The sequence below is a fragment of the Mesorhizobium jarvisii genome, assembly GCF_003601985.1.
Taxonomy (GTDB): Bacteria; Pseudomonadota; Alphaproteobacteria; order Rhizobiales; family Rhizobiaceae; genus Mesorhizobium; species Mesorhizobium jarvisii.
In genome coordinates this window covers 446,869-555,473 of the sequence record NZ_QZXA01000003.1, presented here as the reverse complement: position 1 = coordinate 555,473, position 108,605 = coordinate 446,869, and the positions used below count along the sequence as shown (strand labels likewise).

Annotated in this window: 120 protein-coding genes, 1 tRNA gene and 1 pseudogene (1 of these 122 running past the window's edge); 57 read left to right on the top strand and 65 right to left on the bottom strand. The window is 63.5% G+C overall.

The window, feature by feature from the left end; translation table 11 throughout:
- A protein-coding gene (locus D3242_RS10370) for a NepR family anti-sigma factor (RefSeq protein ID WP_019861594.1) crosses the window boundary here: on the bottom strand, nucleotides 1–202 show its 5' portion. The gene continues 2 nt to the left of window position 1, outside the view; 202 of the gene's 204 nt are visible here — the first part of the coding sequence; it begins with the start codon at nucleotides 200–202; only part of the stop codon is in view: it crosses the left edge, with 1 base visible at nucleotide 1.
- A 223-nt stretch (nucleotides 203–425) separates the two neighbouring features.
- Between D3242_RS10370 and D3242_RS10365 the strand changes: the two genes are divergently transcribed.
- The 6 genes from D3242_RS10365 to D3242_RS10340 all read left to right on the top strand — a co-directional run bounded on the left by D3242_RS10365 (nucleotide 426) and on the right by D3242_RS10340 (nucleotide 4,127).
- Nucleotides 426–1,220 carry a response regulator gene (locus tag D3242_RS10365; RefSeq protein ID WP_010911885.1) on the top strand — a complete coding sequence of 265 codons (795 nt, stop codon included), beginning with the start codon at nucleotides 426–428 and terminating at the stop codon, nucleotides 1,218–1,220.
- A 330-nt stretch (nucleotides 1,221–1,550) separates the two neighbouring features.
- Nucleotides 1,551–1,715: a DUF1328 domain-containing protein gene (locus tag D3242_RS10360; protein WP_010911886.1), complete on the top strand. Its 165-nt coding sequence runs from the start codon at nucleotides 1,551–1,553 to the stop codon at nucleotides 1,713–1,715.
- 189 nt (nucleotides 1,716–1,904) lie between these two features.
- The gene (locus D3242_RS10355) at nucleotides 1,905–2,939 is read left to right on the top strand and encodes a sensor histidine kinase (protein WP_064981094.1); all 1,035 of its coding nucleotides are present in this window, start codon (nucleotides 1,905–1,907) and stop codon (nucleotides 2,937–2,939) included.
- A gap of 50 nt (nucleotides 2,940–2,989) precedes the next feature.
- Nucleotides 2,990–3,343: a hypothetical protein gene (locus D3242_RS10350; protein ID WP_167470419.1), complete on the top strand. Its 354-nt coding sequence runs from the start codon at nucleotides 2,990–2,992 to the stop codon at nucleotides 3,341–3,343.
- Between the two features lie 128 nt (nucleotides 3,344–3,471).
- Nucleotides 3,472–3,798, top strand: a complete 327-nt coding sequence (locus D3242_RS10345) for a hypothetical protein (RefSeq protein WP_064981097.1) — start codon at nucleotides 3,472–3,474, stop codon at nucleotides 3,796–3,798.
- An 83-nt stretch (nucleotides 3,799–3,881) separates the two neighbouring features.
- Nucleotides 3,882–4,127, top strand: a complete 246-nt coding sequence (locus D3242_RS10340) for a YMGG-like glycine zipper-containing protein (protein ID WP_019861598.1) — start codon at nucleotides 3,882–3,884, stop codon at nucleotides 4,125–4,127.
- Nucleotides 4,128–4,225: 98 nt separating this feature from the next.
- Here D3242_RS10340 and D3242_RS10335 read toward each other — a convergent pair whose 3' ends face one another.
- The 4 genes from D3242_RS10335 to xylF form a co-directional block, all read right to left on the bottom strand.
- Nucleotides 4,226–5,866 carry a CHASE domain-containing protein gene (locus D3242_RS10335; protein WP_064981098.1) on the bottom strand — a complete coding sequence of 547 codons (1,641 nt, stop codon included), beginning with the start codon at nucleotides 5,864–5,866 and terminating at the stop codon, nucleotides 4,226–4,228.
- A 150-nt stretch (nucleotides 5,867–6,016) separates the two neighbouring features.
- Nucleotides 6,017–6,841, bottom strand: a complete 825-nt coding sequence (locus D3242_RS10330; RefSeq protein WP_064981100.1) for an ATP-binding cassette domain-containing protein — start codon at nucleotides 6,839–6,841, stop codon at nucleotides 6,017–6,019.
- 15 nt (nucleotides 6,842–6,856) lie between these two features.
- Nucleotides 6,857–8,188, bottom strand: coding sequence for a sugar ABC transporter permease (locus tag D3242_RS10325; protein ID WP_064981101.1), 1,332 nt, complete (start codon nucleotides 8,186–8,188; stop codon nucleotides 6,857–6,859).
- Nucleotides 8,189–8,333: 145 nt separating this feature from the next.
- Entirely contained in the window at nucleotides 8,334–9,374 is a 1,041-nt protein-coding gene (gene xylF, locus D3242_RS10320) for a D-xylose ABC transporter substrate-binding protein (RefSeq protein WP_019861602.1), read from the bottom strand.
- A 274-nt stretch (nucleotides 9,375–9,648) separates the two neighbouring features.
- On the opposite strand from xylF, the gene D3242_RS10315 reads away from it, so the two are divergent.
- Nucleotides 9,649–10,899 (top strand): ROK family protein, encoded by a 1,251-nt coding sequence (locus D3242_RS10315; protein ID WP_064981103.1) that lies wholly within the window; start codon nucleotides 9,649–9,651, stop codon nucleotides 10,897–10,899.
- Between the two features lie 12 nt (nucleotides 10,900–10,911).
- Here D3242_RS10315 and phoB read toward each other — a convergent pair whose 3' ends face one another.
- From phoB to D3242_RS10280, 7 genes are all read right to left on the bottom strand, one after another.
- Entirely contained in the window at nucleotides 10,912–11,601 is a 690-nt protein-coding gene (gene phoB / locus D3242_RS10310) for a phosphate regulon transcriptional regulator PhoB (RefSeq protein WP_010911896.1), read from the bottom strand.
- A gap of 19 nt (nucleotides 11,602–11,620) precedes the next feature.
- Nucleotides 11,621–12,328 (bottom strand): phosphate signaling complex protein PhoU, encoded by a 708-nt coding sequence (gene phoU, locus D3242_RS10305; protein WP_064981105.1) that lies wholly within the window; start codon nucleotides 12,326–12,328, stop codon nucleotides 11,621–11,623.
- Between the two features lie 25 nt (nucleotides 12,329–12,353).
- Nucleotides 12,354–13,157 (bottom strand): phosphate ABC transporter ATP-binding protein PstB, encoded by an 804-nt coding sequence (gene pstB, locus D3242_RS10300; protein ID WP_020629059.1) that lies wholly within the window; start codon nucleotides 13,155–13,157, stop codon nucleotides 12,354–12,356.
- Nucleotides 13,154–14,005, bottom strand: coding sequence for a phosphate ABC transporter permease PstA (gene pstA, locus D3242_RS10295; RefSeq protein ID WP_019861605.1), 852 nt, complete (start codon nucleotides 14,003–14,005; stop codon nucleotides 13,154–13,156). The genes pstB and pstA overlap by 4 nt, the downstream gene beginning before the upstream one ends.
- A gap of 3 nt (nucleotides 14,006–14,008) precedes the next feature.
- Complete coding sequence (gene pstC / locus D3242_RS10290) at nucleotides 14,009–14,992, bottom strand: phosphate ABC transporter permease subunit PstC (protein ID WP_019861606.1); 984 nt, start codon at nucleotides 14,990–14,992, stop codon at nucleotides 14,009–14,011.
- 66 nt (nucleotides 14,993–15,058) lie between these two features.
- Nucleotides 15,059–16,114, bottom strand: coding sequence for a phosphate ABC transporter substrate-binding protein PstS (gene pstS, locus D3242_RS10285; protein WP_081295890.1), 1,056 nt, complete (start codon nucleotides 16,112–16,114; stop codon nucleotides 15,059–15,061).
- Between the two features lie 524 nt (nucleotides 16,115–16,638).
- Nucleotides 16,639–20,811: a PAS domain-containing protein gene (locus D3242_RS10280; protein ID WP_064981107.1), complete on the bottom strand. Its 4,173-nt coding sequence runs from the start codon at nucleotides 20,809–20,811 to the stop codon at nucleotides 16,639–16,641.
- A gap of 206 nt (nucleotides 20,812–21,017) precedes the next feature.
- On the opposite strand from D3242_RS10280, the gene D3242_RS10275 reads away from it, so the two are divergent.
- Nucleotides 21,018–21,347, top strand: coding sequence for a hypothetical protein (locus D3242_RS10275; protein ID WP_223217849.1), 330 nt, complete (start codon nucleotides 21,018–21,020; stop codon nucleotides 21,345–21,347).
- 29 nt (nucleotides 21,348–21,376) lie between these two features.
- On the opposite strand, the gene D3242_RS10270 is transcribed toward D3242_RS10275, so the two are convergent.
- On the bottom strand, nucleotides 21,377–21,613 hold the full coding sequence (locus D3242_RS10270) for a hypothetical protein (RefSeq protein WP_064981115.1): 237 nt from the start codon (nucleotides 21,611–21,613) through the stop codon (nucleotides 21,377–21,379).
- 119 nt (nucleotides 21,614–21,732) lie between these two features.
- Nucleotides 21,733–22,647, bottom strand: a complete 915-nt coding sequence (locus tag D3242_RS10265; protein WP_038650119.1) for a DUF2865 domain-containing protein — start codon at nucleotides 22,645–22,647, stop codon at nucleotides 21,733–21,735.
- A gap of 324 nt (nucleotides 22,648–22,971) precedes the next feature.
- Between D3242_RS10265 and D3242_RS10260 the strand changes: the two genes are divergently transcribed.
- Entirely contained in the window at nucleotides 22,972–23,187 is a 216-nt protein-coding gene (locus D3242_RS10260) for a hypothetical protein (protein WP_064981116.1), read from the top strand.
- A gap of 31 nt (nucleotides 23,188–23,218) precedes the next feature.
- On the opposite strand, the gene D3242_RS10255 is transcribed toward D3242_RS10260, so the two are convergent.
- The 7 genes from D3242_RS10255 to D3242_RS10225 form a co-directional block, all read right to left on the bottom strand.
- On the bottom strand, nucleotides 23,219–23,587 hold the full coding sequence (locus tag D3242_RS10255) for a hypothetical protein (RefSeq protein ID WP_064981118.1): 369 nt from the start codon (nucleotides 23,585–23,587) through the stop codon (nucleotides 23,219–23,221).
- A gap of 269 nt (nucleotides 23,588–23,856) precedes the next feature.
- A complete protein-coding gene (locus tag D3242_RS10250; RefSeq protein ID WP_038650121.1) occupies nucleotides 23,857–24,738 on the bottom strand; it encodes a glutathione S-transferase family protein in 882 nt (293 codons plus the stop codon).
- A 28-nt stretch (nucleotides 24,739–24,766) separates the two neighbouring features.
- Nucleotides 24,767–25,348, bottom strand: coding sequence for a VOC family protein (locus D3242_RS10245; protein ID WP_019861615.1), 582 nt, complete (start codon nucleotides 25,346–25,348; stop codon nucleotides 24,767–24,769).
- A 459-nt stretch (nucleotides 25,349–25,807) separates the two neighbouring features.
- The gene (locus D3242_RS10240; protein ID WP_196774170.1) at nucleotides 25,808–26,197 is read right to left on the bottom strand and encodes a hypothetical protein; all 390 of its coding nucleotides are present in this window, start codon (nucleotides 26,195–26,197) and stop codon (nucleotides 25,808–25,810) included.
- A 203-nt stretch (nucleotides 26,198–26,400) separates the two neighbouring features.
- A tRNA-Glu gene (locus tag D3242_RS10235) sits at nucleotides 26,401–26,475 on the bottom strand.
- A 90-nt stretch (nucleotides 26,476–26,565) separates the two neighbouring features.
- On the bottom strand, nucleotides 26,566–26,973 hold the full coding sequence (locus tag D3242_RS10230; protein WP_064981120.1) for a VOC family protein: 408 nt from the start codon (nucleotides 26,971–26,973) through the stop codon (nucleotides 26,566–26,568).
- Nucleotides 26,974–27,025: 52 nt separating this feature from the next.
- The gene (locus tag D3242_RS10225; RefSeq protein ID WP_019861617.1) at nucleotides 27,026–27,427 is read right to left on the bottom strand and encodes a hypothetical protein; all 402 of its coding nucleotides are present in this window, start codon (nucleotides 27,425–27,427) and stop codon (nucleotides 27,026–27,028) included.
- 25 nt (nucleotides 27,428–27,452) lie between these two features.
- Between D3242_RS10225 and D3242_RS10220 the strand changes: the two genes are divergently transcribed.
- Nucleotides 27,453–28,508 carry an RluA family pseudouridine synthase gene (locus D3242_RS10220; protein ID WP_064981716.1) on the top strand — a complete coding sequence of 352 codons (1,056 nt, stop codon included), beginning with the start codon at nucleotides 27,453–27,455 and terminating at the stop codon, nucleotides 28,506–28,508.
- Nucleotides 28,509–28,721: 213 nt separating this feature from the next.
- On the top strand, nucleotides 28,722–29,633 hold the full coding sequence (gene rpoH, locus D3242_RS10215) for an RNA polymerase sigma factor RpoH (protein WP_019861619.1): 912 nt from the start codon (nucleotides 28,722–28,724) through the stop codon (nucleotides 29,631–29,633).
- 285 nt (nucleotides 29,634–29,918) lie between these two features.
- Here rpoH and D3242_RS10210 read toward each other — a convergent pair whose 3' ends face one another.
- The 4 genes from D3242_RS10210 to D3242_RS10195 all read right to left on the bottom strand — a co-directional run bounded on the left by D3242_RS10210 (nucleotide 29,919) and on the right by D3242_RS10195 (nucleotide 32,401).
- Nucleotides 29,919–30,779, bottom strand: a complete 861-nt coding sequence (locus D3242_RS10210; RefSeq protein WP_394811829.1) for an MBL fold metallo-hydrolase — start codon at nucleotides 30,777–30,779, stop codon at nucleotides 29,919–29,921.
- Between the two features lie 153 nt (nucleotides 30,780–30,932).
- Complete coding sequence (locus D3242_RS10205; protein WP_019861622.1) at nucleotides 30,933–31,592, bottom strand: peroxiredoxin; 660 nt, start codon at nucleotides 31,590–31,592, stop codon at nucleotides 30,933–30,935.
- 163 nt (nucleotides 31,593–31,755) lie between these two features.
- The gene (locus tag D3242_RS10200; protein WP_019861624.1) at nucleotides 31,756–32,118 is read right to left on the bottom strand and encodes a cell division protein ZapA; all 363 of its coding nucleotides are present in this window, start codon (nucleotides 32,116–32,118) and stop codon (nucleotides 31,756–31,758) included.
- A 10-nt stretch (nucleotides 32,119–32,128) separates the two neighbouring features.
- Nucleotides 32,129–32,401 (bottom strand): DUF4164 domain-containing protein, encoded by a 273-nt coding sequence (locus D3242_RS10195; RefSeq protein ID WP_006200774.1) that lies wholly within the window; start codon nucleotides 32,399–32,401, stop codon nucleotides 32,129–32,131.
- Nucleotides 32,402–32,663: 262 nt separating this feature from the next.
- Between D3242_RS10195 and tkt the strand changes: the two genes are divergently transcribed.
- The 7 genes from tkt (at nucleotide 32,664) to D3242_RS10160 (ending at nucleotide 42,295) form a co-directional block, all read left to right on the top strand.
- Complete coding sequence (gene tkt, locus D3242_RS10190) at nucleotides 32,664–34,655, top strand: transketolase (protein WP_027047476.1); 1,992 nt, start codon at nucleotides 32,664–32,666, stop codon at nucleotides 34,653–34,655.
- Between the two features lie 212 nt (nucleotides 34,656–34,867).
- The gene (gene gap, locus D3242_RS10185; protein WP_038650127.1) at nucleotides 34,868–35,878 is read left to right on the top strand and encodes a type I glyceraldehyde-3-phosphate dehydrogenase; all 1,011 of its coding nucleotides are present in this window, start codon (nucleotides 34,868–34,870) and stop codon (nucleotides 35,876–35,878) included.
- 197 nt (nucleotides 35,879–36,075) lie between these two features.
- A complete protein-coding gene (locus tag D3242_RS10180) occupies nucleotides 36,076–37,959 on the top strand; it encodes a potassium/proton antiporter (protein ID WP_064981122.1) in 1,884 nt (627 codons plus the stop codon).
- Between the two features lie 157 nt (nucleotides 37,960–38,116).
- Nucleotides 38,117–39,313, top strand: coding sequence for a phosphoglycerate kinase (locus D3242_RS10175; protein WP_064981124.1), 1,197 nt, complete (start codon nucleotides 38,117–38,119; stop codon nucleotides 39,311–39,313).
- Between the two features lie 256 nt (nucleotides 39,314–39,569).
- A complete protein-coding gene (locus D3242_RS10170; protein ID WP_064981126.1) occupies nucleotides 39,570–40,595 on the top strand; it encodes a class I fructose-bisphosphate aldolase in 1,026 nt (341 codons plus the stop codon).
- Between the two features lie 165 nt (nucleotides 40,596–40,760).
- Nucleotides 40,761–41,498, top strand: a complete 738-nt coding sequence (locus D3242_RS10165; RefSeq protein WP_019861630.1) for a DUF899 domain-containing protein — start codon at nucleotides 40,761–40,763, stop codon at nucleotides 41,496–41,498.
- 83 nt (nucleotides 41,499–41,581) lie between these two features.
- Nucleotides 41,582–42,295: an SGNH/GDSL hydrolase family protein gene (locus D3242_RS10160; protein ID WP_019861631.1), complete on the top strand. Its 714-nt coding sequence runs from the start codon at nucleotides 41,582–41,584 to the stop codon at nucleotides 42,293–42,295.
- A 28-nt stretch (nucleotides 42,296–42,323) separates the two neighbouring features.
- On the opposite strand, the gene D3242_RS10155 is transcribed toward D3242_RS10160, so the two are convergent.
- Nucleotides 42,324–42,485 carry a hypothetical protein gene (locus tag D3242_RS10155; RefSeq protein WP_080643995.1) on the bottom strand — a complete coding sequence of 54 codons (162 nt, stop codon included), beginning with the start codon at nucleotides 42,483–42,485 and terminating at the stop codon, nucleotides 42,324–42,326.
- Between the two features lie 114 nt (nucleotides 42,486–42,599).
- Entirely contained in the window at nucleotides 42,600–43,553 is a 954-nt protein-coding gene (locus D3242_RS10150; RefSeq protein ID WP_064981128.1) for a ring-cleaving dioxygenase, read from the bottom strand.
- 287 nt (nucleotides 43,554–43,840) lie between these two features.
- On the opposite strand from D3242_RS10150, the gene D3242_RS10145 reads away from it, so the two are divergent.
- The 4 genes from D3242_RS10145 (at nucleotide 43,841) to D3242_RS10130 (ending at nucleotide 46,003) form a co-directional block, all read left to right on the top strand.
- Entirely contained in the window at nucleotides 43,841–44,008 is a 168-nt protein-coding gene (locus tag D3242_RS10145) for a hypothetical protein (protein WP_019861634.1), read from the top strand.
- 144 nt (nucleotides 44,009–44,152) lie between these two features.
- Nucleotides 44,153–44,743, top strand: a complete 591-nt coding sequence (locus D3242_RS10140; RefSeq protein ID WP_064981130.1) for a DJ-1/PfpI family protein — start codon at nucleotides 44,153–44,155, stop codon at nucleotides 44,741–44,743.
- 66 nt (nucleotides 44,744–44,809) lie between these two features.
- Entirely contained in the window at nucleotides 44,810–45,217 is a 408-nt protein-coding gene (locus tag D3242_RS10135; RefSeq protein ID WP_064981131.1) for a hypothetical protein, read from the top strand.
- A 66-nt stretch (nucleotides 45,218–45,283) separates the two neighbouring features.
- Complete coding sequence (locus D3242_RS10130) at nucleotides 45,284–46,003, top strand: helix-turn-helix transcriptional regulator (protein ID WP_019861637.1); 720 nt, start codon at nucleotides 45,284–45,286, stop codon at nucleotides 46,001–46,003.
- Between the two features lie 61 nt (nucleotides 46,004–46,064).
- Here D3242_RS10130 and D3242_RS10125 read toward each other — a convergent pair whose 3' ends face one another.
- The 3 genes from D3242_RS10125 to D3242_RS10115 form a co-directional block, all read right to left on the bottom strand.
- Nucleotides 46,065–46,757: a DUF1013 domain-containing protein gene (locus D3242_RS10125; protein WP_019861638.1), complete on the bottom strand. Its 693-nt coding sequence runs from the start codon at nucleotides 46,755–46,757 to the stop codon at nucleotides 46,065–46,067.
- A 383-nt stretch (nucleotides 46,758–47,140) separates the two neighbouring features.
- Nucleotides 47,141–47,281, bottom strand: coding sequence for a DUF1127 domain-containing protein (locus D3242_RS10120; RefSeq protein ID WP_064981134.1), 141 nt, complete (start codon nucleotides 47,279–47,281; stop codon nucleotides 47,141–47,143).
- A gap of 299 nt (nucleotides 47,282–47,580) precedes the next feature.
- The gene (locus tag D3242_RS10115; RefSeq protein WP_038650140.1) at nucleotides 47,581–48,591 is read right to left on the bottom strand and encodes an NAD(P)H-quinone oxidoreductase; all 1,011 of its coding nucleotides are present in this window, start codon (nucleotides 48,589–48,591) and stop codon (nucleotides 47,581–47,583) included.
- 122 nt (nucleotides 48,592–48,713) lie between these two features.
- On the opposite strand from D3242_RS10115, the gene D3242_RS10110 reads away from it, so the two are divergent.
- The 3 genes from D3242_RS10110 (at nucleotide 48,714) to D3242_RS10100 (ending at nucleotide 50,541) form a co-directional block, all read left to right on the top strand.
- Nucleotides 48,714–48,908, top strand: coding sequence for a DUF1192 domain-containing protein (locus D3242_RS10110; RefSeq protein WP_027047479.1), 195 nt, complete (start codon nucleotides 48,714–48,716; stop codon nucleotides 48,906–48,908).
- Between the two features lie 90 nt (nucleotides 48,909–48,998).
- A complete protein-coding gene (locus D3242_RS10105; RefSeq protein ID WP_064981136.1) occupies nucleotides 48,999–50,246 on the top strand; it encodes an MFS transporter in 1,248 nt (415 codons plus the stop codon).
- Between the two features lie 31 nt (nucleotides 50,247–50,277).
- Nucleotides 50,278–50,541: an ArsR/SmtB family transcription factor gene (locus tag D3242_RS10100; RefSeq protein WP_019861642.1), complete on the top strand. Its 264-nt coding sequence runs from the start codon at nucleotides 50,278–50,280 to the stop codon at nucleotides 50,539–50,541.
- A gap of 31 nt (nucleotides 50,542–50,572) precedes the next feature.
- Here the strand turns inward: D3242_RS10100 and D3242_RS10095 are convergent, their stop codons facing one another.
- From D3242_RS10095 to D3242_RS10075, 5 genes are all read right to left on the bottom strand, one after another.
- Complete coding sequence (locus D3242_RS10095; RefSeq protein ID WP_064981138.1) at nucleotides 50,573–51,037, bottom strand: SRPBCC family protein; 465 nt, start codon at nucleotides 51,035–51,037, stop codon at nucleotides 50,573–50,575.
- A 59-nt stretch (nucleotides 51,038–51,096) separates the two neighbouring features.
- Complete coding sequence (locus tag D3242_RS10090) at nucleotides 51,097–51,570, bottom strand: SRPBCC family protein (RefSeq protein ID WP_064981140.1); 474 nt, start codon at nucleotides 51,568–51,570, stop codon at nucleotides 51,097–51,099.
- 11 nt (nucleotides 51,571–51,581) lie between these two features.
- Entirely contained in the window at nucleotides 51,582–51,917 is a 336-nt protein-coding gene (locus tag D3242_RS10085) for an ArsR/SmtB family transcription factor (protein WP_064981142.1), read from the bottom strand.
- Between the two features lie 5 nt (nucleotides 51,918–51,922).
- Nucleotides 51,923–52,579 (bottom strand): glutathione S-transferase family protein, encoded by a 657-nt coding sequence (locus tag D3242_RS10080; protein WP_064981144.1) that lies wholly within the window; start codon nucleotides 52,577–52,579, stop codon nucleotides 51,923–51,925.
- Between the two features lie 103 nt (nucleotides 52,580–52,682).
- Nucleotides 52,683–53,519, bottom strand: coding sequence for an alpha/beta fold hydrolase (locus D3242_RS10075; RefSeq protein ID WP_038650151.1), 837 nt, complete (start codon nucleotides 53,517–53,519; stop codon nucleotides 52,683–52,685).
- A gap of 93 nt (nucleotides 53,520–53,612) precedes the next feature.
- On the opposite strand from D3242_RS10075, the gene D3242_RS10070 reads away from it, so the two are divergent.
- The 3 genes from D3242_RS10070 to D3242_RS10060 all read left to right on the top strand — a co-directional run bounded on the left by D3242_RS10070 (nucleotide 53,613) and on the right by D3242_RS10060 (nucleotide 55,069).
- Nucleotides 53,613–54,134 carry a winged helix-turn-helix transcriptional regulator gene (locus D3242_RS10070; protein ID WP_038650154.1) on the top strand — a complete coding sequence of 174 codons (522 nt, stop codon included), beginning with the start codon at nucleotides 53,613–53,615 and terminating at the stop codon, nucleotides 54,132–54,134.
- A 77-nt stretch (nucleotides 54,135–54,211) separates the two neighbouring features.
- Nucleotides 54,212–54,445 (top strand): hypothetical protein, encoded by a 234-nt coding sequence (locus D3242_RS10065; RefSeq protein ID WP_020629062.1) that lies wholly within the window; start codon nucleotides 54,212–54,214, stop codon nucleotides 54,443–54,445.
- Nucleotides 54,446–54,637: 192 nt separating this feature from the next.
- On the top strand, nucleotides 54,638–55,069 hold the full coding sequence (locus tag D3242_RS10060; RefSeq protein WP_038650156.1) for a GlcG/HbpS family heme-binding protein: 432 nt from the start codon (nucleotides 54,638–54,640) through the stop codon (nucleotides 55,067–55,069).
- A 248-nt stretch (nucleotides 55,070–55,317) separates the two neighbouring features.
- Here D3242_RS10060 and D3242_RS10055 read toward each other — a convergent pair whose 3' ends face one another.
- The 8 genes from D3242_RS10055 to D3242_RS10020 form a co-directional block, all read right to left on the bottom strand.
- Nucleotides 55,318–55,719: a hypothetical protein gene (locus tag D3242_RS10055; protein WP_064981146.1), complete on the bottom strand. Its 402-nt coding sequence runs from the start codon at nucleotides 55,717–55,719 to the stop codon at nucleotides 55,318–55,320.
- Nucleotides 55,720–55,873: 154 nt separating this feature from the next.
- Nucleotides 55,874–56,827, bottom strand: coding sequence for an agmatinase (locus D3242_RS10050; protein WP_019861652.1), 954 nt, complete (start codon nucleotides 56,825–56,827; stop codon nucleotides 55,874–55,876).
- 30 nt (nucleotides 56,828–56,857) lie between these two features.
- Nucleotides 56,858–57,532: an amino acid ABC transporter permease gene (locus D3242_RS10045; protein ID WP_064981148.1), complete on the bottom strand. Its 675-nt coding sequence runs from the start codon at nucleotides 57,530–57,532 to the stop codon at nucleotides 56,858–56,860.
- Nucleotides 57,529–58,188 (bottom strand): amino acid ABC transporter permease, encoded by a 660-nt coding sequence (locus tag D3242_RS10040; protein WP_064981150.1) that lies wholly within the window; start codon nucleotides 58,186–58,188, stop codon nucleotides 57,529–57,531. Before D3242_RS10040 ends, D3242_RS10045 begins: the two co-directional genes overlap by 4 nt.
- 97 nt (nucleotides 58,189–58,285) lie before the next feature.
- Complete coding sequence (locus tag D3242_RS10035) at nucleotides 58,286–59,143, bottom strand: transporter substrate-binding domain-containing protein (protein ID WP_019861655.1); 858 nt, start codon at nucleotides 59,141–59,143, stop codon at nucleotides 58,286–58,288.
- Nucleotides 59,136–59,642: an Lrp/AsnC family transcriptional regulator gene (locus tag D3242_RS10030; protein WP_019861656.1), complete on the bottom strand. Its 507-nt coding sequence runs from the start codon at nucleotides 59,640–59,642 to the stop codon at nucleotides 59,136–59,138. Before D3242_RS10030 ends, D3242_RS10035 begins: the two co-directional genes overlap by 8 nt.
- Before the next feature lie 350 nt (nucleotides 59,643–59,992).
- Nucleotides 59,993–60,175 (bottom strand): 50S ribosomal protein L32, encoded by a 183-nt coding sequence (gene rpmF / locus D3242_RS10025; RefSeq protein WP_008834724.1) that lies wholly within the window; start codon nucleotides 60,173–60,175, stop codon nucleotides 59,993–59,995.
- Nucleotides 60,176–60,462: 287 nt separating this feature from the next.
- The gene (locus tag D3242_RS10020) at nucleotides 60,463–61,224 is read right to left on the bottom strand and encodes a biosynthetic peptidoglycan transglycosylase (protein WP_019861657.1); all 762 of its coding nucleotides are present in this window, start codon (nucleotides 61,222–61,224) and stop codon (nucleotides 60,463–60,465) included.
- A 78-nt stretch (nucleotides 61,225–61,302) separates the two neighbouring features.
- On the opposite strand from D3242_RS10020, the gene D3242_RS10015 reads away from it, so the two are divergent.
- From D3242_RS10015 to D3242_RS10005, 3 genes are all read left to right on the top strand, one after another.
- Nucleotides 61,303–62,220 (top strand): polyprenyl synthetase family protein, encoded by a 918-nt coding sequence (locus tag D3242_RS10015; protein ID WP_064981151.1) that lies wholly within the window; start codon nucleotides 61,303–61,305, stop codon nucleotides 62,218–62,220.
- A gap of 51 nt (nucleotides 62,221–62,271) precedes the next feature.
- Complete coding sequence (locus D3242_RS10010; protein WP_019861659.1) at nucleotides 62,272–63,027, top strand: SDR family oxidoreductase; 756 nt, start codon at nucleotides 62,272–62,274, stop codon at nucleotides 63,025–63,027.
- Between the two features lie 112 nt (nucleotides 63,028–63,139).
- A complete protein-coding gene (locus D3242_RS10005) occupies nucleotides 63,140–65,485 on the top strand; it encodes a response regulator (RefSeq protein ID WP_064981153.1) in 2,346 nt (781 codons plus the stop codon).
- A 24-nt stretch (nucleotides 65,486–65,509) separates the two neighbouring features.
- Here the strand turns inward: D3242_RS10005 and D3242_RS10000 are convergent, their stop codons facing one another.
- The 6 genes from D3242_RS10000 to D3242_RS09975 form a co-directional block, all read right to left on the bottom strand.
- Entirely contained in the window at nucleotides 65,510–66,250 is a 741-nt protein-coding gene (locus D3242_RS10000) for a class I SAM-dependent methyltransferase (RefSeq protein ID WP_019861661.1), read from the bottom strand.
- An 88-nt stretch (nucleotides 66,251–66,338) separates the two neighbouring features.
- Nucleotides 66,339–67,112 carry a Stf0 family sulfotransferase gene (locus tag D3242_RS09995; RefSeq protein ID WP_019861662.1) on the bottom strand — a complete coding sequence of 258 codons (774 nt, stop codon included), beginning with the start codon at nucleotides 67,110–67,112 and terminating at the stop codon, nucleotides 66,339–66,341.
- Nucleotides 67,113–67,146: 34 nt separating this feature from the next.
- The gene (locus D3242_RS09990; RefSeq protein ID WP_064981155.1) at nucleotides 67,147–67,698 is read right to left on the bottom strand and encodes a phosphotransferase-like protein; all 552 of its coding nucleotides are present in this window, start codon (nucleotides 67,696–67,698) and stop codon (nucleotides 67,147–67,149) included.
- A 25-nt stretch (nucleotides 67,699–67,723) separates the two neighbouring features.
- A complete protein-coding gene (locus D3242_RS09985; protein ID WP_064981157.1) occupies nucleotides 67,724–68,578 on the bottom strand; it encodes a lytic transglycosylase domain-containing protein in 855 nt (284 codons plus the stop codon).
- 5 nt (nucleotides 68,579–68,583) lie between these two features.
- On the bottom strand, nucleotides 68,584–69,837 hold the full coding sequence (gene ispG, locus D3242_RS09980) for a flavodoxin-dependent (E)-4-hydroxy-3-methylbut-2-enyl-diphosphate synthase (RefSeq protein ID WP_064981158.1): 1,254 nt from the start codon (nucleotides 69,835–69,837) through the stop codon (nucleotides 68,584–68,586).
- A gap of 319 nt (nucleotides 69,838–70,156) precedes the next feature.
- Nucleotides 70,157–70,336, bottom strand: coding sequence for a YdcH family protein (locus D3242_RS09975; protein WP_010911953.1), 180 nt, complete (start codon nucleotides 70,334–70,336; stop codon nucleotides 70,157–70,159).
- Nucleotides 70,337–70,575: 239 nt separating this feature from the next.
- Here D3242_RS09975 and D3242_RS09970 point away from each other — a divergent pair, with 239 nt between their 5' ends.
- Nucleotides 70,576–70,779 (top strand): YdcH family protein, encoded by a 204-nt coding sequence (locus D3242_RS09970; RefSeq protein WP_010911954.1) that lies wholly within the window; start codon nucleotides 70,576–70,578, stop codon nucleotides 70,777–70,779.
- 9 nt (nucleotides 70,780–70,788) lie between these two features.
- Here D3242_RS09970 and D3242_RS09965 read toward each other — a convergent pair whose 3' ends face one another.
- Entirely contained in the window at nucleotides 70,789–71,502 is a 714-nt protein-coding gene (locus D3242_RS09965; protein WP_064981159.1) for an IclR family transcriptional regulator, read from the bottom strand.
- A 244-nt stretch (nucleotides 71,503–71,746) separates the two neighbouring features.
- Between D3242_RS09965 and D3242_RS09960 the strand changes: the two genes are divergently transcribed.
- From D3242_RS09960 to D3242_RS09910, 11 genes are all read left to right on the top strand, one after another.
- Entirely contained in the window at nucleotides 71,747–72,577 is an 831-nt protein-coding gene (locus D3242_RS09960) for a transporter substrate-binding protein (protein ID WP_019861667.1), read from the top strand.
- A gap of 73 nt (nucleotides 72,578–72,650) precedes the next feature.
- On the top strand, nucleotides 72,651–73,316 hold the full coding sequence (locus tag D3242_RS09955; protein WP_010911957.1) for an amino acid ABC transporter permease: 666 nt from the start codon (nucleotides 72,651–72,653) through the stop codon (nucleotides 73,314–73,316).
- Nucleotide 73,317: 1 nt separating this feature from the next.
- On the top strand, nucleotides 73,318–73,968 hold the full coding sequence (locus D3242_RS09950; protein ID WP_019861668.1) for an amino acid ABC transporter permease: 651 nt from the start codon (nucleotides 73,318–73,320) through the stop codon (nucleotides 73,966–73,968).
- Nucleotides 73,969–73,972: 4 nt separating this feature from the next.
- Complete coding sequence (locus D3242_RS09945) at nucleotides 73,973–74,767, top strand: amino acid ABC transporter ATP-binding protein (RefSeq protein WP_120145498.1); 795 nt, start codon at nucleotides 73,973–73,975, stop codon at nucleotides 74,765–74,767.
- 38 nt (nucleotides 74,768–74,805) lie between these two features.
- Nucleotides 74,806–75,267, top strand: coding sequence for a RidA family protein (locus D3242_RS09940; protein WP_010911960.1), 462 nt, complete (start codon nucleotides 74,806–74,808; stop codon nucleotides 75,265–75,267).
- Between the two features lie 25 nt (nucleotides 75,268–75,292).
- The gene (locus tag D3242_RS09935) at nucleotides 75,293–76,498 is read left to right on the top strand and encodes an aminotransferase class V-fold PLP-dependent enzyme (protein ID WP_064981164.1); all 1,206 of its coding nucleotides are present in this window, start codon (nucleotides 75,293–75,295) and stop codon (nucleotides 76,496–76,498) included.
- Nucleotides 76,499–76,630: 132 nt separating this feature from the next.
- Nucleotides 76,631–76,828 carry a hypothetical protein gene (locus tag D3242_RS09930; RefSeq protein WP_019861671.1) on the top strand — a complete coding sequence of 66 codons (198 nt, stop codon included), beginning with the start codon at nucleotides 76,631–76,633 and terminating at the stop codon, nucleotides 76,826–76,828.
- 37 nt (nucleotides 76,829–76,865) lie between these two features.
- A complete protein-coding gene (locus D3242_RS09925) occupies nucleotides 76,866–77,405 on the top strand; it encodes a sigma-70 family RNA polymerase sigma factor (RefSeq protein WP_064981166.1) in 540 nt (179 codons plus the stop codon).
- On the top strand, nucleotides 77,402–78,307 hold the full coding sequence (locus D3242_RS09920) for an anti-sigma factor family protein (protein WP_064981168.1): 906 nt from the start codon (nucleotides 77,402–77,404) through the stop codon (nucleotides 78,305–78,307). Before D3242_RS09925 ends, D3242_RS09920 begins: the two co-directional genes overlap by 4 nt.
- Before the next feature lie 98 nt (nucleotides 78,308–78,405).
- On the top strand, nucleotides 78,406–78,903 hold the full coding sequence (gene purE / locus D3242_RS09915; protein ID WP_010911966.1) for a 5-(carboxyamino)imidazole ribonucleotide mutase: 498 nt from the start codon (nucleotides 78,406–78,408) through the stop codon (nucleotides 78,901–78,903).
- A complete protein-coding gene (locus D3242_RS09910) occupies nucleotides 78,900–79,976 on the top strand; it encodes a 5-(carboxyamino)imidazole ribonucleotide synthase (protein WP_064981170.1) in 1,077 nt (358 codons plus the stop codon). The genes purE and D3242_RS09910 overlap by 4 nt, the downstream gene beginning before the upstream one ends.
- Before the next feature lie 11 nt (nucleotides 79,977–79,987).
- Here the strand turns inward: D3242_RS09910 and D3242_RS09905 are convergent, their stop codons facing one another.
- A complete protein-coding gene (locus D3242_RS09905) occupies nucleotides 79,988–80,407 on the bottom strand; it encodes a lysozyme inhibitor LprI family protein (RefSeq protein ID WP_027047485.1) in 420 nt (139 codons plus the stop codon).
- 231 nt (nucleotides 80,408–80,638) lie between these two features.
- Here D3242_RS09905 and ykgO point away from each other — a divergent pair, with 231 nt between their 5' ends.
- The 4 genes from ykgO (at nucleotide 80,639) to D3242_RS09885 (ending at nucleotide 83,150) form a co-directional block, all read left to right on the top strand.
- A complete protein-coding gene (gene ykgO / locus D3242_RS09900; protein ID WP_006327841.1) occupies nucleotides 80,639–80,764 on the top strand; it encodes a type B 50S ribosomal protein L36 in 126 nt (41 codons plus the stop codon).
- A gap of 109 nt (nucleotides 80,765–80,873) precedes the next feature.
- Nucleotides 80,874–81,482: a tetratricopeptide repeat protein gene (locus tag D3242_RS09895; protein ID WP_019861676.1), complete on the top strand. Its 609-nt coding sequence runs from the start codon at nucleotides 80,874–80,876 to the stop codon at nucleotides 81,480–81,482.
- A 128-nt stretch (nucleotides 81,483–81,610) separates the two neighbouring features.
- Nucleotides 81,611–82,678: an alpha/beta fold hydrolase gene (locus tag D3242_RS09890; protein ID WP_064981172.1), complete on the top strand. Its 1,068-nt coding sequence runs from the start codon at nucleotides 81,611–81,613 to the stop codon at nucleotides 82,676–82,678.
- Nucleotide 82,679: 1 nt separating this feature from the next.
- Nucleotides 82,680–83,150: a hypothetical protein gene (locus D3242_RS09885; RefSeq protein ID WP_019861678.1), complete on the top strand. Its 471-nt coding sequence runs from the start codon at nucleotides 82,680–82,682 to the stop codon at nucleotides 83,148–83,150.
- 93 nt (nucleotides 83,151–83,243) lie between these two features.
- Here the strand turns inward: D3242_RS09885 and pyk are convergent, their stop codons facing one another.
- Complete coding sequence (gene pyk, locus D3242_RS09880; RefSeq protein ID WP_019861679.1) at nucleotides 83,244–84,680, bottom strand: pyruvate kinase; 1,437 nt, start codon at nucleotides 84,678–84,680, stop codon at nucleotides 83,244–83,246.
- Nucleotides 84,677–85,165: a DUF1036 domain-containing protein gene (locus tag D3242_RS09875; RefSeq protein WP_032920777.1), complete on the bottom strand. Its 489-nt coding sequence runs from the start codon at nucleotides 85,163–85,165 to the stop codon at nucleotides 84,677–84,679. The genes pyk and D3242_RS09875 overlap by 4 nt, the downstream gene beginning before the upstream one ends.
- A 246-nt stretch (nucleotides 85,166–85,411) precedes the next feature.
- Here D3242_RS09875 and D3242_RS09870 point away from each other — a divergent pair, with 246 nt between their 5' ends.
- Complete coding sequence (locus tag D3242_RS09870; protein ID WP_038650197.1) at nucleotides 85,412–86,209, top strand: N-formylglutamate amidohydrolase; 798 nt, start codon at nucleotides 85,412–85,414, stop codon at nucleotides 86,207–86,209.
- Between the two features lie 11 nt (nucleotides 86,210–86,220).
- The gene (locus D3242_RS09865; protein ID WP_038653467.1) at nucleotides 86,221–86,529 is read left to right on the top strand and encodes a DUF1244 domain-containing protein; all 309 of its coding nucleotides are present in this window, start codon (nucleotides 86,221–86,223) and stop codon (nucleotides 86,527–86,529) included.
- A gap of 29 nt (nucleotides 86,530–86,558) precedes the next feature.
- Here the strand turns inward: D3242_RS09865 and D3242_RS09860 are convergent, their stop codons facing one another.
- Nucleotides 86,559–87,134 carry a nuclear transport factor 2 family protein gene (locus D3242_RS09860; protein ID WP_223217847.1) on the bottom strand — a complete coding sequence of 192 codons (576 nt, stop codon included), beginning with the start codon at nucleotides 87,132–87,134 and terminating at the stop codon, nucleotides 86,559–86,561.
- Nucleotides 87,135–87,323: 189 nt separating this feature from the next.
- Here D3242_RS09860 and D3242_RS09855 point away from each other — a divergent pair, with 189 nt between their 5' ends.
- Nucleotides 87,324–88,499 (top strand): MFS transporter, encoded by a 1,176-nt coding sequence (locus D3242_RS09855; RefSeq protein ID WP_064981176.1) that lies wholly within the window; start codon nucleotides 87,324–87,326, stop codon nucleotides 88,497–88,499.
- On the opposite strand, the gene D3242_RS09850 is transcribed toward D3242_RS09855, so the two are convergent.
- Nucleotides 88,463–89,371 carry a LysR family transcriptional regulator gene (locus D3242_RS09850; protein ID WP_019861685.1) on the bottom strand — a complete coding sequence of 303 codons (909 nt, stop codon included), beginning with the start codon at nucleotides 89,369–89,371 and terminating at the stop codon, nucleotides 88,463–88,465. The genes D3242_RS09855 and D3242_RS09850 overlap by 37 nt on opposite strands.
- A 115-nt stretch (nucleotides 89,372–89,486) precedes the next feature.
- Here D3242_RS09850 and D3242_RS09845 point away from each other — a divergent pair, with 115 nt between their 5' ends.
- Together D3242_RS09845 and D3242_RS09840 are read left to right on the top strand one after the other, a co-directional pair.
- Complete coding sequence (locus D3242_RS09845) at nucleotides 89,487–89,690, top strand: DUF680 domain-containing protein (protein ID WP_019861686.1); 204 nt, start codon at nucleotides 89,487–89,489, stop codon at nucleotides 89,688–89,690.
- A gap of 88 nt (nucleotides 89,691–89,778) precedes the next feature.
- Nucleotides 89,779–90,735, top strand: coding sequence for an SDR family oxidoreductase (locus D3242_RS09840; protein WP_038650205.1), 957 nt, complete (start codon nucleotides 89,779–89,781; stop codon nucleotides 90,733–90,735).
- 43 nt (nucleotides 90,736–90,778) lie between these two features.
- Here D3242_RS09840 and D3242_RS09835 read toward each other — a convergent pair whose 3' ends face one another.
- From D3242_RS09835 to D3242_RS09810, 6 genes are all read right to left on the bottom strand, one after another.
- A complete protein-coding gene (locus D3242_RS09835; RefSeq protein WP_019861688.1) occupies nucleotides 90,779–90,937 on the bottom strand; it encodes a DUF3309 family protein in 159 nt (52 codons plus the stop codon).
- Between the two features lie 121 nt (nucleotides 90,938–91,058).
- Complete coding sequence (locus D3242_RS09830) at nucleotides 91,059–94,235, bottom strand: efflux RND transporter permease subunit (protein WP_019861689.1); 3,177 nt, start codon at nucleotides 94,233–94,235, stop codon at nucleotides 91,059–91,061.
- A 76-nt stretch (nucleotides 94,236–94,311) separates the two neighbouring features.
- On the bottom strand, nucleotides 94,312–95,487 hold the full coding sequence (locus D3242_RS09825) for an efflux RND transporter periplasmic adaptor subunit (RefSeq protein ID WP_081295922.1): 1,176 nt from the start codon (nucleotides 95,485–95,487) through the stop codon (nucleotides 94,312–94,314).
- 161 nt (nucleotides 95,488–95,648) lie between these two features.
- Nucleotides 95,649–96,254 carry a hypothetical protein gene (locus D3242_RS09820; protein WP_064981179.1) on the bottom strand — a complete coding sequence of 202 codons (606 nt, stop codon included), beginning with the start codon at nucleotides 96,252–96,254 and terminating at the stop codon, nucleotides 95,649–95,651.
- Entirely contained in the window at nucleotides 96,251–98,524 is a 2,274-nt protein-coding gene (locus D3242_RS09815; protein ID WP_064981181.1) for a xanthine dehydrogenase family protein molybdopterin-binding subunit, read from the bottom strand. Before D3242_RS09815 ends, D3242_RS09820 begins: the two co-directional genes overlap by 4 nt.
- Nucleotides 98,525–98,526: 2 nt before the next feature.
- A complete protein-coding gene (locus D3242_RS09810) occupies nucleotides 98,527–98,988 on the bottom strand; it encodes a (2Fe-2S)-binding protein (RefSeq protein ID WP_019861693.1) in 462 nt (153 codons plus the stop codon).
- A 126-nt stretch (nucleotides 98,989–99,114) separates the two neighbouring features.
- Here D3242_RS09810 and D3242_RS09805 point away from each other — a divergent pair, with 126 nt between their 5' ends.
- On the top strand, nucleotides 99,115–99,711 hold the full coding sequence (locus tag D3242_RS09805; RefSeq protein WP_019861694.1) for a TetR/AcrR family transcriptional regulator: 597 nt from the start codon (nucleotides 99,115–99,117) through the stop codon (nucleotides 99,709–99,711).
- 27 nt (nucleotides 99,712–99,738) lie between these two features.
- Here D3242_RS09805 and D3242_RS09800 read toward each other — a convergent pair.
- Nucleotides 99,739–100,869: pseudogene (locus D3242_RS09800) on the bottom strand (patatin-like phospholipase family protein).
- A gap of 203 nt (nucleotides 100,870–101,072) precedes the next feature.
- Nucleotides 101,073–102,161, bottom strand: a complete 1,089-nt coding sequence (locus D3242_RS09795; protein ID WP_064981718.1) for a citrate synthase/methylcitrate synthase — start codon at nucleotides 102,159–102,161, stop codon at nucleotides 101,073–101,075.
- Nucleotides 102,162–102,254: 93 nt separating this feature from the next.
- On the opposite strand from D3242_RS09795, the gene D3242_RS09790 reads away from it, so the two are divergent.
- Nucleotides 102,255–103,397 carry a citrate synthase gene (locus tag D3242_RS09790; protein ID WP_064981183.1) on the top strand — a complete coding sequence of 381 codons (1,143 nt, stop codon included), beginning with the start codon at nucleotides 102,255–102,257 and terminating at the stop codon, nucleotides 103,395–103,397.
- A gap of 50 nt (nucleotides 103,398–103,447) precedes the next feature.
- Here D3242_RS09790 and ftrA read toward each other — a convergent pair whose 3' ends face one another.
- On the bottom strand, nucleotides 103,448–104,431 hold the full coding sequence (gene ftrA, locus D3242_RS09785) for a transcriptional regulator FtrA (RefSeq protein WP_038653473.1): 984 nt from the start codon (nucleotides 104,429–104,431) through the stop codon (nucleotides 103,448–103,450).
- A gap of 88 nt (nucleotides 104,432–104,519) precedes the next feature.
- Here ftrA and D3242_RS09780 point away from each other — a divergent pair, with 88 nt between their 5' ends.
- On the top strand, nucleotides 104,520–104,939 hold the full coding sequence (locus tag D3242_RS09780; RefSeq protein ID WP_027047490.1) for a rhodanese-like domain-containing protein: 420 nt from the start codon (nucleotides 104,520–104,522) through the stop codon (nucleotides 104,937–104,939).
- A 138-nt stretch (nucleotides 104,940–105,077) separates the two neighbouring features.
- Here D3242_RS09780 and phaR read toward each other — a convergent pair whose 3' ends face one another.
- Nucleotides 105,078–105,689 (bottom strand): polyhydroxyalkanoate synthesis repressor PhaR, encoded by a 612-nt coding sequence (gene phaR, locus D3242_RS09775; RefSeq protein WP_027047491.1) that lies wholly within the window; start codon nucleotides 105,687–105,689, stop codon nucleotides 105,078–105,080.
- 302 nt (nucleotides 105,690–105,991) lie between these two features.
- On the opposite strand from phaR, the gene D3242_RS09770 reads away from it, so the two are divergent.
- Both D3242_RS09770 and phbB read left to right on the top strand, forming a co-directional pair.
- Complete coding sequence (locus tag D3242_RS09770; protein WP_064981719.1) at nucleotides 105,992–107,176, top strand: acetyl-CoA C-acetyltransferase; 1,185 nt, start codon at nucleotides 105,992–105,994, stop codon at nucleotides 107,174–107,176.
- A gap of 90 nt (nucleotides 107,177–107,266) precedes the next feature.
- Complete coding sequence (gene phbB / locus D3242_RS09765; protein ID WP_019861703.1) at nucleotides 107,267–107,992, top strand: acetoacetyl-CoA reductase; 726 nt, start codon at nucleotides 107,267–107,269, stop codon at nucleotides 107,990–107,992.
- Nucleotides 107,993–108,605: the final 613 nt, after the last annotated feature.

Genomic DNA, 108,605 nt, shown 5'->3' with positions numbered 1-108,605 from the left:
AGTCCTTCTTCTGTGCGGGTTCGGCCTGTTCCAGCTGGCTGAGCAGCTGGGCAAAGCGATCCGGCACATCGTCAGAGACCAGCTCGTCATAATATTGTTTGAGTTTGCGCCCGATTTCGGAGTTGGCCCCGAGCGGGTCACCGACGCCGTTCCGGCGCCTGCCCTCGGCGCCAGCCAAAATATCTTTCGTCATATCCTTCATTTCGCCCTTATATTCCCAGCACTAGGCCGCTCATACTCAACTCGGCACAAGGCAAGCGGCTCCCTCGTCTGGTTGCCCATCCCGACCGCAAAACGCCGTTATCGGCTTTTCGTTCCATATCGGCCGGAACTTTTTGAGAAAACCCGCGTTGTATTAGCGGGGCTTGCAATCAGCTTGACCTGCAATCCGGGCAATCGCGTCATACTGAGGGAGACGTCTTATCATGAGTTTATCCGCTACCATCGCACCGCACCTGCCGTTCCTGCGCCGCTTCTCGCGCGCCGTCTCGGGATCGCAAGAGAGCGGCGACGCGCTGGTCGCTGCGATGCTTGAGGCCATCATCGCCGATGTCGACATCTTCCCCGATGCATCGAGCGACCGTATCGCTCTGTACAAGGTCTTCGCCAAACTTTTCACGTCCGTCGCCATCCGCGTGCCGCAGGAGCAGGCCCAATCGGCGTGGGAACAGCGCGCCGCCGCCAATCTCAACGCCATCGCGCCCCTTCCGCGCCAGGCCTTCCTGCTGGTTGCCGTCGAGGGTTTCAGCGAGGACGAGGCAGCCGAGATCCTCGACGTCGGCGACCAGCAATTCTCCGAGCTGCTTGCCCAGGCAAGCAACGAGATTTCCCGCCAGGTGGCGACCGATGTGCTCATCATCGAGGACGAACCGCTGATCGCCATGGACATAGAGGAGATGGTCGAGAGCCTCGGCCATCGTGTCGTTGGAACCGCGCGCACGCACGCCGAAGCGGTGACGATGTTCGGCAAGACGCGGCCGAAGATGGTCCTGGCCGACATCCAGCTCGCCGACGGCAGTTCGGGCATCGAGGCGGTCAACGAGATCCTGTCGTCAACCTCCGTGCCGGTGATCTTCATCACTGCCTTTCCCGAACGCCTCCTGACCGGCGAACGCCCCGAACCGGCCTTCCTGGTGACCAAGCCGTTCAATCCCGACATGGTCAAGGCACTGATCAGCCAGGCGCTGTTCTTCGATCGTCAGGCGAAGGCCGCCGCATAAGTCGCTGCCTTTCCAGCCGGGAAAGCCAAACCCAAAGGCCGCCCGATGCGAATGCGTCGGGCGGTTTTTTTGCCAAACCGGACCCATCCGTCGCGAATTTCGAGGCGCTTTGCCTCGAGCAGTTCACCGTGTCAGGGAAACGTCGAGCTGCTCTAAGTTGTTGTTTTGACGCAATTCCCAAAGGAACGCGCTACGCGCTTTCCCGGGAAAATCGTTCACACTTTTCCTGGAGTTGCTCTAACGGTTTGCAAGCATCGCCTTTTTCGGCAAAGGGTGGAACAAACCGCACCCACCCACGTTTTCCCTGCAGCATTCGGAAGGAGATGAACCATGCTTTACTGGGCGCTCGTATTTCTCGTTGTGGCGATTATCGCCGGCGCGCTTGGTTTCGGCGGCATCGCCGGTACATCCGCCGGCATAGCGCAGATATTGTTCTTCATCTTTCTCGCCTTCCTGGTCATTTCGCTCCTGGCCGGCCTGTTCAGACGGGCGTGAGGCGAGCGCTTCTCCGAGCGAACACTGGAAGCCGCACCCCTCAAACGGTTTCCAGCCACCGCCGGGCGGTATCCTTCAAAGGAGACCGTCCGGCGGACCGTTTTTGGGGGGATGGCTCCTCGGAAACTTCATTTGGGAACCCATTTCATAGTGAGCCGTTCAGCGTGCGTTGGGTGGACAGATCGACCGATGCGTTCCAGGACTGCAGATAAGACGGAAGGCGCACGGAGCGACGAAGTCATCGCCATGCATCCGGCCGAAAGTGGCATGCAGCTTGGCCGGGCTCTTCTTCACGCACTGCACAATGCCGGCATTTCCGTCCTCTATCAGGATCGCGACATGAAAACCGTCTGGGCCCGCAACATGCGCGCGCCCTGGATTTCAGACAACTCCGACGGCAATGGCATCCTGCCTATGGCGCAGGCCGACCGCATCAGCACCGCCAAGCGCGAAGTGGTCGCCACCGGCAACCCGGAGCGCCTTGAGATCAGTGTTCCTGTCGAAAACGGCGTACGCTGGTTCCAGGTCTGGGTCGATGCCGACCGCGGCGACGCCGGCGACGTGCAAGGTGTCGTCACCACCATGGTCGAGACGACCGAGCAGAAGCGGCGCGAACAGACGCTGACGACGCTGCTGCGCGAGGTCAGCCACCGCTCGAAGAATCTGCTGGCGATCATCCAGAGCATCGCGACGCAGACCGGTCGCTATTCCGACGGCATCGGCGACTTCCTCACGCGCTTTCGCGGCCGGCTGCAGTCGCTTTCCTCCTCCCAGGATCTGGTGACATCTTCCAACTGGCGAGGTGCGGCGCTTCATGAATTGGTGACGAGCCAGGTCGGCCGCTATGGCACGAACACATCGCATAGCCTTCGCCTCCGGGGCGCCAACCCCTATCTCAATCCCAATGCCGCACTGCATATCGGCCTGGCGATGCATGAACTCGCAGTCAACTCGGTCAGCTACGGCGCCCTGTCCCGACGGGATGGATTCGTCGAGGTGACCGCCAATCTCGAGATCATCGCCCCTGGCGAGGTCACACTCTCGCTGACATGGGCCGAAGCCATAGGAACCAATGGCGGCCGAGGGAGCCAAAAGCGTTTCGGCAGCGTCGCGCTGGAGCGGGTGGTGCCGGCATCCCTGAGCGGAACCGCAAGCCTCGACATCGCGGACGGCCGCCTTGAATACCGTCTTGTCGTCCCACACAGCAATTTCGAGACGCAGTGAACGACTAGAGCGTGATGTCTGGACAAAGGGAGACCGTTTGCCCAGAGATCTTGCGCTATCTCTTTGATTTAGAGGCGGATTCAGATTTCAGGTCGATCCGACCAGAAATCATCCGGCTCTGGCCGCAATCAACGATCCTTAACCGGCTGTTCACCATAAGGGCGGATGCTGTTTTTCCCAGATGCCGCTGCAATCCGCTGGGTTGCGGCACGGTGTGGGAGGAATGCTTGGCGGTCGCCGACATGAACAGACTGGAACAGGCTGCCCGTGTTTCGATGGGCGAATTCCAGGATCATGAAGCATCCGCGGAACCGCTTAGCTCGCCGCATCACACATTGCTGTGGGGCATCGTCCTGGCGGCGGCCTCGACAATTCTCCTCATCGCTATGTTCCAGCTGACCTGACCGAACCCCTGCTGGCAACAGTGCGCGCTGTTAACCGGTTCAGCGCCGGCATTATTCGCATGTCACCCCGACCGCTCAGGAACTTTTGGCCGATACGGGCCGTTGTTGAGGCGAGAGGACATGTCGCCATGGAACACATCGCTGCATTGTTGCTTGTCATCGGCTGCAGCAACTCGATGACCGATTGTCGTGAGCTGCAGGTGCCGGTGAGCATTTTCGAAAACGCCGACGAATGCACCGCCGAACGGCCGTTTGCCATGGGCGACGTGCAGGGGCAGGCGCAGCACATCGTCGCCAGATGTCTCGCTGTCGATCCAGCACTTGAGGATGACTACGACCAGGTCGTCTGGAAGGTGCTTCCCGACGGCAGCCTCGACGCCTCTCTTGCCATTTCCAGCCTTGTCATGGCATCGAATGCGGCGCGCCCAGAAAAAGACTATCTTAGCCAAGAATAAATTCGCGCAGCAAAGGCCGTCATTTCATGCTAAATGGCTGCTGGAGCTTACCAAAGTGTGGACACAAAGTGAGGAGTGACTCTATGCGGAAGATGATTATTGCCATGGTTGCGGTTGCCGCTCTCAGCGGCTGCACCTCGACCGAGCAGGACGTGGTTGGCGGCGGCTTGATTGGCGCCGGTATCGGCGGTCTGGTCGGCGGCGGCAAGGGCGCGCTGATCGGTGCAGCTGTCGGTGCCGGGTCCGGCCTGCTGGTGCGCAACCTGCGCAATGGTTATTGCCAGTATCGCGATCATCGCGGCCGGATCTACACGGCCCGCTGCAACTGATTCGGCGATAGTCGAAACTTCGATCCGGAGGCCGGTTCGCCGGCCTCCGGATTTTGCACGTATGGGCGTGCCATTTGCTGTCGGCCTGAATATTCGTCTCAGCCTGTCAGCGGAATTTTGATTTCCACCTTCAGACCGTCGGCCTGAAAATCGCGCTTGATCGTGCCGCGCAGTTCGCGCGTGACGTTGAGGTCGATCAGCTTGGTGCCGAATCCGGTCTCGGCCGGCGCCTCGACTTTTTTCTTCCCGGCCTCCCGCCAGTTCAGCGCCAGTGTCCGCTCCCGCCCGCGCCCTTCCACCGACCACTCGACTTTGAGCGCCCAGTCGCTCCTGAGCGAATTGGCGGAATTGCCGGCTTCGCCATATTTGAGCGCATTGGTCGCCAGCTCATGGAAGGTCAGGCCAAGCGCCTGCGTCGTGGTCTCGTCGAGCAGCACCTCCGGCCCCGACAACAACCCCTCGGGGAGGTCCTTGCCGAATACCTGGCCAAGCTCGATGCGCAGGAGGTCTGCGAGATCGGCCTTCTGCCAGCGCGAGCGCGTCAGCATGTCCTGGGAGGCTGCCATCGCCTGCAGCCTGGCCGAAAAAGACGCCGAAAACTCGTTGACGTCGGTCGCCCGCGACGCCGTCTGCCGCGCGATCGCCAGCACCCGGGTGATCGAATTCTTGATGCGATGCTTCATCTCCTGCAGCATCAGGTCCTTTTCGAGCAGGCTCTTTTCGGTCGTCTCGTGCAGGCGCGAGGCCGCCTCATAGGCGCGCTCCTGATAGCGCGCCACCAGCGCGATGGCGCCCGCCGCGAGCAGGCCGAACAGCCCCAGCATCACAGGGATGGCGCGCGACGACGGCTGCGAGAAGGCGCTGGTCGGCCGAAACAGCACCGTCCACCGGCGGCCGGCTACCGTGAGCTTGCGGGTGACCAGCAGCCGGTCGCCAAAGGCGGAGGCCGGTGGGGTCTCCGACCGGAACAAGAGATTGTCGCCGCTCACCGCGCCGTCATAGATCTCGGTGTTGACCGGCAGCAGCGGCGCGCGACTGAGCGCGATCTGGAACAGGTCCCGCGCCCGGAAGGCCGCATAGAGAAAGCCCGCGGTCGAGGATCGCGATGCGTTGATGACCTCTGGCGCGGTTTCGACGTTGAGCCGCACGAAAACCAGGAAGCCGGGGAAGGTCTGTGTCGCGCCTGTGCCCTGGCCCAGTTGCACCAGCCCGCTCGCGTGCTGCTTGTCGTCGGCCATCGCCTGCTCGATCGCCGCGCGCCGCACTCGTTCGCTGAACATGTCGTAGCCGATGCCCGTCTGGTTGGACGGATCCAGCGGCTCGAAGAGCATGATGGGCGTGCGCCAGGGCTGCGTCGTCTCCGGATAGATCGGATGGCTGGCGCCGAAATCGTGCAGGATGTCTCGTTCGGCCGCCGCCTCGTCCCCCGTCTTGACGAGCCTGAGGAATCCGATGCCCCGCAGGCCGGCGAAATTGTTGTCGATGTCCAGCGCGTTGAAAAACGCCTTGAACTCGCTGTGGGAGATATCTCCATTGCGGGCGTCGAACAGGGCCTGTGTCGACCGCAGCAGCGACAAATGCAGATCGATACGGCTCTCGATCCGGTTGAGCGCGTCGTCGGCCGCCGCTTCGAACTTGATGCGGGAGGCTTCCTGCGTCGCGAAATAGGCGAACCCCGCCATGGTCATGCTGATCAGCGCTACGGCGATGAACGCAACGATTGGAAAAAGTTTCTTCAACGGATGATGCGGTCCATGAGCAATACCGGACCTTTATGGGCAAGTCGTCAGGCCAACACAATGGCAAGGCCAAGCCATCGCGATCACTGGCATATCACGTGAGCGGCAACCGGCCATGCCGATCAGCGCATCTCGGGCGGTCGGCAGGCCTCAGGCGGCGATCTTCAGCGCGCCCGGCCCTGGGATGGCGCCCGGAGGACATTTGCCCAGGATGATCATGCCGAGCACTTCGTCCTGGGTTACATCGGTGGTGCGCGCGGTGCCGACGACCTGGCCGTTCTTCATCACGCAGACCCGGTCGGCCAGCTCGAAGACGTCGTGGATGTCATGGCTGATCAGGAAGATGCCGATACCATCGGATTTTAGCTGTTTGACCAGTTCGCCGACCTGCGCCGTCTCCTGCGGACCAAGGGCTGCCGTCGGCTCGTCCATGATCAGGATGCGGGCGTTGAACAGGATCGCGCGCGCGATCGCCACCGACTGGCGCTGGCCGCCCGACAGCTTGATCACCGGCTCCTTGAAGCGCTGGAAGCGCGGATTGAGCCGGCCCATCACCTTGCGGGCCTCGGCCTCCATGGCAACGTCGTCGAGCGTGCCCCAGCCGGTCATCAGCTCGCGGCCGAGGAACAGATTGGCGGCGGCGTCGACGTTGTCGGCCAAGGCGAGCGTCTGGTAGATGGTCTCGATGCCGTATTTCTTGGCGTCGCGCGGGTTGGAGATCGAAGCCTCCTCGCCATTGACGAAGATCTGGCCGGCATCGCGCTTGTAGGCGCCTGACAGGATCTTGATCAGCGTCGATTTGCCGGCGCCGTTATGGCCGAGCAGCGCCACGACCTCGCCGGGGAAAAGATCGATCGAGGCATCGTCGACGGCGCGGATGCCGCCAAAGGCGATCGAGATGTTGCGCATGTCGATCAGCGGCGTGCCAGGGGCCGCAGTTATGGGGGCAGTTGCGGGAGCGATTTTGTCGGCCATGATCGTTTTTCTCCCCTAAACCCGCTTGCGATAGACGGTGTCGAGCCACACCGCGATGACCAGCACGGCGCCGACGACGATGCTCTGCAGCGGCGAGTCGATGCCGAGCAGCACCATGCCCGACTGCAATGACTGCATCAGAAGCGCGCCCAGCATGGCGCCCATCACGGTGCCGGAACCGCCGGCGAGCGACGTGCCGCCGATTACGGCGGCGGCGATGACCAGAAGCTCGTCCAGCGTGCCCAGCGCATTGGTCGACGCGTTGAGCCGGGCCGACGAGATCGCCGCGCTGACCGCCGCCAGCACGCCCATGATCATGAACACCTTCATGGTCACCCAGCGGGTGTTGATGCCGGCAAGTTCGGCCGCCTCCGGATTGCCGCCAATAGCGAAGACGTAGCGGCCGAAACGCGTACGCTTGGTGATGAAGGTCATGATGATGCCCACGGCCACCGCCATCAGCACCGGTATGGCAATGCCATGCGCGATGTACAGCCCGCCTTCGGGAACGGTAATGCCGTTCTGCTGGGCATACTGGCGCACGATGCCGATCGGCCATGGATAGGAATTGGCGATCCAGACGGCGCCTAGGATAGCGGCGCAGGCAACCACGCCAAGCAAGGTCTCGGCCCAGACAGGGCGCAGCGGAAAGTGGAACCGCTTGCGCTGCGACCTGCCGTTGAGCAGCATGAAGGCGACCGCCACGCAGGCGACGACACCGACGATCCAGCTGGCGGTGGCGCCGATCGAGCCGCGTGGTCCGCCGCCCATCAGCTGGAAAGTCGTGTCGAGCGGCGCGACCGTGCGCCCGCTGGTAATCAGCCATGCCATGCCGCGCCAGACCAGCAGGCCGCCCAGCGTCACGATGAAGGCCGGAACCTCCATATAGGCGATGATGAAGCCCTGGAACGCGCCGATCAGGAGACCAAGCGCCACGCCAGCCGCCAGCGCGATGATCCAGAGCCAGGGGTTTCCAAGCTGGAAACCGACGACGCGGATGAGGAATTCAGCCTGCGCCACGCCCATGATCATGCCGATCACGCCTTCGACGGATCCAACCGAGAGGTCGATGTTGCGCATGACGATGACCAGCACCATGCCGGTCGCCATGATCGCGACCGACGAGGTTTGCACCGACAGGTTCCACAGATTGCGCGGTGTCAGGAAAAGCCCGCCCGACAGGATATGGATGCCGACCCAGATGACCAGCAGTGCACCGACCATGCCGAGCATGCGCGTATCGAGCTCGGTAGCCTTGAGGAACCGTCCGACGGCGCTGAGTTCGGATGCACGCGCCTTGTCCGTTGCAGTGCTGCCGACCGGTTGATTAGAGGTCGTGTCGGTCATGCTATCCTCCCACCGGTTTACCGTCTGGCGCGGGTACCGAACATGGATGCTATTTGCTTTCCGCGGTCATTTGAAGCGGGAAGCCCCTTGAGAAACGCCGCGGCTTTTGGGCCGCGGCGTCGATATCGAACGGTATTGCGCCGTTTTAGTTGCAGGCGGCGACGCTGCCGGCGGCGACGCCCGCGCAGACTTCGTCCTTCTTGATCCAGCCGGCGTCGATGACGACGTTGAGATTGTCCTTGGTGATGGCCACCGGGGTCAGGAACAGCGACTTGACGGTGTTGCCGCCAGGCGTCGTGAAGTCCTTAACACCGGCGATGTCGGTCATCTTCTTGCCGTCGGCCAGCTGCGAGGCGATCTCGGCGGCGTTCTTGCCGAGTTCGCGCGCGTCCTTCCACACCGACACGGTCTGGGTGCCAAGCGCGATGCGGTTCAGCGCGGCATGGTCGCCGTCCTGACCCGAAACCGGCACGGTGCCGGCAAGACCCTGCGCCGTCAGCGCCGCGACGACGCCGCCGGCGGTGCCGTCATTGGCCGCGACGACCGCGTCGACCTTGTTGTCGTTGGCGGTCAGGAACTGCTCCATGTTCTTCTGGGCGTTGGCGGGCAGCCAGCCATCTGTATAGGCCTCGCCGACATTCTTGATCTTGCCGCTGTCGATGGCAGCCTTGAGCACTTCCATCGAGCCCGCGAACAGGAAGTCGGCGTTCGGATCGGCGCCCGAGCCCTTGATGAAGACATAGTTGCCTTCCGGCTTGGCCTTGAACACCGCGCTGGCCTGCAAACGGCCGACTTCCTTGTTGTCGAAGGTCAGGTAGAAGACGTCCTTGTTCTCGATCAGGCGGTCATAGCCGACGACCGGAATGCCTTCGTCCAGCGCCTTCTGCACGGCCGGGCCGATGGCCGAGGCATCCTGGGCCAGGATGATCAGCGAATTGGCGCCCTGCGAGATCAGGCTCTCGACATCGGTAAGCTGCTTGCCGGGATTGGACTGCGCATCGGCGGAAATGTACTTGTCGCCGGCGGCCTCGATCGCCTTCTTCATGGCGGCCTCGTCGGTCTTCCAGCGCTCTTCCTGGAAGTTGGACCACGAAACGCCGATGACCTTGTCCTTCGCCTGCGCGACCGACGCAAGCGTCAGCGACATGGCGACACCCGCCAGGATGGCGGCTGTGAATCTCTTCATGATATTCCTCCCTGCGCCGCGTATGGCGCGACCAAACTGGCCCTAAGGCCGGCACAAAGGCCCTATTTTTTCGAGCCTCGAAAAAACACTGATCCAACACCGGAACGCTGTCAACAACGATTCTGATGGATTTTGATGTCCCTCTGACTTTTTTTCGAGCTTCGCAATAAATAAATGACAGCACAGGCCGCTTCTGCCAGTATTTGACCGTATCGCCGGCAGCGTTCGAGGGAGGACCGGAAGAACCGCGGCGACCGGGAGGATGTGAAAAAACATGTCGGTCGGAATCCGCCACGACGATCTGCGCCGGCGCAACCGCGCCATGGTGATCGCGGCCGTGCGCCGGGCCGGCCGGCCCTCGCGCACCGAGATCGCAGCGACCACCGGCCTCAGCCATTCGACCATATCGGCGATTTCCTCCGACCTGATCGGTGAAGGCATCCTGGCCGAGGGCAAGCCGAGCGAGGCCGGCGCGCTGAAACGCGGCAGGCCGCAGGTCGGCCTCGGCCTCAATCCGGAGGCTGCGGCTGTGATGACCGTGGTGCTGTCGCTGAATTTCCTGTCGGTCGCAGTCATCGACTATGCCGGCCAGGTGATATCGGAGGAACAGCGCCGGCTGGACACGCTGACCATGTCGCGCGAGGCGCTGATCGGCGAGTGCGTGGCCATAGTGCGGCGGCGCCTCGAGGATTCCGACATCGACGTACGCAGCGTCGCCCGCATCGCGCTGGCGATCCAGGGCATCACCGACACCGAGGCCCGGGCGATGCTGTGGTCGCCGATCACACCGCAGACCGACATCGCCTTCGCAGACATACTCGAAGCAGAGTTCGGTATCCCCGCCACCATGGAAAACGACTGCAACATGATGGCGGTGGCGCTGCGCTGGCGCGATCCCGAGCGCTACCGCGACGACTTCATCGCCATCCTGCTTTCGCACGGCATCGGCATGGGGCTGGTGCTGAAGGGCGAGCTGTTCACTGGCACCCATTCCTCAGGCGGCGAATTCGGCCACATGATCCACCGGCCGGGCGGCGCGCTCTGCCGCTGCGGGCGGCGCGGCTGTGTCGAGGCCTATGCCGGCAATTACGCCATCTGGCGCAACGCCAGGCAGCTCAGCGAGGACACCGAGCCGGTGGCCGATGTCAGCGACGCGCAGATGCGGGCGCTGGCCGCGACGGCACGGGAACGGGACGGGCCCGAGCGCGAAGCCTACCGCAAGGCCGGGGAGGCACTCGGCTACGGCCTCGGCAGCCTGTTTGCGCTGATCGATCCCGCGCCCGTCGCCATGGTCGGCGTCAGCGCCGCTGCCTTCGACCTGATCGAGCCGGCATTGCGCGAGGCCATCGCCCAGACCGCCGGCGGCCAGCACTCGAAATCGATCTCCTTCGACACCGAGCCGAACGAACTGCCGCTGATCCGCGAAGGCTGTGCCATGCGCGCGCTGACCTTCGTCGACCAGGAGATTTTCGCGCCCGGCGTGCAAACGAAAGCAGGCCCTGCCGCGAAGAAAAACGTCGCCTGAGTCAGTTCGTGCTCAATCCTCGCGGATCGCGTAGCCCGCCCCACGGATGGTGCGGATGACATCCGGCATGCGGCCATTGTTGACCGCCTTGCGCAACCGGCCGACATGCACGTCCACGGTGCGCTCGTCGATGTAGATCGTCTCGCCCCAGACATTGTCGAGCAGTTGGCTGCGCGAGAACACGCGCCCGGGGTGCCGCATCATGAATTCGAGCAGGCGGAATTCGGTCGGCCCGAGCCGGATCTCGCTCTTCTTGCGGTAGACCCGGTGCGATTCACGGTCGAGCACGATATCGCCGACCTTGAGCACGCTGGACAGCACTTCCGGCTTGGCGCGGCGCAGCAGCGCCTTGACGCGGGCCATGAATTCCGGCGTCGAGAACGGCTTGACCAGATAGTCGTCGGCGCCGGTGGAGAGCCCACGTACACGGTCGCTTTCCTCGCCCCGGGCGGTCAGCATGATGATCGGCAGCCGCTCGGTCTCGGGCCGCATTCGCAGGCGCCGGCAGAGTTCGATGCCGGACACCGCCGGCACCATCCAGTCGAGCACAAGGAGGTCGGGCACGTTCTCCTGCAGGCGGATTTCGGCTTCGTCGCCGCGGGTCACCACCTCGACCTGGTAACCCTCCGATTCCAGATTGTAGCGGAGGAGCACGCCGAGCGGCTCCTCGTCCTCCACCACCATGATGCGTGGTGCGATCATCGATTGATTACCCCTGCGCTCAGGCCGCCGGCGCCGACATCGCCGTCTCGTCCTGTTTTGGACGATTGGCGGGCAGTTGCGTGCCGGTCAGGACATAGTACGCATTCTCGGCGATGTTGGTCACATGGTCGCCGATGCGTTCGAGATTCTTGGCGCAAAACAACAAATGCGTGCAAGCCGTGATGTTGCGCGGGTCTTCCATCATATAGGTCAGCAATTCGCGGAAGACGGAGGTGTATTTGACGTCGATGCGCTCGTCGTCGGCGCGCAGCTTCGCCAGTGCCGCGGCATCGCGCGCCGCATACTCCTCGATCACACCCTGCACCTGGATCAACACCAGCTGCGCCATGGCGTCGATGGAATGCGACAGTTCGCGCGGCGTGGCGCTGAGGCCGACAGTGCCGACGCGCTTGGCGATGTTCTTGGCAAGGTCGCCGATGCGTTCGAGGTCGCCGGCCATGCGGATCGAGCCGACGACATGGCGCAGGTCGTCGGCCATCGGCTGGCGCTTGGCGATCAGCGTGATGGCGCGGTCGTCGAGTTCGCGCTGGCGCGCATCCATGATGGCGTCGTCGGAGACGACGCGCTGAGCGAGAGCATTGTCGGAGTTCAGCAGTGCCTTGGTGGCGCCGCCGACCATCGAGCCGGCGAGATCGCCCATGTCGCTGATCAGCCTGCTGATCTGTCCGAGATCCTCGTCGAAGGCTGCGACTGTGTGTTCGGCCATGATCCTGGTCCTCGTATGCGTGCGATCAGCCGAAGCGGCCGGTGATGTAGTCTTGCGTGCGCTTCTCGCGAGGCGACGTGAAGATCTTCTCGGTGCGGTCGAACTCGACCAGTTCGCCCAGATACATGAAGGCGGTCTGCTTCGAGACGCGCGCCGCCTGCTGCATGTTGTGGGTGACGATGACGATCGTGTAGTCGGCCTGCAACTCGTCGATCAGCTCCTCGATCTTGGCGGTCGACAGCGGGTCAAGCGCCGAGGCCGGCTCGTCGAGCAGGATCACCTCCGGCTTCACCGCCACGGTGCGGGCGATGCACAGCCGCTGCTGCTGGCCGCCCGACAGGCTGAGGCCGCTGGCATTGAGCTTGTCCTTGACCTCGGTCCACAGCGCCGCGCGCTTGAGCGCCTGCTCGACACGGCCGTCCATCTCGGCCTTGCTGATCTTCTCGTAGAGCCTGACGCCGAAAGCGATGTTCTCGTAGATCGACATCGGGAACGGCGTCGGCTTCTGGAACACCATGCCGATCTTGGTGCGCAGCAGGTTGAGATCCTGCGAACGGTCGAGGATGTTCTGGCCGTCGAGCAGCACCTGGCCCTCGGCGGTCTGCTTGGGATAAAGCTCGTAGATGCGGTTGAAGACGCGCAGCAGCGTCGACTTTCCGCAACCCGACGGGCCGATGAAGGCGGTGACGCTGCGCTCGGGCAGCGACAGCGTGATATCCTTCAGCGCCTTCGACTGGCCGTAGTAGAAGTTGAGGTTCTTGACCTCGATCTTGGCCTTGGTCACCGCCTCGGCGGCGATCGTCATGTCTGGAGACAACATCTGGCTCATTTGTCCTCTCTGCGTCCGGTCAGGCTGCGCGCAAAGATGCTGAGCGCGAGAACCGTCAATGTGATTATGAGTGCACCGGTCCAGGCCAGCTGCTGCCATTCCTCATAGGGGCTGAGAGCGAACTGGAAGATGGTGACAGGCAGGCTGGCCATCGGCGCGTTGAGATTGCTCGACCAGAACTGGTTGTTCAGCGCCGTGAAAAGAAGCGGTGCGGTCTCGCCGGAGATGCGGGCGATGGCCAGCAATATGCCGGTGACGATGCCCGAAAGCGCGGCGCGATAGGCAACCGAGCGGATGACCACCCAGCGCGGCGCGCCGATCGCGGTGCCGGCTTCGCGCAAGGCGTTGGGCACCAGGTTGAGCATGTCCTCGGTGGTGCGCACGACGACGGGGATGACCAGGATGGCGAGTGCTACGGCACCGGCGATCGCCGAGAAATGCCCCATCGGCCGCACCATAAGCTCATAGACGAACAGGCCGATGATGATCGACGGCGCCGACAGCAGGATGTCGTTGATGAAGCGCACCACCGTGGTGAGCTTCGAGAAGCGGCCATATTCGGCCATATAGGTACCGGCCAGCACGCCGATCGGCGTGCCGACGATGATGCCGATGATGGTCATCACGATGCTGCCGTAGATGGCGTTGAGCAGGCCGCCGGCGTCGCCGGGCGGCGGCGTCATTTCCGTGAAGACCGAGAGGGAGACGCCGGCCAGGCCCTTGTAGAGCAAGGCGCCAAGGATCAGCGCCAGCCAGGCAAGGCCGATGCCGGCAGAGATGACGCACAGCGTCATCATCACGCCATTCTTGCGCTTGCGGCTTTGGTGAAGCGATGCGGCTGTCGACATCGGTCAGGCTCCCGTGCGGGCATCGATGCGCATCAGCATGTAGCGGGCGATGGCAAGGATCAGGAAGGTGATAACGAACAGGATAAGGCCGAGCGCGACCAGCGAGGAGGTGTAGAGATCGCCGACCGCTTCGGTGAATTCGTTGGCGATGGTCGCCGAGATGGTCGTTGCCGGCGCAAACAGCGACGTCGAGATGCGGTGCGCGTTGCCGATGACGAAGGTCACCGCCATCGTTTCACCGAGCGCGCGGCCGAGAGCGAGCATGATGCCGCCCATGATGCCGATGCGAGTGTAGGGAATGACGACCCGGCGCGTGACCTCCCAGGTCGTGCAGCCGATGCCATAGGCCGATTCCTTCAGCACCGACGGCACCGTATCGAAGACGTCCTTGGTGATCGAGGTGATGAACGGCAGGATCATGATGGCCAGGATCATCGCCGAGGTCAGCAGGCCGATGCCATAAGGAGGGCCCGCGAACAGGCCGTTGAGGCCGGGAATGCCGTGGAACACGCTGATGATGAAGGGCTGCACCGTCGTCTGCAGGAACGGCGCCAGCACGAACAGGCCCCAGATGCCGTAGATGATCGAAGGGATGCCGGCCAGCAGTTCAACCGCCATGCCGATCGGACGCCGCAGCGGGCGTGGGCAAAGCTCGGTGAGGAAGATGGCAATGCCGATACCGAGCGGCACGGCGATCAGGATGGCGATGGCCGAGGTAATGATGGTGCCGTAGATCGGTGCCAGGGCGCCGAACTTCTCCGTCACCGGGTTCCAGCTTTCGCTGGTCAGAAAGGAAAAGCCGAAGGTCGACAGGGCTTGCCAGGAACCGGCAAACAGCGAGATCGCAACGCCGCCGAGCAGAACCAGCACCAATATCGCGGCGGCGCGGGTTGTCGCATGGAAGATTGCGTCGGTCAGCGCGAACCGTCGAACGGTGGCATCGCGCGAACTTCTAACGGCTGGCAAGGCTTCCTGGACAGCGCTCATGTCAAGCTCGGCTCTTTCAGTTGAAGGAAAAGGAGCGCCGCGGGCGCGGCGCTCCTTTGGAGGATGTTACTCGCCAACGTAGACGGGCTTGCCGCCTGCCTGGATGTCGGCCTTCCACGAAGCCTTGATCAGGTCGACGACGCTGTCGGGGATCGAGACATAGTCGAGCGCCTTGGCGGTTTCCTTGCCGTCCTTGTAGGCCCAGGCAAAGAACTTCAGGGCTTCGCCAGTGGCAGCGGCATCATCCGGAGCCTTGTGGATCAGGACCCAGGTCGAGGCCGCGATCGGCCAGGTGGTGTCGCCGGGCTCGTTGGTGATGATGACGTTGAAGTTCTTGGCGCCCTTGAAGTCCGCATTCGAAGCGGCCGCGCCGAAGGATTCGAGCGACGGCTCGACGACCTTGCCGGCTGCATTCAGCATCTTGGAATAGGACAGGTTGTTCTGCTTGGCATAGGCATATTCGACGTAGCCGATGCCGCCGTCCGTCTGCTTGACGGTGTTGGCAACGCCTTCGCTGCCCTTGGCGCCGACGCCCGTCGGCCATTCGACGGCCGTGTCCGAACCGACCTTGTCCTTCCAGTCGGGCGAGAGCTTCACCAGATAGTTGGTGAAGTTGAAGGTGGTGCCCGAGCCGTCCGAACGATGCACGACGGCGATCGCGGTCGACGGCAGGGTGAGGCCGGGGTTCAGCGCCTTGATCGCGGCATCGTCCCAGGTGGTGATGGCGCCGAGATAGATCTGGGCGAGCGTCTTGCCGTCGAGGACGAGTTCGCCCGGCTTGACGCCGGTCAGGTTGACGATCGGCACGATGCCGCCCATCACCATCGGGAACTGCACGAGGCCGTTCTTTTCCAGATCGGCGTCGGACATCGGCTTGTCGGTGGCGCCGAAGGTCACGGTCTTGGCGATGACCTGCTTGATGCCGCCGCCCGAACCGATCGACTGATAGTTGAGGCCGATGCCGGTGTCCTTCTTGTAGGTGTCGGCCCACTTGGCGAACACCGGATAGATGAAGGTCGAACCAGCGCCGGAAAGGTCAGCTGCGACGGCTGCGGAAAGGGTGAAGGTAGACGCTGTAGCCATTGCGATCGCAACGGCCGCCGAGCGGATGAAATGTCTCATGTGGCCTGCTCCTGTTCGGAAGATGGTCTCTCGGCGCCACTGCTAACCAGCGCCCGCTGAGGCCAATAGCCTTGGATTATTACAGTCGCATGACAGTTTCGTGTCAGCCCGGTAACGCGTCGCCGGCACTGCAAAAAGTAGTCGCGTCGGATGGCCGTGGCCTGATCCGAGTTTGCGCCCGGAATCAGGGACTTGAGCCATCCACCGGCCGGAGCCGCCGCCGAATTCGACGGGGCTTTGTCGGATGAAGAAAATCCGGACGGGAGCGCGTTGCTCAAGGCCAGAGCGTGTCATGGCCGGGCCATCGCCAAAAACAGGTCCGTTGGGGTAGGTTGACGCTGTTTGTTGCCGGCGGTCGCTGCTCCCGCCCGTAACTGCAAGGGCGGAATTCGATTTTGCCATTGTCCCGGGTCGGCGCCGCCTTTGGTATGGTGCGATCGCACCATAGGCATTGCACGCAGGGGTAGCAGCAGAATCCGCGATTGATTCCCTCGGCTTGCCTCTTGGAACCGGGCGACGCCCTGCTATCCCGCGTTGCGCTGGACCTGGCGCCCGGCGCCGAGCCAGCGCTCGACTTTCTCCAGCAGGGCCCTGGGGCTGATCGGCTTGGGCAGATAGTCGTCCATGCCCGCCTCCAGGCAGCGTTCGCGATCGCCCTTGAGCGCATGCGCGGTCACGCCAACGATCGGCACATGCATGCCTGTTTCCTGCTCCAGCTGGCGGATGGCGGCGGTCGCCTCGAGCCCGCTCATCTCCGGCATCGAGACATCCATCAGGATCATGCACGGATTGAGCTTGCCGAATGCGTCGAGCGCCTTACGGCCATTGCCGACGATCTCGAAACTATGGCCGGTCTCGCCAAGGATCTGGGTGAAGACCATCTGGTTCACCTCATTGTCCTCGGCCACCAGTATGTCCAGCCTGTGTCCATCACCGCCAGTGGCGGGCAGCCGGGGCCGAACCGGCGGCGGCTGCAATTGCGCGCGTTGTTCGGACAGCGCCAGCGGCTGCGGCTGGGGAGCATCAGGCCTTTCGGCTGCAAGCGGTTGGACGGCCTGGCTGTCCGTGGCGTGGCGATGGCGCTGGATGGTCGCCACCAGCGTCTCCAGGAGCACCGAGGAGCGTGCCGGCTTGATCAGCTGGGCATCGATGCCGAGATCGCGGTAGCTTGTGTTGGCGAGCGACTGGTCGACCGAGGTCAGCATGATGATGGGCGTGTCCGCGAGGCCTTCGGTGCTGCGCACGATGCGCGCCATTTCGGCGCCGCTCATCTCGGGCATCTGGTAGTCGAGCACGACGCAATCCACACGCACGCCATAGGCGGCGGCCGCGATCAGCACCTTGAGGCCCTCCGCGCCGCTTTCGGCCGCGCAGGAATCGAACGTCCACGAAGTCATCTGCTCGGTCAGGATGGCCCGGTTGACGGCATTGTCGTCGACAATCAGCACGCGTGCGCCCGTCACGTCCACCGGCATGATGCGCTGCCCGCTCTGTCCGGCCCTGGGCAGCGTCACGGTGAACCAGAAGGTCGAGCCCTTGCCCTCGGCGCTCTCGACGCCGATGGTGCCGCCCATCAGTTCGACCAGCCGTGAGGTGATGGCAAGGCCAAGCCCGGTGCCCTCATGCCGCCGTGTCGAGGAGGTGTCGACCTGGCTGAATTTTTCGAACACCAGCTTCAGTTTTTCCTCGGGGATGCCGATCCCGGTGTCGGTGACCGAGATCGTCAGCCTGGTTCCGGTCGGAACCCTCTCACCGGTCACGTCGACCAGCACATGGCCTTCGTCGGTGAATTTCACCGCATTGCCGACCAGGTTGGTGACGATCTGCCGGATGCGGCCGACATCGCCGACGAACAGGTTTTCGAGCCTCGGCTCGACACGCACGATGAGTTCGAGATCCTTTTCCTTGGCGCGTGTCGACACCAGCGTCGCCACGTCCTCGATCGCCTCGGCAAGGTTGAAGGGCGCCGGATCGAGCACCATCTGGCCGGCATCGATCTTGGAAAAATCCAGGATGTCGTTGATGATGGTCAACAGCGCGTTGCCCGACTTGACGATGATGTCGGTGAACGTCTTCTGCTTGGGATCGAGATTGGATTTGGCCAGAAGTTCCGCCATGCCCAGCACACCGTTCATCGGCGTGCGGATCTCATGGCTCATATTGGCGAGGAATTCCGACTTGGCGCGGTCGGCGAGCACGGCACGCTGGCGCGCCTCGCTGAGCTCCGCCTCGCGCATCTTCAGTTCCGTGATGTCGGTGGTCGATCCGATCAGGTAGAGCGAACCGTCCGACGCAATCATTGCACCCTTGCGCGCGAACTGATGCCTGACGGTGCCGTCGGCAAGCCGCACCGTCTCCTCGACCTCCTGGGTGTCGCCGGTGCGCAGCACGGCCAGATCGCCGGCCACGAAAGCCTCGCCGTCCTCCCCGAAAATCTCGATGTCGGTCTTGCCGATCGCGTCTTCCCTGCTGAGGCCGGTCAGATCGCACCAGCCCTTGTTGACATAGAACTGCCTGAGATCGGAACGCTTGGCGTAGATCGACACCGGTACATTGTCGATCAGGCTGCGGAACACCTCGTTCTCGCGCATGCTCTCTTCCAGAGCCTTCTCGCGCGCCTTGACGTCGGTGATGTCGGTGCTGGAGCCGACCAGATGCACCGATCCGTCGGTCGCCACCAGGCGGCTCTTGCGCGTCATCAACTGTCGCACGGTGCCGTCACGATGGGTGACGGGCTCTTCGACCTCGAGGCCCTTGCCGGTTACGACGACCTCGGTGTCGTCATTGCTGTAGCTTTCCGCGTCTTGTGTGCCGAACAGCTCACGGTCGGTCCGGCCGATGACGTCTTCCTTGGCGATGCCTGTCAGCGCGCACCAGGCCTTGTTGACGAATTCGATACTCAGGTCCTGCGCCTTGATGAAGGCGGCCACCGGCAACTCGTCCATGACGTGGCGGAAGAGATCGATCTGGCGCATCGAGTCGCGCAGCGCCGCCTCGCGGCTCTTGATGTCGGTGATGTCGACGCGCACGCCAATGAACGTCCCGTCATCGGTGCGCATGTCGTAGACTTGGTACCAGCGCCCATCGGCATTGAGGCGCTCGTAGGAAGAATTCGGCAGGTGGTAGCGGGCCAGTATGCCGTCGAGCCAGCGTTCGGGTTCGACCCCGTACAGCTTGTCGATCTCGGCATCGCCGCTCGAGCGGAAATAGCCGATCGACTGGCCGAATTCCAACGCCTCGCGGAAGCTGCAGCCAGGCTGCCAGAAGGGCTTCAGCGCCGGCAGCGTGTCCTGCAGCTTGCGGTTGGCGAAGACGAACTTGTCGTCGCGGTCGTAGATGATGACGCCGGCCGGCAGCGATTCCAGCACGCTGGCGAGGTGCTTGCGCGCATCTTGTGCCTCGGTCTCGCGCCCCTTCATGTCGGTGACGTCGACATAGGAGATGAGCCGCTTGCCGCCGTGCAGCGGCGCCAGCGATGCGACAAGTGTGCGCCCGTCATTGTGCGGCAATTGTCTTGAGCCGGCGACACCGGCCCTGATTTCGGCTTCGCGCTCGGCGGTATGGCGTTGCCAGGCGACGTCATCGGCGCCGTAAGGATCAATGGCGCGGCTGGCTTCCATGAGTTCGCGAAAGGCCGAGCCGATCCCGGCGCGGCCTGGATCGATCCTCCAGAAGTCATAGAAGGCGCGATTGATGACTTCGGCGCGCATATCGGCATCCAGCACGAGAACACCGATCGGCATCTCATCGACCATGGTGCGGAGATTGACGAAGGTCTCGGCGATTTTGGCGTTGGCGCCTTCGATCTCGGCATCGCGACGCTTTAGTTCGGTGACCTCATAGTAGGTCAAGAGCCGCTTGCCGCCGGACAGCGCCGTCACCGAGAACATCATCGTCCTGCCGCTGGCATGGACAAATTCGCGAGGCGCGACGGAGCCGGCGCGAATCTCCTCGATACGGCTGGCGAGGTAGCGCTGCCACTGCTGTTCGTCGATATCGCCATAGATGCCGTTGCGGCGGTTCAGTTCCATCAACTGGCTGAACGGAGCGCCAACGGTCACAGCGCCGTCCGGAATGCTGGACAGGTCGCGATAGGCCTTGTTGACGATCAGCGTGTCGAGCTTGCCATCGAGCAGCACGACGCCCATGTGCATGGCGTCCATCGTCCGTTCGAGATCGGCAAGATGCCGGTCGGGATCGCTGCCCGACAACGGGTTTTGCTCCATGGTTTCGAAGGCGCCGGCCAGTGCGGTGACGTTGCGGCCTATGCCGCGGTAGCCGGCGAATTTTCCTTCGTTGTCGAACCGTGGGAAGCCTGACGTCAGCACCCAGCGGCAGTCGGCGCCGCCACCCTTCAGTTCATAGACGAAGTCGCGGAACGGCCGGCGCGCCTGCAGATCCTCCAGATGCGCCGTGGCGCTGTGATTACCCTTCAGGACCTGGTTGAGGAAATCGAAGCGGAACCGGCCCAGCACATCAGCCGGATCGATGCCTGTGGCCGCCTGGTAGGTGGGTGAGAGCCAGGAGAAGCGCAGTTCGGCGTCGGTCTCCCAGACCCAGTCCGAGCCTGCCTCGAGCAGTTGGCGAAGCGCGTCGGGCGAATCCATGTCCGCGCATAGCGGCGCGTCGCCGCGATGCACCGGCTTTTCAGGCCTACGCTTGCCGCGCGCGCCGGTTGCTTCGTCCGCTTCCGCCATCCTGTCCCCACCCGAAAATCAAGGCCGAACCCTCCCTCCGCGGTTCGTCGGCGGAATGTGCCCGAGAAGCATTAACGATCCGCTAACCTTAACGGCGCAACCGGCATGCTCTTTCTGCGTTAATCCGTCGGGTTGTCGGGCGGGCCAAGCCCGCGTTATAAGCCGCGCAGGGGGTGTTGCTAATGTATCGACGGATAGGGCCTTTCTTGCTGGGCGTAGCGCTGCTTTTCGGCAGCGGCTGTGCGCGCAGCTATGACGGCACGGTCATCATCCCGCGGCCGCTCGACGCCAGGCGCTTCTGGGACCGGCCGCCACCCAATGTCGACTACGTGCCGCCGGCCGACAACGGCGCCTTTCCGGCGTCGCCGCAGCCGCCCGGACAGTTTGCCGAACGCAGGGTTTCGAAACCTGCCGGGCACAGACGGCATCAGACGCGATATTCACCGCCGCCTCCCCCGCCGCCAGGCCCGGAAAAGCAACTGGCATGCAGGAACGTGAGCGCACCAGGCGAGCGCGTTCGCATGGTCTGCGAATAGGCTCAATTCGGGGAGAGTTCCCCGCAGCCTTACAGCGATGCCGCGCCCTTCTTCGGTTCCTTCGCGCCAAGCTTGTCGAGCGCAAGGCGAACCTGGCGCAGATCGTCCTGCCAGCCGTCATCATCACCCATGGAACTCTCCGACGCGGCTCGTTGCAGGCCGCGGGCCTCGGATTCGATCTCGCGCAGTTCCGCGACCTTCTCGTCATGGGTCAGGGAGCCGTTTTCGACGATCTCCAGAACCCGCATTTCCCTGAACGTAGCCATGGCGTTTCTCCCGGCTGTTGTCGATCACAACGCCGTGAGCGCCCCTCCGTTCCAGACGGGTCCCATAGCCGGCTTCATCATGACGGCACGCTGCAGGCGGTTATTCCAGAGAGGAGAGGTCATTCAGCCGGAAAGAAGGCCGGGCCGACCACACGCACCGGCCGCGTACCGGCTTCGATCGACTGCAACTGAGCGGCCCCAGAGGCCTCGGTGCCGGATTGCGGGATTGCCGCGACACTGTCGAAATCCGGCTTAGGCTGCGGCAACGGAATGATGGCATTGGTCATGTTTGTGGGCGTCACCGTCCTTGCCCTCAATTCGGCTACCCGCCGGTAATAGCGCTTGACGTCGCAGGCCTTGAAATTGGCATCGTCACGGTAGCGAAAAGCCGAAGGCAGTTCGATATAGGGTTTGCGCGTATCGAGCGCGACCATCTTTTCGGTTTCCAGACTGGCGTCGCTGAGCGTGTAGAGATCGACGGCCGGGTCATCGCAGATGTAACGGCACTGATCGGCCATGTCCCTGACATCGTCGCTGCCGGCGAATTGCGATTTGGGCGCGGGAAAAAAGTATCCATCCGACAGGCGCACGCAAAACAGCATCGTATTGCCGGCATATGTTGGCCCCGCCGCTGCCTGCGCGGATTGGCTTTTCGGCGCCTGGCGCTGCTCCTTTGCCCCGCAGCCAAGCGCCGCGAGGCGTGCCTGCAGGCCTGAAAGGTCCCGGCCGGAATTGGACGCGGCGGCCATCCGGCGCTGCACTTCCGTCCGGTTTCTGCCAAGGTCGGCGCATGCATTGAAGAAGCCACCCGCGGCACTTTGCGCCGTGCACCGACGCTGCCTCTCCAGGCCCTGGATCGCCGCAAGCTGACGGCGCAACTGCGCCAGTTCGGGGCTCACGCCGCTGCTGCGGCCGCCAGAAAGCAACTGACTTCTGATCGCGCTGCAACTATCCGCGTAGGAAGACGTCGTGCCGAGCACAAGGGCGGCCACCGTCACCAGCGCGATCATCATGAGAAGCCAGAAACGGATCATCGGGACGACATGGTCCTTACTGCTGATAGCCTGGAATCACATTCTTTCGACTTGGATAAGCTTCAGATAAATGAGCAATACCTAATAATTGAAGCTTTCATGATCGAAAAGACTTTCATTTAGTGTAGTAGAATGGCTCCTGTAAATTCGATATTACATTTTTATTTCAAGATTGAGACGAACCACAAAACCAAGCAGCCATGCCGGCGACTATCGGAATCACCGGGGCGTGGCTCTCGGGGCGAACGATCAATCCGACGTTACCGACGCTTGACGCTGAAACCTTTGCCTGACTGCCGCGTTGAAGGCATAGGGAGAACGCAGATGTCGATCCACTTCACGGTGTCGGAACTGACAAGAAACCTTTTTCATTCTCTCGGGCTGGATCACGAGCGCGCGCCACGACCGCTCAATCCCGAGGAAAGCCTGTTGCTTGAGTGCTATCTGGCCGGGCACATCCCGGAATCGGCGTGGAGCGACTATGCCTTCGAGACCCCGGATCTGGCCCGGCATGCCAAGGCACGGCGCCTGAGCCACTGAGCAATTGGCTCCGAAGCGGCGGCGCCAGCCGCTATTTCTTTGGGGAAACCAGTTGCAACGTGAAGACGTTGCCACCAATGCCTTGCGCCAAAGCCGGTGACAAACTCAGAGGCGTGCAATTCTTGACGGCGGCGATGGCCGCGTCGATGAACGCCTTTCGCGCCTTGTCATCGCCGGCCACTTTGGCGGCGGTCGGCCGCGGCGGACCGATCAGCGAGCCGTCGCGCTTAAAGCTGAAACTCAAGGTTACGGTCGAATTTCCGGCATCCGCCGGCGGCGTCCAGCAGGCCTGGATCGCATCCCCGACATCATCCATCGTATTGAGCACTGCTGCCTGAGACGGGAGGAGCGTCCCGGCCAGCATTCCACCGGCGACCGTCAGCATTGCCACGCATTTCATCGCAAGCCCTCATCTCACTCCAGGCCGGCGTTCCAAGCCGGATCCGCTGAACGGAATGTTAGAGGCAACGTCGGCGATGACAATATCCCGACGCGAAAAGTTGATGCTCCGGCATTGCCTTGTCACCGTCGCGCGATGTCCCGGCATCGGGTCCGAAAAAGCAAAAAGGCCGGCACTGAGCCGACCTTTCCTTACACCGATATGCGCCAGTACATCCGTGGTCGCGCGGTGAATTCCCGCCAGTAGACAGGGCTTTGGTTAACGAATCCTTAAGCTGAAGCCTTCGCCTGCGACCGCACATAGGCGATATAGCCGCGCACGTCGCCGGCCGGCTCGGCATAGGCCTTGCCGAGCTTCTTCTCGATGGCCGCCATGTACTCCTGCGCCCATTTGGGCAGCGGATAGTCGATGACCGCCAGGAATTCGAGCGTCGCCGCCAGCCTTATGTCGGCGATCGACGGGTTCGCGCCGCCGATGAACGGCTTGCCGTCCCTGAAGAAGCTATGGAAGACCTCCAGCGGCTCGGCGATCGCCGCCATCGCGGCCTTCTGTGCTTCCGACTTCTTGTCGGGATGGGCATCGCTGTGGCCGACCTCGCCGGCATATTGCGGGAAACCCAGCGCCGGATAGGTGGCGCGCGCCACATAGGGGTAGAGCGTACCGATCAGATAGAACATGGCGCTGTCGATCATCGCCCGCTTGGCCGGCGCCTTGGGATAGAATTTCTCCAGCCCGTGCTTGTTGGCGAGATACTGCATGATGGCGCAGCTTTCCCAGAGCACGCCCCTGGGCAACCCCTTGTCCTCGATCATCGGCGTCAGATGCGCCGGATTGCGCGCCAGATATTCGGGCGAACGCGTGTGGCCCCAGGCGTCGGTCTCGGCGGCGTCGAACCCGGCCGCGCGAGCAAACACCCGCACTGTCATGTTGTTGACGCTCGGCTTCAGCATGCTGAGCTTCAACGCCGGCTTTTTCGCCGGCTTGGCCTTGGCGGTCTTGGGCGCCGGCTTTTGCGCCGCCGGTTTTGCTGCGGCTTTCGCGGCCACCTTCGGTGCGGCCTTTGCGGCTGCCTTCACTGCGGGCTTCGCGGCTGCTTTTGCCTTTGCCTTGGCAGCCGATTTCCCAGCACTCTTGGTCACTGTCTTTGCCATGTTTGTCCTCCCTTTGTTTTGTTGGCCGTCAGTATGGATTCTTCGGCGCCCGGTCGTCCGACAAGGTCGCACGGGAGCTCTCGACAAGCGCCTGGATCGCGTCCGCAAGATGCACCTCGGCGATGTTGTAGTCGCCGCGCCCGACACGCAGCCTGTGCGCCTGCATCAGCACATCGGCATGGGTGAAACCCGCCGGCGGCTCGAAGCGGTAGGAAGCGAGTTCGATCAGCAGGCCGAGTGGATCCTCGAAATAGATCGAATCCATGAAGCCGCGATCCTTGACGCCGCTGTGCTTGATGCCGCGCTCGTCGAGCCGGGCGACCGCCTGCAGGAAGGTGACCCGCGACACCGCGAACGCGATGTGGTGGACGCAGCCCGGGTCGGTCGGCGTGCGTCGCTTCTGCGGCACGCGGCTCTCATCGGTGAAGATGGTGATCAGCCGGCCGTCGCCCGGATCGAAATAGAGATGGCTCTCGCTGGCCTTGTCGAGGTTGGGCTGCTCGAAGATGAAAGGCATGCCGAGCACGCCTTCCCAGAAATCGATCGAGGTCTGGCGCCCGGCGCCGACCAGCGTGATGTGGTGGACGCCTTGCGCTTGCAGTTTCTGCATTGGCCTTCTCCCCGCGGCATCGATTGGTCGTCAGGATCTGCCTGGCACCCGGCGTTCTGCGCGCCGTTTGAACCGTGCCTCTAAGATCCATCACCTGATGCTAATGCAATCGGCCTCGCCGCGCCAGAAGCGGCAAGTCCCATCTTTGCAGGACGGTGAAACCGCTCCTGGTCGCAAAGCTGCGTCCTCGAATATTGTGCAGGCCATCTAATTCGTAGAAAGAATGGCCTTGAAATGTGGAAAGGGTTGTTTCCTTCATTTATTCGAGCGATGCGGCATCTCTCCGTGTGGACTACATTGAAGATGATCCTACGGATCAATGAGTAGTCCGAAGCTAGTCCCCTTTGCGGCTACTCCAAGGGCCCCGCTTGACTCCCGGTCGGCGGGGCTTTTCCGTGCAGTCGACACGACAACCTTACGGCGCATAGCCGATGGTCGACCGGCCCGGCATTGCGCCGATCAAAAATTGAAGACGTGCGAAGCGATCAGCCCGGCCAGCAGCACGCCCGCAAGGAGAGCGATGATCGAGGCGAGGAACCAGCGCAGCGTGACCTGATAGACCGGCTCGTCGTCGTCGCGCGGGAGCAGCGAACGCCACAGTGCGACGAGTTGGAGGACGATGGACAGCGCGAGCAGCAGCGTCGCCAGGATCGAGGCCGTCGTCCATCCGCCATCAGCTTCGAAATTCCAATACCGCAGGAAAAGAAGCGAAAACCCGAGCAACACGGTGATCGCGGAGATCACACCCTGTCGGTAGCCGACGGGCAAGGGAACTCTACGCGCCTCAATCGCCTGCAAACCCCGCTCGTTGGTCTCATCGGGGTCCTGACGCTTGGGTGTGTCGATCATGAAGGCAACATCTATTTTGACAGGCCCCTGGAAGTCGGCGCAGGTCTTGGTCGATCGATACGACTGGGCCTGCGGGCTGTCATCATCATCCCTGTACCTTCCTCGCGCAAGGTGAGCGATGCCATTGACAGTCAGCGTCCGGTCAGGCGCATGCTCGGCGGGAGCCGAGCCATAAAAGTTGCCAATGTAGCCAGAAGGAAGCTTGGTACGCCCAAGGGGAATCGAACCCCTGTTCCCGCCGTGAGAGGGCGGTGTCCTGACCGCTAGACGATGGGCGCGCTCAAGAACCGGCGATATAGGCTGACGGCTGGGAAAAAGCAACTGGGGTTGGCCAGCTTTACCACATCGAAGAAAAGCTGGCCGCAAGCCTAGCGTTTCGGTTCGATCAGGTCCCAGAGATTGCCGTGCAGATCGGCGAAAACCGCGACCGTGCCATAGGGTTCGAAACGCGGCGCCTCGCGGAATTCGACACCGTTGTCCAGCATCGCCGCATGGTCGCGCGCAAAGTCGTCGGTTTCGAGGAACAGGAAGACCCGGCCGACTGTCTGGTTGCCGATACTTTTCCTTTGCGCCTCGTCGGACGCCTCCGCCAGCAGCAGCCTGGCGCCCTGCCCGTTGGCCGGCGCGACCGTGACCCAGCGCTTGCCGCCGCCGAGATCGACGTCCTCGAGGAGCAGGAAACCCAACCGCCCGACATACCAGGCGATCGCCTCGTCATAATTGGCGACGACCAGCGCCACGGTCGCGACACGACGATGTCCGGCGAAGCCTGTCATGACTGAGGCCTGTTCATTTCTGCGGCAAACTTGCTTGTTGCATTGCCGCCGGTCATTTGCTGCGAATTGCGAACTGCCCAATCAGGCGGCGCTCGGCGATATCATAGACGAAGATCGCACGGCCGCCGTCGGCAAGCTCGGCGTCGATGGAGATGCGATTGCCGGACAGCGACTGGCTGACCACTTTCGCCCCGACCGGCAGCACGATGTCGCCGCTGAGCGGCTCGTCGGCCGGCACCTGGATGTCACCGGCCAGCGGCGGGCTTGCCGGCGGTGCCTTGCGGGCTTTGTAGACAATCGCCGCGATCACCACCATAAGAGCCAGCAACAGCAGGCCGAGATTGATGGCCATGAAGCGGACGAGCTTGCCACGCATCTTTTCGACCTCGGGGTCGAGTGGCTTTTCCCCGCCTTTGGCAGCAAAAGAGTCTTCGTCGGCATCGGGCCGGGCCATGGCGAATATTCCGGAACGGTTTTCGATGAGCGCTCATAACGAAGAGGCCCCCGAATTGATAGAGGATCGATTCATCGCGGCCGAACCGACGGTGCTGGTGGTGGGCGCGGATGCGGCCGGCCAGCGCCTCGACCAATGGCTGGCGGCCAGCCTCGGCCCTGATATGTCGCGCAGCCGCGTGCAGATGCTGATCAGGCAAGGCGCTGTGAGCATCGACGGCAAGCCGGCCGACGAGACCAAGCGCAAGATGATCGCGGGCGAAAGCGTGTCGGTCGCCATGCCGGAACCGGAGCCGGCCGCGCCGCAGGGCGAGGCCATCGCGCTCGAGGTGCTCTATGAGGACGACGCGCTGATCGTCATCAACAAGCCGGCGGGGCTGGTCGTGCACCCCGGCGCCGGCAACTGGACCGGCACGCTGGTCAACGCTCTGATCCATCACTGCGGCGACAGCCTGTCTGGCATTGGCGGGGTGCGCCGGCCGGGCATCGTCCACCGCCTCGACAAGGAGACCAGCGGCGTCATGGTGGTGGCCAAGACCGACCGCGCCCACAAGGCGCTGTCGGAGGCCTTCGCCGATCACGGCCGGACCGGCGATCTCGAACGGGCCTATCTGGCGCTGGTCTGGGGCATACCGCAGCGGCCGACCGGAACGGTCGACGCGCCGCTTGGCCGCGCCGCCGACCGGGTGCGCCGCGCCGTGGTGCCGGAAGGCCGCGACGATGCCCGCCATGCCGTCACCCACTTTGCCGTTCAGGAGCGTTTCGGCGAAAAACAGCAGGAATTCGCCACCGCCAGCCTGGTCGAATGCCGGCTGGAAACCGGCCGGACCCACCAGATCCGTGTCCATATGGCCCATATCGGCCACCCGGTCATCGGCGACCCCGACTACGGCCAGGCCTTCCGCACCAAGGCCAACCGGCTGCCGGAACCCCTGAAAAGTCAGGTCAAGGCATTTTCACGGCAAGCTTTGCATGCCTGGCTCCTTGCATTTCGCCATCCCGATACCCATCTACTGGTGAGGTTCGAGGCGCCGATCCCGGGGGACATGGAGGAACTCGTCAGCGGCTTTCGCAATCTCTAAACCCCGCCATCAACAAGCTGGAAACCATCCATCAAAAAACCTGACTGGCATTGTTCACTTCAGCGTGACACACTGTTTCGTGTTGAACAAATGCCTGTCTTTTCTGGTTTTGTTCCTGTATAAGACCTTATGCCGCGAGCGAGCCCTTTGGTGTTCGCGTCACATGCCCGCCGCGTTTCGGGGGCATCACTCCAATAGAGAGGGGGCGCTATCATGGCCCAGTCACTACCTAGTATTGTTTCCGGCGAAGGCGGCCTCAGCCGCTACCTGGAAGAAATTCGCCGCTTTCCCATGCTTCAGCCGCAGGAAGAGTACATGCTCGCCAAGCGTTATGCCGAGCATGAAGACACGTCCGCCGCGCACAAGCTCGTCACCAGCCATTTGCGGCTCGTCGCCAAGATCGCCATGGGCTATCGCGGCTACGGCCTGCCGATCGGCGAGGTGATCTCGGAAGGCAATGTCGGCCTGATGCAGGCCGTCAAGAAATTCGAACCCGAGCGCGGTTTCCGCCTGGCGACCTACGCCATGTGGTGGATCAAGGCCTCGATCCAGGAGTATATCCTGCGCTCGTGGAGCCTGGTCAAGATGGGCACGACCGCCAACCAGAAGCGTCTGTTCTTCAACCTGCGCAAGGTGAAGGGCAAGATCCAGGCGCTGGATGACGGTGACCTCAAGCCCGACCAGATCGCCGAGATCGCCACGCGGCTGAACGTTTCCGAAGCCGAGGTGGTGTCGATGAACCGCCGCCTGTCCGGTGATGCTTCGCTCAACGCGCCGATCCGGGCGACGGAAGGCGAATCCGGCGAATGGCAGGACTGGCTGGTCGACGACCACGAAAGCCAGGAAGAGATGCTGATCGAGCAGGACGAGCTGGAAAACCGGCGCGGCATGCTGTCGGGCGCTCTTGCCGTGCTCAACGAGCGCGAGCGGCGCATCTTCGAGGCGCGTCGCCTCGCCGAGGAGCCGCTGACGCTGGAAGAGCTGTCGGCCGAGTTCGACATCAGCCGCGAGCGCGTGCGCCAGATCGAGGTGCGTGCCTTCGAGAAGGTGCAGGATGCGGTCAAGGCCGCCGCCAAGCGCCAGACCCAGGCGCTGCGCACCATCGAGGCTCAGCCGGCGGCTTAAGCCCAGCTTCGGCGACAAAACATCAAGGCGGCGTCAGGAAACTGACGCCGTTTTTTGTGACGCCAGCGATTTGGCGAAACCGGCGCGGCCGACATTTCTCCCCGTCACTATACGGGGAGAAATGTCCGGCAGGACAATGAGGGGCAGCGCCGGGATTGCGGGTTTACCGCCACAGAGCCAGCGGCGCGATCATAACGGACGTTGGCGCCGCCCCTCATCCGGCTGCCGCCACCTTCTCCCCGTATAATGACGGGGAGAAGGGACTACCCGCGCGGCGCATCACTTTCACAGCGCATCCAGCGGAAACTTCAGATACCGTCGGCCATTGGCTTCCGGCTCCGGCAGCCGGCCGCCATTCATGTTGACCTGCAGCGCGTGCAGGATCAGCCGCGGCATCGGCAATGTTCTGTCGCGAGCCTCGCGCAGCGCCACGAATTCGGCCTCGCTGTGCGCGGCGACAAGATGGATGTTCTTGGCCTTCTGCAGGCCAACCGTGCTCTCCCACAAGGGCTCGCGGCCACCGGCCTGATAGTCATGGCCGACGAAGACGCGCGTCTCATCGGGCAGCGCCAGTATGTCCTGGATCGAGCGCCACAGCCGCGCGGCACTGCCGCCGGGGAAATCAGCTCGCGCCGTGCCGCTGTCGGGCATGAACAGCGTGTCGTGCACGAAGGCGGCGTCGCCAGCCACATAGGTGATCGAGGCCAGCGTATGTCCCGGCGAGAACAGCACATGGACCGGTAGGCTGCCGATCCGAAACGTCTCGCCTTCCCTGAACAGCCTGTCCCACTGCGAACCGTCGGCGGGAAAATCCGGCCAGTTGTAGATCGCCTTCCACAGGTTCTGGACGTCGACGATCCTGTTACCGATCGCCGTCCGCGCCCCGGTCTTGCGTTTCAGATAGTGCGCGGCCGAGAAATGATCGGCATGCGGATGGGTGTCGAGGATCCACTCGGGCTTCAGCCCGTTCTCCCCGACGAAATCGAGCAGGGCATCCGCGCTCTTCGTACCCGTCGCGCCGGATTTCTCGTCGAAGTCGAGGATCGGATCGATGATGGCGCATCGCCTTGTCGCCGGATCGGTGACGACATACTGAATGGCACCGGTCGGCTTGTCGTAAAAGCCCCTGACCTCAGGTTTTGCCAAAGCCAAGTCCAAACCGAACTCCCCAACCCAGCCAGCAGGAACGTTTTTCTCCGCCAGGCTCCAACAGGAGTATGGTTGTCCACCCTTGCGGGCCAGTCAAGCATGACTTGGCCCGCAAGGGCGGAAAAGGCAAAAACCGTTCCGGCGTCCGCTTCAGGCGGACGGCTGTTTGGTCTTCCTGAGATAAGGCAGGATGGTCTCAAAGGCGCCGAAACGCTTGATCGCATCTTCGTTGGAAACGGCAGCGGTGATGATGACGTCCTCACCCTGCTTCCAGTTTGCCGGCGTCGCCACCTGATGCTTGGCGGTGAGCTGCATGGAATCGACCGCGCGCAGGATCTCGTCGAAGTTGCGGCCCGTGGTCATCGGATAGGTCAGCACCAGCTTGATCTTCTTGTCCGGCCCGATGACATAGACCGAGCGCACGGTGGCGTTGTCGGCCGGCGTGCGGCCTTCGGAGGTCTCACCGGCGCCGGCGGGCAGCATGTCGTAGAGCTTGGCGACCTTGAGGTCCTTGTCGCCGATCAGCGGATAGTGCACCGTCTGGCCGGTCGCCGTCTTGATGTCGGCCTGCCATTTGTCGTGGCTCGCAACCGGATCGACGGAGATGCCGATGATCTTGACGTTGCGTTTCTTGAACTCGCCTTCCAGCCCGGCCATCGTGCCGAGCTCGGTGGTGCAGACCGGTGTGAAATTCTTCGGGTGGCTGAAGAGGATTGCCCAACCGTCACCGATCCAGTCGTGAAAGCTGATCGTCCCCTGCGTGGTCTCGGCCGTGAAATCCGGCGCGATGTCGTTGATACGAAGGCTCATGGTTCCTACCCCTGTGAATGCCGCTCGTTGGCGGGCGGCCACCCTTTTACCACTCCATCTGCGACCTTCAAAACGGTGCGGTCGCCGGCAGTGATGCAGGCCGCGAAAAATTTTCGCCATTTCTGGGGGAATATGGAAATTTCGCTGTCGGCGTCGCGAAAGTCTAGGATTTCACGGCCAGCGACGTGGCGAGGTCTTCCATCCGCTGCGCCAGCGCACCAAGCGCGTTGGTCAGCACGCTGTCGCTCTTGTCGGCCTTGGTCAGCGCCTCGTCGCGCGTCTTGCGCAAGGTCAGCACCTCGCTTTCCATGCCCTTGACGCGCTTCTGCAGTTCCGAGAGTTCGTCCATCACCATGATGCCGGCCATGACGGTCAGCCGCTGGTCGCCGATCTCGCCGAAAGAATCCTTCAGATGCGAGACATAACGGTCGAAGCGTTCGGCGAGGTCGATCAGATGATCTTCCTGGCCTTCGTCGCAGGCCATCCGATACTGTTTGCCGTCGATTGAAACCGTGACCTGTGCCATGGGCCAGCTCCTATCTGTCCAACACGGCGCGGATGGTTTCCATGGCGGTCACCAGCCGTCGCGATACTTCCTTGTTGGCGTCCTCCAGCCGTTCGGCGCGCGCTTCGGAATTGTCGAGTTCCTGCGCCAGCCTGGAGCGGTCGGCATTCATCCGCTGCACCTCGGCCTCGGCTTCCGAGTAATCGCGTTCATGCTCCAGCTTGGCCGCGACGGCGTTTTCCAGCCCCTCGATGGCCTTGCCCAGCCTGGCGATGACTTCCTTGAGTGTGGTTTCCCCGGTCATGGCCTTCGTCCTGTGCCCTGCCCATCACCGAATCGTTCGCGTTCAGAACGCGTTATCCCTGAAACATTAGGCACCGGGTGAAGGCAACGTCAACAAAGCTCTCGCGACTGTCCCCTGCTAACGCTAATGTAGGGCCACAGTCAGCATCACAAGACCGGCAAATCTGCGCCCGATTTGTTGACTAAAAGCCCGCGCCTGCTATGTGTCGCGCACCTTTTCAAGGGCGCTCCCAAGCCCCCAAACCCCCACCTTTGGAGGAACCATGACGTCGCGTGAACAACATGACCGGATGGCCAATGCGATCCGCTTTCTCTCCATGGATGCCGTCGAGAAGGCCAATTCCGGCCATCCCGGCCTGCCCATGGGCTGCGCCGACATTGCCACGGTGCTGTTCACCCGCTTCCTGAAGTACGATCCCAAGGCCCCGCACTGGCCCGACCGCGACCGCTTCATCCTGTCGGCGGGCCATGGCTCGATGCTGCTCTATTCGCTGCTGCATCTGACCGGTTACGAGGACATGACCCTCGACCAGATCAAGCACTTCCGCCAACTCGGCTCCAAGACCGCCGGCCATCCCGAATACGGCCACGCCACCGGCATCGAGACGACGACCGGCCCGCTCGGCCAGGGCCTCGCCAATTCGGTCGGCTTCGCGCTCGGCGAGCGCATCATGAACGCTGCCTTCGGCAACGACCTGGTCAGCCATTACACCTATGTGCTGGCCGGCGACGGCTGCCTGATGGAAGGCGTTTCCCAGGAAGCCATCGCGTTGGCGGGGCATCTCAAGCTCAACAAGCTGATCGTCTTCTGGGACAACAATAACATCTCGATCGACGGCCCGGTTTCGCTCGCCGACAACACCGACCAGGTCGCTCGCTTCCAGGCCTCCGGCTGGAACGCCAGCCATATCGACGGCACCGATCCGGAAGCCATCGCCTATGCCATCGAGGCGGCCCGCCATTCCGACAAGCCGACGATGATCGCCTGCAAGACGACCATCGGCTTCGGCGCCCCGACCAAGGCCGGCACCAACAAGGCGCACGGCTCGCCGCTCGGTGCCGACGAGATCGCCGGCGCGCGCAAGTTCTTCAACTGGGAGTCGCCGCCCTTCGAGATTCCGGCCGACATCCTCGATGCCTGGCGCGCCGCCGGCAAGGCCGGTGCCAAGCCGCGCGCCGACTGGGAAGGCCGTCTCGCCAAGGCAGAGCCGAAGCTGAAGGCCGAGTTCGAGCGCCGCCTCGCCGGCAAGCTGCCGTCCAATTTCGACGCCGTCATCGCCGACTACAAGAAGAAGCTCTCGGCCGACAAGCCGAAGGTCGCCACCCGCAAATCGTCGGAAATGGCGCTTGAGGTCATCAACGGCGCCGTGCCGGAGACCATCGGCGGCTCCGCCGACCTGACCGGCTCCAACAACACCAAGACCAGCCAGACCAAGAACATCACGCCGGACGATTACGGCCAGCGCTATGTCCACTACGGCATCCGCGAGCACGGCATGGCGGCGGCCATCAACGGCCTGACGCTGCATGGCGGCCTCATCGCCTATGGCGGCACCTTCATGTGCTTCTCCGACTATGCCCGCCCGTCGATGCGGCTGTCCTCGCTGATGGGCATCCGCTCGATCTTCGTCATGACCCATGATTCCATTGGTCTGGGCGAAGACGGCCCGACCCACCAGCCGGTCGAGCACCTGGCGGCCCTGCGCGCCATTCCCAACCACAATGTCTTCCGCCCCGCCGACGCGGTGGAGACCGCGGAATGCTGGCAGATCGCGCTCGAATCCGAAAAGACGCCGTCGACGCTGGCGCTGACCCGACAGAACCTGCCGACCGTGCGCACCGAGCATTCGGCCAAGAACCTCAGCAGCCAGGGCGCTTACGAACTGGCCGCGGCCAGCGGCGAGGCGGCGGTGACGATCTTCGCCACCGGCTCCGAGGTCGAGATCGCGCTCGGCGCCCGCGACCTGCTCGAGAAGCACGGCCACCCGACCCGCGTCGTGTCGGTGCCTTGCTTCGAACTGTTCGACAAGCAGAGCGACGACTACCGCAAGAAGACGATCGGCAACGCGCCGATCAAGATGGCGATCGAAGCCGGCATCCGCCAGGGCTGGGATCATCTCATCGGCTCGGACGGCATCTTCGTCGGCATGACCGGCTTCGGCGCCTCGGGCACGATCGAACAGCTTTACCCGCATTTCGGCATCACCGCCGAGGCGGCGGCCAAGGCGGCGGAAGCCCGCCTGCACGCCAAGTAAGGCCGTGCACGCCGCCCAAAATCGTGGTGCGGTTTTGGGGTAACGGCATGCACAAAACAAAAATGCCCCGGCGAAGCCGCGCAAAGCGATTTCGCCGGGCTGGCCCAACCTAATCGATTTAAATCTGCGTCGCTTTGGCTGGATTCTTTGGCCGTCCGCCGCTATGAAGCTGCGGACCCATCGTCAGCCTTCCAGCTCCCAGGGAGAGAAAAATGACCGTCAGAGTTGCCATCAACGGATTCGGCCGCATCGGCCGCAACATCCTGCGCGCCATCCATGAATCCGGCCGCAAGGACATCGACGTCGTCGCCGTCAACGATCTCGGCCCAGTCGAGACCAATGCCCACCTGCTGCGCTACGACAGCGTGCACGGCCGTTTCCCGCATGAAGTGTCGGTGTCCGGCGATCAGATCACCGTCGGCAAGGAAAAGTTCAAGGTCACCGCCATCAAGGATCCGACGCAGCTGCCGTGGAAGGAGCTCGGCGTCGACATCGCGCTCGAATGCACCGGCATCTTCACCGCCCGCGACAAGGCCGCCGCGCACCTGACCGCCGGCGCCAAGCGCGTGCTGGTCTCCGCACCTGCCGATGGCGCCGACCTGACCGTGGTCTACGGCATCAACCACGACAAGCTGAGCAAGGACCATATCGTCATCTCGAACGCGTCCTGCACCACCAACTGCCTGGCGCCGCTGGCCGCCGTGCTGCACGAGACGGTCGGCATCGAAAAAGGCATGATGACGACCATCCATTCCTACACCGGCGACCAGCCGACGCTGGACACCATGCACAAGGATCTCTACCGCGCCCGTGCAGCGGCCCTGTCGCAGATTCCGACCTCGACCGGTGCGGCCAAGGCGATCGGCCTCGTGCTCCCCGACCTCAAGGGCAAGCTCGACGGCATCTCGATCCGCGTGCCGACCCCGAACGTTTCGGTCGTCGACTTCAAGTTCATCGCCAAGCGCGCCACCACGGTGCAGGAAATCAACGAAGCGGTCATCGCCGCCTCCAACGGCAAGCTGAAGGGCATTCTCGGCGTCACCCATCACCCGAATGTCTCGATCGACTTCAACCATGATCCGCGTTCCTCGATCATGGCGCTCGACCAGACCAAGGTGATGGACGGCAACTTCGTTTCGGTGCTGTCCTGGTACGACAATGAGTGGGGCTTCTCCAACCGCATGGGCGACACCGCCGTCGCCTTCGGCAAGACCATCGCCTGATCGCGGACCCGTCTTCTCGACACCTGAAACGCCCGGCTTCGTCCGGGCGTTTTTCATTTGCCTGAGCAGCAACGCCGAACCACCGGAAAATCAACGGCTCGCCCCAAAAAACCACCCCCGCGCCTTGCACTGGCCATGCCTTCGCCCCACTCTCCCGTAAAGCGAGAAGACAAAGGAATTCGAGGGGCAAATCACGGATGGAGCATGCGATCTATCTCGTCACGCTGGTCGGCACGGCGCTCGTTGTCGCCGCCGCGTTTTCGAGCCTGATCGCCTTCCGCTTCGGCGCCCCCCTCCTGCTGCTCTTTCTTTGCATCGGGCTCGCCACCGGAACCGACGGCCTCGGCATCGAATTCGACAATGCCCGTATCGCCTATTTTGCCGGCTCACTGGCGCTGGCGGTCATCCTGTTCGATTCCGGCTTCGGCACACCGCTCAACGCCTTGCGGCAAGCGGCCGGCCCGGCGTTGTCGCTGGCGACCTTCGGCGTGCTTCTCACCACCGGCCTGTTCGGCGCCGCGGCCTACTATCTGCTTGACCTTACCTGGCTGGAATCCTTCCTGCTCGGCGCCGCCGTCGCTTCGACCGACGCCGCGGCGGTGTTCTTCCTGCTGCGCGCCGGCGAGATCAATCTGCGTGAGCGCGTGCGCTCGACGCTCGAAGTGGAATCCGGCACCAACGACCCGATCGCCATCTTCCTGACCATCACCCTGGTCGAGGTCATCGCCGCCCATGCCAACCCCGAAACCAATGTCCTGGTCACCAGCCTGATCCTCGGCTTCCTCGTCAATATGGGCCTTGGCGCCGTCGTCGGCGCACTCGGCGGCCTTGCCATCGTGCGTCTCGTCGACCGGCTCAATCTCGACCACGGCCTGCTGCCGATCTTCGTGCTGACGCTGTCGCTGATGGTCTTCGCCGCCGCCGGCGCCATCGGCGGCTCCGGTTTCTTGGCGGTCTATATCGCCGGCCTCATTGCCGGTAATTCCGACATCCGCGCCGTCACCATCCTCAAGCGTTTCCAGGACGGCATGTCATGGCTGGCCCAGATCATCATGTTCCTGATCCTCGGCCTGTTCGCCACCCCTTCGCAATTTCCGGCGATCATGGTGCCGGCGATAGCGCTTGGCCTTTTCCTGATGTTTATCGCCCGCCCGATCGCTGTCTGGCTCTGCCTGATCCCTTTCCGCCTGCCGCGCCCCGAAGTCGCCTTCGTCTCCTGGGTCGGCCTGCGCGGCGCGGTTTCGATCCTGCTCGCCATCACCCCATTGCTCGGCGGGCTGGAAAACGGCCGCACCATTTTCAACGCCGCCTTCATCATCGTGCTGGTGTCGCTTGTCATCCAGGGCTGGACGGTCGGCCCGCTGGCGCGTCGCCTTGGCCTCATCGTGCCGGCCCGCCTTGGCCCACTCGACAAGGTCGAACTCGAACTCCCCGGCTCCGCCCACCACGAGCTCCTTGCCTATCGCGTGGCGCATGGCAGCCCGGTGGCGCGCGGCGAGCGCATTCCGCGCTGGGCGCGGCCCTCCCTGGTACTGCGCGACGGCCGCTCGATGCGTTTCCAGGACATGGGCCGCCTCGCCGCCGGCGACCAGGTCTACATTTTCGTGCCGGACCGCTATCCGCGCCTGCTCGACAAGCTGTTCGCCAGCCGCGCGGTGGTCGACCCGGAAGATGCCGATTTCTTCGGCGCCTTCGCCGTCGACCCGGCACGCTCCGGCGCCGAACTGGAAGCCGCCTACGCACCGGGCCTGACCGAGGCGGAGCAGAAGCTCACCGTCGGCGCTCTGGTCACGGCGCGGCTCGGCGGCCATGCCGAATATGCCGATCGCGTGCTGATCGGCTCGATCGAGCTGATCGTCAGGGATGTCGACGACAAGGGCAGGATCACGGGTCTCGGTCTTTCCTTCGAGCCGACCGCGCCGGTGGCGCGGGTGCCGGTGTTCCTGAGTGCCGGCGAGATGGGCGACCGCCTCGGCGCCTTCATCCGCAATTGGCGCAAGCCGACCGAGACGCAGGAAGCGGCAGCACAGGCCGAGGACGCCCCCAAGCCGCCGGTTGAAAAAGCCACGACCGGGAGCTGAGAAGGGCGACCGCTGGCCCTGCCCCTTCATCACCGGGCGATCTTCACGGACTATGTTCCCGCCCGCCTCAAAATTTCGCGCCGCATCGCGGCCAGAGCCTTGCATCGGCACCGATGCGGGGTATGGTCCCGGCGATTTCCCGAGGAAAGGAACCTGCATGGCCGCCTTCAAGACACTGGACGATATCGGCAACATCAGCGGCAAGCGCGTGCTGGTGCGCGTCGACCTCAACGTTCCCGTCGCCGACGGCAAGGTCACCGACGCCACCCGCATCGAACGCATCGCGCCGACCATCGCCGAACTGTCGGGCAAGGGCGCCAAGGTCATCCTGCTTGCCCATTTCGGCCGGCCTAAGGATGGGCCATCGCCGGAATTCTCGCTGGAGCCGATCGCCAGGGCAACCGCCGAGGTACTCGGCCGCCCCGTCGGCTTTGCCTCGGATTGCGTCGGCGACACAGCGGGAAGTGCCGTCGCGGCCATGAACAAGGGCGACGTGCTGCTCTTCGAAAACACCCGCTTCTACAAGGCCGAGGAAAAGAACGACCCGGCCTTCAGCGAGCGGCTCGCGGCCAATGGCGACATTTTCGTCAACGACGCCTTTTCCGCGGCGCACCGCGCCCACTCTTCCACAGAAGGGCTGGCGCGTCTGTTGCCTTCCTTTGCCGGCCGCACCATGCAGGCCGAGCTCGAAGCGCTGGAGAAGGGCCTGGGCAACCCGGTCCGCCCGGTCGTCGCCATCGTCGGCGGCGCCAAGGTCTCGACCAAGATCGACCTTTTGATGAACCTGGTGAAGAAGGTCGACGCGCTGGTCATCGGCGGCGGCATGGCCAACACCTTCCTTGCCGCGCGCGGCACCAATGTCGGCAAGTCGCTGTGCGAGCATGACCTTGCCGCCACTGCCAAGCAGATCATGATCGAGGCTGCCGAAGCCGGCTGCGCCATCATCCTGCCGGTCGACGGTGTCGTCGCCAAGGAATTCAAGGCGGGCGCCGCCTGCGAGACCGTCGCCATCTCCGAAGTCCCGGCCGATGGCATGATCCTCGATGTCGGCGAGAAGACCGTGAAGACGATCGGCGAATGGATCGAGCGCGCCGCGACGCTGGTCTGGAACGGCCCACTCGGCGCCTTCGAGATCGAGCCGTTCGATCACGCCACGGTGGCGGCGGCAAAACACGCGGCCGCGCGCACCAAGGCCGGCAAGCTGGTCTCCGTCGCCGGCGGCGGCGATACGGTGGCGGCCCTCAACCACGCTGGCGTCGCCGACGACTTCACCTATGTCTCGACCGCCGGCGGCGCCTTCCTGGAGTGGATGGAAGGCAAGCCGCTGCCCGGCGTCGACGTGCTGAAGCGGTAAGCAGTTCCGGGAAAAGTGTGAGACGGTTTTCCCGGGAAAAGCGCGTAGCGCTTTCCCTTGGGAATTGCGTCAAGACTGAAGCGCATTTTGCAGCCAGGCGGAAACGCCTGGCGCCACAGAAATGCGGCTGGAACAAGCAAGGCAATCAACACAAAGAGGCGCCCGGGACTTTCAATCGATTCGAGCTTTCCGATGCCATTCCTTTGGCGGTAGACTTCCGCTAAGCGCGGAACGAACCCCTTTCAGGAGAAGCATAATGAGCGAACGTCTCGAAGACATAGCCGCCGCGATCGTGGCCAACGGCAAGGGCCTGCTGGCCGCTGACGAAAGTTCCGGCACCATCAAGAAGCGCTTCGATGTCATCGGCGTTGAATCGACAGCCGACAGTCGCCGCGACTATCGCGAGATGATGTTCCGCGCCAAGGACGCGATGACCAAATACATTTCCGGCGTCATCCTCTATGACGAAACCATCCGCCAGAAGGCTGCCGATGGCACGCCTCTGGTCGACATCATCAAGGCATCAGGCGCCATCCCCGGCATCAAGGTCGATGCCGGCGCCAAACCGCTGGCCGGCTTTCCCGGCGACACCGTCACCGAGGGCCTCGACGGCCTGCGTGAGCGCCTTGCCGACTACTACAAGCTCGGCGCCCGCTTCGCCAAATGGCGCGCGGTGATCGACATCGATACCGGCAAGGGCGTGCCTTCGACCAATTCGATCAGCGCGAATACCCATGCGCTCGCCCGCTATGCCGCCCTTTGCCAGGAAGCCGGCATCGTGCCGATCGTCGAGCCGGAAGTGCTGATGGACGGCGCCCACGACATCGGCACCTGCTACGAGGTCTCGAAGGCGACGCTGATCAAGCTCTATGATGAACTCCATGCGGCGCGCGTCGTGCTGGAAGGCACGATCCTCAAGCCCAACATGGTGCTGTCGGGCAAGACGTCGGGCACGGTGGACAGTCCCGAAAAGGTCGCCGAGATGACCATAAAACTGTTCCGCGAGACGGTGCCGGCGGCGGTCCCGGGCATCGCCTTCCTCTCCGGCGGCCAGGAGGACGAGGAGGCAACCGCCAACCTCAACGCCATCAATGCCATCGGGCCGCATCCGTGGAAGCTGACCTTCTCCTATGGCCGCGCGCTGCAGGCTGCCCCGCAGAAGGCATGGAGCGGCAAGGCGTCGAACGTCGCCGCCGGCCAGGCCGCCTTCACCCATCGCGCCCACATGAACTATCTGGCCGCACTCGGAAAATGGAAGGCGAGCCTCGAACAGGCCGCCTGAGCACACCGCTTCCGTCACCGTTCAAACCCGGGCCAACGCGCCCGGGTTTTCGTTGTCTGCGATTTGGGGGAAGACCTCCTCATCCTTATTTCCTCTGGGCGTTGCCGGCGATGTCGGTTTGCGCTCGTCCCGAACGTCCTTGGGATGAGAGACAGGGAGAGGTTCATGCATCGCAACAAGGTCGTTTCACGCGAGGACTGGTTCCAGGCGCACAAGGGGCATCTGGCGCGTGAAAAGGAACTGACGCGGTTGCGGGAACGTGTTGCGGCCGAGCGGCGGGAACTGCCCTGGCTGAAACTAAGGAAGGACTACGTCTTTGAGACGGAGCAAGGGCCGAAGAAACTGGCCGAGCTTTTCGCCAACCGCAGCCAGTTGATCGTCTACCACTTCGTGTTCGCGCCAGGTTCCACCCATCACTGCGAAAGCTGTGCCTTCGTCGCCGACCATATCGATGGCGCCAACCGGCATCTCAGGCATCATGACGTGTCGCTTGTCACCATATCGCGGGCGCCGCTGGCCGAGCTGCTGCCTTACAAGCAGCGCATGGGCTGGACATTCGACTGGGTGTCTTCCTATGCGTCCGACTTCAACTTCGATATGCAGGTGTCCTTCACCGACAAACAGATCGCATCCGGCGAAGCGGTCTACAATTTCGAAACACCGGTGCTGACGTCGAAGGACTTGCCCGGCACCACTGTCTTCTACAAGGGCGAAACCGGTGACATCTTCCTGACCTTCATGTCGCGCGCCCGCGGCAGCGAGCAGTTCATCGGCGCCTATCAGTATCTCGACATCGCTCCGAAAGGTCGTGACGAGACCGGTCCTTACGGGACCTTCATGGACTGGGTGCGGCTGCACGATGAATATGGGAACAGGTCGCAACAGGACGACATATACCCTTAGGGCACCGGCCGGCCATGCAAGGATCCGTTCACCTCGGCCCAAACATGCGCTAAGCCTGCCGCAGATCATTCCACGGTTCCGCCATGCGCTTCCCGGCCTCTCTCACCTGGCTCGCCTTCCCCGTCTATGTCTGGCAAGGGCTCGGCGTGCGCCGCCGCACCACGCGCATGCTGCCGGCACAGGGACCGGTCATGCACGAACTCGCTGGCAAGGCGCCTGATATCTCGCTTCTGGTGCTGGGCGACTCCTCGGCTGCCTCGGTCGGCATCGGCAATTCCGAGGACGGGCTTGCCGCGCAGCTCGCCATGCTGATTGCGCAGCGCACCGGCCGCGCCGTGCGCTGGCGCGCCGCCGGCTTCAATTCGGCGACATCGGGCCAGATCCGCGACCATGTCCTGCCCAACCTGTCGGCCGACCCATGGACGCATATCGTGCTGGCCATCGGCACCAACGACACCAAGAATTTTCATTCGGTGCCGCGCTTCAAGAAGGAGTTCGGCGGCTTGCTCTATGGCCTGCGCGCCAAATGGCCGGAGGCACGCGTCGTGTGGTCGCCGGTGCTGGAGTTCACGCGGGCGCCGGCCATGCCGCCGCTGCTCGGCAAGATCCTCGAAATCCGCGCCACCGCGATGAACCGGATGGGTGAACGGCTTTGCCTGGAGCGCGGCGCGGTGCCGGCCCCGCGCCTGCCGATCACCAATCCCGAACAGGGTTTCGCCTCGGACGGCTTCCACGCCTCGGAGGCGGGCTACCGCGCCTGGGCCGAGCATCTCGTCGGCCTGGTGCTCGCCAGCTGAACACCGACGGCCGATGCGGCCTGCAGACCTATGTCAAATGCCCGAGCACGGCCGCCAGCGAGATTGCGGCCATGGCCAGCAGCGCCAGCTTCCAGAAATCGCCGCGGCGCTTGAGCCCTGGCCAGCCGATCGGTTTGATCAGCTGGATCACCATGAAGCCGATGATGACAAGGGCGAGGAGTTTCGTCATGCCGCTTTTGATCAGCAACGTTGCCGGCTGTCAAAGCGCCTTGTTCGATCTCTGGGAAAGAACAGGGGCCGCGTCCCGAACCGGAAACGCGGCGCCCACCTTTCAGGCGGCGATCTACTTCAGCGGCTTAAGGCCGGCTTCGATCGAGGCGCGCTTCGGTTCGAGGAACGGCGGCAGGGCCAGGCTTTCGCCCAGCGTTTCCAGCGGCTCGTCGGCGGTGAAACCCGGCCCGTCTGTGGCGATCTCGAACAGGATGCCGTTGGGCTCGCGGAAATAGAGTGAGCGGAAGTAATAGCGCTCGACCTCGCCGCTAGACGGCAGGCGGAATTCGGCCAGACGGGCGGTCCATTGATGCAGCGTCTCCTGGTCCGGCGCCCTGAAGGCGACATGGTGAACCGCACCGGCGCCTTGCCTTGCGGGAGCCTGCCCGGGCTGCACGGCGACATGAAGCTCCGCCGCCGGCCCGCCAGCGCCCATTTCGAAGACATGGACCTGGCCTTCGCCATCCGGCGAAGCATAGTCGCGGCCCTTGCGCATGTTCATCACCCTGGTGAGCACCGCCTCGGTGTTTGTGATGTCGGGGACGCTGATGACGATCGGCCCGAGCCCGCGGATCTGATAATCGGCCGGCACCGGGCTTTGCGCCCAGGGATGGCTGCCACCCTTGCCACCATCGCTAACGAGCCGCAGGCGCTGGCCTTCGGGATCCTCGAAATCGAACGACGGATAGCCGCCGATGTCGGCAATCTCTCCTGTCACGATGTCTTCGCCGGCCAGGTGCTGCTTCCACCAGGCCAGGCTCTCCGGGCTGCCGACCCTTAGGCTGGTCCGCGCGATGCTGTGGGTACCGCGCCGTTCGCGGCCAACCGGCCAGTCGAAGAAGGTCAGGTCGGTGCCTGGCGTCGCTTCGCCGTCGGCATAGAAAAGGTGATAGGCCGACGTGTCGTCCTGGTTCACCGTCTTCTTAACCAGCCGCAAGCCCAGCACCTTCGTATAGAAATGAAGATTGCCAGGAGCGTTGGCGGTGATGGCGGTCAGATGGTGGATTCCTGTCAGTTGCAGGCTCATGGTCGTCTCCCTGGTTTTGGGGAAGAATTTTCTCCCTTCATATCAGAACTCCGGTCACCTCGCTGAAGGTCGCCTATCCCGACAGTCCGTCGTCTCCAACTGAACAATGATGCTCCGTAGGCAGCCTCGCGGTGAACAATCCTCCATTCGCAACTGGGCCGAAGATCATGGGCTGAGGACAATTTCCACCAGCCGGAACGATCGCCGCGCGCCCTGCCACCCTCCTGACAGACTGCTGTCAGGAGGGGTGTGCGATACTGCCTCCAGTTAAAGAGAGGAGAATAGCCATGAACGGTTTCACCATCCTGCGCGGCATGCAGCACTATGTCGGCAAGGTTCGCACCATGCGCAACGAAATTCGCACGCAGCGTTTCATGAACGCGCTGCCCGCGGACATCCGCAAGGATATCGGCTGGCCCGATATGTATGCGGAACGTCGCTCCCGCGGCAATTGAGGCGAATTTTTCGACATCGATATTGGACATGGGGCGCGCCAATGCCCAGATATCAATGCATGTCGCCCAAAAGTGGCCTCCGGTTTTGGGGGTGCGACATGCATGAAAACAAAGACGCGGCGCGTTGGGGGACGGAGCGAGCTTATGCCTGATCAGAAGACAATCGGCTTCGTCTTCATCGAAGGTTTTGCCGACTGGGAATACGGCTTGCTGGCAGCCTCGGCGGTTGAGTGGTTCGGTGCTCGTGCCGTGTCATTGACCCCTGGAGGCAAGCCGGTGACCGGGATCAGCGGCTTTCGGCTGACGCCCGACCGTTCGGCCGGCGTCGACGAGAATGCCGATCTCGACGCAGTCGCCGTCATCGGTTCCGACCAATGGGCGGGCAAGACGCCGCCGGATGTCGCTCAACTGCTCAATGCCGTTGCAACGCGCGGCGGCGTCGTCGGCGGCATCTGCGCCGGTACGCTGGCACTGGCCCGGGCTGGCATGTTCGAACAAGCCAAACATACCAGCAATCGCCGCGACTGGATCAACGGACACGAAGCCGGTTATGCCGGCGACAGCAACTATCAGGACGTGCCGCATGCGGTCGCCGATGGCAAGATCGTGTCCGCGCCGGGTTTGGCGCCTGGCACCTTTGCCCTTGCCTTTCTGAAGACGCTCTATCCCGAACGAGGCGGCGATCTCGCGCAGATGCGGACGTTGTTTGCCAGGGAATATGCTGAAGCCTCCTGACAGTATGCTGTCAGGAGAGACGTGCGATGGTGGGATAATGCGCATGGCCGGCCGAGAGAAAGATCGATGAAGAGCTGGAACGACAGGCTGAACACGCCTGGCATCCACGGCGTGAAACCGACGCCACGCACGGTGGGTGACGTGGTCGAAGGCCAGCCGATGTTGGTGCCTACCGCGCGCCAGGTCGACACTTTCATCCGTTCGATTCCGAAAGGCGTCGAGATGGATGTCCGCGCGTTGCGCACGGCCCTTGCCATCGAACACGGCGCCGAAGTGACATGTCCGGTGACTATTGGCTATCATCTGCGCACGGTTGCCGAGGCCGCCAAGGAAGACCTTGAGCGCGGCATGAGGATGAGCGACATCGCGCCCTTCTGGCGCGTACTCGATGCGAAGACGCCGACAACGAAGAAACTGTCCTTTGGCGCGGAATTCGTCGCCGCGCAGCGCAAGCGCGAAGGACTGAAACCGTAATGAATGCCGTCTGGAAGCGGCTCCGGTCCAGGAGACGCTCCAGCAACAACACTGGGGAAGCAAACGATGCGCCGCGCCGACAGGCTTTTTCAGATCGTGCAGCATCTGCGGGGTGGCCGTCTGGTCACCGCCCAGAAGCTCGGCACGTGGCTCGAGGTTTCCGAGCGAACGATCTATCGCGACATTGCCGACCTGCAGTCGACGGGAGTGCCGATCGACGGCGAGGCCGGCGTCGGCTACATGATGAGGGAGGGTTTCGATCTTCCGCCGCTGATGTTCACGCGTGACGAGATCGTGGCGCTGGTTGCCGGTGCGCGCATGGTGCGCGCCTTTGGCGGCGCCGCCATGGCACGGGCCGCCGACGAGGCGCTGGTCAAGATCGGCGCGGTGCTGCCCGATGCCGAGAAGGACCGCATCGCCCGTACCGAGATCCACACGCCGATGTGGGTGGTCAGCGACGCCGCCCGCGAGGCGATCGATCTGATCGAGCGTGCTGTCGAAAAGCGCCAGGTGCTGACCATCGACTATTGCGACGAGGCCGGGCGCGGCACCGCGCGCGACATCAGGCCGCTCGGCCTGTGGTTCTGGGGCAAGGTGTGGACGTTGGTCGCCTGGTGCGAGATGCGCGACGACTTCCGCGCCTTCCGCATCGACCGCATCGCCTCGGTGGTGATCGCCGGCCGCATCTTCAAGCCGGAGCGCGGCAAGCAGCTTGCCGACTTCTACCGGGCCGTGGAGCGCAGCGAGGATTACGGTATGGCGCCGGACCGCGTGGCGCGAAACTGAGATTGCATATGGAATAAAAAAGCCCGCTCGAAGCGGGCTTTTTTTTGGACTGTCGCAGACCTTACTCGTCGTCAGCGTCTTCGTTCTTCGACTTCAGCGCCGAGAGCTTGGCGAACACGGCGCTGGCGTCGAGTTCGGCATCCTCGTCCTTCGGCTTTTCGGGGGCCGGAACCAGCCGCTCGGTCAGGGCCGCCGGCAGCAGCGTGTCGCCGACCGGCTGCGCCTGTTCGCGGCCGCGCGAGGCGCGGTTGACTTCCATGTCGAGGTCGATCTGCGAGGCGAGACCCAGCGTCACAGGATCCATCGGCTGCAGATTGGCCGAATTCCAGTGCTTGCGTTCGCGGATCTGCTCGATCGTCGACTTGGTGGTGCCGACGAGACGCGAAATCTGTGCGTCCTTGAGTTCGGGATGATTGCGCACCAGCCACAGGATGGCGTTCGGCCGGTCCTGGCGCTTCGACAGCGGCGTGTAGCGCGGGCCTTTGCGCTTGGATTCCGGCACCCGCACCTTAGGGTCGGAAAGCTTCAGGCGCTGGTTCGGGTCCTTCTCGGCGCGCGCGATCTCGTCGCGAGTCAGCTGGCCGGTCATGATCGGGTCCATGCCCTTGATGCCTTGCGCCGATTCGCCGTCGGCGATCGCCTTGACCTCGAGCGGATGCAGCCCACAGAACTGCGCGATCTGCTCGAAGGAGAGCGCGGTGTTGTCGACCAGCCAGACGGCGGTCGCCTTGGGCATCAACAGCGTATTGGCCATTAGAAAAATCCTTCTCGTTCGCCCGCGTTCCCGCGCGGGCGGTGGTTTAGAGCCACCAAAATGGGAAATTCGCGGCCTGTATAACCGTTCCCTTGCCGTTTCGCAATGTTTTTGGAAGCGCGGCCGCTCCGATGGGTTCGGGAGCAGGCAAGCACGTTCGGATGGCTGGGCCGCCAGCGACATTAGCCAAGGGGACCCGCACTTTTGGGCAGGCCGCGCAAGTGCCGCGCGCGCTCCTGGAATCGCCAGGCAATTTCACTGGCCCCAAAAAGACAAAACCCGCTGGACAAGGTCCAGCGGGCTCGGAACCGGAAACGGGGAACGTCTGCGACGGCTCTACTTCTCGACATGAGCCCGGCCCTGCGGCCGGGTCATGCTTGATATCAGATCGCCTGGCGGGCGATCCGTTCGATGTCGGCGCGGTTGATGCCGAGATCGCTGAGCTGACGGGCGTTGAGACGGTTCAGCTCGCGCACGGTCTCGTTGTACATGCGCCAGTTACGGTAAGCGCGGATCGGGTTCATGGTAGTCCTCCTGATGGGGTGTTCGTTTCGATGCTGCACAGATAGTGATCATCGATGAGGACTTGAACGGCCGATTTTGCATAGCAATGATGCAAATGCTGCATTGCACCATTAAGCCTCTGTTCATCTTGTAGGCAGGGGCGAAGGGCGCTGTCCCAGGACGTGTCGAGATTCCGGTCAGGCCGAGTCGAAAATGGTTGGTACCGAGAACCGGAGCGGAGCGTACTTTTCGTACGCGAGCACCGGAAGCGCAGCTATTAGCCATTTGCAGGCCGGCCTGACCGGAATATCGATACGTCCTAGCCGACGTCGAGCACGATCTTGCCGATATGCTCGCCCTCTTCCATCCGCTCATGCGCGCGCCAGGCATCGGTCAGCGGGTAGATCATGTCCATGACGGGTGCGACCTTGCGCGTGCCGAGCAGTGGCCACACCTGTGCCTCCAGTGCCGCCGCGATCGCCGCCTTGAACTCGACGGTGCGCGGCCTGAGCGTCGACCCCGTATGGGTCAGCCGCTTGACCATGATCTTGGAAAAATCGGCGCTGGCGACGGCACCCGCCTGCACGGCGATCTGGACGATGCGGCCCTCGACCGCCGCCGCCTCGTAGTTTCGCTGGACATAGTCGCCACCGACCATGTCGAGGATGACATTGGCGCCCTTGCCTTCCGTGGCCTCCTTGACCGCCGTGACGAAATCCTCCTCGCGGTAGTTGATCGCCCGGTCGGCGCCGAGCTTCAGGCAGGCGTCGCATTTCTCCCTGGATCCGGCGGTGGTGATGACATAGGCGCCGAAGGCCGAGGCCAGTTGGATCGCCGTCGTGCCGATGCCCGACGAGCCGCCATGCACCAGCAGCGTCTCGCCCTTCGTCAGGCCGCCGCGTTCGAACACATTGTGCCAGACGGTGAAATAGTTTTCCGGCACGGCCGCTGCTTCCGTGTGGGTGAAACCGGCGGGCAGCGGCAGCACGCTGCCGGTATGAACCTTGACATATTCGGCATAGCCGCCGCCGGGGGTGAGCGCGCACACCCGGTCGCCGATGCGCCAGCGCGATATCTCGTCGCCAAGGGCAGCCACTTCGCCCGACACTTCGAGGCCCGGAAGGTCCGATGCGCCGGGCGGCGGTGGATAGGCGCCCTTGCGCTGCTGCACATCGGGCCGGTTGACGCCGGCGGCATGAACCTTGATCAGGATCTCGCCCGGGCCGGGCTGCGGCACATCGCGCGTTTCCGGTTTCAGCACCCGTGGGCCACCCGGTTCTGAGATCGCGATTGCCGTCATCCTTGCCGGAATTCTTTGTCCGCTCGCCATGAAGTTTCCCGTCTTTCCTCGCCGCATTCCTACCGGCTGTTTGCATCGACGCCCTTGCCCTATGTATGCTGATTGCCAAATCAGGCAAATGGCCAATCTGGTGTGGCGGAGGAGGAGCAACGATGGCGATCTTCGACGACGAACCCAAGAAGAAGGCGCGCCCGCACGAGATCGGGCAGGACCTGTCGCTGCTTTCCGTCGGTGAACTGTCGGAGCGCATCGGCATCCTTCGCGACGAAATCGCCAGGCTGGAGGCGGAGCTCAAGGCCAAGGACAACACCAAATCGGCCGCCGAGGCACTGTTCCGCCGCGGATAGGCAGACCGGTGGAACAGCCCCGCCGCCGAAAAGCCCGAATGCGACTGTCTTCAGACCTTGAGTCCCTCCAGAGTCCAGCCGGATCAATAAATGCTCGCATCCTACCGACCGATCCTCTCCCTGCTTCGCGGCACTGCCTTCCTGCTGGCGGCATCGGGTCTGCATGGGCTGCTGCTTCCCCTGCGCGGCCAGGTGGAAGGGTTCTCCACCGCATCGCTCGGCCTGATGGGCACGGCCTGGGCCGGCGGCTTCGTCACCGGCTGCTTCTTTGCCCCGCGCATCGTGCGCCGCGCCGGGCATGTACGCGCCTTCGGCGCCTTCGCCGCGTCCGGCGCCATCGTGGCCCTGCTCACAGGCCTGATCATCGATGAATATGTCTGGATCCTGCTGCGTGCCTTTACCGGCTTCACCATGGCCGGCGCCTTCATGGTCATCGAAAGCTGGCTGAACGAGAAGGCCACCAACGAGAACCGCGGCACCGTCTTCGGCCTCTATATGATGGTCACCTATGCCTCGATCATGGGCGGCCAGATGATCGTCGCCGGCGGCGACGTGAAATCGGCGTCACTGTTCATGATCACCGGCATACTGTTCTGCCTGTCGCTGATCCCGACCGCGGTTTCGACGGCGTCGCACCCCAAGCCGCTGCAGGACGTCAAGCTCGACGTCAAGGGGCTCTACGCCAACTCGCCGGTATCGGCCATCGCCTGCGTTTTGATCGGCATCGCCAACGGTGCCTGGGGCACGCTGGGTGCGGTCTATGGCGCCCGCATCGGCATTTCCACCGCCGAGATCGCCTTGATGATGAGCCTTGTCGTCGTCGCCGGTGCCGCCATGCAGCTGCCGGCCGGGCGTCTCTCCGACAAGACCGACCGGCGTTTCGTATTGGCCGGTGCTGCTTTCGGCGCGGCGCTGTTCGCGCTCCTGATCTTCCTGTTTCAACCGCGCTCCGGCATCTTCGTCATCGTCTTCACCGCCGCTTACGGCGCTTTCGCCTATACGCTCTATTCGATCGCCGTAGCGCATGCCAACGACCACGCCCGTGCCGAGGACTTCGTCAAGGTGTCCGGCGGACTGCTGCTGCTTTACGGCTTCGGCACCATGATCGGGCCTTTGCTGGCGGCGGCGCTGATGGGCTGGATGCGCCCGGAGGGCCTGTTCCTGGCGACCGCCTTCGCACATCTGTCGTTGGCAGGCTACACGCTGCTGCGCATCAGCCGCCGCGCCCCGGTGCCGATCGGCGATCGCGACGCCTTCAAGACGCAGCCGGCCGACCGCTCGGTGACGCCGGAAGCATTGCGGCTTGATCCAAGAAGAAAAGCAGAAGCAGACAGTTGAGATTCGAAAAACTTTGCCTCACAAATGAGGCATGATGTTTTCCGACGCCTTCATGGCGATCGCCGACCCCAATCGGCGCCACCTTCTGGAAGAACTTCGACGCGGTCCGAAGACCGTCAACGAGTTGGCGTCCGGACTTCCAGTCTCACGCCCGGCCGTGTCACAGCATCTGAAAGTGTTGCTCGACGCCGGACTGGTCAACGCCAAGGCTGAAGGCACGCGGCGCGTTTACACGGTAAGCAATGCCGGCTTCCTGAGACTCAACATCTGGCTCGATCAATTCTGGGAAGCCTGACCGTTTCTGGCGGGCGAGCGATCAGCCACTTTCAGGTCTTCTCGTTCAGAAAAGCGCCGAGCAAATCGAGCAACACTCCGGTCCCGTGCTCGCGCGACGACGATGTGTCGTGACCATCGAGGAAAGCGCCCTGCTCGGTCAGCACCAGCCGCGTGCCCTTGCCGTCGGCAAAAAGTTCGATCGTGGCCAGCGACACGGAGATGCGGGTTTCGCCGAACAGCATGTCATAGCTGTAGACGATGCGCTGGTCCGGCACGATGTCCTGATAGGTGGCTGTGTAGACGTGGATCGGGCCATCTTTCGGCCCGCCGGCATTGACCTCCTTGCCGCCGATGCGAAAGTCCATTTGAAAACGGCCCGGCATCGGATTGTCGGGATCGGTGAACCAGCGCCGCTTGGCGTCCGCGTTGCTGAGCGCGAAGAAGACTTTCGACGGCGCCGCCGGATAGAGACGCTCTATGATGAAGGTGGAATGGACGACGGATCGTTCGGTCATGATCTGGGTCCTTGTTGGTAAACTGGTTTGCCGAAATAGGTCCTGCCGGCCCTTAGGCTTCAGGCATCAACCGGCTGATGCCGGAGTTCCACCGCCAGATTGTCCAGCGCAGCGCCAAACCCTGCCTGGCTGCCGGCGATCATGTCCTTGCCGCCAAAGGCCGCGATCTGGTCGGTCAGCACTAGCCGCGTTGACGTCCCCACTGGCTGAAGCTCGACCGTGATCAGCGAGACGGAAAGCCGGTTCCAACCCTCGCAAACGAGCTCGGTCGAAACGATGCGTTGCTCAGGCTCGATATCGATGTAGCGGGTCTCGACGCGGTAAATCAGGCTGCCGCGCGGCCCGCAGCGGCTGATATCCAGCCCGCCGACACGGAATTCGGCCTTGTCGTAGACCAGGTCGACATTTTTCGACAGCGTTCCCCAGCGGGCGCGCGCCTGTGGGTCGGCAAGGGCCTGGAACACCCGCGCCGGCGAGGCTTCGTAGACGCGCTCCAGCACGATTGTTGCGTGGGTCACCGATGGTTCGGTCATGATGGCCTCCTTCAGTTTTCGTCTTTGGTTTCCGCCAGAAAATCGCCGAGCCGATCCAGCCGGCGTTCCCAGGAGAGGCGCCGCTCGTTGATCCAGTGCTCGGCCGCCCTCAGCGCCTTGGGCTCGATCTGGCAAGTCCGCACCCGTCCAACCTTCTGCGTGCGCACCAGGCCGCTTGCTTCCAGAAGATTGAGATGCTGGACGACAGCCGATAGCGACATTTCCAGCGGCTCGGCCAGCTGGGTGACCGAGGCCGGACCGCGCGACAGCCGGTCGACCATTTGCCGCCGCGCCGGATCGGCAAGCGCCTGGAACATCAGGTCGAGCTGGGCGGGATCGTGCAGCATCGCGGTCAGCCGTCATTGTAGGGGAAGAACTTGAAGTAGGGCTGCGCCTCCTCGATCACCCTGGCAAAGGCAGGGCGCTGCAGCAGGCGGTCGTGATAGCGCTTCACGGCGGGATATTTGTCACCGAACGGCTCGACCTTGTTGGCATAGAAGAGTGCCGGAGACGCCGCGCAATCGGCCAGGCTGAAGGCGTCGCCCACCGCCCAGGTCTTGGACTGCATCTCCTGCTCGACGATGGCGTAGGAATTGCGCAGCTGGCCGCGCGCCTGCTCGACGCCGAACGGATCGGTTTTGTCTTGCGGTCGCAACCGGTCGCCAACGATCTTCTGCATCGGCTCCTGCACATAGAAATCATAGAAGCGGTCGGCCTGGCGGACCGCCAGCGCCAGGTCAATGTCGGCGGGAACGAGTTCGACCGGCCCCGGGTAGTGCGCGGCTAGATATTCCACGACGATGGTCGATTCCAGCACCGTGCGGCCGCGCGCATCGTCGCGCAGCGCCGGCATCTTGCCGCTCGGCGATATCTTCAGGAAAGCCGCTCGCGAGTGCTCGTCGCCGAGATCGACGATGACCGGGTTGAAGGCGGTGGCGTTCTCGTAGAGCGCGATCAGCGGCTTCCAGCAGAAAGAGGCCAGCGGATGGAAATGCAGCGTCAGGGACATTCTTTGCTCTTCTGTTTCGTGGTTCGTCGATCGGGAGATCAACACTGAAGCATTTACTTAACTATTGCGACATGCCTTGCCCGTCAAGACCGCCTGCGATGGTTCAGTTGGACCTGATATGGGCGACGATGGCGGCTTCTATGTCGGGCCAGTCTTGCGGATGAAGCTCATGGCCGCCGCCCGCGATACGAAGGAGTTTCGCGCCGGCGACCGTTTTGGCCAGCGCCTCGCCATGTTCGACCGGAAAGATCGGATCTGAAGTGCCATGGATGATCAGCAGTGGCACCGCCATCCCCGGCAACCGCCCCTTCCACGCATCGCCACCCTTGAGTGAAAAATGATTGGTTGCGCTCAGGAACCCGCCGGAGCGGTCGTAGTCCTGTTCGATGAAGGCTCTCATTCGGGCTTCGTCGAACGGATGTATGGTGCTGGCGATCGCCCGCGCATCCTTGACCACGAAATCGATCACCTGGCCGCAGTCCGACCAGTCGACATCGGCGCCCGCGGCCGAGTGCTCGATATAGGCGTCGGTTGTCTGCGGCAGATGCGAAGTGTCCATCCCTACCGGCGAACTGCTGATCACCGTCAGCGACGCGACACGGGAGGGGTGCTTGAGCGCCACGAGTTGCGCGATCATGCCGCCCATCGACATGCCGGCGACATGGGCCTTCCCGATGCCATGGCTGTCGAGCACACCAATCGCATCGTCCGCCATGTCGTCGAATGTGTAGGGCGGCTTGCCGGGCGGATATTTGGTCGAACGGCCGGTATCGCGATTGTCGTAGCGGATCACATACAAGCCGGCATCCGCCAGCTCCCGGCAAAACGCCTCCGGCCACCACAGCATCGAGGCCATCGCGCCCATGATCAAAAGCAGCGCGGGATTTTCGGGATCGCCGAAGACTTCGGATTTGATCTCGGGGCGATTGATCGTCGTCATCACTCAGTCTCCTAATCTGATTGCATTTTGCAATCGGTTGCACATAATAAAACTGATACGATAATGCAACTGGTTTTGCGTGGAGAGAATCGAATGAGCCTCGATCGCCGGTCCGGCTGCCCGATCAACCTGTCGCTGGAAGTGTTCGGCGACCGCTGGAGCCTGATCATCCTTCGCGACATGATTTTTGGCGGTAGGCGGCATTTCCGCGAACTGCTCAACGGATCGATAGAAGGCATCGCCTCCAACATCCTCGCCGACCGGCTGAAGCGGCTGATGGAGTTGGGCATGCTGACCAAGGCCGACGATCCTAGTCACAAGCAGAAGGCGATCTACAGCCTGACCGAGATGGCCATCACGCTGGTGCCGATCCTGGCCCATCTCGGCGCTTGGGGCCGCGTCTGGCTGCCAACCAGCGAGGAACTCTCGATCCGCGCCGAACTGCTGGAAAAGGGCGGACCGCCAATGTGGGAGAAATTCATGGACGAGTTGCGCCATGAGCATCTGGGTATGGCGCTCGACACGGCATCCGGTCCTTCTGTCCGTGCGACCCTGCAGGCCGCCTATCAAGCCGTGGTCGCCGGCAAAGCTCTCGGCGCCAGCCCGGCCGCCTAACCAACTATTTTCCCCCGTTTCGAGGCCGGCTCTGCTAGAAGAAGCAGAAACCACAATTCACGGGATTGGATAAGGTCTTGGTTGAGAACTCTCGGGATGCCGCCCGCGCGCGCGCCGATTTGCGCTTCAAGAAGCAGGAAGAGGCGGCCACCGTCCGCCAGAAGGCGATGGCGGAATATGCCGCCGAGAGCGACGCCCGCAAGGCCAAGACCGACAAGCTGCGGGCTCTGCGCCTGGCCAAGGAAGCCGAAGACCTAGCCAACGCGCCGGCGGCGCCCGCCAAGAAGCCTGCCCGCGCCAAAAAGAAATAGCCGCACGGCCCTTCGGCAACCCGGCTTGACCCGCCGACACCGTTCGCCTGTCGATCCAGTCGCTCGCCGGCACCGCCCTGGCGGCAGCGGCCCCTCATCCCGCCGCTTCACAAGAAGCAATTTCAACCGAAACCGGGATTGCTTCGGCCGGCTGGCCGTCGATGATTGTCCCCTTCCCAACAGGAGATTGCCATGACCGCACTGCCGCTCGAAAAAGCCCGGCAAATCATCGATGCCGCCTTCGCCAAGGGCGCTGAACTCAAGCTCAAGCCGCTCGGCGTCTCAGTCCTTGACGCCGGCGGCCATCTGGTCGCCTTCGAGCGCCAGGACGGCGCCTCGTTCCTGCGCCCGCAAATGTCGGCGGGCAAGGCCTATGGCGCGCTGGCCATCGGCATGGGCTCGCGCAAGGTCGAGGCCTTCGCCAAGGAGCGCCCGCATCTGGTCGCCGGCATCTCGGATGTGTCGGGTGGACGTGTGCTGCCGGTCGTCGGCGGCGTGCTGATCCGTGACAAGGCCGGCACTATCATCGGCGCCGTTGGCATTTCGGGCGACACGTCGGACAATGACGAGGCCGCGGCCATCGCCGGCATCGAGGCCGCCGGTTTCACCGCAGATCCGGGCTGAAACTTCGTCATCCACGGGCGGAGCTGGAGCGAAGCTCCGTCGCGGAGACCCGAGGATCCATTCCGCGACCTTGCTGACGGGTACAACGGAGAAGAATTCTGGACCGTGGCGACGCTTCGGAGTCCCGGCATGGATCCTGGGGTCTGCGCTGCGTCGCTACGCTCCTTGCTACGCCCCAGGATGACGACCCGTTGGACGTTTCCGCCGACTGTCAGCGCAAGCGCCGGCCAAACGTCTGCGCTGAGGACCTAATTCAAATTGATGTCGCGGCTCGCCGACCGCATCGACACCGCGAAACCGGCCATCACGTCGAACAGCGCGATGATCATCAGCGTGAAGAAGATCGAATGCGCCGCGCCCTTGACCAGCAGGAATTCGACCAGGAAGGCGACGAAGACCAGTGTCGACAGGAGATGGTCCATGATCGAGGCGCTGGTCGTGCGCGCCGACTTCACCATTTCGAGGAACAGGAAGATCAGCCCGATCAGTATCATCAGGTCGCCGAGTGTCATCGAGAACACCCCGCCCGACATCATGCGGAACGAGAAGATCTCGCTCGCCCACGGGTCGTCGCCGCCGCCGAAAATTCCGAGCAGGCCAAGATTGTAGAGAATGAAAGGCACGATCAAGAGCGGGACGGCACCGAACATCTGGCGTCTCCATATGGGGGCACCTTCTGTAGAATGCGCCACAGCCACGCCGTCAAGATTTTTCGTGCGAAGCCGCAAACACGGTCGAAGACCGGATGCAACAACCATGTCAGCCGGTTGCCCGGCCGACATGGTGCAAGCTTGAGCCAGAGGCTCAGCGCTTGAAGTAACCGGCGCGCACGGCGGCCCCGATGACATTGAGGATGATATGGCCCGCCGTCATCGAGGTGATCTCGTTGACATCGCGCGCCGGGGCGATTTCGACGATATCCATGCCGACGAGACGGCCCTTGCCGACCAGCCCCTGGATCAGCTCGATCGTCTGGCGGTAGCTGATGCCGCCCGGCTGCGGCCCCTCAACCGCCGGCATAACCGCCGGGTCAAGTCCGTCGGCATCGATGGTGAGGTAGTAGCGGCCGCCGTCTGGAATGCGTTTGAGCAGCGCTGCTGTACCGATATCCTGCCATTCATTGGTGGTGATGATGTTGGCGCCGTAGGCGCGGGCCGCCTCAACCTCTTCGGTGCGTGCGCTGCCCTGGCCACGAATGCCGACCTGAAAGATGTGCTTGATATGCGCCATCTCCGAGGCCCGGCGGATGGTGCTGGAATAACCCTCCTTAACGCCGTTGACATTGTCGCGCCAGTCGAGATGGGCGTCGAGCTGCACCAGCGTGATCGGGCCTTCGCCGTCGAACGCACGGAAGATCGGGATCGGAATGCCATGGTCGCCGCCAATGGTTATCGGCAGGGCGCCGGCGGCGCGGATCTTTCGGATCGCCGCCTCAGCTCTCTTGTAGTGCCCGACATGATCCGCGGCATTGCCGGGCACGTCGCCGACATCGACCACCTTGATGTCCTGGCCGGCGAAGACCGGCCCGCCAATGTCGAAATCATAGCGGTCGAGCCCCTGGCTGATGCGCTGCGAGGCGCGCCGCACCGCCGTCGGCGCGTTGGTCTGGTCGTTGATCAGCTCGTCGATCGTATAGGGATCGCCATAGGGCATGCCAATGATGGCTACATCGGCCTTCAGCGTGTCGAGATCCTCGACCAGCGGGAAGTTCAGGAATGTCTGGAAGACATCGCGAGGCGAGGTGGTGAGTTTGGACATGGGGTCTCCTCTGCATTGAAGGCTTTTGGATCAGGCGCCACGGCGGGCTGCGAGATGCGGCTGCAGCCTGTGCTCCAGGCCGCGAGAGACTGCCGCGACGAGGGCGGTCAAACCCCAGTACAGCAATGCGATGGCGGTGAAGATCTCCACCGGCGAGAAGGTGCGGCCGATGATGTTCTGGGCCATGTAGGTGAGTTCGGGAACCGTGATCGCCGACAGGATTGCCGATTCCTTGATCAGCGTGATGGTGAGATTGGTGGCGGCCGGCAGGATGTAGCCGAGCACCTGCGGTATCAGTATCTTGCGGAAGATGGTGAGGTAGCGCAGCCCCAACGCATAGCCGGCTTCGACCTGGCCATAAGAGATGGACTGGATCGCGCCTCTGATGATCTCAGCGGAATAGGCGCTGGCATAGGCCGACAGCGCGCCGATCGAAACCACTACCGGCGAAAGCCGGATGCCGAACATCGGCAGGGCATAGAACAGGAGGAAGATCTGGATCAGGAACGGGATGTTGCGGAAGATTTCGACGTAGGCCGAGACGACGGCAGCCGGCAGCCGCCAGCCCCTCAACTTGACCAGCGCCAGCACGACCCCGAGCGCGAAGCCGAGCGGCAGCGACACGGTGCACATCAGCACCGTGGTGCCAAAGCCCTTGGCTAGGATCTGCCAATTGCCCGCGATGACGGAGAAGTCGAACGTCATGCGCGCGCTCCCTCCGCCTTGCGCTCCAGATGCCGGGTCAAAAGGCTGCAGGAGAACAGCACGATGAAATACAACACCGCCGCCACGCAGAACGCTTCGACCGGCCGATAGGTGACATTCATGATGTTTTGCGCGGTGCGGGTCAGCTCGACCACCGCGATCACCGACAGGATGGACGAGGCCTTCACCAGCATGGTGAACTCGTTGACCATCGGCGGAATGATGGCGCGGAACAGCTGCGGCATGATGATCTTGAACCAGGTCACGACAGGCTTCAGGCCGAGCGCCTTGGCCGCCTCATACTGGCCGGCGGGAATGCGGGTCAGCCCGGCACGCAGGATTTCGGCGACGAAGGCCGCGCTGTTGAAGCTGAGCGCCAGAACGCCCGCCAGAAGCGGCGGCAAGTCGATGCCGACCAGGCCCGGCAGCACGTAGTAGACGACGAAAATCTGCACGATCAGTGGCGTGCCACGGATGAAGCTGGTGTAGAGCGCGCCGATCCAGCGGACCACCCGCCAGCGCGACCGGCCGCAGGCGAGCAGGCCGAAGCCGATCACTGTGCCGACGATGAACCCCAGCGCCGAGACGCCGAGCGTGATGCCGGCGCCGGTGAAGAATTGCGGCAGGAAGGTCAGCGTCTTTGAAAAATGAAGCATTTTTCAGCTCGAACGGAGGAGCACCGCCTGGCGCCGTCGATGGCCACGACAGCCCATCGCTTGCGCCGCGCCAGACAAGTTCAGGGGTCGCGAGAGCTCAGAGCGCGCCGGGCGGAAGATAGCCCTGGTCTGGCGTCTTCATTTCGAAGCCGAACCATTTCAGCTGCAGCTCCTTCAACTTGCCGCTGTCCTTCAGCTCGCCGATCTTGGCGTTGATGAATTCACGCAGGTCCTTGTCCTCCGGCCGTACCACCCAGGACAGGTAGGAGAACTCGCCGATCGAGCCGACCACCTTGTAGGTGTCCGGGACGTTCTTCATCAGCACCGCCGCCGAAGGCGAGGCGATGACGATTGCATCGACCTGGCCGGAGGCGAGAGCGACATGCGTCTCGGGGAAGGAGGTGAACAGCTTCAGCTCGCCGACCCCCTTGCCGCCCTTGTCCTTGAGCTCCTTGTCATAGGCCTCGATGACCGGCTGCACTGAAGAAGCAAGCTGCGTCGCCACCACCATGCCGTTGATGTCTTCGGGTTTCTTTATGCGCTCCTCGTCGGCACGAACGACGATGACGTTCTCGAACGAGCCCGTCGGCCTTGTATAGGCGTATTTCGCCGCCCGCTCGGCGTTGATGCCGGTCGACGTCGCCATCAGGTCGAACTTCTTGGCCAGCAGGCCCGGCAGCAGGCCCTGGAAGGGCAGATTGAGCTGGTCGAGCTTCACGCCGAGCTGGCTGACGACGTAGTCAAGAATGTCCTTGTTGTAGCCGACGATCTGGCCGTCACGGACGAACTCGAACGGTTCGAAGGCAGCCTCGGTGCCGACGACGATTGTGCCGCGCTGCTTGATCTGGTCGAACAGCCCATCGGCATGAGCGGCGGATGCGAAGGACAGGAAGAGCGGCGCGGCGGCAAGCAGAGACAGGACGCGGCGGCGCGATGCGGACAGGAACTCACCCATTGTTACCCTCTTTTTTTTCTTCGGTTTTGCTGCGCTGGTAGGCCCGGCCTGAGTGCTTGAACACGCGGCCGATCATGTAGCTCTCGGAATCCTTGATTCCGGGAACGTTCGCCAGTTCGCTGACGAGGAAGTCGTGCAGGCTGGTCGTCGATGGCAAAGTGAGTTGGATGATGATGTCGAACGGCCCGGTCATGGCGTAGACGCTGTCGACGAACGAGTATTCCGACAGTTTCCGGGCGACGCTGATGATGTGCTCGCGGTCGACGTCGAACCCAACAATGGCAGCGATGCCGACATCGCTGCGCAAGGGGCGCACGACCGCCTGGATGCAGATGTCCGGATCCTCGAGGACGCGCGCCATCTTGCGCCGCACTGTCGCTTCGGTGACGCCGATGCGCTTAGCAATATCGACGCTCGACATCCGTCCATCGACCTTGAGCTGGGAAAGCACCGCCTGCTCGGTGTCGTCGAGATCACTCGTGCTGACGAAATCCCACATGTAATTCCCCATTGGTGTCGATTTCCGACTATTATTAAGAAAATTGCATAAGAAACCATCCATGACAATCCCACCCGCGTCGAAAAACAACGAGCACAGGATTCAATGGTCGCAATGATGCTGGAAAGCTGAGTTTGATTTGGGGAAGTCGCGTCGATGGTCGTCAGGCAGAGAGGATCAAGCGGCGCGCCAATCCGACACGCTTGGCCACGCCGTTGGAGGCAGCTTCAAGCTGCCGATCAGGATCCTCGGGATGGAGGTCGTAGCCCGAGCCCGTTAAGGTTCGCCAAACGCAAAAAGACCGGCCAGAGGCCGGTCCTTTGTAACTCAATCCTTCAAAAAAGCTGGTTTCAGCTTTCCTTAGGGGTCAGCACCTGGCGACCGCGATACATGCCGGTCTTCAGGTCGATGTGATGCGGACGGCGCATTTCGCCGGAATTCTTGTCCTCGACATAGGTCGGGGCCTTGAGGGCGTCGGCCGAGCGGCGCATGCCGCGCTTGGACGGAGAGGTTTTGCGTTTCGGAACGGCCATGGATATGCTCCACTACATGGTCAAAAGCCCCGCCCGCCCTCGTGAAAGGGCCATGTCGGGGCCTAAATCTGAGAAAGTCGGATGCCTATACACGCCTGACACCGTTTTGGCCAGCGCTGCCATGAATTTTTTTGAGTCGGCTAGGCTAGGGCGTGTTGAGGTTCAGGTCAGGCCGAGTCGAAAACGAGGATACCGAGACCGGAGCGGAGCGTACTTGAAGTACGTGAGCACCGGAAGCGCAGGTGTCAGCCGTTTGCAGGCCGGCATCACCTGAACATCGACACGCCCTACTCCAGACAGCCGACATAGGCGCCGGAGCGGCCGGCGCGCCGCTCGATCAGATTGGCGAGCCGTCTGAGGCCCGGCCCGGGTTTGGCCGGATTGCGGGCGATCGGATTGGGCAAGGTGACGGCGAGAAGTGCGGCCTGCCGGCGCGACAGCTGTTTTGCCGGAATGCCGAAATGGTGCTGCGCCGCCGCCTCGATGCCGTAGATGCCCGGCCCCCATTCGGCGATGTTGAGATAGATCTCCATGATGCGGCGCTTCGACATCACCGCGTCGAAATAGACCGCCAGCGGCAGTTCGACGACCTTGCGCACCGAGCCCAGTGGGCGCGACCAGAGAAAAAGGTTCTTCACCGTCTGCATGGTGATGGTCGAGGCGCCGCGCGTCGCCTCGCCGGCCAGCGCATCGTCGACGACGCCGCGCAATTCGCCGAGATCGACGCCGCGGTGGAAGCAGAACTGCCCGTCCTCCGACATGATGACGGAATGGGCCAGAACCGGCGCGACATCGTCGATCGACACCCAGCGCCGGTCATAGCCGGAGAAAGTCGCCAGGTCCTTCAGCATCAGCGTCGATACCGGGTGCACGAAGGACGGTAGGTAAAGGAAGGTCAGCACTGTCGGGATGAGCGCCAGCACCGCGGCCACGACAAGGCCGCGCCGGACCCAGCGCCTGAGACCGCGGCGGTTCAAGCCGCGCGATCTCGTCGCCATGTCCAGCTTTTCGGTTTCATGATCGACGATCGGTTCCGCCAAGCCGCCCAACCCGTGCTTCTCCTCGCTCCGGCATAATGGCGCTTGCCTTCTTGCGCAACGTCTGAGTGTCGGCTACCGGTCCCGACCATGACGAATGACGACGAAATGGCGTTCGAAATGGCGCTCATCAGGCGGGCAGCGGCCGTCGAGGTGCTGCTGCGGCGCTTGCTCGACGATCGCCCGCTTTCGGGCGAGATCGCGCGGCCCGATCGCCTGATGGCGGCGATGCGCCATGGCGTGCTGAACGGCGGCAAGCGCCTGCGCCCCTTCCTGGTCATGGAAAGTGCTGCCCTTTTCTCCGCCGACGGCGAAGCAGCACTGCGCGTCGCGGCGGCACTCGAATGCGTGCATTGCTATTCGCTGATCCATGACGATTTGCCGGCGATGGATGACGATGATCTGCGCCGTGGCCAGCCGACAGTGCACAAGGCCTTCGACGAGGCAACCGCGATCCTGGCCGGCGACGCCTTGCTGACGCTGGCCTTCGACATCGTCGCCGGCGAGGCAACCGTGCTGCCGGCGGAGCGGCGGGCGGCCTTGGTGCTGGCGCTTGCCCGTGCGGCCGGAGCCGGCGGCATGGTCGGTGGCCAGAAGCTCGACCTCGAAGCCGAGCAGACGCCGCCCGACGAGGTAGGCATCATAACGCTGCAGGCGATGAAGACTGGCGCGCTGATCCGCTTCGCCTGCGAGGCCGGCGCCATCATCGCTGGCGCTGCGGCCGAGGACCGCGAAAGACTGGCCGAATTCGGCTCGGCCATCGGCCTTGCCTTCCAGCTTGCCGACGACCTGCTCGACCTGACCGCCGACGCCAGCCAGATGGGCAAGGCGACCGGCAAGGATGCCGCAGCCGGCAAGGGAACACTGGTGGCGCTGCATGGCGCGAACTGGGCGCGCAGCCAGTTGCACGGCCTTGTCGGGCAGGCGCACGCGCTGCTCGACCCCTTTGGCGACCAGGCGGCACTGCTGAAGCAGGCTGCGACCTTCATCGCGACGCGCAACAGCTGAGTGCCCGCCGATGTCGGTGCGGGTTGAGAGACAAACGGGAGATTAGCTTCGATGCCGGCCAATCTGTTCGATCTCAGCGGGCGCCGGGCGCTCGTAACCGGCTCGTCGCAAGGCATTGGGTTCGCTCTTGCCAAGGGCCTGGCGCAAGCCGGCGCGAACGTGATCCTCAACGGCCGCGACGCAGCCAAGCTCGGCGCCGCGGCGGCGCAGATCCCCGGGGCGCAAACACTTGTTTTCGACGCGACCGATCATGACGGTGTCCGTTCCGCGATCGACAATTTCGAGCTGTCCGGCGGCCCCATCGACATATTGGTCAACAATGCCGGCATGCAGTTCCGCACGCCGCTCGAGGATTTTCCCGCCGATGCTTTCGAGCGGCTGCTGCAGACCAATGTCGCCAGCGTCTTCCATGTCGGCCAGGCGGTCGCGCGCCACATGATCAGCCGCGGCCGCGGCAAGATCATCAACATCGCCTCCGTGCAGACCGCACTCGCCCGCCCCGGCATCGCCCCTTACACGGCGACGAAGGGCGCGGTCGGCAACCTGACCAAGGGCATGGCGACGGACTGGGCCAAACACGGCCTGCAATGCAACGCCATCGCCCCCGGCTATTTCGACACGCCGCTGAATGCCGCCCTTGTCGCCGATCCGGCTTTCAGCGGCTGGCTCGAAAAGCGCACCCCGGCCGGCCGCTGGGGCAAGGTGGAGGAACTGGTCGGAGCCTGCGTGTTCCTGGCCTCCGACGCCTCGTCCTTCGTCAACGGCCATATCCTCTATGTCGACGGCGGCATCACCGCGTCGATCTGATCGCCCCATCGCCGTACGAACGAGCAATCGCGGCGGTCGCGCGAACGAAATCTTAATGTAAATGAAGCGTAATCCCGGTCGTTAAAATAATGCGTATGTGTTGGGGTTGCGCATGCCGGAATATTCTTCCTTCATCCGGTTTGTCCGGATTCGCTATCTTTCAGGATTGCTGATTTTCGCACTGGCTTCCGCGGCCATCATGGTTGCGCTCAACCGTGTCAATTCCTTCCGTCATGAGGTTGACGCGCTGAGCAGCAACCTCGTCGTCTTCACCCGCGACCTGCGCAACGCCACCAGCTTCGCCGAGACCACCGGTTCCGCCTGGCGCAACGAAACGCGCGATGCGCTGACCGCTTCGGCCCGCGACCATTCCGAACGCCTGACCGGTGAGATCGACACGCTGACCGCCCAGTTCGCCGCGCTGCGCTCGCGCCTGTCGGCCAAGACCCTCAACGAACTCGAAACCGCGTCGGTCAACGGCGATTTGTTCTGGTCGGCGCATGACATGGTGCGCAACTTCAATCTCATGTCGGTGGCGCAGAAGGCCGATGAATGGAGCTATCGGGAAATCCGCAATCAGAACGACCTGTTCGTTCAGCCGATGCTGGTCCGCGTCCGCACCGCGATGGATGACGAGCGCCATCTGGCCGACGCGTCCAGCGACCGGTTGCTGTTGTGGGCGAGCGGCCTGTTGTTCGGCGTCCTGGCCATCGTCGCCTTCTGGATCTTTCGGCCGATGGAGCAGGCGATCCGCCGCGCCTTTGCCCAGTCGGCTGAATCCCTGTTCAAGGCCGAGGCCGCCGATCGCGCCAAGTCGGAATTCCTTGCCAATATGAGCCACGAGATCCGCACGCCGATGAACGGCGTGCTCGGCATGGCCGAACTGCTGGCCAAGACCGAACTGACCCCGCGCCAGAAGACCTTCACCGACGTCATCGTCAAATCCGGCAATGCGCTGCTCACCATCATCAACGACATCCTCGATTTCTCCAAGATCAACGCCGGACAGCTCACCCTGGACCCTGCCCCTTTCCGTCTCACCGAAGCGGTCGAGGACGTAGCGACACTGGTCTCGGCACGCGTCGCCGAGAAGAACCTCGAACTGATCGTGCGCGTCGATCCGCGCCTGCCGGCCCATGTCGTCGGCGACGCCGGCCGCTTCCGGCAGATCGTCACCAATCTGGTCGGCAATGCGGTGAAGTTCACCGAGAAGGGCCACGTGCTGATCGATGTCGGCGGCGAAACCATCAACGATGTCGTCCAGCTCAGGCTGCGCGTCGAGGACACCGGCATCGGCATCCCGGCCGAGAAACTGCAGAACGTGTTCGAGAAATTCGCGCAGGTCGACGGCTCGTCGACCCGGCGTCACGAAGGCACCGGCCTTGGCCTTGCCATCGCCGCCCGCCTCGTCGACCTGATGGCCGGCAAGATCGGCGTCGAGAGCGAGATCGGGCGCGGCTCCGTCTTCTGGTTCGCGGTGCCGCTTCCCGTGCATCATGCCGAGGCGCGTGATGCGATCGTGCCGGTCGACGTCACCGGCGCGCGCGTGCTGGTCATCGACGACAATCCGGTCAACCGCGAAATCCTGCTCGAGCAGCTCAAAAGCTGGAGCTTCGACTGCGCTGCCGCCGAAAGCGGCGCGGTGGGGCTGGCCTTCCTCGATCGGGCCTGCCAGCTCGGCGCCAGCGTCGACTGCATCATCCTCGATTACCAAATGCCCGGCATGAATGGCGCCGATGTCGCCCGGGCCATCGCCGCCGACAGCCGGCTGTCAGCCATTCCGATCGTCATCCTGACCTCGGTCGATCAGGTCGATTTCGGCAAAATGATCATCGACTTCGGCATATCGGCGCATCTGACCAAGCCGGCGCGCTCGGCGGTCCTGCTCGGCACGGTCATCTCGGTCATCCAGAAGGCCCGCTCGCAGGTCGGCAAGGCGCAGTTCATCCGCGAACCGGTCCAGCCGAAGCCGGTCCCGCAGGCGGCTCCTCCTGCCTTCACCGTCATCCGTGGCCCGGCCATGCCGGTCATGGCAGCGCCGGAATCGACCGCCACGCCGAACGGCCCCATCGACATCCTCATCGCCGAGGACAATGAGGTGAACCAGCTGGTGTTCGGCCAGATCCTCAACGGGCTCGGTCTGAGTTACCGCATCGCCGGCAACGGCCGCACAGCGGTCGAGATGTACCGGTCGCTGCATCCGAAACTGATCCTGATGGATGTCTCGATGCCCGAGATGAACGGCTACGAGGCAACCCGCGCCATCCGGGCGATCGAGACCTCGTCGGGCGGCCACATCCCGATCATCGGCGTCACCGCGCACGCGCTGAAGGGCGATCGCGACAAGTGCATCGATGCCGGCATGGACGACTATCTGCCGAAGCCGGTTTCGCCCGATCGCCTGGGGACGAAAATCGGCACCTGGCTCAGCGAGACGGTGGTGGCCAAGACGGCGTGAGATACATCCGGCCAGGCTGCCTGATCAGCGCAGCCGACCGATCGGGATGATTTCCGGCGAGGTGTCCGCATAGGGTTCGCCTTGCCAGTCGCCGAGCCATTGCTCCACCAGCAGGCCGGCGTCATCCAGCATCCCGGCAAGATCTTCCCTCTTCGGAAACGCTATTTTCGATTCCGCGCCCAGAATCGGCCTGCCGCCCGGAATTTCATAGAAGGTCGAATAGGTGACCACCGCACTGGCGGCATCCCAGTCGGCATCATACCAAGCCCTGACCGTGCCAAGGCTAGGATGCTCCACCATCCTTTCGGAGCGCCGCGGCGTCCATTCCAGCCACGCCTCCACGGCGGGATTTCGCGTGTCGAAGACGAAGCGCCCACCGGGACCGAGATGTTCGGCGATGGTACGCAGCACCGCCCGCTGATCCTCGTCGGTCAGGAAAACCTGGAAAACGTGACCGGTGAGCAGCACCAGATCGAACCGTCTCCCGAGCCGCACCGTTCGCGCGTCGGCGACAACCCAGTCGACCTTGTCACCGCCGGTCCTGCGTCGCGCGATATCGAGCATGGCCGATGCGGGATCGACACCGGTGACGTTGCGCCCTTGGGCCATCTCGGCGGCCAGTTGACCCGTGCCGCAACCAAGATCGAGAACCGAGCCGCCATCCCGGGCAAGACCGACGCAATAGTCGAAATCGGCGCGGCCATCCTGATTCTCGATGTCGTAGAACTGAACGAAGTCGGGATCATTGTAGATCGGATCGGTCATGCCGCGGCCTATAGCCCAAATTCTTGCCATGCGCGACAGGCGCAATCCACGCCGCCGTCGAGGCTGCGGCCTTGCTCGGGCCCCATACTCAGCCGGCCGCGTCCTGACGATAGCGGCGCATCCAGTCGAGGCTTGTCTCGTCGGCGAGCTTTGCGACGCCCGGCCGGATGTTCCTGGCATTCGGCGGTTGAACGCCGAGGGCCTCGCAGATGGCCAGTAAGGTCGCCGCCGGATCGGCGGAGAGACGATCGTAGCCGATGCGCAGCGGCGTTATGCCTTGCGCCGCGAACCAGATGTTCCACGCCGTGTCATAGGCTTCGAGTTTGGCGAGTTCCCCTTTGATCCGCTCGAAATCATAGTGGGGTTCTTGCGCCGGTGCGACCCTTTCGATCTCGGTGCCGTCGGGCGCAATGTGCCAAAGACCGGTCTGCTGTGCCTTGATCAGCGAGATCGCCTGCGCAAGCTTGTTCTCACGCGACAGATGTATGTAGAGAATGCGGCCAAAAGCTCTTCCGAAACGCGCCGCGTCCGACGCCAGCCCTGGGAAAATCCGGTCGAGGATCGCCGAAAGCTCATCCAGGTTTTCGCGCATCAGGCGCAGGCCGAAGATGCCTGTCCCGCCCTTGCCGGCGGTGATTGCCGCATCGAGATAGGCAACGTCGAATTCAAGCTCGCCCATCGTGTCGCGGGCTGGCAGTTTCCACTCCTCAGCCCATTCCGGCAGGTCCTGCCGCCGATAGAAGGAGTGCGGATCGCCCGATGTCCCGGTGGATGCCAGGAGCTTGCACAGCAAGGTGCTGCCGGTTCTCGGCGTGCCGCAGATAATGTAGGCGTCGAACATCCCGCTGCCCTCGTCGTTCATCGCAGGCAGGCAACCCCGGCCAGTTCACCGCCGCCTATAATTGAAATCGCTGCTGGATGCGACGGGCGCACTCCAACGGTGTAAGCAGGCTGGTGTCGACTTCGAGGTCGTAACTTATCCCCGCGTGCACGTGGGGATATTGCCAGCGCGCCAGCCCCGGGAGTCTGTCGGGTCGCCGGGCCTCGCGGGCTTCCAGAACCTGCAGCGGCGCCATCACGCCGACCAGATGGAGATCGAAGGCCGACAGCAGTTTGACATAGTCCGATAGTTCGCCGTTGCACAGCACATCGTCGACGATCAGGTCGTTGCCTTGCCCGGCCATGGCGGCAATGGCGTGGCGCATGCCGCGCAGGGTTTTTTCGCCCACCGGCCCGGCCCTGATCACGACCGCGGGTTTGCCGTCCTGTCGGACGGTTTCGTAGGAGAAGCCATCGGCATGGTTCTGCAAGGCCTCGGGCAGCATCTCGAGGAAACTGTCCATCTGGACATGCAGGAACGGCGCGGCGCTTATTGTCTGCAACGCCCTGGCAATCGAGCTTTTGCCGGCACTGCCGACGCCATTGAGCAGAACGATCCTGGCTGTCATCGTTAAACGCCTCTCTCGGACCAGCCTACCGGTTGCGCACCACCACGCACGCCCCGCCGACGCTCTGCAATTTCTGGCAGATGACATTGGCGGCGGCACGATCGTCGATCCCGATCCTGACCGCATAGATGCCGCGCCGGCCGATCGGCGTGCGCACCCGGCTCACCACCGGATCATGGCCGGCAAGCAGCGTCGGAAACCGGCTCCTGACCCTGAGCCACTGGCTGATAGCGGCACTGCGGCGGAAATTGCCGGCCACCTGGACGCCCCATGGTTTGACGTTGATCGAGGCCATCGCCACGATCTGCGACATGATGACAGGCAGTTTGCGGCAAGCGACGGCAAAATCCGTCTTGGCATCGAGCGGCTCGATTTTTCCGGCATAGGCGGGGTCGGTGAACTTGTCGACCGGCTCGCCCATGACGTCGAAGACATAGCTCTCGGTCTCCATCGGCAGGAAGCCGCCCGAGCCCAGCCAGCGCGACACCCGGCTTTCGCCGGCATTGTAAGCGGCCGCCGCAAGGCCAAGATTGCCGTAGCTGGTTTTCATTTCGGCGAGATATTTCGCCGACGCCGGGATCGCTTGGTTGATGTCGAAGGAGTTCTCGAGGCCCCGCATCTTGGCGGTGCCCGGCATGAATTGGGCGATGCCTTCGGCGCCGACGGGGCTGACGGCATTGGGATCGAAACGGCTTTCCTTCCAGATCAGCCGGGCAAAGAAATCCCGGGGCAGGCCGTTCTGGTCGGCATGGGCCTGGATCAGGTTGCAGACCTTGTCGATCAGCCGCTGCTTGGCCGATTGCGGCGGATCGGCCTGAACGGATGTCGAGCAACCCAGGGCGCAAAGCAGAACCAGCGTCACCCTGAGGAAACGCTGCATTTCGTCTACTCCGCCGCGGCTTTGCCGCCGCGCCCAAACCTCTGCTCGATGTAGTCGGCGACCATTTTCTCGAAATCCGCCGCGATCGACGGTCCGCGCAGCGTCGCCGCCTTCTTGCCGTCGACGAAGACGGGCGCCGTCGGCGTCTCGCCGGTGCCGGGCAGCGAAATGCCGATATCGGCATGCTTGGATTCGCCCGGGCCGTTGACGATGCAGCCCATCACCGCGACCTTGAGGTTCTCGACGCCGGGATATTTTTCGCGCCACACCGGCATGTTCTTGCGCAGGTCGGCCTGGATGTTCTGCGCAAGCTCCTGGAACACGGTGGAGGTGGTGCGGCCGCAGCCGGGGCAAGCCGCGACGATCGGCACGAACTGGCGGAACCCCATGGTCTGCAAAAGTTCCTGCGACACCTGCACTTCGCGTGTGCGGTCGCCGTTCGGCTCCGGCGTCAGCGAGATGCGGATGGTGTCGCCGATGCCTTGCTGCAAGAGGATGCCCATGGCGGCGGACGAGGCGACGATGCCTTTCGAACCCATGCCGGCCTCGGTGAGGCCGAGATGCAGCGCATGGTCGGAGCGGGTCGCAAGCTCGGTGTAGACGGCAATCAGGTCCTGCACGCCGCTGACCTTGGCCGACAGGATGATCTTGTCGCGGCCAAGGCCGATCTCTTCGGCCATCTCGGCCGACAGGATAGCCGACTGCACGATCGCCTCGCGCATCACTTCCTGCGCCGTCAGCGGGAAACCCTTGTCCTGGTTGTCGTCCATCAGCCGGGTCAGAAGCTCCTGGTCGAGCGAGCCCCAATTGACGCCGATGCGCACCGGCTTGTCATGCTTGATCGCCATTTCGACGATATCCGTGAACTGCCGGTCCTTCTTGTCCTTGAAGCCGACATTGCCCGGATTGATGCGGTATTTGGCCAGTGCCTCGGCGCAGGCCGGATGGTCGGCTAGCAATTTGTGGCCGATATAGTGGAAGTCGCCGACCAGCGGCACATTGATCCCGAGGCGCAGCAAGCGTTCGTGAATGCGCGGCACGGCGGCGGCGCTCTCGTCACGGTCGACGGTGATGCGCACGATCTCGGAGCCGGCGCGGTGCAGTGCCGCGACTTGCGCGACGGTTTGATCGATGTCGGCCGTGTCGGTGTTGGTCATCGATTGCACCACGACAGGCGCGCCGCCGCCGACGACCACGCCGCCGACATCGACGCCGACCGAGGTGCGGCGGGGGAAGGGAAAGGAAAAATATCCGGTCATGCCGGCAGCCTTTTGTCTCTGAAGCCCTGTGCGTCCACTCGGACGCACAAGCACTCCCCGGGGCCGATGCGCTGAGGTCCGGGCATGAGGTGGAGGAGCAAAGATGGCTTGTCAATGGCGACAGGTCGCCACTGGCAGCAATTGATCCCAGCCGGCGAGCTGAAACAGGACAAGACCCGGCTATGGCCAGGGGCAAAAAGGGGGATCGGAGGGATATTAGCTGCGGCTTATGACTTAGCGTTGAAAATCAAAACAACAGCACCGGCGGCGGTTGCCGCCGGCAAGGAGACCGCATAGTGGCGGCTATGTCAGTCGGGCATCAATGCGTGGTCGGTTGCGCTTTCAGTTTCTCAATCGCATCCTTGAGTGCCAGCTTGCGTCGCTTGAGATTCACGATTTCGAGGTCGTCCACCGACGGGTGGTTCATCGCGTCATCGATTTCGCGTTCGATGTCGCCGTGTTTCCGCTGCAACTCATCAAGATGGGATGCAAGAGACATGATTGGTTCTCCCTTTCATGGTTTTCCTCGATTGCAGCCGTCACGGGGCGTCCACCGCAGGTCGTTCTGTGACGGCACAATGACACTTTGCCACCTTCCGACTGCGATGTCGAATGCTGCGTGGTAGCATTCCACGACAAGGTGAAATGTGATATGGCCTGCGCGCCGGTGGCAGAAATTGCCACCCCCGCCCAATCAGGCCCAGTTTTTGGGCGCCGCAGACGTGCAGACGGTAGAGAATGTCCGATCAGGAACAGGCCGATATTCGCCTCGAATTTTCCCGGCTGAAGCAGGAACACGCCGATTTCGATGCGGCGATCAACGCGATGATCGCCACCAATTGCGACCCGCTGCAAATCCAGCGCATGAAGAAGAAGAAGCTGGCGCTCAAGGACCGGCTGATGAAGCTGGAAGACAAGATCATTCCAGACATCATCGCCTGAACGCTTTCCCTATCCGCCGATCGACAACCTGGCCGCGCGATCGCGCAGCAGGCCGATGAGACTGCCGGTCCGCTCGTCGGAGGTGTCGATGGGAACCACCAGGCACATCGTTGCCTCGACCTTGCCCGGCGCTGAAAAGACCGGCACGGCAAGACATTTCGTATAGGCATCGACCAGGCCCGAGGTGACGCAGTAGCCGGTCACCCCAGCTTTGGCGATGTCGTCGATGAAATCGTCGAGCCGCAGCTTGCGGCCGTCGGGCAGCACGAGATCGTCTTCCGACACCATGGCTTCGACCTCGGCCCGCTCCAGCCCCGCCAGAAGCAGCCGGCCAGACGCGGTCCACGGCAGCGGTATCTGCAGGCCGGTGGCGGAGCTGATGCGGAACGGCCTGGTGCCTGGGCTGGAGTGGACGATCGTATAGCGGCCGCTCTGCAGCATGCACAGTTCCGATGTCTCTCCGGTCTCGCGCGACAGATGGTCGACCTCCTGGCGCCCGCGACGCAGCAGGTCGTTGCCGCGCACATAATCCATTCCATAGAGATAGAGCTTCTTGCCGAAATAGACGCGGTTGCCGTCGCCCGCCATTTCCAGCAGGCCGGCGTCGACCAGCGACCGCACCAGCGTGTAGGTCGTCGAGCGCGGTGCGTTCACCCCCTTGGCAAGGTCGCCGATGCCGATCGCCCGCTGCGTCGCGTGCAGGAAGTCCAGTATCTCGAGCACCCGGTTGAGGCCCTTCTCGCGGGAGGCGGTCGTCTTTCGTCGGCCGAAACGGCCAAGGCATTGCCAGCTTGCATTGTCGATTCCTGGTGTTAGTATCTGTCTTGTACAGGATACATGCGTCTCTTGTAAGAGACAATCGCTTTGAAATCATCGACGTGTGTCTTGCCTGTGCATGGGGAACACAACACGAAAGGAGGTCGCCGTGAACGACACATCCGGAAGACGTGATTTTCTGAAATTGGGAATGGCGGGACTGGCGACAGCCGGCGTGCTGGCAACCGTCGATGCGCAGAAGGCGGCCGCCCAGGCGGCATCCGACAGCCTGCTGCGCACCGTGCTCGACCGAGGCAAGCTTATCGTCGGCACCGGCAGCACCAACGCGCCCTGGCATTTCGAGAACGATGCCGGCGAACTGGTCGGCATGGACATCACCATGGGGCGCATCCTGGCCAAAGGATTGTTCGACGATCCGACCAAGGTCGAGTTCGTCATGCAGGACCCGGCGCAGCGCATTCCCAACGTCACCACCAACAAGGTCGACATCACCATCCAGTTCATGACGATGACGGCGCAGCGCTCGCAGCTGATCAACTTCAGCCGGCCGTACTACGTCGAAGGCGTCGCCTTGCTGACGCTGCCCACCGCCGAGAACAAGACCTTCGACAAGCTGCTTGCCGGCGGTTCGGCGACGCGCATCTCCATCCTGCAGAATGTCGATGCCGAAAGCTCCGTCCACTATGCCTTGCCGCAGGCACAAGTGCTGCAGATCGACACCCAGGCCAACGTGCTGCAAGCGCTGGAATCCAAGCGCGCCGACGCGGCCGCCGTCGATCTGTCCACCGTGCGCTGGCTCGCCTCGCGCAATCCGGACAAATACTTCGACGCCGGCAAGAGCTGGTATTCGATGCTCTACGGCGCGGCCTTGCGGCAGGGCGATCTCGACTGGCTGACCTACGTCAACCAGACCTTCACCATCGCCATGTTCGGCCATGAATCGGCGCTCTACGATGCCGCCTTCAAGGATTATTTCGGCCAGGAGCCGCCGGCACGCCACCCCGGCTTCCCGGTCATCTGATCCCGGATCGCGGAAGGGCGGCATTCCAGCCCTTCCGCAATCCACTCGACGGCCCTCACACCGAGGCGGACGCATGGGCTATGCCCTCAATTTCAACCTGATCTGGCGGCATTTCGACAAGCTGTGGGGCGGTCTGCTGCTCAGCCTCGAGCTTGCGGTGATCTCGATTGCGATCGGCACCGTCATCGGCCTGGTGCTCGCGGTCTGGTACGTCTCGGCCGGACGCGTCGTGCGCGCGATCATCGCCGCCTATGTCGAATTCATCCGCAACGTGCCGCTGATCCTGCTCGTCTATCTCGTCTTCTACGGTGTGCCGACCGTGGTCGACCTGGCCTACAGCGCGCCGACCTCGTTCGTCCTGACGCTGTCTGTCTATAGCGGCGCCTATCTGGTCGAGGTGTTTCGCTCGGGCCTCGAGGCCGTCCCGCGCGGCCAGCTCGATGCCGGCAAGGCGATCGGCCTGACGCCCTGGCAAAGGCTCATCCATGTGCGCCTCCCGACCATGCTGCGCATCACGCTGCCGGCGCTGTCCAACACCTTCATCTCGCTGTTCAAGGACACCTCGATCGCCTCGGTCATCTCGGTACCGGAACTTACCTTCGGCGCCCAGTGGATCAACTTCAACACCTTCCGCATCGTCGAGGTCTATCTGGTGACGACGGCGATGTATCTGTTGACCGGCTACATCCTGCTTTTCGGGCTCAGGCTCGTCGAGCGCCGGTTCCGGGCGGCGCGCTGACATGGCGAGCCAGATCCTCTACGCCCTGCCCTTCCTCGCCAAGGGCTTCGCCGTGACCCTTTGGGTGTCGCTTCTGGTTGTCACCCTGTCGCTCGTCGCCGGCGTCCTGCTTGGCGTCGGCCTGGTCTATGGCCCCGCCCCGCTGCGCTGGGCGGTGCGCATCTTCTCCGACACCATCCGCGGCATTCCGATCCTGGTGCTGATGTTCTTCGTCTATTACGGCCTGCCCGCGATCGGGCTGCATCTGCCGTCCTTCTGGGCCGCCGTGCTGGCACTCACCCTGTTCAAGACGGCGCAGGTCATCGAATATCTCAGGGGCGCGGTCGCCTCGATCCCGAAAGGCCAGTCCGAGGCCGCGATGGCGATCGGGCTGACCTTCCGCCAGCGGCTCACCTCCGTCATCTTCCCGCAGGCGTTCAGGCGCTTCCTGCCGCCCTGGATCAACGGCGTCACCGACGCGGTCAAGGGCAGCGCACTGGTCTCGCTGCTCGGCATCACCGATCTAATGCAGGCCATCAACCAGGTCATCGGCCGTACCTACGAGGCGATGCCGCTCTATATCCTCGGCGCGCTCATCTATTTCGCGGTCAACTACGCGCTCTCGCTCGCCAGCCGGCGGCTCGAGCGGCGCTTTGCCTTCATTCGGGAATAGCACGATGTCCGACGCCACAAACGCCAGTCCCGCGCTGCTCGACGTGCGCGATGTCTCCAAGGCCTTCGGCGCCGTCGAGGTGCTGCGTTCCGTCAGCCTTCAGGTGAAGCGCGGCGAAGTGGTCACCGTCATCGGCCCTTCCGGCAGCGGCAAGACCACGCTGCTGCGCTGTGTCAACTTCCTCGAAAGCTATGACTCAGGCTCGATCCGCATCGAAGGCAAGGAGGTCGGCTATCGCGAGGCCGGAACGCGCCAGCGCCGCAGCGAACGCGACTTGGCCGCGATGCGCGCCGAGACCGGCATGGTGTTCCAGAGCTTCAACCTGTTTCCGCACCTCACCGCCGCCGGCAACATCATGCTTGGACTGACCAAGGTGCGGGGAAAGAGCCAGGCCGAGGCGCGCCAGATCGCCGAACACTGGCTCGGCCGCGTCGGCCTCGCCCACAAGGCCGACAGCCTGCCGGCCGAGCTCTCCGGCGGCCAGCAGCAGCGCGTCGGCATCGCGCGCGCGGTGGCGATGGAGCCGAAAATCCTTTTGCTCGACGAGATCACCTCGGCGCTCGACCCTGAGCTGGTCGGCGAGGTGCTGGCCGTGGTGCGCAGCCTCGCCGAGGACGGCATGACCATGCTGATGGTGACGCATGAAATGGCCTTCGCCCGCGACGCTTCGAGCCGCATCGTCTTCATGGCCGATGGCGGCGTCAGCGCCGTCGGGCCGCCCAAGGAGATCCTGGCGGCGGAAACCAGCAATGAGCGCCTCCGCACCTTCCTGGCGCGCTTCCGCGCCTCGCATTTCTGACATTGGACGGCCGTTGCCGTCCCAAGGAGCCTGCTTCCATGACGCCTTACATCCGGCTCGCCGAACTCGGCCTGACGCTGCCCGAGCCGCCGACGCCCATCGCCAACTTCGTCACCCATGCCGAGAGCGGGCGATTGATCTTCCTGTCGGGCCAGGGGCCGCTGCGCGCCGACGGCACGCTCTGCACCGGCAAGGTCGGCGAGGACGTCACCGTCGAGCAGGCCTATGAGCACGCGCGCCTGACCGGGCTCAATCTGCTGGCCGTCATGCATGCCGCCGCCGGCGATCTCGGCCGCATCGTGCGCGTCGTCAAGCTGCTCGGCTTCGTCAACGCGACGCCGACTTTCAGCGACCACCCGAAAGTGGTCAATGGCTGTTCGGACCTGTTCGCCGATGTCTTCGACAAGATCGGCGGTCACGCCCGCTCGGCGATCGGCGTCGGCTCGCTGCCTGGAAACATCACTGTCGAAATCGAGGCGGTCGTCGAGATCGCCGCCTGACCTGCCACTCACGGGATCCGCTCACATGAAAACCTATTCCGACACCGGCTCCAACACCACCATCCGCGAACGGCTGGGCTTGCGGCCGATCATCAATGTCTCCGGCACCATGACCGCGCTCGGCGCATCGATCATCGTTCCGGAGGCGATCAGCGCCATGGCGGAAATGGCCTCGCAATGGGTGGAGATGGACGATCTGCAGCGCGCCGCGAGCACGGTGGTGGCGCGCCTCACCGGCGGAGAGGCCGGCTTCATCACCGCCTGCTGCGCCAGCGGCATCACCATGGCGATCGCCGGCGCGATGACGGGAACCAGCCTGCTCGCCATCGAGCGCCTGCCTGACGACACCGGCGACCTCAAATCGGAGGTCGTCATCCAGCTCGGCCATATCGTCAATTACGGCGCCCCGATCGACCAGTCGATCCGCGTCGCCGGCGCCAGGGTGGTGCCCGCCGGCACGGTCAGCGTCACCCAGGACTATCATGTGCGCGAAGCGATAAACGAGCGCACGGCGGCCGGCCTCTACGTCGTCGCCCACCACACGGTGCAGTACGGCATGCTGCCGCTGGAGGAATTCTGCGAGATCTGCCACGCCAAGGGCGTGCCGGTGATCGTCGATGCAGCGTCCGAATATGATCTGCGCGGTTTTCTCGCGCGCGGCGCCGACGTCGTCATCTACAGCGGCCACAAATTCCTCTCAGGCCCGACCAGCGGCATCGTCACCGGCCGCAAGGATCTGGTGCGGGCCGCCTATCTGCAGAACCGCGGTGTGGCGCGGGCCATGAAGGTCGGCAAGGAAAGCATCGCCGGCACCATGGCGGCACTCGAAGCCTGGGAGAAGCGCGATCACGCCGGCATCCGCCGGCGCGAGGAGGCGGCGCTCAACCTCTGGCAGGACGCTTTGCAGAGACTGCCGGGCATCTTTGCCAAGATCATCCCGGACCCGACTGCCAACCCGCTTGACCGGCTGCAGATATTCATCTCGCCGGAGAGCCGCTTCAGCGCCGCTGGCCTCGCCTCGGCGCTGGCGGCTGGCTCACCGCCGATCATCGTGCGCAACCACGAAGTCGAGCGCGGCCATTTCTTCCTCGACCCCTGCAATCTGCATCCCGGCGAGGCCGAGATCGTCGCCGAGCGGTTGCGTGCCGTGCTGACCGCGAAGGACCGTCCCGCCGATGCGATGAAGGCCGCCCGGAAGGATTCTTCCGGCGTCTTGCGCTGGCCGGATTGAGCACCAAGCCAATCATCCCAAACCATCAGTGATCACGCGACTGTGAACAGCCGGATCGCGGGCTGTGGGAATAAATCGGCGCCGCGACAAGTCTCCTCGGCATACGCCACCACTGGCGTTGAGGAGACCGGCATGCCCCATCATTGCAAGGACAGCGAACACGGCGGCAGCCGTCGCGATGCGCTGGCAAGCAGGATGATCGTCAGGCTCTCCTTTGTGGCGCTTGACAGCGGTGACGCAGATGAATTCAGTTTCGGCAAGGCAGGCGGCTCTGCCTGCTTCCGGGGGCTTTGCCCCTGCGAGCAGGGCAAGGTCGCCGTCGCATCTTGAGGCGGCACGGCCTGGAGTATCGGATCATGGTGCCGCTTTGAGCGAGAGGGCCCTGGCAGAACGCTTCAACGAAGTGGTGCTGCCGCATCTCGGCGATGCGCTGGCGCTGGCCCGCTGGCTGACCGGCAATGCGGCCGATGCCGAGGATGTGGTGCAGGATGCCTGCATCAAGGCTCATGCCGGCATATCAGGCTACGCTGGCGGCAACGCCCGCGCCTGGCTGCTGACCATCGTGCGCAACACCTCCTACACCTGGATGGCGCGCAACCGGCCGCGTGCCATGATGGCCGTCGGCGATCTAGGCGACCTCGATGACATGGCGGCGGCGCACGGCACCAGCATGCCCGACGAGGACGGCCCGGAGGCGAGCCTGATCGCCAAAGCCGATACGGCGGCACTGGAGGCGGCGATCGCGGCTCTGCCGCAGCTATTTCGCGAGACGCTGGTGCTGCGTGATATCAACGGCATGAGCTATCGCGAGATATCGGCCATGCTTGCCGTGCCGATCGGCACGGTGATGTCCAGGCTGGCCCGCGCCCGTGGCCTGCTGGCGTCTGAATTGGGGAGAGCGTCATGACGCACGACGACGGGCTGCCCAACGATCCCGAAGGTATCAGACTGATGATCCATGCCCTTGTCGATGGCGAGCTTGATGCGGCAGCCGCTCTTGCCGTTGAGCGTCGCATCGCCGCCGACCCCAGGCTTGCCGCCGAGCATGCCCGCATTGTCGCCTTGCAAGGCGCTGTCAGCCGCCTGCCGCGCCCCGATGTCAGCGACGCGTTTCGCGCCCGCATCGCGTCGATCGGCATGGCGGGCACCGAACGGCAGGCGCCGGTCGAGGCGGAGCCGCAGCGGGGTACGCCGTCGACGCTGCCGGGATTGATTGCAGGCCCTGGCGGCGGCCAGAGACGGGAAGCCGGGACACGTCCTTCCCAGGCGCGGCCATCGCCGAGAACGCGCCGCTTCGGCTCGTTCGACTGGCGCGCCATGGCCGCGTCGATCATGATCAGCGCGGTGCTGGCCAGCGGGGCGACACAATGGGTGATGCAGAGCGGCGTCGATGACGGCTTTGCCGCCGCGGTCGCCAGCGGCCATCGCCGCAGCCTGCTTGCCGCGAGCCCGATCGACATCGTCTCGTCCGACCGCCATACGGTCAAGCCCTGGCTCGACGCCCGCATTGGCGTCTCGCCGCCGGCGCCCGACCTTGCCCAGGACGGCTACGCGCTGATCGGCGGCCGGGTCGAGGTGATATCCGGCCGGCCGGTGCCGGCCCTGGTCTACCGCCACCGCGAGCACCTGATCACGCTGGTCGCCGAACCGCAGCAGGGCGGCAAGACCACCCAGCCGGACGACCTTTCGTCCGGCGGCTTCTCGATGGTGCACTGGAGCGACGGCGCCTTCTCTTACTGGGCGATCTCCGACATGGAACGCCCCGAACTCGACGACTTCGTCGCCCGCTTCCGCAAAGCGGCGGTTTAGGCTGGATTATAGCCACTGGCCTTGCCGGTGGCCTGATATCCTTGCGGCCCCGCGCGAATTCCGCTAAGGCGCGCCTTTGTCGCCGAGGAGCAACAAGCTTGAACGATCAACGCGCCGACGTCGCCATCATCATGGGCAGCCAGTCCGACTGGGCGACGATGCGCCAGGCGGCCGAAACGCTGGAGGCGCTCGGCGTCCCGCACAAGCGCCTGATCATCTCCGCGCATCGCACGCCCGACCGGCTCTATGAATTCGCCAAGGGCGCCAAGGCCGCCGGCTACAAGGTGATCATCGCCGGCGCCGGCGGTGCGGCGCATCTGCCCGGCATGACGGCGGCGATGACGCCGCTGCCGGTGTTCGGCGTCCCGGTGGAATCCAAGGCGCTGTCGGGCCAGGATTCGCTGCTCTCCATCGTCCAGATGCCGGCCGGCATTCCTGTCGGGACACTGGCCATCGGCAAGGCTGGCGCGGCCAATGCGGCCCTGTTGGCAGCCGCCGTGCTGGCGCTCAACGACGACAAGCTTGCCCAGCGTCTCGATGCCTGGCGCGCCTCGCAGACCGCCAAGGTCGCCGACGAACCGACGGACACGCCGTGAGCCTGCCCGCCGGATCGACCATCGGCATCATCGGCGGCGGCCAGCTCGGCCGCATGCTGGCAATGGCCGCCGCCCGCCTCGGTTACCGCACCATCGTGCTGGAGCCGCAGCCGGATTGCCCGGCCGCCCAGATCGCCAACCGGCAGGTCACGGCAGCCTATGACGACCCGGCCGCCCTTGCCGAGCTGGCGGCGGCAAGTGCCGTCGTCACCTACGAGTTCGAGAATGTTCCCGTCGCGGCGGCAGAAGCGCTTGCCGCCAAGGTAGCGGTCTATCCGCCGGCGCGCGCGCTCGACGTGGCGCAGGACCGGGTGAGTGAAAAGACATTCCTCAACGGCATCGGCATTGCCACCGCCGATTTTCGTCCGGTCGACACCGACGAGGAACTGACGGCGGCGCTGAGGACATTCGGCGGCAGCGGCATCTTGAAGACGCGGCGCATGGGCTATGACGGCAAGGGCCAGCGTGTCTTCCGCAACATGGAAACGGGAGGCTTCGCCGGCACCTGCGAGGCGATGGGCAATGTGCCGTTGATCCTGGAAAGCTTCGTGCCCTTCGAGCGCGAGATCTCGGTGATCGCGGCGCGTGGCCTGGATGGCGCCGTGGCTGCCTACGACCCGGCCGAGAATGTCCACCGCCACGGCATTCTCCACACCTCGACCCTGCCGGCCGGCGTCAAACTTGAAACGGCTGAAGCGGCGCGAACGGCCGCGGCAAAAATCCTGTCGGCGCTCGATTATGTCGGCGTCATCGGCGTCGAGTTCTTCGTGCTTTCCGACGGTTCGCTGCTGGCCAACGAGATTGCGCCGCGCGTCCACAATTCAGGCCATTGGACCGAGGCGGCCTGCATCGTTTCGCAGTTCGAGCAGCATATCCGCGCCGTTGCCGGCCTGCCGCTGGGCAGCCCGGGGCGCCACTCCGACTGCGTGATGGAAAATTTGATCGGCGACGACGTGCTGCGCGTGCCCACCCTGCTCGCCGAGCCCGATCTGATGCTGCATCTCTATGGCAAGGCCGAAGCACGGCACGGCCGCAAGATGGGCCATTTCACCCGCATCAGCCGCCGTACTTAGCTCAAAACGAGCTATTGCACCTCGTCGCTGCCCTCGTTGGGGCTGGCGCAGCTGGCATCGCCTTCGCTGCAATTGGCCGAGGCCGCAAGCTGGTTGATGCGGTCATTGGTGAGCCTGGTCAGGCACTGCGAGACCTCCATCGCGTGGATGGAGCCGCCCACGCTGGCGGCTGTGCTATGCGCGCACTCGGCGTCGCGGAAGGTGATCCAAGCGCGTTGCGCCACTTGCAGCAATCTCTTGCCGTTGGCATCATCGGAGCTGATCAGGTCCTGATAGGCCGCATTGAGCTTGGCGTCGGCGGCCTGGTAGTCCTCGCCGGCGCAAATGTTCATCATCTGCTGGCTGTCGTCGGAGCGGTCGCATTCCTGTGCGCGCACGATCGACGTTCCCGCCAGGACGACAAGGCAGGCGGACAGCAATATTCGGCGCATGATCGACCCCAAATCACTTGAAATACACCGCATCATCCCAGCCCGCCCGGAACCGTGCAATGCCGAGCGGCTGATATGGCGGATATTTGATGATATGGAGGTGTGGAGCATGCTTGCGGTTGACATGGGCAAGGCTCCTCGTTTATGAGCCACCCACCGTTGAAAAGGCGCGTCTTTTGGCGCGCCTTAAAATTTCGACCCGGAACCGGGTCCACACCGACAGGCAAGACCATGAAGATCAAGAATTCGCTCAAGGCGCTGAAGGCGCGTCACCGCGACAACCAGCTGGTTCGCCGCAAGGGCCGCGTTTACATCATCAACAAGACCGCCCCGCGCTATAAGGCGCGCCAGGGCTGAGCTTTAGGCCGGAGGCTTTTCGCCTCCGCCCCTTGATGCTTGTCGGCCTGCCGACCTTCTCACGCTAAAATCACTTTGCTGTTCCGCCGCCCGGGACTAGGATCGGGCGATGCGGATTCTTTTTGCATTTTTGACAGCCCTGCTTGTTTCCGGCGCCACAAGCGTGCCGGCCAGGGCCGCGGACGACCAGCCGGCGGCGCCGGCTGCCCCGGAGGCTCCCGCCGCGCCGATGACCAAACAGGCCCGGCTCGACAAGCTGTTTTCCGACCTCAAGCGCGAACGCAACGAAAAGGCGGCCGAACGCATCGCCGGCAACATCTGGGGCGAATGGTTCCAGTCCGGCAGCGCCTCGATCGACCTGATGATGTTGTGGTCGCAAAAAGCGATGGACAATCAGAAATTCGACGTCGCGCTCGATTTGCTCGACCAGGTGGTGACCTTGCAGCCGACCTATGCCGAAGGCTGGAACCGGCGCGCCACGGTGCATTTCATGATGAAAAACTACGGCAAGTCGATGTCCGACATCGACCACACGCTGCAACTCGAGCCGCGCCATTTCGGCGCGCTGTCGGGCCTGGCGCAGATCATGGCGCTGACTGGCCACAAGCAGTCGGCGCTCGAGGCCTGGCAGAAGGTGCTGGCCATTTATCCGATGATGCGCAGCGCCCAGGACCAGGTCGCCACGCTTTCGGAAGAGCTTGCCGGCGAAGGAATTTAGTGCAGGGAATAGGGCGTGGGCAGTAGGGGAAAGATTGGGCGGCAAACACCAACCTACTGCCTACTGCCTACGCCTACTGCCTACTGCCTACTCAAAACTTATCCCACGCCACCCCCGTATCTCCCCACATGAACCTGATCTCCGCCGCGTTCGCCTTCCTTCTCGCGCTCGTCTTTGCCCTGGTCGGCGTGACCCGCGTCGGCTCGTGGCTGATCGAGCGCCGCGATCCACCCATTGGCGAATTCGCCGACATCGGCGGCGCCCGCATCCATTATGTCCACATTCCAGCCGCCGCCAATGCGGAGCTGCCGCCGATCGTCTTCATCCATGGCGCCAGCGCCAATCTCGGGGATCAGGTGCTGCCGCTTCGGCCGCTGCTCGAGGGCCGCGCCGAAATGCTGTTCTTCGACCGGCCGGGTCACGGCTGGTCGGGGCGCGGGTCCGGCAACAATGAGGATCCGTCGGCGCAGGCCAATACCCTGGCTGCCCTGATGGACCGCCTCGGCATCAGGAAGGCGATCATCGTCGGCCATTCCTTCGGTGGCGTGGTGACGGCGGCTTTCGGCCGCGAGCATGCCGACAGGACGCTCGGTCTCGTCTTTCTGGCGCCGGCGACCCATCCCTGGCCGGGCGGCGCGACATCCTGGTACTACGACCTGACCACCGTCCCGGTGATCGGCCGGATCTTCTCCGAAACGCTCGCCTATCCCGCCGGCACATTTCAGATGGCCGATGCGACGACCTGCGTATTCTCGCCCAACAAGGTGCCGGACGACTATCTCGGCACGGCCGCGATCCCGCTGGTGCTGCGGCCTGCGGCCTTTCGCGCCAACGCCACCGACGTCGCCGGCCTCTATCGCTATACGCTTGGCGCCGCGCCGCACTACAAAGAGATCCGCGCGCCGACCGTGGTCATTTCGGGCGACCGAGACAAGGTCGTCTATGCCCATATCCATTCCGTCGGCCTGGCGCGCGATATACCGGGCGCGGAGCTCGTCTGGGTGCACAATCTCGGCCACAAGCCGGACTGGATCGCCTCGGACCTCGTCGTCGGCGCCATCGAGAAGGTAGCCGGCGGGGATGTCGACCTGGAGGCGATGGCCAGAACGGTCGAGGCGCGGATCGCCGGCGATGCCTATGGTGTGGGCAAGTGCGCCGACATCAAGGAGCCCCAGGCCGAACTCGCGCCGACCTGAGATGTATGTCCTCAAGCACGGCATCAAGAAAAACCCGGAAAAGCGATGGGCGCTGCCGGATCGCATCTTCTTCGGCTACGGCGCATGCCACATTCTTGCAGGCACTTTCCTCAAGCATCCCCCGCTTGAAGGATTTTATGCGGAGCGGATCATTCCGGCCGAGGGCTTTTCAGGAAACCATGTCTATGTGACGAACGGCGTCATCGCTTTCGACTACCACGGCTACTCCGACCGCGAGCGCCTTTTGGAGCACCATCGAAAGGGCTGGACCTCCCACAGTGCCGGTTGGCACTGCACGATCCAGAAGGTCGATTTCGACCTGCTCGACACGACCGAATTGAACCGGCGAAAGATGTTGGGTCCGGATCAGTATCTATATGACGCAGTTCTCCGTGCGCGTCGGTTTCTTCAGCGCAGGGACCACCCGGAGGCCGCGGCAAGATCGCTCAGGATCGCGACGGCCAGAGGCTAGATGAAGGCTGGGATCCTTGTACCGCGCTTTGTATTCCAGCCACGGCGAGCCGCACGAAACCGCGCGACACGCTTCAGTCTCAAAATCAGCTGCTTAGCGGCTGCCCTGCTTTTCCGAGCCGACATAGGCGATGCGCAGCATGTTGGTCGAGCCGGGCGTCCTCAGCGGCACACCAGCGGTGATGATGACGCGGTCGCCCGGCTTGCCGAACTCTTCTTCCAGCGCAATGCGGCAGGCGCGGTTGACCATGTCGTCGAGATCGGTGGCATCGGGCGAGACGACGCAGTGCGTGCCCCACAGAAGCGACAGCCGCCGCGCGGTGTTGAGGATCGGCGACAGCGCGATGATCGGCACCTGGGGCCGTTCGCGCGCGGCGCGCAGCCCGGTGGTGCCGGATGCCGTGTAGGTGATGATCGCCGACAGTTTCAGCGTCTCGGCGATCTCGCGGGCGGCCAGTGAGATGGCGTCGGCGCCGGTCGCTTCCGGCTCGGAGCGCTGGGCGTTGATGATGCCGGCATAGGTCGGGTCGGTTTCGACCTTGGTCGCGATGCGGTTCATCATCGCTACCGCTTCGACGGGATAGGCACCCGCCGCCGATTCCGCCGACAGCATGATGGCGTCGGCGCCCTCGAAGACAGCGATCGAGACGTCGGAGACTTCGGCGCGGGTCGGCACCGGTGCGGTGATCATCGATTCCAGCATCTGCGTGGCGACCACCACCGGCTTGCCGGCGCGGCGCGCGGCGCGCGTGATCTGCTTCTGGATGCCGGGCACGGCTTCCAGCGGCATCTCGACGCCGAGATCGCCGCGGGCGACCATCAGCGCGTCGGACAGTTCGATGATCTCAGCCAGCCGGGCGACGGCTTGCGGCTTTTCGATCTTGGCCATGATCAGGGCGCGGCCGCGCGCGATCTTGCGCGCTTCGGCCAGATCCTCGGGCCGCTGCACGAAGGACAGCGCAATCCAGTCGACGCCCGTGGCGAGCACCGCGTCGAGATCCTTGCGGTCCTTCTCGGTCAGCGCGCCGACCGGCAGGTCGGTATCGGGCAGGCTGACGCCCTTCTTATCGGAAATCGTCGTGCCGGCGACGACCGTGCAGACGATCGACTTGCCGTCACTCTTCACCGCCTTCAGCTCGAGCTTGCCGTCGTCGATCAAAAGACGGTGACCGGGCTCGACCGAACTCAGGATCTCCGGATGCGGCAGATAGACCCTGGTCGACGTGCCGGGCTCGGGATTGTCGTCGAGCGTGAAGGTCTGGCCTGGCGTCAGCACTTCCTTGCCATTGGCGAACTTGCCGACGCGCAGCTTGGGCCCTTGCAGGTCGGCGAGGATGCCGATCGGCCGACCGACCTTTTCCTCGACGGCGCGGATGCGGCCGACCAGCGTGCGCATCAGTTCGTGGTCGGTATGGCTCATATTGATGCGGAACACATCGGCGCCCGCTTCGAACAATTTCTGCAGCATCTCCTCGGAGGAGGATGCCGGACCGATTGTGGCTAGGATCTTGACCTTGCGGCTGCGTCTCATTGACTGTTGGTTCCCGGGGCGGCTGGTGCGCCTCCCGTTGCGGGTTCATCGGTCAGCTGGACCATCCAGCTTGCCTGTTCGCCCGTGTCATATTCCTGGAATCCGGCGCGCTGAAAGCCCCGGGCGACGCAGTCGTTTACGCCGGCGATCTTGAACTCTTTTTCAGCCACGCACATGTTGATCGGGCCGTCCCAGCGTCCACCGCGCTCGGCGTCTTCTGCATAAAGATAGTAAAACCTTGATGACAGCGGCCCTTCGATCAACGTCTTGCAGCTCGATCCTTCAATGTGCCACCAGCCTTCGGTGATCCAGCCGGCCTTGGCACGATAGCCAATGCCGACGCCGACCAGGTTCTGCGTGGCGTTGCAGACACGGAAATCGGCGCGCGCCGGCGAGGCCATGACCATCGCCGACAGGCCGACGGCCACGGTCAGGAACGGCATGGCAAAGGCAGAGCGCATGCGCTGCCTGCCAGCGGAACCCATCCGAAAACCCCTCAAGAACCACATCTGCATCTCTCTGCGCCCCTTTTCGGAAAAGTCCGGGCGCATGTCAACGCGCCGTTTTGATCAATTCCAATCGATTTAGGAAGGCTCCCGGCGCACTATCCGTCGCCCTTTGCCAGATTTCCCGATAAACCTTGGCCAAACAACGGCATTGCGCACGCGTCGTCTTCGTGGAATGACGATAGCACCCTCCCCGGAAGCCAGCGAACAGACCATTTCCCGCCAATGACCCGATCCACAGTTTTCGCGCCTTTCGACATTGTCGAGGGCGACCGCAAGCGGGGCATCGTGCTTCTGGCCGATCATGCCCGCCGCGACCTGCCCGACGACTATGGCAGCCTCGGCCTGCCCGCGGCGGAGTTCGACCGGCACATCGCCTATGACATTGGCGTCGAAGCGGTGACGCGCGAACTCGCCGGCTTGCTCGACGTGCCGGCGGTCATCGCCAATTTTTCGCGGCTGTTGATCGACCCCAATCGCGGCGAGGACGATCCGACGCTCATCCGCCAGCTCTATGACGGCACGGTGGTGCCGGGAAACTATCCCATCGCGCCGGAAGAGCGCGAAAGGCGGCTCGACCGCTTCTACCGGCCCTACCACGACGCCGTCGGCGCCATGATCGCCTCGGTCGCGCAGGCTTCCGGCCGGGCGCCCTTCATCTTCTCCGTGCATTCCTTCACGCCGGTGATGCAGGGCAGGCAACGTCCGTGGCATGTCGGCATCCTGTGGGATCTGGACGACCGGGTTGCGCGCCCGCTGATCGATATGCTGGCGCAGGACAAGAACCTGATCGTCGGCGACAACGAGCCCTATGACGGCGCGCTGCGTGGCGACACCATGTTCAGGCACGCCATCGTCAACGGCTATGCCCACGCGCTGATCGAGATCCGCCAGGACCTGATAGCGGACCAGCAAGGCGCGCTTGCCTGGGCCGAGCGCTTGGCGCCAATCGTTGACGCGATAGACCGCCGTCCCGATATACATGCGGTAAAAATATTCGGCTCGCGCACCGGGCCGCTATGACGGAGGTTCCGATGACCAAACTCAGCGACGAGCAGAAGCGCGATTTCGAAGCCGCCGCTTTTCGCCGGCTGGTCGAGCACCTCAGGGAACGCAGCGACGTGCAGAACATCGACCTGATGACCCTCGCCGGTTTCTGTCGCAATTGCCTGTCGAACTGGTATCGCGAGGCGGCCAATGCCGAAGGTGTCGATCTCTCCAAGGATCAGTCGCGCGAGATCGTCTACGGCATGCCCTATGCCGAGTGGCAGGCTCTCAACCAGACCGAAGCGTCGGACGCCAAGAAAGCCGAATTCGAGGCCAGACGGCCGAAAGATCACTAAGACACGGCTGGCGTCAAGAACTGGCTGGTCTAGCCGGCCTCGGCAGAACTGGTCAGGCGTGTTTGCCTGATCTTCTCCATAAGATCGCTTAGGATGCCACGGGCTTCGGCCGATCCAACGTGATCAACGTAGTCTCGCGATTCTACAATCTCCCCATTTCGCACGCGCATGACGAAGATACAGGGATAGGAAACAGCCTGGCCGCTTTCGATCACGTGCCCCGCATAGCTGAATTCAGCCACGATGACCTCCGGATCGGCAGTCTCATGGACATGAATATTCGTCGGCTCCAATCTAATCGTCGGGGTGCCCTTCATTGCCCCAAAATGTCGCCGAAGTGCTTCGCGGCCGACAAGCTCAGGTCGTTTCAATGGGTCGAATGGGTGCACGACCGACGTGTTCTCCGCATACAATTCCGGCAGATCTGGGCTTGCTTCGCAAATCCCGCGCACCAATGCGAGGAATGTGTCTTTTGGTGTCCGTGTTGACGGCAATCGATACTCCTTTAAGTCTTCAAATGGTGGTGCAACCACGCTTGATCGCCGTGCTTCGGCATGGCCGGGCAGCGTGCCACCGGCGGCGGCGCAGAACGGATCATCTCTCATCTGGCCGCTGGTCTCAAGAAAGCATGGATGCCGGCCTTCCTTGATGGCAGGACATGCGCAGCGGCACCGCACGAAGACGTGGCCAGTTGGCCCTCCGCTTGGCCCAGAACTTTGAGCAATGAGTGCTTGACTGAAAATTGAATCGATCTAATTTGCCGCGCAAAGCCATTTCTTGACCGGATTCGAGCCATGTATGCGCAAAACGCCATGCAGACTGCCATTCGCGGGCGATGGGCCGTGGCGGCCATTTTCCTCGCCAATGGCTTCCTGACCGGTAGCTGGGCGCCGCAGATCCCTGTGTTCCTGACCCGGCTCGACATTTCGAAATTCACGCTTGGCCTGCTGATCCTTTTGTTCGGCGCCGGTGCAGTCACCGCCATGACCTGGTGCGGCCACCTGATCTCGAAACATGGCTCGCGCACCGTGCTGCGCTGGTTCGGCCTGTGCGGCAGCCTCGGCCTGCTGGTCGTGGCGCTGGCGCCCAACGTGCCGCTGGCGGCCATCGCCATGTTCATTTTCGGCGGCTCGATCGGCGGCATGGATGTCGCCATGAACGCCAATGCGGTGGTGGTGGAGCGAAAGATGTCGCGCGCCATCATGTCCTCCTCGCACGGCTTCTGGAGCCTCGGCGGTTTCGCCGGCGGCGGCCTCGGCGGCTTTGCCATCCAGCACTATGGCCACCTCGCCCATGCCGCGGTCGTGACCGTGCTTGCCTTCGCGGCGATCGCGATGGCGGTCGGCTATCTCGTCGCCGAGGACAGGCCACAGGCGGCCGAGCATCACAGATTCACGCTGCCGGCAAACCCGCTGGTCTACCTGATCGGCCTGATGGCTCTGCTGACGATGATCTCCGAGGGCGCGGTGCTCGATTGGGCGGCGCTGTATCTGCGACAAGAACTCGGCGCCGACCTTGCCGTCGCCGGCCTTGCCTATGCCGCCTTTTCCGGCGTCATGGCGATCATGCGCTTCTTCGGCGATGGCGTGCGCAACCGCTTCGGCGCGGTGACGACGCTGCGCGGCTCGGCTGTCGTCGCCGCCACCGGCATGCTGATCGCCGGCCTGTCGCCCTCGCCCTGGCTCGCCATCGCCGCCTTTGCCCTTTGCGGCTCAGGCATCGCCAATATGGTGCCGATCATCTTTTCGGCGGGCGGCAACCAGGAAGGCATGTCGTCGGGCACCGGCATGAGCGTTGTCACCACCATGGGCTATTCCGGCATCTTGGTGGCGCCGTCGGCGATCGGCTTCGTCGCCGAGCATTCCAACTTCGGACCGATCTTCATCGCCATGTCGGTGCTGCTGATCGTCGTCTTGCTGATGGCGGGCCTCGCTCACCGCGCCGAATTCGCCGCCGTGCCCGCCGAATAGCGCTTCAACTCCTCGTGGAGAAAATCCGCCACGCGGCGGATGCGCACGCTGCTGCGCACATCGCGATGCATCGCCAGCCATACCGGCAGGCTTGGCAGCGGCAGGCCGGGCAGCACCTTCTCCACCAGCGGGTCGCGATCGGCCAGCGGCTCCTGACCGAGGCCAATGCCGTTTCCCGCCCGCACCGCCTCCCACAGGACGACCTGGTTGTCCGCCCTGAAACGGAAACTGCTCCGGGTGACCGGGAGGCCGAATTGCGTAAAGCCCCGGATCATCTCGTCGCTGCGGTCGAAGCCGATCAAGGGGTGATCGGTAAGGTCGGCCGGCCCAAGCGGGCGGCCGCGCCGGTCGAGATAGGAAATGGCCGCGCAGGCGCAGAGCGGGATGTCGCAGACCTTGCGTGCCACCAGTTCGTTCTGCGCCGGCTTGACCATGCGGATGGCGATGTCGGCGTCCCGGCGCAGCAGGTTCTCGACCTGGTTCGAGGCAACGATCTCGACCTCGATGCCGGGTTCCTCGATGCCGAGCCGTGCGGTCATGTCGGGCAGCACATAGGCCGCCACCACTTCGCTGGCGGCGATGCGCACCGTGCCTTCGATTGCCTCGACCGAACCCAGCGCCAGGCGTGAAAACGCGCTCGCCTGCTCGCTGACCGTCTTGCCGCGTTCGAACAGCGTGGCGCCGGCTTCCGTCAGCGCATAGCCGCTACGCCCGCGCCTGAACAGCGTGACACCGAGCGCCTGCTCCAATTCGCCGATGTGACGGCCAAGCGTCGGCTGGCTGGCCGACAGCTTGCGCGCGGCAGCCGACAAGCTGCCGGTTTCCGCGACCGTGACGAAGCTCTTGATCAAGTTCCAGTCGATATCAGCCATTCAATAATGAATATCAGAACTGCATCCATGGTCAATTTCAATTCATCAGTGAGGCAATCATATTCGCCCTGCAAACACCGATACGGACTGCAACCACCAACCAGGAGAATTCAAAATGACCAAGATCGCTCTCACCGCCGCCGCCCTCCTCATCGCCGCCAGCACGGCTTTTGCCGGCAGCGACAAGTTCGGCTCGAACGACGCCAGCCAGCCTGTCGTCGCCAGCACCGACGCCACGACCACCACCTCGATCGAGAAATCCGAGATCACCGATCAGAAGCCCCAGGGCAGCAACCGCGACCTCTTCGGCAGCCGCTGAACGGCGGTCCGCGGAAGATCCAGAAAGCGGCGGGCGCGTCCCGCCGCCTCAAACCCCCGTTGCTTCAAATTAAACAAGGAGACGAACAATGACCAAGATCGCAATTCTCGGCGCCAATGGCCGGCTCGGCCGCGTGGTTGCCAAGGCCTTCATCGACGCCGGCTTCGACGTCCGCACCGTCACCCGCACCGGCAATGTGCCGGCCGAGCTCGAAGGCGCCACGGCGGTTGCCGGCGATGCGCTGGACCGTCAATCGCTGATCCGTGCCACCGAGGGCGTCGATATCATCTTCAACGGCCTCAACCCGATCTACACCGACTGGGGCAAATGCTTGCCGATGGCCGAGAACGTCATGGCCGCCTGCCATGCCAACAACGCGCTGCATCTGTTCCCCGGCACCGTCTACAATTACGGCTCGCCTATGCCGGCGGTGATCACGGAAGACACGCCGTTCCATCCGACCACCGATAAGGGCCGTATCCGCTGCGCCATGGAGGATCTGTTCCGCCACGAGGCAGAGGCCAGCCGGGTGCGCACCATTCTGCTGCGCGCCGGCGACTTCTTCGGCGGCACCGGCAGCGGCTCCTGGTTCGACCTGGTCGTCGCCGCCAAGATCAGCAAGGGCGTCTACACCGCGCCCGGTCCCGCCGACCTCGTGCATGAATGGGCTTATCTGCCGGACTTCGCCGTGGGCTTCGTCGCACTGGCCAAGAATCTCGACAAGCTCGGCTCCTATGAGGCGCTGAACTTTCCAGGCCATGCCGTCACCGATGTTGAGATCAAGGCCGCTGCAGAAAAGGCGCTTGACCGGCCGCTCAAGATGACCTCGATGCCCTGGTGGGTGCTGCGCGCCGGCAGCCCGTTCGTGGCGATGTGGCGCGAGATCGTCTCGATGTCCTACCTGCGCTTCGAGCCGCATCGGTTGGCCTCGACGCGGCTGGAAGGCATCATCGGCGAAGTCCCGCACACGCCGCTCGATCAGGCGGTCGCCCAAGCCCTCGAGGACATCGGCATCGCCACTGTGAAGAGCATGAAGGCTGCCTGAGTTAAGCCGTCGGGCCATGTCCGTCACGAACCGAAAAGGCGGCTCAGAGCCGCCCCATCAGCAGCAACACCAGGATCACCACCAGCACCACACCGACGATGCCAGAGGGTCCATAACCCCAGGAGCGCGAATGCGGCCAGGCTGGCACCGCGCCGATCAGGACAAGGATCAGGACTATGATGACAAGGGTGCTGATCGGCATGAGAAATTCCCTGCATTGAGTTTGCCCAAGGACGATGCTTTCGCATGACGCCGGGGGGAACAATGCAAAAGGCCGCCCGGTTGTTCCGGGCGGCCTTTGCCTTTCAGATTGGCAAGCCTGCCTACTCGGCGGCTTTTGGAAAGGCGATCGCGGGTTCCGCGCCGGCGTCCGCCGTCGGCGTCTCCGACGAGATTTCGCCCTTGCCGCGCCGGAACAGCCGGCTGATCAGGCCGCGCCGTGCGCCTGGCTTGACCTTGGCGCGGGTGAACACCATCAGCATCGACGGCGTCACCACCAGCGTCAGCACCGTGGCGAAGGAGAGGCCGAAGACGATCGCCGAGGACAGCGAAATCCACCATTGCGTCGACGGCGCGTTGATCGTCGTCTCGTGATGGAAGATCTCCAGCCCGAGGCCGAAGGCGATCGGCAGCACGCCGAGGATGGCCGACACCGCCGTCAGCACCACCGGTCGCGCACGCTCGCGGCAGGTCTGCAGCACGGCATCCATCTTGTCCCAGCCCTCTTCGCGCAGCCGGTCATAGGTGTCGATCAGCACGATGTTGTTGTTCACCACCACGCCGGCCAGCGCGATGACGCCGATGCCCGACATGACGATGCCGAACGTCTCGCCTGTTATCAGCAGTCCCAGGAAAACGCCGATCGTCGCCATGACCACGCAGGACAGCACCAGCCAGACGCTGGTGAACTTGTTGAACTGCGCCAAAAGCACCAGGAAGATCAGGAAGATCGCCGCACCGAAGGCCTTGCTGAGGAAGGCGCTGGCTTCGGCGCTGTCCTCGTTCGAGCCGGCCAGTTTCCAGCGGATGCCGCTGCCGAGATTCATGTCGGTGACGGCCTGGGTGACCTCCTGCTGCACGGCGGCGACCTGCTTGCCGGCGGCGACGTTGGCCTGCACCACAACGGTGCGGGCGCCGTCGATGCGGTTGAGGATGCCGACGCTTGGCTTGGCCTTGCGGACGACAAAGTTCGAAATCGGCACCGACCCTTGCGAGGTCTGCACCCTGAGCTCGTCGAGCGTCGACAGCGTGCGCCGGTCCTCCGGCAAGCGCAGCCGGATGTCGACCGCCTTGTCGGCGCCGGCAGGCCGGTATTCCGACAGCTTCAGGCCGTTGGTGACGAGCTGCACCACCGTCCCGACCGAGGTCGGGCTGATGCCGTACTGCGCAGCCTTGGCGCGGTCGACCTCGAGTGCCCAGTCGACGCCGGGCGGCGGCAGGCCGTCGGAAACGTCGATGACGCCGGGAACCTTGGCGATGCGCGCCGCAACCGCACGCGCCTTCTCGTCCAATCCCTTTGGGTCGATGGCCGAGAGCCTGATCTGGATCGGCTTGCCGGTCGGCGGACCGGCTTCCGGGACGCGGACCTCGACGTCGACGCCGGGAATGCCGGCCATGACGCCACGCAGATCGTTCAGGATCTGGTTCGCCGATTTGCGCTCGCGCCAGTCGATGAATTCGTACTGGATGACGCCGACGACATCCTCGGGCACATCCTGGCCGCCGCCTTCGGACTTGCCGACGCGGGTATAGACCGACTTGAGGCCCGGCCAGCCGAGCAGCCGGTTTTCGGCGATCTTGGTCGCCGTGTCCATTTCGGCCAGCGAAAGGTTGCCGCGGGCATGCACATAGAGCAGGCCGTAGTCGGGCTCCACGCTCGGGAAGAACTCGACGCCGGCGCCGTACTTCGAATAGCCAACGAAGATGCCGGCCAGCAAGACGACGGTGAGCACCAGCACGGTGATGGGGAAGCGCACCGCCTGCTTGACGACCGCCATGTACCAGCCGTCGCGATTGTCGTCGGCGTGATGCTCCGGCGCCTTGGCGAAGATCGCGCCAAGCGTCGGCGCGAAGACCAGCGCATAGAGCATCGACGCCGACAGCGTGACGATCAGCGTGATCGGCATGTACTTCATGAAGTCGCCGATGATGCCTGGCCAGAACAGCAGCGGCGAGAAGGCGGCGATACGCGTCATCGTCGCCGCGATGACCGGTCCGGCCATGCGCTTGGCGGCAAGCGCGAAGGCTTCCTGCTTCGGCATGCCTTCGCTCATCCGCCGTTCGGCGAATTCGGTGACGATGATGGCGTCGTCCACCAGCATGCCGACCGCCAGGATAAGGCTGAACAGCACGATCATGTTGATCGTGTAGCCCATCATCGCCAATAGCAGGATGCCGATCAGGAAGGACGACGGGATGGCGAGGCCAATGAGCAGCGAGGCACGGCCGGACAGCGCGTAGAGGATGACGATGAACACCAGGATGACGGCGATCATCACGTGGTTCTGCAGATCACCCAGCAGCTGGTTGACGAAGACCGACTTGTCCTGCGTGTAGGTGACGTGCATCCCCTCGGGCATGGTTTTGACGAAGGCGTCGGACACCGCCCTCACCTTGGTCAACGTATCGATCAGATTGGCGCCGATGCGCTTCTTGACCTCGATGGCGATGGCCGGCTTGCCGTTGAGGCGCGTGATCGTCGTGGCGTCGGCGAAGGTCGAGCGGATCGTCGCGATGTCCTTGGCCTGCACCACGGCATTGGGGCCGGCAACCACCGGCAGCGCCGCGACATCCTCCGGCGTCTCGATCAGCGACGGCACCTTGACGGCGTATTTGCCTTGCGAGCCCTCGATATTGCCGGCGGCGACCAGGCTGTTGGAGGCGCCGACGGCGCCGATCAGCTGGTCAAGTTGCAGCCCGTATGAAGACAGCTTCATCGGATCGATGACGACCTCGACGAGATCGTCGCGCGAGCCCTGCAGCGAGCCTTCGAGAACGCCGGGCACCTCCTCGATGCGATCACGCAGTTCGCGCGCCGCGGCGGCCAGCACGCGTTCGGGCAATTCGCCCGACAGTGTGACGACAAGCACCGGGAATTCGGAAATGTTGACCTCGGTGACGACAGGCTCCTCGGCCGCTTGCGGCAGATCGGCCTTGCCGTCCTGCACCTTGGAGCGTGTATCCTGCAGTGCCGTCGCCAGATTGGTCTGCGGCTGGAACTCGACCAGCACATAGCCGCCGCCCTGGAAGGCGGCCGAGCGCATTTCCTTGAGGCCCTTCAGGCTTTTCAGCTTGCTTTCCATCGGCCGCAGCAGCAGGCGCTCGGAATCCTCCGGCGAGATGCCTTGATAGATCAGGCTGACATACATCATCGGAATCGGAACGTCGGGTTCCGCTTCCTTCGGCGTCGACTGATAGGCGACCCAGCCTGCAATCAGCAGGAAGACCAGGACCGAGATGGTCAACCGGGCATTGTTGATTGCGAGTCTGACGATATCCATGACTTATGCCTGTTGCTTTCGGGAGTGGCGAACGGACTGACATCGCCGGGCAGAGCCCGGCGCCGGCGTCGCTGCGCTACTGCGTCCCGGCGGTGGCTTCGCCGATCAGCTTGTTGATGGTCGCCTGGTCGGCCTCGACCGGCTTTACCTCATCGCCTTCCTTCACCAGTTCCTGGCCGGCGACGATGATGTGCGCATCGGCCGGGATGCCGCCAAGCACGAGGCCGGTCGGGGTGTCGTCGACCAGGTCGATCGGGAAGAACGCAACCTTGTTGTCCTTGCCGACGGCGCGGATGCCCAGATCGCCCTTGTCGCCCAGTGTCACCACCGAGCGTGGCAGCAGGACCGCGTCGGTCGGCAGCGCGCTGAGCTGGATTTCCGCCGTCATGCCGGCCGGCACCGAGCCGTCGGCATTGGGGATGGCGACCTCGACGCGGAAGGTACGGGTCGCCGACGACGCATCGCGGCTGATGTAGCGCACGGTGCCTTCGACGGTCTGGCCGCTGACCAGCCGGACGCCGGCCTTGTCGCCGATCTTGAGATAGCCGAGGTCGCGCTCGCTGATCTCGCCGCGGGCGATCACCGGATCGAGCTTGATGATGGTCGCCACCTCGCCGCCCTGCATGACCGAACTGCCAAGCTCCACTGGCACCCGGTCGATGACGCCGTCGAACGGCGCCTTGACCTCGTTGCGGTCGAGTTCGGCCTGCGCGGTATCCAGCAGGGATTGCGCCTGGGTCAAGTTGGAGCGGGCGGTGTCGAGCTGCAGCTTGGGCAGATTGCCGGTCCGGGCGAGCCGCTCGGCGGCATCGAGCTCGGCCTTGCGCTGCACCAGCAACTGCCTGGCGTTGTCGACGTTCGAGATCTTTTCTTCCGCCGCCAGCATCAGCACCAGGTCGCCGGTCTTGACATGATCGCCTTGCTTGACCGGCAGCTTGTCGATGACGCCGGCGACGCGGGTTGCCAGAACCGCGCGCTTGTCAGCCTCGGTTAGGCCGGAAATGCGGATGGCGCGCGCATAGGTCTTGCGCGGCGGCGTCACCACGGCAACGGTGCGCAACGGCGCCTTCGGTTCGGCCTCCGCCGTCTTTGGCTTGCTCGCGTCCTGCGCCTTGCCCTGCTCGACTTCGGCCGCCTTGGCCTTGTTGGCCGCTACGCTGCCGACCGATGAGAATTCGCCTGTCGCCATCCACGCCGCGAAACCAATGAGCACAACAATGGCTGCAAGCTTGTGAAACCTGATTTTAGGCATCGTCATTTTTCCACTGCGGGTTCAGCCAGCACCGCGCCTTCATGACGCGGGCGCGTCGCCGATATGGGTGCGCGCCTGACCGTGTTCAAATTGCCGTGATCGGCGAGCGCCGCTTCTACATCAAAGTTGCACTGCAATATAGCCTTAAAGTTGCAAGGCCATTACGGCATCGGGCAAGGTGAACCCGCCGCCATCCAGTTTTCGATCGCTTGATAGGTCGCTTCGGCAGAGCCCGGAGCCGGCTCACGATCCGAGCCCGGCGCCCAGCCCCAGGCGACAAGTTTATCGTCGCGGACATGCAGCGCGACATCGGTCAATTTGCGGTCGCCATTGCGCGCCGGATCCTTGATCTGGGCGCAGATTTCGGCCGAGGATTTACCGAACCAGGCCATCTCGGCCGGCGCCAAATGCCAACCCTCGGCGCCGGGTGGTCCGTGCAATGCATTGGAATTACTGGAGAAATGGCAGGTTGTGCAGCGCAGGCCCGGATTGCCGAAGCCCGATCCGTCGGTGCCGCGCTGGACGTTGAAGGCGTGCACAGATGTGGCGCCGTAATGCGCACCCGACCAGCGCGGCCGGTCGTCCGCGACATGACAATCGGCGCAGCGCGGATGTGAGAACACCGCATAGATCTTGTCCCATTCGGACAGGCCCTTGGCCATGTCGACCGTCGGGCTCGGTGATGTCTGGCTCTCCTGTGCGGTTGCGAAAGGCGCCGCCGAAAACAAGATGGCAGCAGGCGTCAGCATGATGAGAAGCTTCTTCATGCGAAGGCCACCATTGTCGACAGCGGCAACGTGCGGATGCGCTTGCCGGTGAGCGCGAAGATGGCATTGGCCAGCGCCGGTGCCGCCGGCGGTGTGCCAACCTCGCCGACGCCGCCCATCTTGTGGAAATTCTCCAGTATGGCGACTTCGAAGGTCGGGCACTGGAAGATCCGCATGGCGTCGAAATCGTGGAAGTTCGACTGTTCGACCATGCCGTCGGCGAAGGTGATCTGCTGTCCCATTGCCGCTGACAGGCCATAGATGGCGCCGGAAATCAGCTGTGCCTCGATGATGCCCGGATCGAGCGCTGTGCCGACATCGGCGGCGATCCATACCTTCTCGATGCGGATGCCCGCCGGGGTGTCCGCCACCTGGACGATCTCGCCGACCCAGCTGCCGAAAGATAGCGTGAAAGCCATGCCCTTGGCCTTGCCGGCGGGCAGTGCCTCGCCCCATTTCGCCATCGCGGCGACCTTCTCGACGACCTTCACCGCCGAGGGATAGGCGGCCATCAATCTCTTGCGCATCTCGACCGGATCGATTTTGCCGGCGGTGGCGATCTCGTCCATGAACCCTTCATGGAAGAAGCCGTTGATAGAACTGCCGACCGAGCGCCAGAAGCCGACGGGAATCGAGACGGGCGCCGCGACGCCGCTCACCCGATAGTTCGCAATGGTGTAGGGCTGGTCATAGGCCCCATCGACAATGGACTTGTCGGGACCGACCGGCGGTATCGAGGGAAACAGCCGGCGCAAGGTGCTGGCGATCACCGACGGCGAGGCGATCTTCATGTCGACGGCGACCGGCATGCCGTCGTCGCCAAGCCGCGCCTGGAACTTGCCGACCGCGGCCGGCCGGTAGGCGTCGTGGCGCATGTCCTCTTCGCGCGTCCAGGTCACCTTGATTGGGCGCCCGCCTGTCTCCTTCGCCATCAACGCGGCGCAAAGCGAGAAGTCCATCTCGGTACGGCGGCCAAAACCGCCGCCCATGAAGGTAGTGTGGACAGTGACCTTGTCCTGCCCGATGCCGACCGCGTTGGCGCAGAGCTGGCGCACCAGGGTCGGCGCCTGGTTGCCGCACCAGATGTCGAGGGCGCCATCGCTGAACCGCGCCGTGGCGTTCATCGGCTCCATGGTCGCATGCGCCAGATAGGGCACGGCATAGTCCGCCTCGACCATCCGTTCGCGCGGCGCGTCGGCGAAGGCGGTATCGACATCGCCATTGTCGCGCATTGCCGACCCCTTGGTGCCGAGCGCCTGTTTCAGCACGTCTGATATGGCAGCGCTGCCGAGCGGATATTCGGGATCCGCCCATTGGGCGTCGATGGCGTCGGCCGCCCTGAAGGCCGCCCAGGTATTTTGCGCGATGATGCCGAAGCCGTGGCCGTAATTCGTCTCGAGCGGCACGATCTTGATCACGCCGGGCATTTTCTCGGCTTTGGCGAGATCAGCCTTGACTGGCTTGGCCCAGAAGCGCGGGCTCATCTTCACCGTGCCGTAGAGCATATCCGGCAGCCTGACATCGATGCCGAAGATCGGCGCTCCGGTGACCTTGGCCAGCATGTCGATGCGCTTCTGCGGCTTTCCCAGCAGCTTCCAGTCGACTCTGTCCTTGAGCCTGACTTCGGCCGACGGCGCCATGGTGGCGGCAGCCGCGGCAACCGCGCCATAGGTCAGCGACTTGCCCGATGCCTTGTGCAGGATCGAACCGTTGGCTGTTTCCAGATCGGCGGCGGCAACGCCGAGTTTCTGCGCCGCGGCCGCGATCAGCAGATGCCGGGCTGCGGCGCCAGCCTGGCGCATCTTGTCGAAACCATCACGCGCTGAAGCCGAACCGCCGGTGGCCTGGACAGCAAGGAACTTGCCGACCACACCGAGACCTGAGCGCACCGCTTGCGCCGTCATGCCCTCGTCGAAGAAGGCGAACGGACCGCCCTCCTCGAGGATCGCCGCGTTGTAATAGGCGTAGGAGGCCGGGCCGTGCTCGACTTTGACCTGATCGAGACCGACATCGAGTTCTTCGGCGACCATGACGGCGAGCGTCGTCGAGATGCCTTGTCCCATCTCGGCGCGCGGCGCGACGATGGTGATGGTGTTGTCGGCGCCGATCTTCACATAGGGGTTGAAGGTCGCCTCACCCTTGCCGAGATCGGCCTCGAGCGGGTTCGGAAACGGTTTGCGATAATAGTAGTAGCCGACGGCAACGCCGCCCGCGACAGCGGCCGCGCCGATCAGGAACGTGCGGCGGGCGATCTTTCCGACACTGGCCATGATCAGAGCCCCGCCGTCTTGAGCGCCGCGGCCTTCCTGATGGCCGAGCGGATCTTCGGATAGGTGCCGCAGCGGCAGAGATTGCCGCCCATGGCGTTGTCGATATCGGCGTCGCTCGGGTCGGCGATCTCGTCGAGCAGCGCCACCGCGCTCATGATCTGGCCGGCCTGGCAATAGCCGCATTGCGCGACCTGTTCCTCCAGCCATGCCTGCTGCACCGGATGCAGCCTGTCCGCCGTGCCGATGCCTTCGATGGTGGTGACAGCGCCGCTGACCTGGCCGAGCGGAAGCGAGCAGGAGCGCACCGGCTGACCATCGACATGCACCGTGCAGGCGCCGCAGGCGGCAATGCCGCAGCCGAACTTCGGTCCCGTTTTGCCGATGAGATCGCGCAGCGCCCACAGCAGCGGCATGGCCGGATCGGCGTCGATGTCGAATGACTGCCCGTCGACGGTGAGGCGCATGGGATACCCTTTTGTTGTCGTCCACAGCCCTGGAGCGAAGCGTCCCCCTTGGGTCGCTTCGTCTCGATACAGATTGACAAATTCCGTCATTTTGTCAATTTAGATTTTGCAGGATAATGTCGCTCCATGAATCAGAACGAAGACATCGCCGCCATCGACCCCAAACGCGTCCGTATCCTGGATGGCGCAATGAAGGTGTTTTTGGCCTATGGCTTCTCCCGCACCACCATGGACGACATTGCCCGCGCCGCCGACATGTCGCGTCCGGCGCTTTATCTTCAGTTCAAGAACAAGACCGACATTTTCCGCGCTATCGCCATGATGGTGCTGTCGCGCTCGGTCGCTGCGGCAAAAATGGCTCTGGCCGGCGATGATGCTTTCACCGAGCGCATGATGCGAGCCATCGACGAAGCTTTCATCTCGATGATGAGCGCCGTCGTTGCCTCCCCTCATGGCGCCGAATTGCTGGACATGAAATCGAGCCTCGGCGATCTCGTCGGGTGCTGGCGCGGCGGCCTTGTCGAACATATCGCCGCCGCGATCCATGGCGAGGCGGCCAGGAACGGCGTCGACCTGGCGGCCAGGGGGCTGTCGACGCAACTGCTTGCCGACATGCTGCTCGATGGGCTGGAAGGCATGAAGGCGCGGATCAGCGATCCCGAGGGGCAGCGGCAGGCGGCCGCCGCCCTGGTCAAGGTGATCGACCTGGCGTTGAAAGCCTGATGAAGCCTAGGCGTGTCGGGGTTCCGCTCAGGCGCGGCGGCGCTCCGCTTCCGGGTTCTTGCGCACCGCGAGGAATTCCTTGACCCGCCGGCCGGGTGCGGGGCCGCGCACCGGCTTGAAACCGTCATCGAGTTCGCCGGAGAGATCGAGCGTCGGCCGCTTGCCGACGGCATCCTAGTTTTCTTCCAGCCAGTCGCTAGCGGCGGTGCGGCCGAGATCGCGCAGATAGGTCAGGAAGGCCCATTCGGCGTTGACCTTCGATGACGCCGACAGGTCCTTGAAAGCCTCGTCGGCATCGATGCGGTGCATGCGGATGTCGCGATACTCGCCATGCGGCAGCCGGCCGGCGGCGATCAGTTCCTTGACGAAGGCGATCGAGCGGAATTCGCGCAGCAGCCCGGCATTGAAAGTGATTTCGTCGATGCGGTTCTGGATCTCGTTGGCGCTCCTGGGCGTTCCTTCGCGCACCACCGGATTGATCTGCACCAGCAGCACATCCTCGGTCGCCGCCGTCTTGAAAAACGGATAGAGCGCCGGGTTGCCGCCATAGCCGCCATCCCAATAGGGCACGCCCTTGATCTCGACAGCGCGGAACAATTGCGGCAGGCAAGCCGAGGCCATAACCGTGTCGAGGTCGATCTCGCCATCGGAAAAGACCCGCAGTTGCCCGGTCTCGACATTGGTGGCGGAGATGAACAGTTCCATCGACTTGCAGGCGCGCACATTGCTGAAATCGATCTCCTGCGCCACCACGTCGCGCAGCGGATTGAGCCCGAGCGGGTTGGCGACATAGGGCGAGAACACCCGCGACATGGTGTCGAAGAAGACATAGCCCGGCGTGTTCTCGATCGACCAATTGCCCCAGGCGACGTCCCACGGCATGCGCTGCACCGGGCTGAACCGGCCCTTCGCCGCCACCGCGCGCCAGAAATCGTCGAGTTTTTGCCGCGCACCGTCGACCCCGCCACGCACAAATCCATCGGCCAGCGCCACCGCGTTCATGGCGCCGGCGCTGGTGCCGGACACCGCCGATATCTCCAGCCTGCCGTCCTCCAGCAGCCGGTCGAGCACGCCCCAGGAGAATGCACCGTGCGAACCACCGCCCTGAAGTGCGATGTTGATCTTCTTGTTTTCCTCCGCCTTGCCGTTCTTCGTCATGGCGTTCCTGTCGTCCTTATGCGCCAGCCTGCCACAACGCATGGAAGGAAGCAGCTATCGGCGGCCTATGTTGCAGTGCAGCATATAAGGACGGACCAAGGCAAGAACACGAACACGGTCGCGTGATCACATGAAATTTCGGTCATGAGAGAAAAGCCCCCTCCGCTCGAAGCGGAGAGGCTGTGTCCTTGGATCAGAGATGCCTAGGCGACCAGATCGGGCACCGGGCCGACATAGCGCGATTGCGGACGGATCAGCCGTCCGGTCGTCTGCTGCTCGCGCGCATGCGCGATCCAGCCGGCAACGCGACCGACGGCGAACACATTGCTGAAGGCCTGTGGCGGGAACCCAGCCGCTTCCAGCACCAGTGCGGTGTAGAACTCGACATTGGTCTGCAGCGAGCGCTGCGGCTTGGCGATCCGCAACACCTCGAGCGCCGTCTTTTCGACCGCCTCGGCGAAAGCCAGCCGGCGGCCGGTCTCGCCCTCGCCGCCAAGCTGCCGCACGACTGCTTTCAGCACATCGGCGCGCGGATCGCGAACACGGTAGATGCGATGGCCGAACCCCATGATCCGCCTGCCATGCGCGATCTCGTTGCGCAGCCAGCCGGCCGCATCGCCATGCGCCTCGATCGCGTCGAGCATCTCGATCACCGGGCCGGGCGCACCTCCATGCAGCGGCCCCTTGAGCGCGCCGAGTCCGGCCAGTACCGACGAGGTCAGGCCAGCCAATGTCGAAGCAACGACGCGCGTGGCGAAGGTCGAGGCGTTGAGGCCGTGGTCGCAGACGGTCACCAGATAGGTGTCGAGCGCTTTTGCCAATGCCGGCGACGGAACGGAGCCCCGAAGCATGCGCAACATGTCGGCGGCATGGTCGGCCTTGCCATCCGGCGCGACTGGCTGCTCGCCGCGCTGCAGGCGCAGCAAGGCAGGCGTCAGCACGGCGGGCGCCGCGATCAGCCGCAGCGCGTCCGCCAGTGTTTCGCCGTCTGGCAGCAGAGCCATGCCGGCGCGCATGGCGCTGTAGATGTCGAGTGGCGCCAGCAGCGACAGCGAAGGCCGGGTCCGCTCAAACACCTCGACACGCGCCTCGCCCAGTTGCGCAGCCAGTTCGGTATCGCCGGGCAGATCCTCGAAGAAGCCGTCGAGCAACAGCCGGACGACCTGCGGAAAGCTCCAGCGTCCGGCCAGTTCCGCCAGCGAATGACCACGGATCGTCAGGCGGCCGCCCAGACCATCCACGTCGGACAACACGGTTTCGGCCGCCACCACATCATCGAGTCCATTCGCCATAGCCTTGTCTCCTTGAACCTTTTCCGGATCGGAGATAAGGCTGGTCAACCCAAGCATCAATCTTGATCAATAGAATCAATATCAGAGCCGAAAATGTCGGAATGGCTATCGCGGGAAGAGGCGCTGGAAAGGCTGCGGGTGCGGCCGCAGACGCTCTATGCCTATGTCAGCCGCGGGCGCATCGGCATGCGTCCCGACCGCGCCGATCCACGCCGCAGCCAGTATCGCGCCGACGACATCGCGGCGCTGGCAACACGCCGGGCGCGCGGACGCAGCCCCTCGGCCATCGCCGAAAGCGCGATTGCCTGGGGCGAGCCGTCCATCGCAACGGCGATTTCGACCGTCCGGCACGGTCACCTCATCTATCGGGGCCGGGACGCCGCCATGCTGTCCGACCATGCCTCGCTGGAAGAAACCGCCGCTGTGCTTTGGGCCTTGCCTGAACCGGTCCGTTTTGAAGCGCCGCTGCCGGATGCGCCACGCCAGCCCGGCCGAGCCTCGGCCTTTGCGCAACTTGCCTTGCTGGCCGGCCAGGCTCGGCCTTTGCTTGGACGCAGCGCCGCCTCGATATGTGCCGACGCCGCGCGCGCAATCGGCGTGCTGGCCGGCGCCCTCGGTGCCGAGGCGGGGGCCGATCCGGTGCACCGGCGATTGGCACGGGGCTGGTCGGTCGATGAGGGTGGCGCCGATGCGATCCGGCGCGCCCTTGTGCTGCTCGCCGATCACGAGCTGAATGCATCGACCTTCGCGGCCCGCGTCGCGGCCTCCACCGGCGCCTCGCCCGCCGCTTGCCTGCTGGCGGGTCTGGCAACACTCTCCGGTCCGCGCCATGGCGGTGCCGGCGAAGCAGTGATGCAGCTTGCTGAAGATGCGGCGCGGCATGGCGCCGACGCCGCGATCCGGCGCTGGCTCGGCCACGACAGGCCGCTGCCGGGGTTCGGCCACCAACTCTATCCCGAGGGTGATCCCCGGGCCACGGCACTCCTGGCAGCCATCGGCAACACCGATGAGACCTTGCGATTGCTGGAGATCGCCGCCATCGCAGCGACCGGCGCCCGGCCGAATATCGATTTTGCCCTGGCCGTGCTGACGCGCAGCCTCGGCCTGCCGCGCGATGCGCCGTTCCATCTGTTCGCGCTTGGGCGCAGCGTCGGCTGGGCAGCCCATATGGTCGAACAGATCATGAGCGGCAGCATCATCAGGCCACGCGGCCGCTATGAAGGGCTGTTGCCCTGACAGCTTCTTGCCTGATGCGGTTTCGCGCCCGGGCTCAACTTTGTCAGCCGTCAGGCGGAGTTGGCATTGGTCCCGAACCGCGCCCGGTACGCGGCGGGCGTCGTGGCGAATTGCCGGCGGAAATGATGCCGCAGCGTCGCCGCAGCGCCAAAGCCGGCGGTCTCGGCAATCCGCTCGATCGGCATGCTCGTGTCTTCCAGCAAAGTGCGCGCCCGCGAAAGTCGTTCTGAAAGCAGCCATCGCGCCGGCGTGACACCGGTCGCGGCCGCGAACCGGCGCAAAAATGTCCGCTCGCTCATCCCGGCAAGACCGGCCAGGGTGGCGACGGAATAGTCGTCGGCAATGTCAGCGCGCATTCTGTCGATCAACGGTCCAAGCCGGCCGCGTTCGTGCGGCTCGGGAACGGAACTCTCTACATACTGGGCCTGGCCGCCGTCGCGATGCGGCGGCACGACCAGGCGGCGTGCCACCATGTTGGCCGCCTTGGTGCCGAAGTCGCGCCGCACCAGATGCAGGCACAGGTCGATGCCCGCCGCGCTGCCGGCCGATGTCAGCACGTTTCCCTCATCGATGTACAAAACGTCAGGGACCACGGTGATGTCGGGATACATCTCCCTCAGCCTGTCGCTGTAGCGCCAATGCGTGGTTGCCTTCTTGCCCGACAGCAGGCCAGCCGCGGCAAGCACGAAGACGCCCGAGCAGATGGACAGGATGCGCGCGCCCCGCTCACTGGCCTCGCGAAGCGCCTCGATAAGCAATGGCGGCACCGGACAGTCCACACCGCGCCATCCCGGCACGATCACGGTGCCGGCCTCGCCGATCAGATCGGGTCCGCCATCGGTGACGATGCGCACGCCGCCCATTGCACGCATTTCGCCGGCGTCGATGCCGGCGACGGCAAAGCGGTACCAATCCACGCCCATCTCCGGTCTGGGCAAGGCGAACATCTCGGCCGCCACGCCAAACTCGAACGTGCACAGCCCGTCATAGGCGACGGCAACGACCAGCGGGTTGGCAGGAGGCACATTTGGCATGATCTTGACGATATATGGCAAAGCTGCCAGCTGCAATCGCCCGGTCCGGTGCGCTACTCAACTCCATCAAAAGCGACGGAGGCCCATAATGAGCTATGTGACTGACATTCCACCAGCCTCGCCGGAGATTGCCCGCGACCATTTCCTGCGCCGGCTTTCCGTCGAGACCGATTGTTCGGACGTTGCTGCAGCACTGCGCGGCGGCGAGCCGGACTTCATGCTTCTACATGTGGTCGGTTCGCCGGATGCGTATGAGCGCCGCCACGTGCCGGGTGCGCTGCACCTGCCGCACCGCGAGATATCGGCCGAGCGGATGGCTGAATGGCCGGCAGGCACGCTGTTCGTCGTCTATTGCGCCGGGCCGCATTGCAATGGCGCGGACCGGGCGGCCTTCAAACTGGCCAGCCTCGGCCTGCCGGTCAAGATCATGATCGGCGGCATTTCAGGCTGGCAGGACGAAGAGCTTCCTTTCGCCTCAGGCAGGGAGCCTGGCGCTCTGCGGGCATGATCCAGCCGGCGCGGCTGATATCGTCCGTCCGTTCGAGCGGCGGATGTCGGCGCCTTGCGAAACGTGGGAATTGCGGCACCCGACCATTGATGGGCAAGGCACAGCCGGATCTGGCCTAAGCCTTGCCGGCTAGCCGGTTCACGACATCGTGTCGAGCTTGCGCTGCATGGCCGCGATCTGGTCCTTCAACTGCTGCAGATCGTCGGATTTCTCCGGCGGCGCGTCCTTCCTGACCGGCTCAGTGGGGGCCGCGGCCGGCGCCGAGCCCGCGGGCGGGAAAGGCGTGAACAGCCGCATCGCGTTCTGGAACATTTCCATATTGCGGCGCGTCTGTTCTTCCAGTGCCTTGATCGGCGTCGCCATCTTCATCACATCGAGCGGCGACTTGCCGATGGCGCCCTTCATCTGCTCGCGAAAGCGCTCCTGTTCCTTGGAGAAGGCGATCATCGACTGTTCAAGGAAGCTCGGCACGATCATCTGCATCTGGTCGCCGTAGAAGGCGATCAGCTGGCGCAGGAACGGGATCGGCAGCATGTTCTGCCCATCCTTGTTCTCCAGCTCGAAAATGATCTGAGTCAGCACCGGATGCGTGATGTCGTCGCCGGTTTTGGCGTCCTGAACGGTGAATTCCTCGCCCTTCTTGACCATGTCGGCCAGATCTTCGAGCGTCACATAGGTGCTCGTCCCCGTATTATAGAGGCGGCGATTGGCGTATTTCTTGATAATGATCGGGTCGTCTTTTGCGGCCATCTGCATCCTCCCCGGACACCGGCACGCCTGAGTAAGCAGCCGGTAACGATTGCGCCCTTTTTGAGGATATGCGCAAAAGCCTCATAATTCCAAGCAGTTTGTGCAGTGCGGGATCATATAATGCTGCATAGCAGGCAAAATATGCTGCGCAGCAGCGGCCCGCCCGCCGGCATGGCGGCGCGCGACCTGCTTGGCGTGCATGGGCGCCATGCCGATTTCCGGTTTGACTTGGGTCATGGAAAGGGCAAGAAAAGTTGCCAACAATGCCTGAAAACACGACAGCTCGAAGTCTGGAGAAGAAAATGTCCTCTGCCAATTCCATCGTTGTCGCCAGTGCCGCGCGCACGGCCGTCGGCTCCTTCAACGGTGCTTTCGCGGCCACGCCGGCGCATGAACTCGGTGCTGTCGTCATCAAGGAGCTTTTGTCGCGAGCCGGTGTCGAGGCAGCCGAGGTCGACGAGGTCATTCTCGGCCAGGTGCTGACCGCGGCCCAGGGCCAGAACCCGGCCCGCCAGGCCTCGATCATTGCCGGCCTGCCCAAGGAGACCACTGCCTGGGGCCTCAACCAGGTTTGCGGCTCGGGCCTGCGCGCCATCGCGCTCGGCATGCAGCAGATCGCCACCGGCGACGCCAAGGTGATCGTTGCCGGCGGACAGGAATCGATGTCGCTGTCGCCGCACGCCGAGCACCTGCGCGCCGGCGTCAAGATGGGCGACTACAAGATGATCGACACCATGATCAAGGACGGCCTGTGGGACGCCTTCAACGGCTACCACATGGGCAACACCGCCGAAAACGTCGCACGCCAGTTCCAGATCACCCGTGACGATCAGGATCAGTTCGCGCTGGCCTCGCAGAACAACGCCGAGGCCGCGCAGAAGGCCGGCAAATTCAAGGACGAAATCGTCGCCTTCACCATCAAGGGCAGGAAGGGCGACACCATTGTCGACCAGGACGAATACATCCGCCACGGCGCCACGCTCGACGCCATGACCAAGCTGAAGCCGGCCTTCGACAAGGACGGCTCGGTGACCGCCGCCAACGCCTCCGGCATCAATGACGGAGCCGCTGGCGCGCTGCTGATGAGCGAAGCGGAGGCCGCAAGGCGCGGCATCACCCCGCTGGTGCGCATTGCATCCTGGGCAACCGCCGGTGTCGATCCGGCGATCATGGGAACCGGCCCGATCCCCGCCTCGCGCAAGGCTTTGGAGAAGGCCGGCTGGTCGGTCGGCGATCTCGACCTGGTCGAGGCCAACGAGGCCTTTGCCGCGCAGGCCTGCGCCGTCAACAAGGGCATGGGCTGGGATCCCTCGATCGTCAACGTCAATGGCGGCGCCATCGCCATCGGCCATCCGATCGGTGCCTCGGGCGCCCGCGTCTTCAACACGCTGGTCTACGAGATGCGCCGCCGCGGCGCCAAGAAGGGCCTCGCCACGCTGTGCATCGGCGGCGGCATGGGCGTCGCCATGTGCGTTGAAGCGCTCTGAGAAAACGATGAGCGGGCGGCGCGAGCCGCCCGTTCAGAATCCAGTGCCTGCCAAGCCCGAAAACAGGGCGATATCAAAAAGGGGAAATGCATGACCAAGGTAGCAATCGTCACGGGCGGATCGCGCGGCATCGGCGCGGCGATCTCGATCGCCTTGAAGACCGCCGGCTATTCGGTTGCCGCGAACTACGCCGGCAACGACGAAGCGGCGGCGAAGTTCAAGGCCGAGACCGGCATCCCGGTCTACAAATGGTCGGTCGCCGACTATGACGCTTGCGCCGCCGGCATCAAACAGGTCGAGGCCGACCTCGGCCCGGTCTCGGTGCTGGTCAACAATGCCGGCATCACCCGCGATGCCATGTTCCACAAGATCACCCGCGACCAGTGGAAAGAAGTCATCGACACCAATCTGTCCGGTGTCTTCAACATGACGCATCCGCTGTGGAACGGCATGCGCGATCGCAAGTTCGGCCGCGTCATCACCATCTCCTCGATCAACGGCCAGAAGGGCCAGGCCGGCCAGGTCAATTATTCCGCCGCCAAGGCCGGCGACATCGGTTTCTCGAAGGCGCTCGCCCAGGAGGGCGCCCGCGCGGGCATCACCGTCAACGTCATCTGCCCCGGCTACATCGCCACCGAAATGGTCAAGGCCATCGACGAGAAGGTGCTCAACGAGCGCATCCTGCCGCAGATCCCGGTCGGCCGCCTCGGCGAGCCGGAAGAGATCGCGCGCTGCGTCGTCTTCCTCGCTTCGCAGGATGCCGGCTTCATCACCGGCTCGACCATCACTGCCAATGGCGGCCAGTACTTCGTCTGAGACGTCCAACGGCTTCGGATTGTGACGAACGGACCGGGGAACCGGTCCGTTTCCCCTGACGCCTTGGAGGCCGGAAAAATACCCCGCCACGGCGCGATGCCCCAATCCGGCACGCAAAGGTTAATGGCGACAGCGCCGTCTGTGCGAACCCTGTGGACAAGCCTGTGAATCCTCGGTGGATAAACTGTTCGCAACACAAGATATTGAGGGAACAAAACGGGAAAATCCCGTTGGCGCTGATTTGTCGCCGATTCGTTCCGGCTTTGAGCGGAAGTTAACGTTAATGCCCCGGAATCAGCTGTTTTTCCTTAACGGCAAATTCAGAAAGATTAACAATTTCATAATCTTGAGCGATAGCCCCCGACCTGCTCCGTTCATTTGCCGGCAAAGGTTAAGGACAAGGCTCACCCAGCATAAAACGGGCCAGTTCGACGATTCAGCATGTGGTGAGACTCAGCATCACAAAATCCATATGTAGCCGTGAACAAAAGCTGAATCTGAGCGAGTCGCCGATTCGTAGCTGATTCGTTCCAGACTCGTTCCATCAGTTAAGCAGCAGCCAATTTAGCGCCAGACAGAGTTGCTTTCGAAGCTGCCGGTGGAACATTCCGCT

Excerpts from the sequence above, each read along its gene's own strand:
- D3242_RS09975 (WP_010911953.1), bottom strand. The coding sequence starts at position 70,336 with ATGTCTCTTGCATCCCATCTTGATGAGTTGCAGCGGAAACACGGCGAC.
- D3242_RS09845 (WP_019861686.1), top strand. The coding sequence starts at position 89,487 with ATGACCAAGATCGCTCTCACCGCCGCCGCCCTCCTCATCGCCGCCAGC.
- D3242_RS09850 (WP_019861685.1), bottom strand. The coding sequence starts at position 89,371 with ATGGCTGATATCGACTGGAACTTGATCAAGAGCTTCGTCACGGTCGCG.
- D3242_RS09960 (WP_019861667.1), top strand. The coding sequence starts at position 71,747 with ATGGCGGGACTGGCGACAGCCGGCGTGCTGGCAACCGTCGATGCGCAG.
- phoU (WP_064981105.1), bottom strand. The coding sequence starts at position 12,328 with ATGGCCGAACACACAGTCGCAGCCTTCGACGAGGATCTCGGACAGATC.
- D3242_RS09795 (WP_064981718.1), bottom strand. The coding sequence starts at position 102,161 with ATGGCGAATGGACTCGATGATGTGGTGGCGGCCGAAACCGTGTTGTCC.
- D3242_RS10270 (WP_064981115.1), bottom strand. The coding sequence starts at position 21,613 with ATGGCTACGTTCAGGGAAATGCGGGTTCTGGAGATCGTCGAAAACGGC.
- rpmF (WP_008834724.1), bottom strand. The coding sequence starts at position 60,175 with ATGGCCGTTCCGAAACGCAAAACCTCTCCGTCCAAGCGCGGCATGCGC.
- D3242_RS10315 (WP_064981103.1), top strand. The coding sequence starts at position 9,649 with ATGTCGGTCGGAATCCGCCACGACGATCTGCGCCGGCGCAACCGCGCC.
- D3242_RS09825 (WP_081295922.1), bottom strand. The coding sequence starts at position 95,487 with ATGCCTAAAATCAGGTTTCACAAGCTTGCAGCCATTGTTGTGCTCATT.
- D3242_RS10040 (WP_064981150.1), bottom strand. The coding sequence starts at position 58,188 with ATGCTTCATTTTTCAAAGACGCTGACCTTCCTGCCGCAATTCTTCACC.
- D3242_RS10125 (WP_019861638.1), bottom strand. The coding sequence starts at position 46,757 with ATGGCCAATACGCTGTTGATGCCCAAGGCGACCGCCGTCTGGCTGGTC.
- D3242_RS10130 (WP_019861637.1), top strand. The coding sequence starts at position 45,284 with ATGCGCCGCGCCGACAGGCTTTTTCAGATCGTGCAGCATCTGCGGGGT.
- phoB (WP_010911896.1), bottom strand. The coding sequence starts at position 11,601 with ATGATCGCACCACGCATCATGGTGGTGGAGGACGAGGAGCCGCTCGGC.
- D3242_RS09885 (WP_019861678.1), top strand. The coding sequence starts at position 82,680 with ATGTATGTCCTCAAGCACGGCATCAAGAAAAACCCGGAAAAGCGATGG.
- pstB (WP_020629059.1), bottom strand. The coding sequence starts at position 13,157 with ATGAGCCAGATGTTGTCTCCAGACATGACGATCGCCGCCGAGGCGGTG.
- D3242_RS09855 (WP_064981176.1), top strand. The coding sequence starts at position 87,324 with ATGTATGCGCAAAACGCCATGCAGACTGCCATTCGCGGGCGATGGGCC.
- D3242_RS09865 (WP_038653467.1), top strand. The coding sequence starts at position 86,221 with ATGACCAAACTCAGCGACGAGCAGAAGCGCGATTTCGAAGCCGCCGCT.
- xylF (WP_019861602.1), bottom strand. The coding sequence starts at position 9,374 with ATGAAGAGATTCACAGCCGCCATCCTGGCGGGTGTCGCCATGTCGCTG.
- D3242_RS09840 (WP_038650205.1), top strand. The coding sequence starts at position 89,779 with ATGACCAAGATCGCAATTCTCGGCGCCAATGGCCGGCTCGGCCGCGTG.
- D3242_RS10050 (WP_019861652.1), bottom strand. The coding sequence starts at position 56,827 with ATGTCCAAACTCACCACCTCGCCTCGCGATGTCTTCCAGACATTCCTG.
- D3242_RS09890 (WP_064981172.1), top strand. The coding sequence starts at position 81,611 with ATGAACCTGATCTCCGCCGCGTTCGCCTTCCTTCTCGCGCTCGTCTTT.
- D3242_RS10105 (WP_064981136.1), top strand. The coding sequence starts at position 48,999 with ATGCTCGCATCCTACCGACCGATCCTCTCCCTGCTTCGCGGCACTGCC.
- D3242_RS10250 (WP_038650121.1), bottom strand. The coding sequence starts at position 24,738 with ATGGCAAAGACAGTGACCAAGAGTGCTGGGAAATCGGCTGCCAAGGCA.
- D3242_RS09985 (WP_064981157.1), bottom strand. The coding sequence starts at position 68,578 with ATGCAGCGTTTCCTCAGGGTGACGCTGGTTCTGCTTTGCGCCCTGGGT.
- D3242_RS10115 (WP_038650140.1), bottom strand. The coding sequence starts at position 48,591 with ATGGCGAGCGGACAAAGAATTCCGGCAAGGATGACGGCAATCGCGATC.
- D3242_RS10230 (WP_064981120.1), bottom strand. The coding sequence starts at position 26,973 with ATGACAGGCTTCGCCGGACATCGTCGTGTCGCGACCGTGGCGCTGGTC.
- D3242_RS10365 (WP_010911885.1), top strand. The coding sequence starts at position 426 with ATGAGTTTATCCGCTACCATCGCACCGCACCTGCCGTTCCTGCGCCGC.
- D3242_RS10180 (WP_064981122.1), top strand. The coding sequence starts at position 36,076 with ATGGAGCATGCGATCTATCTCGTCACGCTGGTCGGCACGGCGCTCGTT.
- D3242_RS09920 (WP_064981168.1), top strand. The coding sequence starts at position 77,402 with ATGACGCACGACGACGGGCTGCCCAACGATCCCGAAGGTATCAGACTG.
- D3242_RS10265 (WP_038650119.1), bottom strand. The coding sequence starts at position 22,647 with ATGATCCGTTTCTGGCTTCTCATGATGATCGCGCTGGTGACGGTGGCC.
- pstA (WP_019861605.1), bottom strand. The coding sequence starts at position 14,005 with ATGTCGACAGCCGCATCGCTTCACCAAAGCCGCAAGCGCAAGAATGGC.
- D3242_RS10280 (WP_064981107.1), bottom strand. The coding sequence starts at position 20,811 with ATGGCGGAAGCGGACGAAGCAACCGGCGCGCGCGGCAAGCGTAGGCCT.
- D3242_RS10345 (WP_064981097.1), top strand. The coding sequence starts at position 3,472 with ATGGAACACATCGCTGCATTGTTGCTTGTCATCGGCTGCAGCAACTCG.
- rpoH (WP_019861619.1), top strand. The coding sequence starts at position 28,722 with ATGGCCCAGTCACTACCTAGTATTGTTTCCGGCGAAGGCGGCCTCAGC.
- D3242_RS10090 (WP_064981140.1), bottom strand. The coding sequence starts at position 51,570 with ATGACCGAACCATCGGTGACCCACGCAACAATCGTGCTGGAGCGCGTC.
- D3242_RS10225 (WP_019861617.1), bottom strand. The coding sequence starts at position 27,427 with ATGGCCCGGCCCGATGCCGACGAAGACTCTTTTGCTGCCAAAGGCGGG.
- D3242_RS10165 (WP_019861630.1), top strand. The coding sequence starts at position 40,761 with ATGCATCGCAACAAGGTCGTTTCACGCGAGGACTGGTTCCAGGCGCAC.
- D3242_RS10140 (WP_064981130.1), top strand. The coding sequence starts at position 44,153 with ATGCCTGATCAGAAGACAATCGGCTTCGTCTTCATCGAAGGTTTTGCC.
- D3242_RS09875 (WP_032920777.1), bottom strand. The coding sequence starts at position 85,165 with ATGGGTTCCGCTGGCAGGCAGCGCATGCGCTCTGCCTTTGCCATGCCG.
- D3242_RS10005 (WP_064981153.1), top strand. The coding sequence starts at position 63,140 with ATGCCGGAATATTCTTCCTTCATCCGGTTTGTCCGGATTCGCTATCTT.
- D3242_RS10100 (WP_019861642.1), top strand. The coding sequence starts at position 50,278 with ATGATGTTTTCCGACGCCTTCATGGCGATCGCCGACCCCAATCGGCGC.
- D3242_RS09955 (WP_010911957.1), top strand. The coding sequence starts at position 72,651 with ATGGGCTATGCCCTCAATTTCAACCTGATCTGGCGGCATTTCGACAAG.
- gap (WP_038650127.1), top strand. The coding sequence starts at position 34,868 with ATGACCGTCAGAGTTGCCATCAACGGATTCGGCCGCATCGGCCGCAAC.
- pstS (WP_081295890.1), bottom strand. The coding sequence starts at position 16,114 with ATGAGACATTTCATCCGCTCGGCGGCCGTTGCGATCGCAATGGCTACA.
- ispG (WP_064981158.1), bottom strand. The coding sequence starts at position 69,837 with ATGACCGGATATTTTTCCTTTCCCTTCCCCCGCCGCACCTCGGTCGGC.
- D3242_RS10195 (WP_006200774.1), bottom strand. The coding sequence starts at position 32,401 with ATGACCGGGGAAACCACACTCAAGGAAGTCATCGCCAGGCTGGGCAAG.
- D3242_RS09990 (WP_064981155.1), bottom strand. The coding sequence starts at position 67,698 with ATGACAGCCAGGATCGTTCTGCTCAATGGCGTCGGCAGTGCCGGCAAA.
- D3242_RS09810 (WP_019861693.1), bottom strand. The coding sequence starts at position 98,988 with ATGCGCCTCACCGTCGACGGGCAGTCATTCGACATCGACGCCGATCCG.
- D3242_RS10170 (WP_064981126.1), top strand. The coding sequence starts at position 39,570 with ATGAGCGAACGTCTCGAAGACATAGCCGCCGCGATCGTGGCCAACGGC.
- D3242_RS10075 (WP_038650151.1), bottom strand. The coding sequence starts at position 53,519 with ATGACGACGATCAATCGCCCCGAGATCAAATCCGAAGTCTTCGGCGAT.
- D3242_RS09945 (WP_120145498.1), top strand. The coding sequence starts at position 73,973 with ATGTCCGACGCCACAAACGCCAGTCCCGCGCTGCTCGACGTGCGCGAT.
- D3242_RS10135 (WP_064981131.1), top strand. The coding sequence starts at position 44,810 with ATGAAGAGCTGGAACGACAGGCTGAACACGCCTGGCATCCACGGCGTG.
- D3242_RS10080 (WP_064981144.1), bottom strand. The coding sequence starts at position 52,579 with ATGTCCCTGACGCTGCATTTCCATCCGCTGGCCTCTTTCTGCTGGAAG.
- tkt (WP_027047476.1), top strand. The coding sequence starts at position 32,664 with ATGACGTCGCGTGAACAACATGACCGGATGGCCAATGCGATCCGCTTT.
- D3242_RS09940 (WP_010911960.1), top strand. The coding sequence starts at position 74,806 with ATGACGCCTTACATCCGGCTCGCCGAACTCGGCCTGACGCTGCCCGAG.
- D3242_RS10200 (WP_019861624.1), bottom strand. The coding sequence starts at position 32,118 with ATGGCACAGGTCACGGTTTCAATCGACGGCAAACAGTATCGGATGGCC.
- D3242_RS10175 (WP_064981124.1), top strand. The coding sequence starts at position 38,117 with ATGGCCGCCTTCAAGACACTGGACGATATCGGCAACATCAGCGGCAAG.
- D3242_RS10360 (WP_010911886.1), top strand. The coding sequence starts at position 1,551 with ATGCTTTACTGGGCGCTCGTATTTCTCGTTGTGGCGATTATCGCCGGC.
- D3242_RS10240 (WP_196774170.1), bottom strand. The coding sequence starts at position 26,197 with ATGATCGACACACCCAAGCGTCAGGACCCCGATGAGACCAACGAGCGG.
- D3242_RS10045 (WP_064981148.1), bottom strand. The coding sequence starts at position 57,532 with ATGACGTTCGACTTCTCCGTCATCGCGGGCAATTGGCAGATCCTAGCC.
- phaR (WP_027047491.1), bottom strand. The coding sequence starts at position 105,689 with ATGGCCGCAAAAGACGACCCGATCATTATCAAGAAATACGCCAATCGC.
- D3242_RS10085 (WP_064981142.1), bottom strand. The coding sequence starts at position 51,917 with ATGCTGCACGATCCCGCCCAGCTCGACCTGATGTTCCAGGCGCTTGCC.
- D3242_RS10245 (WP_019861615.1), bottom strand. The coding sequence starts at position 25,348 with ATGCAGAAACTGCAAGCGCAAGGCGTCCACCACATCACGCTGGTCGGC.
- D3242_RS09790 (WP_064981183.1), top strand. The coding sequence starts at position 102,255 with ATGTCGGAATGGCTATCGCGGGAAGAGGCGCTGGAAAGGCTGCGGGTG.
- D3242_RS10035 (WP_019861655.1), bottom strand. The coding sequence starts at position 59,143 with ATGGGTGAGTTCCTGTCCGCATCGCGCCGCCGCGTCCTGTCTCTGCTT.
- pyk (WP_019861679.1), bottom strand. The coding sequence starts at position 84,680 with ATGAGACGCAGCCGCAAGGTCAAGATCCTAGCCACAATCGGTCCGGCA.
- D3242_RS10070 (WP_038650154.1), top strand. The coding sequence starts at position 53,613 with ATGAGCCTCGATCGCCGGTCCGGCTGCCCGATCAACCTGTCGCTGGAA.
- D3242_RS09930 (WP_019861671.1), top strand. The coding sequence starts at position 76,631 with ATGCCCCATCATTGCAAGGACAGCGAACACGGCGGCAGCCGTCGCGAT.
- D3242_RS09815 (WP_064981181.1), bottom strand. The coding sequence starts at position 98,524 with ATGGCCAGTGTCGGAAAGATCGCCCGCCGCACGTTCCTGATCGGCGCG.
- phbB (WP_019861703.1), top strand. The coding sequence starts at position 107,267 with ATGACCAAGGTAGCAATCGTCACGGGCGGATCGCGCGGCATCGGCGCG.
- ftrA (WP_038653473.1), bottom strand. The coding sequence starts at position 104,431 with ATGCCAAATGTGCCTCCTGCCAACCCGCTGGTCGTTGCCGTCGCCTAT.
- D3242_RS10150 (WP_064981128.1), bottom strand. The coding sequence starts at position 43,553 with ATGAGCCTGCAACTGACAGGAATCCACCATCTGACCGCCATCACCGCC.
- D3242_RS09895 (WP_019861676.1), top strand. The coding sequence starts at position 80,874 with ATGCGGATTCTTTTTGCATTTTTGACAGCCCTGCTTGTTTCCGGCGCC.
- D3242_RS10055 (WP_064981146.1), bottom strand. The coding sequence starts at position 55,719 with ATGTTCGGTGCCGTCCCGCTCTTGATCGTGCCTTTCATTCTCTACAAT.
- D3242_RS10095 (WP_064981138.1), bottom strand. The coding sequence starts at position 51,037 with ATGACCGAACGATCCGTCGTCCATTCCACCTTCATCATAGAGCGTCTC.
- D3242_RS10325 (WP_064981101.1), bottom strand. The coding sequence starts at position 8,188 with ATGACCGACACGACCTCTAATCAACCGGTCGGCAGCACTGCAACGGAC.
- D3242_RS10060 (WP_038650156.1), top strand. The coding sequence starts at position 54,638 with ATGACCGCACTGCCGCTCGAAAAAGCCCGGCAAATCATCGATGCCGCC.
- D3242_RS10330 (WP_064981100.1), bottom strand. The coding sequence starts at position 6,841 with ATGGCCGACAAAATCGCTCCCGCAACTGCCCCCATAACTGCGGCCCCT.
- D3242_RS09950 (WP_019861668.1), top strand. The coding sequence starts at position 73,318 with ATGGCGAGCCAGATCCTCTACGCCCTGCCCTTCCTCGCCAAGGGCTTC.
- D3242_RS10030 (WP_019861656.1), bottom strand. The coding sequence starts at position 59,642 with ATGTGGGATTTCGTCAGCACGAGTGATCTCGACGACACCGAGCAGGCG.
- D3242_RS09905 (WP_027047485.1), bottom strand. The coding sequence starts at position 80,407 with ATGCGCCGAATATTGCTGTCCGCCTGCCTTGTCGTCCTGGCGGGAACG.
- D3242_RS09805 (WP_019861694.1), top strand. The coding sequence starts at position 99,115 with ATGAATCAGAACGAAGACATCGCCGCCATCGACCCCAAACGCGTCCGT.
- pstC (WP_019861606.1), bottom strand. The coding sequence starts at position 14,992 with ATGAGCGCTGTCCAGGAAGCCTTGCCAGCCGTTAGAAGTTCGCGCGAT.
- D3242_RS09995 (WP_019861662.1), bottom strand. The coding sequence starts at position 67,112 with ATGAACGACGAGGGCAGCGGGATGTTCGACGCCTACATTATCTGCGGC.
- D3242_RS09780 (WP_027047490.1), top strand. The coding sequence starts at position 104,520 with ATGAGCTATGTGACTGACATTCCACCAGCCTCGCCGGAGATTGCCCGC.
- D3242_RS10010 (WP_019861659.1), top strand. The coding sequence starts at position 62,272 with ATGCCGGCCAATCTGTTCGATCTCAGCGGGCGCCGGGCGCTCGTAACC.
- D3242_RS09835 (WP_019861688.1), bottom strand. The coding sequence starts at position 90,937 with ATGCCGATCAGCACCCTTGTCATCATAGTCCTGATCCTTGTCCTGATC.
- D3242_RS10145 (WP_019861634.1), top strand. The coding sequence starts at position 43,841 with ATGAACGGTTTCACCATCCTGCGCGGCATGCAGCACTATGTCGGCAAG.
- D3242_RS10000 (WP_019861661.1), bottom strand. The coding sequence starts at position 66,250 with ATGACCGATCCGATCTACAATGATCCCGACTTCGTTCAGTTCTACGAC.
- ykgO (WP_006327841.1), top strand. The coding sequence starts at position 80,639 with ATGAAGATCAAGAATTCGCTCAAGGCGCTGAAGGCGCGTCACCGCGAC.
- D3242_RS10205 (WP_019861622.1), bottom strand. The coding sequence starts at position 31,592 with ATGAGCCTTCGTATCAACGACATCGCGCCGGATTTCACGGCCGAGACC.
- D3242_RS10160 (WP_019861631.1), top strand. The coding sequence starts at position 41,582 with ATGCGCTTCCCGGCCTCTCTCACCTGGCTCGCCTTCCCCGTCTATGTC.
- D3242_RS10120 (WP_064981134.1), bottom strand. The coding sequence starts at position 47,281 with ATGAACCCGATCCGCGCTTACCGTAACTGGCGCATGTACAACGAGACC.
- D3242_RS10110 (WP_027047479.1), top strand. The coding sequence starts at position 48,714 with ATGGCGATCTTCGACGACGAACCCAAGAAGAAGGCGCGCCCGCACGAG.
- D3242_RS10015 (WP_064981151.1), top strand. The coding sequence starts at position 61,303 with ATGACGAATGACGACGAAATGGCGTTCGAAATGGCGCTCATCAGGCGG.
- D3242_RS09820 (WP_064981179.1), bottom strand. The coding sequence starts at position 96,254 with ATGAAGAAGCTTCTCATCATGCTGACGCCTGCTGCCATCTTGTTTTCG.
- D3242_RS10355 (WP_064981094.1), top strand. The coding sequence starts at position 1,905 with ATGCGTTCCAGGACTGCAGATAAGACGGAAGGCGCACGGAGCGACGAA.
- D3242_RS10220 (WP_064981716.1), top strand. The coding sequence starts at position 27,453 with ATGAGCGCTCATAACGAAGAGGCCCCCGAATTGATAGAGGATCGATTC.
- D3242_RS09770 (WP_064981719.1), top strand. The coding sequence starts at position 105,992 with ATGTCCTCTGCCAATTCCATCGTTGTCGCCAGTGCCGCGCGCACGGCC.
- D3242_RS09830 (WP_019861689.1), bottom strand. The coding sequence starts at position 94,235 with ATGGATATCGTCAGACTCGCAATCAACAATGCCCGGTTGACCATCTCG.
- D3242_RS10255 (WP_064981118.1), bottom strand. The coding sequence starts at position 23,587 with ATGAAATGCGTGGCAATGCTGACGGTCGCCGGTGGAATGCTGGCCGGG.
- D3242_RS09860 (WP_223217847.1), bottom strand. The coding sequence starts at position 87,134 with ATGAGAGATGATCCGTTCTGCGCCGCCGCCGGTGGCACGCTGCCCGGC.
- D3242_RS10260 (WP_064981116.1), top strand. The coding sequence starts at position 22,972 with ATGTCGATCCACTTCACGGTGTCGGAACTGACAAGAAACCTTTTTCAT.
- D3242_RS10155 (WP_080643995.1), bottom strand. The coding sequence starts at position 42,485 with ATGACGAAACTCCTCGCCCTTGTCATCATCGGCTTCATGGTGATCCAG.
- D3242_RS09935 (WP_064981164.1), top strand. The coding sequence starts at position 75,293 with ATGAAAACCTATTCCGACACCGGCTCCAACACCACCATCCGCGAACGG.
- D3242_RS09870 (WP_038650197.1), top strand. The coding sequence starts at position 85,412 with ATGACCCGATCCACAGTTTTCGCGCCTTTCGACATTGTCGAGGGCGAC.
- D3242_RS09970 (WP_010911954.1), top strand. The coding sequence starts at position 70,576 with ATGTCCGATCAGGAACAGGCCGATATTCGCCTCGAATTTTCCCGGCTG.
- D3242_RS10340 (WP_019861598.1), top strand. The coding sequence starts at position 3,882 with ATGCGGAAGATGATTATTGCCATGGTTGCGGTTGCCGCTCTCAGCGGC.